The organism is Micromonospora hortensis, assembly GCF_022230935.1.
Classification (GTDB): domain Bacteria; phylum Actinomycetota; class Actinomycetes; order Mycobacteriales; family Micromonosporaceae; genus Micromonospora; species Micromonospora hortensis.
On record NZ_JAKKFE010000012.1, the window covers coordinates 516,347 to 631,689 of the forward strand.

At 69.4% G+C, this 115,343-nt stretch carries 85 protein-coding genes and 3 pseudogenes (2 of these 88 running past the window's edge); 44 read left to right on the forward strand and 44 right to left on the reverse strand.

The features are described from left to right. The 7 genes from NIE111_RS10870 to NIE111_RS10900 form a co-directional block, all read right to left on the reverse strand. Positions 1 to 534, reverse strand: partial view of an SDR family oxidoreductase gene (locus NIE111_RS10870; RefSeq protein WP_238684395.1) — the 5' portion only. Its footprint begins 243 nt before the window's first position; the window shows 534 of its 777 coding nt (coding positions 1-534); the start codon lies at positions 532 to 534; its stop codon lies off the left edge, out of view. Positions 535 to 540: 6 nt separating this feature from the next. After that, complete coding sequence (locus NIE111_RS10875; protein WP_238684267.1) at positions 541 to 2,073, reverse strand: 4-hydroxyphenylacetate 3-hydroxylase family protein; 1,533 nt, start codon at positions 2,071 to 2,073, stop codon at positions 541 to 543. Then, the gene (gene cmdF / locus NIE111_RS10880) at positions 2,070 to 3,674 is read right to left on the reverse strand and encodes a tyrosine 2,3-aminomutase (protein ID WP_238684268.1); all 1,605 of its coding nucleotides are present in this window, start codon (positions 3,672 to 3,674) and stop codon (positions 2,070 to 2,072) included. The genes NIE111_RS10875 and cmdF overlap by 4 nt, the downstream gene beginning before the upstream one ends. A gap of 13 nt (positions 3,675 to 3,687) precedes the next feature. Further along, positions 3,688 to 6,894, reverse strand: a complete 3,207-nt coding sequence (locus tag NIE111_RS10885; RefSeq protein ID WP_238684269.1) for a non-ribosomal peptide synthetase — start codon at positions 6,892 to 6,894, stop codon at positions 3,688 to 3,690. Positions 6,895 to 6,998: 104 nt separating this feature from the next. After that, positions 6,999 to 8,156, reverse strand: a complete 1,158-nt coding sequence (gene metK, locus NIE111_RS10890; RefSeq protein WP_238684270.1) for a methionine adenosyltransferase — start codon at positions 8,154 to 8,156, stop codon at positions 6,999 to 7,001. A 26-nt stretch (positions 8,157 to 8,182) separates the two neighbouring features. Further along, complete coding sequence (locus NIE111_RS10895; protein ID WP_238684271.1) at positions 8,183 to 9,121, reverse strand: cyclase family protein; 939 nt, start codon at positions 9,119 to 9,121, stop codon at positions 8,183 to 8,185. Beyond that, a complete protein-coding gene (locus NIE111_RS10900) occupies positions 9,118 to 10,272 on the reverse strand; it encodes an epoxide hydrolase family protein (protein WP_238684272.1) in 1,155 nt (384 codons plus the stop codon). The genes NIE111_RS10895 and NIE111_RS10900 overlap by 4 nt, the downstream gene beginning before the upstream one ends. Positions 10,273 to 10,508: 236 nt before the next feature. Here NIE111_RS10900 and NIE111_RS10905 point away from each other — a divergent pair, with 236 nt between their 5' ends. The 5 genes from NIE111_RS10905 (at position 10,509) to NIE111_RS10925 (ending at position 16,057) form a co-directional block, all read left to right on the forward strand. Continuing rightward, a complete protein-coding gene (locus tag NIE111_RS10905; RefSeq protein WP_238684273.1) occupies positions 10,509 to 11,690 on the forward strand; it encodes an acyl-CoA dehydrogenase family protein in 1,182 nt (393 codons plus the stop codon). 209 nt (positions 11,691 to 11,899) lie between these two features. Further along, positions 11,900 to 12,169, forward strand: a complete 270-nt coding sequence (locus NIE111_RS10910; RefSeq protein WP_238684274.1) for a phosphopantetheine-binding protein — start codon at positions 11,900 to 11,902, stop codon at positions 12,167 to 12,169. Positions 12,170 to 12,176: 7 nt separating this feature from the next. Continuing rightward, positions 12,177 to 13,049, forward strand: coding sequence for a phytanoyl-CoA dioxygenase family protein (locus tag NIE111_RS10915; protein WP_238684275.1), 873 nt, complete (start codon positions 12,177 to 12,179; stop codon positions 13,047 to 13,049). A 143-nt stretch (positions 13,050 to 13,192) separates the two neighbouring features. Then, positions 13,193 to 14,683 carry an FAD-binding oxidoreductase gene (locus NIE111_RS10920; protein WP_238684276.1) on the forward strand — a complete coding sequence of 497 codons (1,491 nt, stop codon included), beginning with the start codon at positions 13,193 to 13,195 and terminating at the stop codon, positions 14,681 to 14,683. A gap of 27 nt (positions 14,684 to 14,710) precedes the next feature. Then, positions 14,711 to 16,057, forward strand: coding sequence for an FAD-binding oxidoreductase (locus NIE111_RS10925; protein WP_238684277.1), 1,347 nt, complete (start codon positions 14,711 to 14,713; stop codon positions 16,055 to 16,057). Between the two features lie 237 nt (positions 16,058 to 16,294). On the opposite strand, the gene NIE111_RS10930 is transcribed toward NIE111_RS10925, so the two are convergent. Further along, complete coding sequence (locus NIE111_RS10930; RefSeq protein ID WP_238684278.1) at positions 16,295 to 17,926, reverse strand: MFS transporter; 1,632 nt, start codon at positions 17,924 to 17,926, stop codon at positions 16,295 to 16,297. 265 nt (positions 17,927 to 18,191) lie between these two features. On the opposite strand from NIE111_RS10930, the gene NIE111_RS10935 reads away from it, so the two are divergent. Genes NIE111_RS10935 through NIE111_RS10950 form a run of 4 tightly spaced genes read left to right on the forward strand, consistent with a single transcriptional unit; the run spans position 18,192 to position 23,526 of the window. Continuing rightward, the gene (locus tag NIE111_RS10935) at positions 18,192 to 19,553 is read left to right on the forward strand and encodes an extracellular solute-binding protein (protein WP_238684279.1); all 1,362 of its coding nucleotides are present in this window, start codon (positions 18,192 to 18,194) and stop codon (positions 19,551 to 19,553) included. A 31-nt stretch (positions 19,554 to 19,584) separates the two neighbouring features. Further along, positions 19,585 to 20,961 (forward strand): condensation domain-containing protein, encoded by a 1,377-nt coding sequence (locus tag NIE111_RS10940; RefSeq protein WP_238684280.1) that lies wholly within the window; start codon positions 19,585 to 19,587, stop codon positions 20,959 to 20,961. Positions 20,962 to 20,975: 14 nt separating this feature from the next. Beyond that, positions 20,976 to 22,361, forward strand: a complete 1,386-nt coding sequence (locus NIE111_RS10945; protein WP_238684281.1) for an FAD-dependent oxidoreductase — start codon at positions 20,976 to 20,978, stop codon at positions 22,359 to 22,361. Between the two features lie 4 nt (positions 22,362 to 22,365). Then, a complete protein-coding gene (locus NIE111_RS10950; protein ID WP_210780603.1) occupies positions 22,366 to 23,526 on the forward strand; it encodes an epoxide hydrolase family protein in 1,161 nt (386 codons plus the stop codon). A gap of 63 nt (positions 23,527 to 23,589) precedes the next feature. Here NIE111_RS10950 and NIE111_RS10955 read toward each other — a convergent pair whose 3' ends face one another. The 7 genes from NIE111_RS10955 to NIE111_RS10985 all read right to left on the reverse strand — a co-directional run bounded on the left by NIE111_RS10955 (position 23,590) and on the right by NIE111_RS10985 (position 35,356). After that, positions 23,590 to 23,946, reverse strand: coding sequence for a YciI family protein (locus NIE111_RS10955; RefSeq protein ID WP_238684396.1), 357 nt, complete (start codon positions 23,944 to 23,946; stop codon positions 23,590 to 23,592). Between the two features lie 139 nt (positions 23,947 to 24,085). Next, a complete protein-coding gene (locus NIE111_RS10960) occupies positions 24,086 to 25,201 on the reverse strand; it encodes a serine hydrolase domain-containing protein (RefSeq protein ID WP_238684282.1) in 1,116 nt (371 codons plus the stop codon). A 174-nt stretch (positions 25,202 to 25,375) separates the two neighbouring features. Further along, entirely contained in the window at positions 25,376 to 27,082 is a 1,707-nt protein-coding gene (locus NIE111_RS10965) for an AMP-binding protein (RefSeq protein ID WP_238684283.1), read from the reverse strand. Positions 27,083 to 27,097: 15 nt separating this feature from the next. Further along, entirely contained in the window at positions 27,098 to 28,078 is a 981-nt protein-coding gene (locus NIE111_RS10970) for a methyltransferase (RefSeq protein ID WP_238684284.1), read from the reverse strand. Between the two features lie 54 nt (positions 28,079 to 28,132). Then, positions 28,133 to 31,951: a type I polyketide synthase gene (locus NIE111_RS10975; RefSeq protein ID WP_274530958.1), complete on the reverse strand. Its 3,819-nt coding sequence runs from the start codon at positions 31,949 to 31,951 to the stop codon at positions 28,133 to 28,135. 160 nt (positions 31,952 to 32,111) lie between these two features. Then, a complete protein-coding gene (locus tag NIE111_RS10980) occupies positions 32,112 to 33,986 on the reverse strand; it encodes a hypothetical protein (protein WP_238684286.1) in 1,875 nt (624 codons plus the stop codon). Beyond that, positions 33,983 to 35,356, reverse strand: coding sequence for an acyltransferase family protein (locus NIE111_RS10985; protein ID WP_238684287.1), 1,374 nt, complete (start codon positions 35,354 to 35,356; stop codon positions 33,983 to 33,985). The genes NIE111_RS10980 and NIE111_RS10985 overlap by 4 nt, the downstream gene beginning before the upstream one ends. Positions 35,357 to 35,752: 396 nt before the next feature. Between NIE111_RS10985 and NIE111_RS10990 the strand changes: the two genes are divergently transcribed. Genes NIE111_RS10990 through NIE111_RS11000 form a run of 3 tightly spaced genes read left to right on the forward strand, consistent with a single transcriptional unit; the run spans position 35,753 to position 39,421 of the window. Beyond that, on the forward strand, positions 35,753 to 37,315 hold the full coding sequence (locus tag NIE111_RS10990; protein ID WP_238684288.1) for a class I SAM-dependent methyltransferase: 1,563 nt from the start codon (positions 35,753 to 35,755) through the stop codon (positions 37,313 to 37,315). A 34-nt stretch (positions 37,316 to 37,349) separates the two neighbouring features. Further along, positions 37,350 to 38,180: a class I SAM-dependent methyltransferase gene (locus NIE111_RS10995; RefSeq protein ID WP_238684289.1), complete on the forward strand. Its 831-nt coding sequence runs from the start codon at positions 37,350 to 37,352 to the stop codon at positions 38,178 to 38,180. Then, on the forward strand, positions 38,177 to 39,421 hold the full coding sequence (locus NIE111_RS11000; protein WP_372488304.1) for an acyl-CoA dehydrogenase family protein: 1,245 nt from the start codon (positions 38,177 to 38,179) through the stop codon (positions 39,419 to 39,421). Before NIE111_RS10995 ends, NIE111_RS11000 begins: the two co-directional genes overlap by 4 nt. Positions 39,422 to 39,582: 161 nt before the next feature. Here the strand turns inward: NIE111_RS11000 and NIE111_RS11005 are convergent, their stop codons facing one another. Together NIE111_RS11005 and NIE111_RS11010 are read right to left on the reverse strand one after the other, a co-directional pair. Then, complete coding sequence (locus NIE111_RS11005; RefSeq protein WP_210780613.1) at positions 39,583 to 40,353, reverse strand: DUF2306 domain-containing protein; 771 nt, start codon at positions 40,351 to 40,353, stop codon at positions 39,583 to 39,585. Between the two features lie 192 nt (positions 40,354 to 40,545). Then, complete coding sequence (locus NIE111_RS11010; RefSeq protein ID WP_238684291.1) at positions 40,546 to 41,928, reverse strand: FAD-binding oxidoreductase; 1,383 nt, start codon at positions 41,926 to 41,928, stop codon at positions 40,546 to 40,548. Positions 41,929 to 42,103: 175 nt separating this feature from the next. Here NIE111_RS11010 and NIE111_RS11015 point away from each other — a divergent pair, with 175 nt between their 5' ends. Continuing rightward, a complete protein-coding gene (locus NIE111_RS11015) occupies positions 42,104 to 43,360 on the forward strand; it encodes an RNA polymerase sigma factor (protein WP_238684292.1) in 1,257 nt (418 codons plus the stop codon). Here NIE111_RS11015 and NIE111_RS11020 read toward each other — a convergent pair. The 4 genes and pseudogenes from NIE111_RS11020 to NIE111_RS32410 form a co-directional block, all read right to left on the reverse strand. Then, positions 43,344 to 43,976 (reverse strand): dihydrofolate reductase family protein, encoded by a 633-nt coding sequence (locus tag NIE111_RS11020; RefSeq protein ID WP_238684293.1) that lies wholly within the window; start codon positions 43,974 to 43,976, stop codon positions 43,344 to 43,346. The two genes, NIE111_RS11015 and NIE111_RS11020, sit on opposite strands and share 17 nt — an antisense overlap. Continuing rightward, entirely contained in the window at positions 43,964 to 45,211 is a 1,248-nt protein-coding gene (locus tag NIE111_RS11025; RefSeq protein WP_238684294.1) for a cytochrome P450 family protein, read from the reverse strand. Before NIE111_RS11025 ends, NIE111_RS11020 begins: the two co-directional genes overlap by 13 nt. Before the next feature lie 22 nt (positions 45,212 to 45,233). Next, positions 45,234 to 46,004 (reverse strand): FkbM family methyltransferase, encoded by a 771-nt coding sequence (locus tag NIE111_RS11030; protein ID WP_238684295.1) that lies wholly within the window; start codon positions 46,002 to 46,004, stop codon positions 45,234 to 45,236. Positions 46,005 to 46,082: 78 nt separating this feature from the next. Then, positions 46,083 to 46,197: pseudogene (locus NIE111_RS32410) on the reverse strand (sensor histidine kinase); the annotation flags it as partial. Between the two features lie 124 nt (positions 46,198 to 46,321). On the opposite strand from NIE111_RS32410, the gene NIE111_RS11035 reads away from it, so the two are divergent. Continuing rightward, a complete protein-coding gene (locus NIE111_RS11035) occupies positions 46,322 to 47,866 on the forward strand; it encodes an NAD(P)-binding domain-containing protein (protein WP_238684296.1) in 1,545 nt (514 codons plus the stop codon). Here the strand turns inward: NIE111_RS11035 and NIE111_RS11040 are convergent. From NIE111_RS11040 to NIE111_RS11055, 4 genes are all read right to left on the reverse strand, one after another. After that, positions 47,850 to 48,464: a nitroreductase family protein gene (locus NIE111_RS11040; protein ID WP_238684297.1), complete on the reverse strand. Its 615-nt coding sequence runs from the start codon at positions 48,462 to 48,464 to the stop codon at positions 47,850 to 47,852. The two genes, NIE111_RS11035 and NIE111_RS11040, sit on opposite strands and share 17 nt — an antisense overlap. A 146-nt stretch (positions 48,465 to 48,610) precedes the next feature. Further along, positions 48,611 to 49,762 carry a carboxylate-amine ligase gene (locus NIE111_RS11045; RefSeq protein ID WP_238684298.1) on the reverse strand — a complete coding sequence of 384 codons (1,152 nt, stop codon included), beginning with the start codon at positions 49,760 to 49,762 and terminating at the stop codon, positions 48,611 to 48,613. A gap of 48 nt (positions 49,763 to 49,810) precedes the next feature. Beyond that, positions 49,811 to 50,974, reverse strand: a complete 1,164-nt coding sequence (locus NIE111_RS11050; protein WP_238684299.1) for a M20/M25/M40 family metallo-hydrolase — start codon at positions 50,972 to 50,974, stop codon at positions 49,811 to 49,813. A 92-nt stretch (positions 50,975 to 51,066) separates the two neighbouring features. Next, complete coding sequence (locus tag NIE111_RS11055) at positions 51,067 to 51,642, reverse strand: carboxymuconolactone decarboxylase family protein (RefSeq protein WP_238684397.1); 576 nt, start codon at positions 51,640 to 51,642, stop codon at positions 51,067 to 51,069. 902 nt (positions 51,643 to 52,544) lie between these two features. On the opposite strand from NIE111_RS11055, the gene NIE111_RS11060 reads away from it, so the two are divergent. The 4 genes from NIE111_RS11060 (at position 52,545) to NIE111_RS11075 (ending at position 55,318) form a co-directional block, all read left to right on the forward strand. After that, entirely contained in the window at positions 52,545 to 52,901 is a 357-nt protein-coding gene (locus tag NIE111_RS11060; protein WP_238684300.1) for a PadR family transcriptional regulator, read from the forward strand. Between the two features lie 243 nt (positions 52,902 to 53,144). Then, positions 53,145 to 53,852 (forward strand): hypothetical protein, encoded by a 708-nt coding sequence (locus tag NIE111_RS11065; RefSeq protein WP_238684301.1) that lies wholly within the window; start codon positions 53,145 to 53,147, stop codon positions 53,850 to 53,852. A 336-nt stretch (positions 53,853 to 54,188) separates the two neighbouring features. Further along, the gene (locus tag NIE111_RS11070) at positions 54,189 to 54,674 is read left to right on the forward strand and encodes an SRPBCC family protein (protein WP_238684302.1); all 486 of its coding nucleotides are present in this window, start codon (positions 54,189 to 54,191) and stop codon (positions 54,672 to 54,674) included. Next, positions 54,671 to 55,318, forward strand: a complete 648-nt coding sequence (locus NIE111_RS11075) for an SRPBCC family protein (protein WP_238684303.1) — start codon at positions 54,671 to 54,673, stop codon at positions 55,316 to 55,318. Before NIE111_RS11070 ends, NIE111_RS11075 begins: the two co-directional genes overlap by 4 nt. Positions 55,319 to 55,381: 63 nt before the next feature. Here the strand turns inward: NIE111_RS11075 and NIE111_RS11080 are convergent, their stop codons facing one another. Both NIE111_RS11080 and NIE111_RS11085 read right to left on the reverse strand, forming a co-directional pair. Further along, the gene (locus NIE111_RS11080; protein WP_238684304.1) at positions 55,382 to 58,078 is read right to left on the reverse strand and encodes an AAA family ATPase; all 2,697 of its coding nucleotides are present in this window, start codon (positions 58,076 to 58,078) and stop codon (positions 55,382 to 55,384) included. A 111-nt stretch (positions 58,079 to 58,189) separates the two neighbouring features. Beyond that, positions 58,190 to 58,666, reverse strand: a complete 477-nt coding sequence (locus NIE111_RS11085) for a VOC family protein (RefSeq protein ID WP_308193663.1) — start codon at positions 58,664 to 58,666, stop codon at positions 58,190 to 58,192. 97 nt (positions 58,667 to 58,763) lie between these two features. Between NIE111_RS11085 and NIE111_RS11090 the strand changes: the two genes are divergently transcribed. The 3 genes from NIE111_RS11090 to NIE111_RS11100 all read left to right on the forward strand — a co-directional run bounded on the left by NIE111_RS11090 (position 58,764) and on the right by NIE111_RS11100 (position 67,086). Next, on the forward strand, positions 58,764 to 59,564 hold the full coding sequence (locus NIE111_RS11090; RefSeq protein ID WP_238684306.1) for a helix-turn-helix transcriptional regulator: 801 nt from the start codon (positions 58,764 to 58,766) through the stop codon (positions 59,562 to 59,564). A gap of 231 nt (positions 59,565 to 59,795) precedes the next feature. Beyond that, on the forward strand, positions 59,796 to 64,166 hold the full coding sequence (locus NIE111_RS11095; protein ID WP_238684307.1) for a glycoside hydrolase family 9 protein: 4,371 nt from the start codon (positions 59,796 to 59,798) through the stop codon (positions 64,164 to 64,166). 82 nt (positions 64,167 to 64,248) lie between these two features. Further along, positions 64,249 to 67,086: an ATP-binding protein gene (locus NIE111_RS11100; RefSeq protein ID WP_238684308.1), complete on the forward strand. Its 2,838-nt coding sequence runs from the start codon at positions 64,249 to 64,251 to the stop codon at positions 67,084 to 67,086. 56 nt (positions 67,087 to 67,142) lie between these two features. Here NIE111_RS11100 and NIE111_RS11105 read toward each other — a convergent pair whose 3' ends face one another. Continuing rightward, on the reverse strand, positions 67,143 to 70,634 hold the full coding sequence (locus NIE111_RS11105) for a phosphatidylinositol-specific phospholipase C domain-containing protein (protein WP_238684309.1): 3,492 nt from the start codon (positions 70,632 to 70,634) through the stop codon (positions 67,143 to 67,145). 397 nt (positions 70,635 to 71,031) lie between these two features. Here NIE111_RS11105 and NIE111_RS11110 point away from each other — a divergent pair, with 397 nt between their 5' ends. Both NIE111_RS11110 and NIE111_RS11115 read left to right on the forward strand, forming a co-directional pair. Continuing rightward, positions 71,032 to 71,754 (forward strand): response regulator transcription factor, encoded by a 723-nt coding sequence (locus tag NIE111_RS11110; RefSeq protein ID WP_238684310.1) that lies wholly within the window; start codon positions 71,032 to 71,034, stop codon positions 71,752 to 71,754. A gap of 351 nt (positions 71,755 to 72,105) precedes the next feature. Next, positions 72,106 to 73,203 (forward strand): HAMP domain-containing sensor histidine kinase, encoded by a 1,098-nt coding sequence (locus NIE111_RS11115; RefSeq protein ID WP_238684311.1) that lies wholly within the window; start codon positions 72,106 to 72,108, stop codon positions 73,201 to 73,203. Between the two features lie 157 nt (positions 73,204 to 73,360). On the opposite strand, the gene NIE111_RS11120 is transcribed toward NIE111_RS11115, so the two are convergent. Next, complete coding sequence (locus NIE111_RS11120; RefSeq protein ID WP_238684312.1) at positions 73,361 to 75,502, reverse strand: MMPL family transporter; 2,142 nt, start codon at positions 75,500 to 75,502, stop codon at positions 73,361 to 73,363. A gap of 583 nt (positions 75,503 to 76,085) precedes the next feature. On the opposite strand from NIE111_RS11120, the gene NIE111_RS11125 reads away from it, so the two are divergent. Continuing rightward, on the forward strand, positions 76,086 to 78,269 hold the full coding sequence (locus tag NIE111_RS11125; protein ID WP_238684313.1) for a hypothetical protein: 2,184 nt from the start codon (positions 76,086 to 76,088) through the stop codon (positions 78,267 to 78,269). Between the two features lie 107 nt (positions 78,270 to 78,376). Here NIE111_RS11125 and NIE111_RS11130 read toward each other — a convergent pair whose 3' ends face one another. After that, on the reverse strand, positions 78,377 to 78,649 hold the full coding sequence (locus tag NIE111_RS11130) for a hypothetical protein (RefSeq protein ID WP_238684400.1): 273 nt from the start codon (positions 78,647 to 78,649) through the stop codon (positions 78,377 to 78,379). A gap of 221 nt (positions 78,650 to 78,870) precedes the next feature. On the opposite strand from NIE111_RS11130, the gene NIE111_RS11135 reads away from it, so the two are divergent. The 6 genes and pseudogenes from NIE111_RS11135 to NIE111_RS11160 all read left to right on the forward strand — a co-directional run. Beyond that, the gene (locus tag NIE111_RS11135; protein ID WP_238684314.1) at positions 78,871 to 79,752 is read left to right on the forward strand and encodes an ABC transporter ATP-binding protein; all 882 of its coding nucleotides are present in this window, start codon (positions 78,871 to 78,873) and stop codon (positions 79,750 to 79,752) included. A 26-nt stretch (positions 79,753 to 79,778) separates the two neighbouring features. After that, on the forward strand, positions 79,779 to 80,498 hold the full coding sequence (locus NIE111_RS11140; RefSeq protein WP_238684315.1) for an ABC transporter permease: 720 nt from the start codon (positions 79,779 to 79,781) through the stop codon (positions 80,496 to 80,498). Next, complete coding sequence (locus NIE111_RS11145; RefSeq protein ID WP_238684316.1) at positions 80,495 to 80,635, forward strand: hypothetical protein; 141 nt, start codon at positions 80,495 to 80,497, stop codon at positions 80,633 to 80,635. The genes NIE111_RS11140 and NIE111_RS11145 overlap by 4 nt, the downstream gene beginning before the upstream one ends. A 261-nt stretch (positions 80,636 to 80,896) precedes the next feature. Next, positions 80,897 to 81,961, forward strand: coding sequence for an extracellular catalytic domain type 1 short-chain-length polyhydroxyalkanoate depolymerase (locus tag NIE111_RS11150; protein ID WP_238684317.1), 1,065 nt, complete (start codon positions 80,897 to 80,899; stop codon positions 81,959 to 81,961). An 84-nt stretch (positions 81,962 to 82,045) separates the two neighbouring features. After that, positions 82,046 to 82,936, forward strand: a complete 891-nt coding sequence (locus NIE111_RS11155) for an NmrA family NAD(P)-binding protein (RefSeq protein ID WP_238684318.1) — start codon at positions 82,046 to 82,048, stop codon at positions 82,934 to 82,936. A gap of 27 nt (positions 82,937 to 82,963) precedes the next feature. Beyond that, positions 82,964 to 83,101, forward strand: a pseudogene (locus NIE111_RS11160) (DUF4260 family protein); the annotation flags it as partial. Between the two features lie 204 nt (positions 83,102 to 83,305). On the opposite strand, the gene NIE111_RS11165 reads toward NIE111_RS11160, so the two are convergent. Then, positions 83,306 to 83,905, reverse strand: coding sequence for a TetR/AcrR family transcriptional regulator (locus NIE111_RS11165; RefSeq protein WP_238684319.1), 600 nt, complete (start codon positions 83,903 to 83,905; stop codon positions 83,306 to 83,308). A 108-nt stretch (positions 83,906 to 84,013) separates the two neighbouring features. Here NIE111_RS11165 and NIE111_RS11170 point away from each other — a divergent pair, with 108 nt between their 5' ends. After that, positions 84,014 to 84,781 (forward strand): SDR family NAD(P)-dependent oxidoreductase, encoded by a 768-nt coding sequence (locus NIE111_RS11170; RefSeq protein WP_238684320.1) that lies wholly within the window; start codon positions 84,014 to 84,016, stop codon positions 84,779 to 84,781. Between the two features lie 8 nt (positions 84,782 to 84,789). On the opposite strand, the gene NIE111_RS11175 is transcribed toward NIE111_RS11170, so the two are convergent. Next, complete coding sequence (locus NIE111_RS11175; protein WP_238684399.1) at positions 84,790 to 85,368, reverse strand: TetR/AcrR family transcriptional regulator; 579 nt, start codon at positions 85,366 to 85,368, stop codon at positions 84,790 to 84,792. Positions 85,369 to 85,521: 153 nt separating this feature from the next. Here NIE111_RS11175 and NIE111_RS11180 point away from each other — a divergent pair, with 153 nt between their 5' ends. The 7 genes from NIE111_RS11180 to NIE111_RS11210 all read left to right on the forward strand — a co-directional run bounded on the left by NIE111_RS11180 (position 85,522) and on the right by NIE111_RS11210 (position 92,405). Next, positions 85,522 to 86,541 (forward strand): aldo/keto reductase, encoded by a 1,020-nt coding sequence (locus tag NIE111_RS11180; RefSeq protein ID WP_238684321.1) that lies wholly within the window; start codon positions 85,522 to 85,524, stop codon positions 86,539 to 86,541. 118 nt (positions 86,542 to 86,659) lie between these two features. Continuing rightward, a complete protein-coding gene (locus NIE111_RS11185; protein WP_238684322.1) occupies positions 86,660 to 87,538 on the forward strand; it encodes an LLM class flavin-dependent oxidoreductase in 879 nt (292 codons plus the stop codon). A gap of 422 nt (positions 87,539 to 87,960) precedes the next feature. After that, positions 87,961 to 88,857 (forward strand): ABC transporter ATP-binding protein, encoded by an 897-nt coding sequence (locus NIE111_RS11190; protein ID WP_238684323.1) that lies wholly within the window; start codon positions 87,961 to 87,963, stop codon positions 88,855 to 88,857. Next, positions 88,854 to 89,603, forward strand: coding sequence for an ABC-2 transporter permease (locus NIE111_RS11195; protein ID WP_238684324.1), 750 nt, complete (start codon positions 88,854 to 88,856; stop codon positions 89,601 to 89,603). The genes NIE111_RS11190 and NIE111_RS11195 overlap by 4 nt, the downstream gene beginning before the upstream one ends. A gap of 14 nt (positions 89,604 to 89,617) precedes the next feature. Next, positions 89,618 to 90,772: a sensor histidine kinase gene (locus NIE111_RS11200; RefSeq protein WP_238684325.1), complete on the forward strand. Its 1,155-nt coding sequence runs from the start codon at positions 89,618 to 89,620 to the stop codon at positions 90,770 to 90,772. Then, positions 90,769 to 91,422 (forward strand): response regulator, encoded by a 654-nt coding sequence (locus NIE111_RS11205; protein WP_238684326.1) that lies wholly within the window; start codon positions 90,769 to 90,771, stop codon positions 91,420 to 91,422. Before NIE111_RS11200 ends, NIE111_RS11205 begins: the two co-directional genes overlap by 4 nt. A gap of 155 nt (positions 91,423 to 91,577) precedes the next feature. After that, complete coding sequence (locus NIE111_RS11210) at positions 91,578 to 92,405, forward strand: MerR family transcriptional regulator (protein ID WP_238684327.1); 828 nt, start codon at positions 91,578 to 91,580, stop codon at positions 92,403 to 92,405. Positions 92,406 to 92,501: 96 nt separating this feature from the next. Here the strand turns inward: NIE111_RS11210 and NIE111_RS11215 are convergent, their stop codons facing one another. Next, positions 92,502 to 93,389 (reverse strand): LysR family transcriptional regulator, encoded by an 888-nt coding sequence (locus NIE111_RS11215; RefSeq protein WP_238684328.1) that lies wholly within the window; start codon positions 93,387 to 93,389, stop codon positions 92,502 to 92,504. A gap of 84 nt (positions 93,390 to 93,473) precedes the next feature. Here NIE111_RS11215 and NIE111_RS11220 point away from each other — a divergent pair, with 84 nt between their 5' ends. Next, the gene (locus NIE111_RS11220) at positions 93,474 to 94,787 is read left to right on the forward strand and encodes an aspartate aminotransferase family protein (RefSeq protein WP_238684329.1); all 1,314 of its coding nucleotides are present in this window, start codon (positions 93,474 to 93,476) and stop codon (positions 94,785 to 94,787) included. Between the two features lie 234 nt (positions 94,788 to 95,021). On the opposite strand, the gene NIE111_RS11225 is transcribed toward NIE111_RS11220, so the two are convergent. Next, positions 95,022 to 95,552 carry a hypothetical protein gene (locus NIE111_RS11225; protein WP_238684330.1) on the reverse strand — a complete coding sequence of 177 codons (531 nt, stop codon included), beginning with the start codon at positions 95,550 to 95,552 and terminating at the stop codon, positions 95,022 to 95,024. A 538-nt stretch (positions 95,553 to 96,090) separates the two neighbouring features. Here NIE111_RS11225 and NIE111_RS11230 point away from each other — a divergent pair. Together NIE111_RS11230 and NIE111_RS11235 are read left to right on the forward strand one after the other, a co-directional pair. Continuing rightward, entirely contained in the window at positions 96,091 to 96,798 is a 708-nt protein-coding gene (locus tag NIE111_RS11230; RefSeq protein WP_238684331.1) for an SDR family oxidoreductase, read from the forward strand. A 400-nt stretch (positions 96,799 to 97,198) separates the two neighbouring features. Beyond that, complete coding sequence (locus tag NIE111_RS11235) at positions 97,199 to 97,636, forward strand: DUF6188 family protein (RefSeq protein WP_238684332.1); 438 nt, start codon at positions 97,199 to 97,201, stop codon at positions 97,634 to 97,636. Positions 97,637 to 97,802: 166 nt separating this feature from the next. Here NIE111_RS11235 and NIE111_RS11240 read toward each other — a convergent pair whose 3' ends face one another. Beyond that, positions 97,803 to 97,970: a hypothetical protein gene (locus NIE111_RS11240; protein WP_238684333.1), complete on the reverse strand. Its 168-nt coding sequence runs from the start codon at positions 97,968 to 97,970 to the stop codon at positions 97,803 to 97,805. A gap of 140 nt (positions 97,971 to 98,110) precedes the next feature. Between NIE111_RS11240 and NIE111_RS11245 the strand changes: the two genes are divergently transcribed. After that, positions 98,111 to 101,170, forward strand: coding sequence for an immunoglobulin-like domain-containing protein (locus NIE111_RS11245; RefSeq protein WP_238684334.1), 3,060 nt, complete (start codon positions 98,111 to 98,113; stop codon positions 101,168 to 101,170). Positions 101,171 to 101,251: 81 nt separating this feature from the next. Here the strand turns inward: NIE111_RS11245 and NIE111_RS11250 are convergent, their stop codons facing one another. Beyond that, positions 101,252 to 102,928: a family 43 glycosylhydrolase gene (locus NIE111_RS11250; RefSeq protein ID WP_238684335.1), complete on the reverse strand. Its 1,677-nt coding sequence runs from the start codon at positions 102,926 to 102,928 to the stop codon at positions 101,252 to 101,254. 591 nt (positions 102,929 to 103,519) lie between these two features. On the opposite strand from NIE111_RS11250, the gene NIE111_RS11255 reads away from it, so the two are divergent. Further along, positions 103,520 to 104,164, forward strand: a complete 645-nt coding sequence (locus NIE111_RS11255; protein ID WP_238684336.1) for a hypothetical protein — start codon at positions 103,520 to 103,522, stop codon at positions 104,162 to 104,164. A 21-nt stretch (positions 104,165 to 104,185) separates the two neighbouring features. On the opposite strand, the pseudogene NIE111_RS32415 reads toward NIE111_RS11255, so the two are convergent. Beyond that, positions 104,186 to 104,308: pseudogene (locus NIE111_RS32415) on the reverse strand (nSTAND1 domain-containing NTPase); the annotation flags it as partial. 542 nt (positions 104,309 to 104,850) lie between these two features. Between NIE111_RS32415 and NIE111_RS11260 the strand changes: the two are divergent. Beyond that, positions 104,851 to 105,366 (forward strand): RICIN domain-containing protein, encoded by a 516-nt coding sequence (locus NIE111_RS11260; RefSeq protein WP_238684337.1) that lies wholly within the window; start codon positions 104,851 to 104,853, stop codon positions 105,364 to 105,366. A gap of 253 nt (positions 105,367 to 105,619) precedes the next feature. On the opposite strand, the gene NIE111_RS11265 is transcribed toward NIE111_RS11260, so the two are convergent. The 7 genes from NIE111_RS11265 to NIE111_RS11295 all read right to left on the reverse strand — a co-directional run. After that, complete coding sequence (locus NIE111_RS11265; RefSeq protein WP_238684338.1) at positions 105,620 to 106,774, reverse strand: chymotrypsin family serine protease; 1,155 nt, start codon at positions 106,772 to 106,774, stop codon at positions 105,620 to 105,622. A 290-nt stretch (positions 106,775 to 107,064) separates the two neighbouring features. After that, positions 107,065 to 108,096 carry a hypothetical protein gene (locus NIE111_RS11270; RefSeq protein ID WP_238684339.1) on the reverse strand — a complete coding sequence of 344 codons (1,032 nt, stop codon included), beginning with the start codon at positions 108,094 to 108,096 and terminating at the stop codon, positions 107,065 to 107,067. Positions 108,097 to 108,749: 653 nt separating this feature from the next. Further along, positions 108,750 to 111,791 (reverse strand): AfsR/SARP family transcriptional regulator, encoded by a 3,042-nt coding sequence (locus NIE111_RS11275; protein ID WP_238684340.1) that lies wholly within the window; start codon positions 111,789 to 111,791, stop codon positions 108,750 to 108,752. A gap of 167 nt (positions 111,792 to 111,958) precedes the next feature. Next, positions 111,959 to 112,312 carry a DoxX family protein gene (locus NIE111_RS11280; RefSeq protein WP_238684341.1) on the reverse strand — a complete coding sequence of 118 codons (354 nt, stop codon included), beginning with the start codon at positions 112,310 to 112,312 and terminating at the stop codon, positions 111,959 to 111,961. 181 nt (positions 112,313 to 112,493) lie between these two features. Next, positions 112,494 to 114,128, reverse strand: coding sequence for an FAD-dependent oxidoreductase (locus NIE111_RS11285; RefSeq protein WP_238684342.1), 1,635 nt, complete (start codon positions 114,126 to 114,128; stop codon positions 112,494 to 112,496). Positions 114,129 to 114,241: 113 nt separating this feature from the next. Beyond that, positions 114,242 to 114,781 (reverse strand): TetR/AcrR family transcriptional regulator, encoded by a 540-nt coding sequence (locus tag NIE111_RS11290; RefSeq protein ID WP_238684343.1) that lies wholly within the window; start codon positions 114,779 to 114,781, stop codon positions 114,242 to 114,244. Positions 114,782 to 114,822: 41 nt separating this feature from the next. Continuing rightward, on the reverse strand, positions 114,823 to 115,343 hold the 3' portion of the coding sequence (locus NIE111_RS11295) for a sigma-70 family RNA polymerase sigma factor (RefSeq protein WP_308193662.1). The gene runs 334 nt beyond the window's last position; the window shows 521 of its 855 coding nt (coding positions 335-855); its start codon lies off the right edge, out of view; its stop codon occupies positions 114,823 to 114,825.

Sequence of the window (115,343 nt, forward strand, 5' to 3'; positions counted from 1 at the left end):
CCGTACGCCTGATGGGCCCAGCTCGGTCGAGAGGCTCTGCGCCAACGCGAGCAGACCGGCCTTCGACATCCGGTACGCGCCGAACGACGGCTTCGACTGCCGTACCACCATCGCGTTGATCATGACGATGGCGCCGTTGTGTTCGGTCAGCGTCGGGGCCAGCCGTTGGGTGACCCGCAGCGCCCCGAACACGTCGGTCTCCAGGCTCGCCCGCACGGCGTCGACGTCGATCGCTGTGAGGTCGGTGAAGGTCGGCACCGCGAACGCGTTGTACACCAACACGTCCACCCGCCCGAACGCCCGCAGCGCCGAGTCGGCCAGGGCGGCGACCGCGGCGTCGTCGGTCAGGTCGGTCGGCGCCGCGAGCGCCCGCCGGCCGAGCTGTTCGACCTCCTTGGCCACCTCGGCGAGGACCGACTCGTTACGTGCGGCCAGTACGACGTCGGCGCCGGCCCGGGCACAGGCGAGCGCGATCGCCCGCCCGAGCCCCGGCCCCACACCGGCGACCACTGCGACTTTGTCCTGCAACATCAGCGCTCCTCACGTCGAGAGATCGTTGCGCGCCCACCGCAGGTGATCGAAGGACGCGAGGTCCGGCACTGTCCAGCCGTCGATGTCGTACTCGCTCATGCACTCGTCGACGAACCGCTTGTAGCCGTCTATCTGCCCCGAGGCGAGTTGCGCGAAGTACATCTCGACCCGGGTGTTCTCGTGGTTGCCGGAGTAGTTGCGCTCGTAGAGCTCGTGCCGGCCGCCGAACTCGGTGCCGACCGCGTCCCACAGCAGCTTCATCAGCTTCACCCGCTCCATCGCGGTGCTGCCGTCGGAGCCCCGCATGTACTGGTCCAGGTATCCGCGGATCGCCGGGTTCTTGAAGTCGTCGGCGCTGGAGTTGAGGTAGATGAGCCCGCTGGCCACGTCCTGCATGATGATCTCGCGGACCCGGGGATAACCCACCTGCATGAACCACCGGTACGCCTGCCCGTACTCCGGGTTCGGCAGCACCGCCCCGTTCTTCCACGGCACGGGGTTACGCGCGGCGGCGTCGGACAGCGCCCAGAAGAGATTGCGCCAGGCCAGCACCTCACCCAGGCGGCTCTGCACCCCCCGGAAGTCCTTCGTGCCGGTCAGGTCCAGCGCCTTGGCCAGCAGGCCGGCGATGAATTCGAGTTTCACCGCCAGCCGGGTCATGCCGTGGAACGTGAACCGCTCGGTGAACCCCGAGCGCCCGCCGAACATCTGCACCTTGCCAAGGTCGCCGTAGACGAACACGTTCTCCCACGGGATCTCGACCTTGTCCAGGATGAGCACCGTGTCGTTCTCGTCCAGCCGTGACGACAGTGGGTAGTCGAACGGGCTGCCCATCACCGCTGCCGTCGCGGCGTATGACGGCCGGCAGATCAGCTTCATCCCGCGGGCGCCCATCGGCACGGTGGCGATCAGCGCGAACTCCCGTCGTTTGACAGGCATCCCGTGGTGCGAGATGAAGTTGAAGTGGGTCAGGGCGGACCCGGTCGCGACGACCTTCGCGCCGCTGACGATCAGGCCGGAGTCGGTTTCCCGCTCGACGTGGACGAACACGTCGCGTACCTCGTCGGGCGGCCGGTTGCGGTCTACCGGGGGGTGCACGACCGCGTGGTTCCAGAACTGCACCTGCTCCTGGGAGCGGCGGTACCAGGCCCGAGCGTTGTCCGCGTACTCGCCGTAGAAGTCGGCGTTCGCGCCGAGGGTGCCGAGGAAGGAGGCCTTGTAGTCCGGGCTGCGCCCCATCCAGCCGTAGCTCATCCGGGCCCACGCCGCGATGGCCTTCTGGTCGGCGACCAGGTCCTCGGCGCTGTGCGGCGTGGTGAAGAACCGGTGGGTGAAGCCCGTGCCGCCGCTGTCCACCGGTGCGGTGAGCACCGGTGCGGTGGCCGGGTCGTGGAGCGAGTCGTAGAGCCGCGCGGTCATGCGTACCGCGTTGGCGAACGCCGGGTGCGTCGTGACGTCCTTGACCCGGTCGCCGTAGAGGTAGATCTCGCGATCGTCACGCAGGCTCTCGATGTACTCCGCGCCGGTGTAGGGCCTGGTCACCGTAGTTCGCTCTGCTGAGCGCTCGCGGCAGCGGCGGCGAACTCGCCGCGGGACAGGGCGGCGGTGACGGTTTCCAGGTCGTCGGCCATGTAGCGGTCGCGGTCCAGGGTCGGCACCATCGAGCGGACGTGGTCGTAGGTGGCCTTGGCGACCGGGCTCAGGTCGCCGTACCGCTTGGAGATGTCGACGGCCTGCGCCGCGGCCAGGTACTCCAGGGCCAGGATGGTGTCGTTGTTGCGCAGCACCCGGCGGGCGTTGCGGGTGGAGATCAGCCCCATGCTGACCACGTCCTGGTTGTCGCCGTTGGACGGGACGCTCTGCGTGCTCGCCGGCCCGATGGTGCGGTTCTCCGCGATCAGGGCGGTCGCCGGGTACTGGGCGCCGGCGAAACCGCTGTTCAGGCCCGGATCACCGGTGACCAGGAACTCCGGCAGACCGTAGCTCAGGTGCCGGTTGAGCAGGCGGTTGGACTGCCGCTCGGAGAGCACGCCGAGCTGGGTCAGCGCGATCGTGAGGAAGTCCATGACGAACGCGACCGGCTGTCCGTGGAAGTTGGCGCCGTGGAAGATCTCCTCGCCCTCGAAGAAGAGCGGGTTGTCGTTCGCCGAGTTCAACTCGATGCCGATCTTGTTGATCGCGTGGTAGAGCGTGTCCCGCACGGAGCCCAGGATCTGCGGGATGGCCCGCAGTGAGTACGCCTTCTGCAGGTAGACCTTCGTCCGCGTGACGTCCTTGCCGGACTCCTTGCCGGCGGCCACCTCCTTGCGCAGCTGGCTGTGCTCCACAGTGGACAAACTGCCACGCATCAGCGTCCGCAGGTTGGCCGCCGTGTCGATCTGCCCCTGATGCGGTCGCGCGATGTCGTGCCCCTCGGGCTGGAACGGGCTCATCGAGCCCCGCAGCGCCTCGATCACCAGGGCGGTGACGATCTCCGCCTGGCGTACCTGCGTCATGGCCCGGTCAGCCACGAGCGCGCCGACACCGGTCATCGCCGACGTGCCGTTGATCAGCGCGAGCCCCTCCTTGAAACGCAGTTCCAACGGCTCGATGCCGTGCTTGCGCAACACCTGACCGGTGGGCACCTTGCCGGTGCCGTCGAGCACGTAGCCCTCGCCGATCACCGTGGACGCGATGTGCGACAGCGGCGCGAGGTCGCCGCTCGCGCCGAGCGAACCGATCTCCGGAATGGCCGGAGTGATGCCCAGGTTGAGGTAGAGCGCGAGCCGCTCCAGCAACTCGGGGCGTACCGCGGAGTGGCCCTTGGCCAGCGCGTTCAGCCGAGCGGTCACGATCGCCCGCGACTCGTCGCGGGCGAACAGCGGGCCGACGCCGGCGCTGTGGCTCCGCACCAGGTTGGTCTGGAGTTCGACCTCCTTGGAGGGGTCGACCAGCATGTAGATCATCTCGCCGTATCCGGTGGTCACCCCGTACACCGGGATGTCCTGACGCACGATGTCCTCGAACATCGCGCGGCTCTTGCCCGCTCGAGCGAGCGCCGACGGCGACACCTCGCAGGTGGTGTCGTCCTCGGCGATCCGCCGAATGCCCGGAATGTCGAGAGTGTCGCCGTCCAGCACGACAATGTTCTCGTTCGTTGTCACTGTCCTCACCTCATCACAGCCGTGGTGCCGGGTCGGGTCTGGTGGGCTCGCCGGGATGGGCGACGCCCGGTGCCTGCCGTCGTGGTCCGTCCTCGTCGCCGGCGACGCTGACAGCGTTGGCGAGGGTGCGGAGCGACGGGTTGGCGTAGAAGTCACGGATCGGCACATGCACGCCGAACCGTTCGAAGACGCGGTGGAGCAGAGCCGGGATCAGCGCGGAGCGTCCGCCGGCCGTGAAGAAGCTGTCGTCGAGGCCCGGTACGCCCGCGTCGACCACCTCGGCCCACAGGGCCGCGAGGATCTGCTCGGTGTCGGTCAGTGACGCCGTCGCCGCGGCCCGCGCCGGGCGCGACAGCTCCGGCAGTCGCCGCCGGTCGACCTTGCCCCCGATGTTGCGGGGAAGCCGGCCGTGCACGGTACGGAACACGACGGGGATCACCTTGCCGAGCCGCTGGCGCAGGTGGGCCCGCCACACCTCGGGCGAGCCCTCCCCGGCTCGGATCGGCACGACGTACGCGTCGAGGCGGTTGACCATCCCGTCCGGTCCACGGACCGCGACCACGCCGCACTCGCGTACCGAGGAGTGCGTCTGCAGCGCGGCCTCGACGTCGCCCAGTTCGAGACGCACGCCGTACACCTTGATCTGGAAATCCTCGCGGCCCCGGTATTCCAGGGCGCCGTCGAAGCGCCAACGGCCCAGATCACCCGTGCGGTAGGTGCGGATGTCGGACTGTCCACCGACCGGAGCGAACGCCGTGGACGGTTCGACAGCGCCGAGGTAGCCGGCGGCCACGAAGGGACTGCGGATGACGATGGCGCCGGTGACGCCCTGCGGACAGGGCCGCTCGTCGTCGTCGAGGACGAGCACCTGCCGGCCGGGAATCGCCCGTCCGATCGGCGTCGAACCATCCACCGGTCGGTCGATCGGCTGCCAGGTGGCCGCGATCGTCTCGGTCGGCCCGTAGAGATTCGCCAGGTGCACGTCGGGCAGGCTGCCGTGCAACCGGTTGACCAGCTCGCCCGGCAGCGCCTCACCCATCAGCAGCAGGTGCCGCAGGGCGCGCATGGGCCGGTCCGCGCGGCTGGTGACCACCCGTAGCAGTTCGCGGGCGAAGCTCGGCACGGTCTGCAGGTGGGTGATCTCCCGGTTGGCCATCCAGTCGACGAGCCTCTCGCCGTGGATCCGGATGTCCGGCGCGGGCAGGCACAGCGTGCCGCCGCTGGTCAGCGTGGCGAACACCTCGCACAGGGCAGGGTCGTGGTCGGGTGCCACCCACTGCGCCACCCGGGCGCCGCCGCCCATCTCGAACTCCGCGCCGAGCCAGGTGACGAACTGGCCGAACGCCGAGTGCGGCTGGGCGATGCCCTTGGGCCGTCCGGTCGATCCGGAGGTGTAGGCGACGTAGGCGACCGCGTCAGCGTCGATCGTCGGCAGCGCCCCGGCCCCGGTCAGGGTCGCCACGTCGTGCACGGCGATGTCGAGTTCGATGCGAGCCCAGCGGGCCAGCTCGTCGCCGTCCGGGTCACCGGCGACCAGCAGACAGGCGGGACGCAGGTCGGCGAGCACGGCGCGACCGCGATCACCCACGTCCCCGGTGCCGAACCAGCACAGGTGTCCGCCGGCGACGAGCACCCCGAGCAACGCGGCGATCTGCTCCGGTCCGGAGGGGAGTCGCACCACCACCGGCCGTCCGCCCGCACCCCGCGCGAGCAGCGCGGCGGCGATTTCCCGGGCCCGCGACCACAGCCCGGCGTACGTGAGACCGCCGCTGTCGGTGAGCACCGCCAGGCGCTCCGGGTGGGTGTCGACGATCCGTCGCACCAGTTCGTGCACCGGCGCGTCGACAGGTGGTCCGTCGGCGATCCTGTCGTCACCGCCCAGCTCGTGGGCGGCGGGGATCGGCTGGTCCATCGGCAGGGCGGTCGCCGGCGTGTCCGGCGTGGCGACCCCGGCGGCGAGGACGGTCAGCACCTGGTTGGCGATCCGTTCGACGGATTCGTCGTCGAACAGCTCCGCGCGGTAGGCGAAGGTGCCGATCGTCGCCGGCCGGGTCGCCACCCGCAGTTCCAGGTCGGCGATCGTCGCCGGAGGGTCGATGTCCTGCCGGGTCGCCGTGGTGTGCGCCAGGCGCAGGGTGGAGTGCTCCTCGGCTGTCTCGTCGACAAGCACGTTGACCAGCGGGATCGTGCGCGGGTCCCGGGGTGCGCCGAGCAGTTCGACGAGACGGCCGAACGGCAGGTGCCGCTGGTCGGACAGCGCGTCGAGACGGCCGGCGACCTGGTCGACAAGCTCCCGGAAGGTCGGCGCGCCGGTCAGGTCGACGTCGATCAGGGCGAGGTTCTCGAACGGCCCGACCAGCCCGGTCGGCGTGGTCGCGAGCCGGGTGCCGACCCGGGTGCCGACCGCGATCCGGCGCTCGCCGCTGTAGCGCGCCAGGACCACCTCCAGGGCGGCGAGCACGACCGCCAGCGGAGCCGTGCCGGCGTCGAGCGCGAGCCGGTGTACGTCGGCGGCCAGTTCGACACCCCAGTCGAAGTGGTACACGCCGGCGCGCCAGTCGACGTCGGTGCCCCGGTGCCGGTCGGTGGGCAGCTCGACCGGCGCGAGCGGAGTGGACTCCCGCCACCATTTCTCGGCCCGTCGGACGGCGGCCTCGACCGCGCGTGCGGTGCGCACGTGCTCGGAGAACCGCGGTGCGGCATCCGCGCCGACCGGGCGCGCCGGTCTGTCACCCAGGGCCGCGGCATAGTGCCGACCCAGCTCGTCGATCAGGGTCGACATCGAGGTCTCGTCCGCGACGATCTGGTGCGCGACGAGCACCAGGCAGTGCCGCAGTGGGGCCAGTCGGGCCACGCCGAGCCGGGCCAGTGGGCCCCGGTCGAGGAGGAACGGGGCCGCCACCTCGGCGGCGAGGAACGCCTCGACCGTCGGTTGGCCGTGGCGTCCGCCGGTCGAGCAGTCCACCACGGACAGCACGGCGGGCAGGCTCTCGTCGAACACGGCGCGGCCGGATTCGGTGAAGCGGACGCGCAGGACCTCGTGCCGGTCGACAAGCGTCGTCCAGGCCGTCCGCAGCGCGGCGACCTCGAGCGGACCGGCGATCCGGTACGCCCGGTAGCGGTGCAGCGCCGGGGACCGGGGCGTCAGACGATCGAGGAACCAGAGGCCGTCCTGTGCCGCGGAGGTGGGAAGCACGCTCGTCGTGTCGTGAATGGACATCTGCGACCGCCCCCTTCTGCTCGGAAAAGTATGTCAATGCGGGGTTCCGGCCCTCAACTCCCGAATTGCGGTGTTGAAGGGGTTACGTTCTCGGCGCGCAGGCGCTACACGGCGAGCGACGCCAGGCTCTCGGCCCGGCTGGTGTCCTCCCAGGTGAACGTGGGCAACTGCCGACCAAAGTGCCCATACGCCGACGTCGCTCCATAGATCGGGCGGAGCAGGTCGAGGTCCCGGATGATGGCCGCCGGGCGCAGGTCGAACACCTCCGCCACTGCCTTCTCGATCCGCTCCGGCGCGACGGTCTCGGTGCCGAACGTCTCGATCGACAGGCTCACCGGCTCGGCCACGCCGATCGCGTACGCCACCTGGGTCTCGCACTTCCGGGCCAGACCGGCCGCGACGATGGTCTTCGCCACCCACCGCATCGCGTACGCCGCCGAGCGGTCCACCTTGGACGGATCCTTGCCGGAGAACGCGCCGCCACCATGGCGGGCGTACCCGCCGTAGGTGTCGACGATGATCTTCCGGCCGGTCAGTCCCGCGTCACCCATCGGGCCACCGATCTCGAATCGCCCGGTGGGGTTGACCAGCAGACGGAGGTTGTCCACGTCGAGGTCGAGCGGTTCCAGTTCCGGCAGCACGACGCTGTCCCGGACGTCCGGGCTCAGCATCGTCTCCAGCGAGATGCCGGAAGCGTGTTGAGCGGACACCACCACTGTGTCGACCCGCACCGGACGCCCGGCGTCGTACTCGATGGTGACCTGGGTCTTGCCGTCCGGCCACAGGTACGGCAGCAGGCCGTCCTTGCGCACGGCGGTAAGCCGACGGGACAACCGGTGGGCCAGCGCGATCGGCAGCGGCATCAGCTCCGGCGTCTGATCGCACGCGAAGCCGAACATCATTCCCTGGTCGCCCGCGCCTTGCGCCTCGCCCGCCTGGTCGACCCCGAGGGCGATGTCTCGCGACTGCGCGCCGATCGACACGCTGACACCGCAGGACGCTCCGTCGAAGCCCTTGTACGACGAGTCGTACCCGATGCCCAGGATCGTCTCCCGCACGATCGTCGGGATGTCGGTGTAGGCGCTGGTGGTCACCTCGCCCGCGACGTGCACCTGACCTGTGGTGATGAGCGTTTCGACGGCGACCCGGCTGTGCGGGTCCGTGGCCAGCAGCGCGTCGAGAATGCCGTCGCTGATCTGGTCGGCGATCTTGTCGGGGTGACCCTCGGTCACCGATTCGGACGTGAAGAGGTGGCGTCCCATGGCTTCCCCGTTTCGGGATGGTCGGATCACTTGATGGCGAGCGGGTTGATCGGCGAACCGACAGCGCGGGTGATCTTGAGCGGCGGCGCCGCGAAGAAGAACTCCCACACCCCGTCGGCTCGGCAGTCCTCGGTCAGCTCCTCGAAGTCGAGGATCTCGCCGAGCGTCAGGCCCATGTCCCGGATCAGCACCATGTGCACCGCCAGGAAGGCGCCCGGGTCCTCGCCCGGCAACGCCTCGACGGCCCAGTTGTCGGCGCAGACCGCCGCGACGTCGCGGTCCCGCAACCACTGGCAGCTGGCCAGCCCCAGGCCGGGCTCCCCGGCCATGAATCCGGCGTCCTGCCCCTGCTCGACGAACTTGCGCCGCCAACCGGTACGGACCAGCAGGATGTCTCCCGGACCGACGTCCACGCCGCCCTGCCGGGTGATGGCCGCGTCCAGATCGGCCGGGGTGATGACGTCTCCGGCCTCCAACCACGGAACGCCACGCACCGCGGGGATATCGAGCAGCACACCCCGACCGGCGATCCCCTTGCCCTGCCGGTCGATTCCGCAGCGGCCGGCGCCCTTGACGGTCAGCTCGTCGGCGGGAAAGCCGTTGTAGAACTGGCCGTCGTAGAAGACGTGGGCCAGCGCGTCCCACTGCGACGAGGCCTGGATCGGCATGAACAGGAAATCGTCGGCGTACCGGAAACCACCGGGAAACACCTGCTCCGCGCCGGTCTCCGACATCAGGTGTACGGGGTTGCTGCGGAAGCGGCCGTTCTGCGGCCCCTTGTCGTCCAGGTTGATCCCCAGGTCGAAGGTCCGTCCCGCGCGGATCAGTCGGCCGGCCGCGACCAGCCGCTCCGGTGTGATGAGGTTGATGGTGCCGCGCTCGTCGTCCGGGCCCCAGCGACCCCAGTTCCGCAGCCGCTCCCCCACCGCCCGGAAGTCGTCGACCCGGGGTTCGGTGTGGGTCACGAGCCGGCCCGTACGACGCGGGCGAACGCCCGCACGTCGCCGACGAACAGGTCGGGCTCCTCCAGGGCCGCGAAGTGGCCACCACGGTCGAACTCCGACCAGTGCGCCAGGGTCGGGAAGTCGCGCTCGACGAACCGGCGGATCGGTAGGAACACACCCTGCGGGAACACCGCGACGCCGAGCGGCTGCCGGATCGGGGCGTAGCGCACAGTGGGGTTCGAGATCGGCAGGTAGTCGACGGTCTCGTAGTAGAACTGCGCCGACGAGCCGGCCGTGCCGGTGAACCAGAAGATCGAGACGATGGCCAGGATCCGGTCCCGTTCGACAGCGTCCTCGGGCACCTTGCCGGAGTCGGCCCAGTCCTTGAACTTCTCCACGATCCAGGCGAGCTGCCCGACCGGCGAGTCACTCAGGGCGTACGCGATGGTGTGCGGCCGCGTCGCCTGCAGCTTCATCGAACCGGCCAGCACGTCGAGGAAACGCTGCGAGCGGGCCAGGCGCCGCCGATCCTCGTCGTCGAGCACGTCCGAGCCGTCGCCCGCTGGCGTGGTCACCAGCGTGTTCAGGTGAAGACCCACGACGTGCTCCGCGTCGATCTGGGCCAACGCGTACGAGATGCCGGCGCCGAAGTCGCCGCCCTGCGCGAGATAGCGGTCGTAGCCGAGCCGGCTCATCAGCTCCGCCCAGGCCTTGGCGACAGTGAGGTTGTTCCAGCCGGGCGCCGGCATCGGCCCGGAGAACCCGAATCCCGGCATCGACGGGATCACCAGATGGAAGGCGTCGGCCGCGTCCCCGCCGTGCGCGACGGGGTCGGTCAGCGGGCCGATCACGTCGAGGAACTCGGTCACCGAGCCGGGCCAGCCGTGCGTGATGATCATCGGAGTGGCGTTCGGCTCCGGTGAGCGTACGTGCAGAAAGTGCACGGGCGAGCCGTTGATGGTGGTGACGAACTGTGGCACCTCGTTGATGCGCCGCTCCATCGCGCGCCAGTCGAACCCGTCGCACCAGTAGTCCGCGAGTTCGCGTAGGTAGTCGGCGGGCACGCCGCGGTCCCAGCCGGCGTCGAAGAGCACGGGCCAGCGGGTTTCCCGCAGTCGGCGGCGGAGATCGTCCACGTCCTCCTGAAGAATGTCCACGCGGAACCGTTCCATATCGGAAATCCCTTCGACGACGGGCGCAGCAATGTCCGCTACGACGGAAGTCAATATCACCTGCCCGAACCGGAACGGCGCACCTTCCATATTGCTCCGGTTCGACTCTTGCCCCGGCCGGGAGCAGCGCACTCCGGAAGATGCGTGACGGCAGCGGTGGTGCAAGGGTCATATGGGCGTCCGCCGTCAGTTCCGACGCGCATTTCACGGACTCCCCAACCCTTCGAGGAGGATCGATGTCGATCACCGACGCTCCGCCCCGCGCCGACCTCGTCCGCGCGGCCGCGGAGCTGGTGCCGTTGCTGGCCCGGCACGCCCAGTGGAGCGAGGACAATCGCCGACTGCACGACGAGGTAGTGGAGGCGTTGAGTGACGCGGGCATCCTGCGGATGCGGGTGCCCGAGAGGTTCGGCGGCTACGAGTCCGACACTCGCGCCGTCACCGAGGTCATCGCCGAACTGGCCCGCGGTGACGGCTCAGCCGCCTGGACCGTGGCGGTCTGGCACATCAGCAGCTTCGTCGCCGGCCTCTTCCCGGACTCGGTGCGGGAGGAGGTCTTCGCCGACCCGTCGGTCCGCATCAGTGGCATCCTCAGCCCGACCGCGATGGCCGTCCCGACCGAGGGCGGCTACCTGCTCAACGGCAAGTGGTCGTTCAACACCGGCGCGACGCAGAGCCAGTGGAACGCCAACGCCGCCGTGCGGCCCACCCCCGACGGGGGTTACGAACCGATCATGACCCTGATCCCGATGGCCGACCTGCAGATCGTCGACGACTGGCACACGTCGGGCCTGCGCGGCTCCGGCAGCGTCTCGACGGTCGCCGACGGCGTGTTCCTGCCCGAGGAGCGCGTCATGTCGATGGTCCCGATCATCATGGGTCAGCACCCGATGCAGCAGGACCCGAACACCACGATGTGGGGTGGCCCGTTCATGCCGGTGGCCTGCGCGACCGTCGGCGCGACGGCGCTGGGCCTGGCCCGCGCCGCCAAGGAGGCGTTCTTCGAGCGGCTCCCCGGCCGAAAGATCACCTATACCGACTACCCCGACCAGAGCCAGGCGCCGTTGACCCACCTCCAGGTGGCCGAGGCCGAAATCAAGATCGACCAGGCAGAGTTCCACGAGTACCGGGCCGCTGACCGGGTGGACCGCAAGGGCACGTCGGGCGAACAGTGGACGCTTGAGGAACGCGCCAAGGCGCGCCTCGACCTCGGCGCCACCTGCCAGGCGGCCAAGGACGCCGTCGACGTGCTCCGCACGGCGAGCGGAGGATCCTCGGTCTACCAGCATGTGCCGATCCAGCGGATCCAGCGCGACGTGCAGACGCTGAACCTGCACGCGATCATGCACCCCAACACCAACCTCGAACTGTACGGCCGGATTCTGTGCGGAATGGGGCCGAACACGCAGTACCTGTAACAGGGGCCCACCAGCCCGGCCGGGCCCGGATGCGTCAATCGCTCCGGGCCCGGCCGTCCGTTTGTCCGGGCTATTCGAATGCGCCCGACGAGAGCGCAATAGCGAAGAACACATTCGGCGATATCACCGACATCATATGCGGTGGGGGTCGCCGAATTCGCCGGCCGACCCGTGCGGCAACCATCAGCTCTTATCTCGGGAGGATTCCCATGCCGATCGACCCACCCGGCACGCTGACCGTCACCGATATCGAAAAGCAGGTCGAATCCATCTGGCGGGACGTTCTCAACGTACCCGCCGGCCAGACCGACGGAACGTTCTTCGAGCTGAACGGGCAGTCCATCTCCGCCGTGCGGATCGTCGCCCGCGTACAGGAGGAGATCGGCGTCCAGATGGACCTCGGTGACCTCTTCGAAGACCCCGACCTGGCCACTTTCACGCGCGACATCGTCGCGAAGGCCGAAGCCCGAGGAAGGTAGTCCGACCATGGTGGAGTTCGTCCGGGTGACGTCCGATACCCCCCTCGACGACGTGGTCACCGTGCTGGAGCGCGACGGCTGCATCATCATCGAGAACTTCGTCGACCAGAGCACGCTCGACGGCCTCTGGGAAGACCTGGGCCCGCTGCTCGACGGCACGCGCTACAGCAAGAGCGGGTACGACGGTCACCTGACCCGACGGGTCTCGTCGCTGTTCCGGCGTACCAGCCACCTGACCCCGATCTTCCTGCACCCGCTGTATCTGGGCGCGGCGCGGCAGATCATGGAGAAGCCGGTGCACATGTGGGTCGGTCAGGCCCGCATCGAGATGACGCCCAACATCCAGATCAGCGCGACCCAGGCCATCCAGATCGACCCGGGGCAGGGGCGTCAGCCGCTGCACCGCGACGACTCGCTGCACCTGCGGCGACACCCGGGCCCGACGACGCGGGTGCAGTTGATGCTCGCGCTGAGCGAGTTCACCCAGGAGAACGGCGCCACCCTCGTGATCCCAGGCAGCCATCACTGGGACGACGAGCGTGCCCCACGCTACAGCGAGGCGATCCCGGCAGCGATGCCCGCCGGGTCGGCGCTGCTCTGGCTGGGCGGCGTCTACCACGGCGGCGGCGGCAACGTCTCCACCGGGCCGCGGACCAGCCTCACCGTCTCCTACGACCTCGGCAACCTGCGGCAGGAGGAGAACCAGTTCCTGGCGGTGCCGCGCGACGTCGTCCTCACGCTCCCCGAGGAGGTCCAGCGCCTGCTCGGCTACGACCGTTGCCCGCCGGGCGTGGGCTGGTACGAGATGGAGGACCCCCACATCCTGCTCACCGACCCGGACGCCGACCCGGCGGTGCTCGAAAGCCCCGCACGGGCCTGAACGTGTCCGACGTGGTGGACGAAGCGGCCGCCCCGCCCGCTGTCGGTGGGGCGGCCGTCCTATTCGCACGATCAGAGATGCGTCCACCGGCAGACGGATGTGAGGGTCTGATGGTCGTCGCCCCAGCGGAGGGACCCACCCACATGACCGACATCCTGCCCGACGACCCGCGCTACGCCGCACTCGTCGAGGGTTACAACCACCGCTTCACCGGCCGCCCCGACCACGTCCGTCAGGTCCGCACCACCGCCGAGGTCGCCGCCGCCGTGCGGGAGGCCGTCGGCTCGGGGCGGCGGGTGGCGGTGCGCAGCGGCGGCCACTGCTTCGAGGACTTCTTCGCCAATCCCGAGATCCAGGTGCTGATCGACCTCGCGCCGATGAGCGCGGTGTCCTACGACGCGCAGCGGCGGGCAATCATGGTCGAGGCCGGCATCACCCTCGGGGCGCTCTACCCGATCCTGTACGACACCTGGGGCGTCACGATCCCCGGCGGCACCTGCTTCGAGGTCGGCGTCGGCGGCCACATCACCGGCGGCGGCTACGGTCACCTGTCCCGCCGCGACGGACTGGTCGTCGACCACCTGTACGCGGTGGAGGTGGTCGTCGTCGACGAGTCGGGCACCGTCGACGTGGTGGTCGCCACCCGGGAGCCCGACGACCCGCACCACGACCTGTGGTGGGCGACCGCGGGCGGCGGTGGCGGCAGCTTCGGTGTGGTCACCCGGTTCTGGCTGCGCAGCCCGGGAGTCGACTCCGACGACCCGTCGCGTCTGCTGCCCACGGCGCCCCGCCGGATCCGGCGTTGTGACGTGCTGTGGTCGTGGGACGGGATGACCGAGGACGCGCTGACCCGCCTGATCGCGAACTACTGCGGCTGGCTGGAGCGGCACAGCGCCGTCGACGCACCGGAGACCCAGCTGTGGAGCAACCTCATCGTCATGCACCGCTCGGCCGGCATCGTGGCGCTCACCGCTGTGGTCGACGACGCGGTCGAGGGTGCCGCCCGGATGCTCGACGACCAGCTCGCGGCGATCGGGGACGGCACCGGGCTGACCCCCCGGTCCGTCGACCGGGACGTGGTCGACTGGATGGCGAGCTGGATGCCCTCGTACAGCTGGCCCAGCGACCCGAAGGGGCGCTACAAGAACAAGGCCGGCTATCTGCGCCGGGGCTACACCGACAAGCAACTGGCCACCATCTTCCGCTACCTGGCCGACCCGGAGTACGCCAACCCGGCGGCCGGCATCGTGCTCACCGCGTTCGGCGGACAGGTGAACGCGGTGCCGTCGGACGCCACCGCCGCGGCACAGCGGGACAGCGTGGTGAAGGCGTCGTACAGCGCGGGCGCCTGGCAGTCACCCGACGACGACGCCGTCAACACCGCCTGGGTCCGCGCGTTCTACCGGGACGTCTACGCCGAGAGCGGCGGCGTTCCGGTGTCCGGCGACGTCAGTGACGGCTCCTACATCAGCTACCCCGACGTCGACCTGGCCGATCCGGAGTGGAACACCTCCGGCGTGCCCTGGCACACCCTCTACTTCAAGGACAACTATCCCCGCCTCCAGCGGGTCAAGCGCCGCTACGACCCCCGGGACGTCTTCCGGCACGGTCTGTCGGTGCGGCTGCCCGATTGAGCGGTCCACACCACCCAGGGAGCCACGATGGCAGGCGAGGTGTACTTCCCCCACGATCCGGCCTACGAGCACGCCACGACGGTGTTCAACCTGCACGGAGCACCCCGCCCGGCCGCCGCGCGCACCGTGCGCACCCTCGCTGAGCTGCGGGATGTGCTCGCGTACGCCCGGACGACGTGCATGCCGGTGCGGGTGCACAGCACCGGCCACGGCGCCGCGGCGGCGCGGGAGATGAGCGGGTCGGTGCTGGTGCGTACCGAGATGGACGGTGCGGTGCAGATCGACCCGGTGCGCCGTACCGCGCTGATTCCCGCCGGCACCCGCTGGGGCGCCGTCGTCGACGCGGCGGCACCGTACGACCTGGCCGCGCCGCACGGCTCGTCGGCCGACGTCGGCGCGGTCGGCTACCTGCTGCGCGGCGGCGTCAGTGTCTACGGGCGGCTGGTCGGGCTCGCGGCCAACAGTGTGACAGCCGTTGACCTGGTCACCGCGGACGGCGAGCTGCACCGCGTCGACGCCGACCACGATCCGGAGCTGTTCTGGGCCCTGCGGGGCGGCGGCGGTGGGTTCGGGGTGGTGGTCGCGGTCGAGATGCGGCTGTTCCCGGCCCGGCCGGTAGTCACCGGCTCGGCGTACTGGCCGGTGGTGCACGCGGCGGAGCTGCTGAGGCGGTGGACCGGGTGGGCCGCTACCGCGCCGTGGGAGGTCACCAGCGCGTTCCAGGTGCTCAACCTGCCCGACGTACCCATCGTGCCGGTCGAGCTGAGGAGCGGAACGATGATCGGGGTGGCGGCGACCGAGGTGCGAGCCGACGACGCGCCGAGCGGGCTGACCGAGCTGTTGGACGAACTGCGCGCCGTGGCCGCCCCGGTGGTCGAGTCGTGGCTGCCGTGTACGCCGGCCGAGGTGGTCCGCGCTCAGCTCGGGCCGGACGAGCCGGTGCCGATCGTCGGCGACCATCTGCTGCTCGCGGACCTCGACGAGCGGGCGTCGGCCGCGTTCCTGGCGGCGACCGGCTCGGGATCGCCGCTGATCACGGCGGAGCTGCGGCAGCTCGGTGGGGCGTTGGCAGTGCCGGACCCTCGGGGTGGGGCGCTCGACCACTACGACGCCCGCTACTCGTATCTGGGCAACGCGATCCCGGACGGCCCCGAGGCCACCGCGGCGATCGAGAAACACTGCGCTGTCGTCCGGGCGGCGCTGGCGCCCTGGGACACCGGCCGCACCGCGCCGACGTTCGTGGAGAGCTGGCAGCAGCCGCAGCGGCACCTCGACCCGGAGCAGATCGACCGGGCGGACCGCGTCCGCACCCGCGTCGATCCCACCGGCCTGTTCCGCCTCGACGCCAGCCCCGGTACGACGATGCTGCGCTAGGGCCTGCTTCATAAGGGCGGTCGAGCCGAGGCGGAGTCCGGGCGGCGATCCGGCAAGGCGCAATTTCGTCCGGATACCGGTGTGGTATCCGGACGAAACCGCGCCTTGCCGGATGTCGTCGTTCGGGCCCGCCCCCCAGGGCGGCCAGTTCTCATGAAACAGGCCCTGGGGCCGACGGACCAACGGCGGTCGCCCGGGGGGATGGGCGGCCGCCGTTGGCGTATCGGGGTGTCCGGCCTAGACGGCACCGGTGGTCGGCACGGTCTCCGACGACGAGGCGGACGCAGGCGACGAGGCAGGCGCTGACGGGGCCGTCGGGTCGGACCCGGACGCCTGTGCGGCGGGCTTGTTCCGCAACGTCACCGCCACCAGCACGATCAGGGCGATGACCAGCAGCGCCTCGACGCCGGCCACCACGTTCATCGCGGTGGTGAACGCCTCACCAGCGACGTCACTGAGGGCGGTGGCCAGGTTGCCCGGCAGCGAGTCGGATGCGGCGGTCGCCGCGGCGACGTTCTCCCGGGACACGTCGGCGACCTCCGGGGGTACGTCGGTCAACGGCGCGTCGGCCATCCGGTCGCGGTAGACGGCGGCACCGATGCTGCCCAACAGCGCGAGGCCCAGCGTCGACCCGAACACGTTGCTGGTCTCGGAGAGCGACGCGGCGGAGCCGGCCTTCTCCGGGGCTACGGAGCTGACCACCATGCCGGTGCCCTGGGTGAACAGCGGACCGGTGCCGAGCGCGACGAGCGCGACCGCGACGACGATCGCGATCAGCCAACCGGAACTGCCGGCCTGGGTCAGCACCAGCATCGCCACCAGGGAGATGCCGAGCCCGATCATGATCGCGGTGGCCGGCTTGAGCGTCTTCATCAGCATCGGCGTGGCCATGCTGCCGATCGCGATGCCCAGACCGGTGGGCGCCTGCCAGAGGCCGGACGCGCCGGGCGAAAGGCCCTCGACGCTCTGGATGTACTGCGTGCTCATCAGGCTGACGCCGGCGAGCGCGGCCGAGGCGAACATCATCGTGACGAGGGTGCCGCTGAAGGCCGCGTTCCGGAACATCGTGAGGTCGATCAACGGGTGCTCCAGCCGGGATTGGCGGCGGATGAAGATCCAGCCGACCACCAGGCCGAACAGGATCGCGCCGCCCGCGACGGCCGGGTTGTCCGAGTCACTCGCGGCGAACTCCTTGACGCCATAGACCACCGGCAGGATCGCACCGAGCGACAGCACCACGCTGAACAGGTCGAACTTGCCCGCGTTGGGGTCGCGGTACTCGGGCAGCAGCACGAACCCGGTGGCCAGCAGCACGATCATGAACGGCACGCCGAGCAGGAACACCGAGCCCCACCAGAAGTGCTCGACCATCACGCCGCCGACGATCGGCCCGATCGCGGTGCCGCCGAAGAGCGCGGACGCCCAGATCGAGATCGCCACGCCCCGCTGCTTCTCGTTGCGGAACATGTTGGTGATCAGCGCCAGCGTCGACGGCGACAGGGTCGCGCCGGCGATGCCCAGCAGGGCCCGCGCGATGATCAGGGTGGTGCCGCTGTTGGCGTACGCGGCGAGCACCGAGGCCACCGTGAAGGCGACCGCGCCGATCATGAGCAGTCGACGGCGCCCGACCCGGTCACCGAGGGTGCCCATGGTGAGCAGGAAGCCGGCCAGCAGGAAGCCGTAGATGTCGATGATCCACAGCTGCTCCACGCTGGTGACGCCGAGGTCCGCGCTGAGATGCGGCAGCGCCAGGAACAGCGCTCCGATATCCATCGCCACCAGCATCGCCGGCAGTGCCAGCACCGCCAGCCCGATCCATTCCTTACGTCCCGCCAGGTCGTTCGCTGGCGCCGACGTGGAGTTATCCATCGTGTCGATCCCTTCTCGGCCTCATGAGCCTGCGACGGCGGTCTTCGACGCCCCGAGGCCCCTCTACCGCCATGTCGAAGCCGACGAGCGGTTTTCGACATGTCTTTCCGGCGTACCGACGTTCTGCCGCGAACAGATGCTCGGGACGACTTCCGTCGTGCGCAGTCGCTGCCGACGGCGCGGCGTAGCACTCGCGGAGATGACCGCTCCCCGCATCGGCGGGCAACCTTTGGGCGACCCCAACGAGATGCCGGAGGACTGTTGCGTGAGGACGGACGCCGAGCCCATCAGCATCGACATCTGGCTGCCCAGCTACCCGGCCGTGCCCGACTACGTGGGCGGAATCCGGGCCCTGGCGGCGAGCTTCCACGACGCCCACCCCGACTACCGGATCCGGGTTCGTGAGTCGAGCTACAAGACGTTGCCCGCCGATGTGGACGCCGCGGCCAGACGCGGCGCCGCCCCGGCCCTCGTGCAGTACTTCCACACCTCCACGCAACTGGCCCGGGACATGCGCGACGTCAACGGCGCACCGCTGTTCCGGCCGGTCGCGACGACGCTCGCCGACCGCACCACAGTGCTCGGCGAGCCGGTGGTCACCGACGACATCGTGGCCCCGGCACGGGGGTACTACTCGGCGGACGGCCTGCTGCTCGCGGCTCCCCCGCTGGTCTCTACCACCCTGCTGTACGCCAACACCACGTTGCTCGCGGGGGCGGGAGTGACAGCGCTGCCGACCACCTGGGCCGAGGTGACGGCCGCCTGCAAGGCGGTCAGCGCGCACACCGGCGGGCCGGCGATCACCTGGCCCAACCACGGGTGGATCTTCCAGCAGGCGGTCGCCCAGCAGGGTGGCCTGCTCGCCGATCACGCCAACGGCCGCGACGGTCGCGCCGAGAAGGTCGACCTCGCCGTGCCGGAGATGGTGGCCTTCGCGCAGTGGTGGCGCGGTCTGTACCGCGACGGTCACTACCACTACACCGGCGGGCAGGCGTACGGCGAGAACACCGGCCGGGCCTGGCAGGAGAACTTCGCCGCCTTCGCCGAGCAGCGGGTGGCGTTCGTCCTCAGCTCCTCGGTCGAGGCGGAGTGGCTGATCCAGGCCGGCCGCGACCACGGCTTCACCGTCGAGGTCGGCCGGATGCCGCACAACGGCGAGGTCCGCTACGCGGGCAACATCGTCGGCGGTGACGCCATCTGGCTCACCGACAGCGTGCAGCCGGCGGTCCGGGACGGCGCGCTCGCGTTCCTGCAACACCTGCTCAACCCGCGGGCCGTCGCCGAGCGGCACAAGGCGACCTGGTTCATCCCGGTCACCACGACCGCAATCGACATGTTGGCCGGCGACGGCTGGTTCGACGAACGGCCACATCAGAGGGTCGCCATCGAGCAGCTACTGGCGACCGACGGCTCACCTGCCGCGCGTGGGGCCGTACTCGGCGAGTTTCCCCGCATCCAGGGCCTGATGACGCACGCGATGGAAGACATCCTGCTGCACGACGCGGACCCGTCGGGCCGCTTCGCCCGCGCGTCCGAGCAGGCCCAGCATCTGCTCGACGACTACAACGCCGACTGCCTCGGCCTGCGGGCGGGTCCGCCCGGGCCGCGTCAGTTCGTCGTGGACTGACTCCGCCCATCATCTCGTGAGGAGCGCGCTCATGACCATCTCGCAGCAACCACCCCCGGCGACCGCTGATCTCCCGCTCTCCCTGCAGCAGGAGTTCCTGCTGCTGTTCGACACGGGCGAGACCACCGGCCCGTTCGGGCCGCATTACCTGATCGCCGACGGTTGGCGAGTGCACGGCCGGATAGATGTGGACATTCTCGATCTGGCGCTGGCGGACGTGATCGGGCAGCACGAGGCCCTCCGGACGTCGGTGCTGCGCGACGGTGAGCACGGGCAGCGGGTGTTGCCGGTGACCTCGCCGAAGGTGGACGTCCGCGACCTGCCGGGAATCGACCCCGCCGACCGCGAGCGCCGCGCCGAGGAGCTGATCAACGAGATCGAGGCCGGCACCCTCGACGTGCACGACCTGCCCCTGCTGCGGGCCACGCTGGGGCGCTTCGACGAGACGGACTCGGTGCTGGTCCTCACCACGCACCACTCGGCGGCCGACGCCTGGTCGATGCAGATCATCCTGCGTGACCTGGCTCGCTCGTACGCCCAGCGGGCCGCCGGGGAGACGCCCATCGCGGGCACGGCCCCGCAGTACCGCGAGTACATCGCCGCCCAGCAGGACGAGGCGGACGCTCCACCGCTGGCGGCGGCCCGTGACTACTGGCGGGACAAGCTGGCCGGCGGGCGGATCATGGTGACCGCGGCGGACCGGGAGTTGGCGGCCGACACCGTGCCGACGACCACCTGGCACCGCTTCGTCACCGACGCCGAGCTCCGGTCGACGACCACGGCCCTCGCGGCCGACACGCACACCTCACCGTTCATGGTGCTGTTGGCCGCCTTCTACGTGCTGGCGAGCCGCTGGACCGGCAGCACCGACCTGACCGTGCCGACGTTCACTCCCGGACGCGGGCACGGTCGGTTCCAGGAGACGGTCGGCTCGTTCTTCAACTTCGTTCCGCTGCGGACCGACCTGTCCGACGCCACCACCTTCCGCGACGTGGTCACCCGGACCCGCGCCACCTGCCTCGGCGCGTACTCCCACGAGGTCCCGCTGCTGCACGTCCTGCAGGAGGCGCCCGAGCTGATGGCGTCGGTCGGGCCCGGCGTCGTGCCCTGCCTCTTCCAGGTCATCCAGCCGCCGTTCGTGATGGAGCGCGAGCGGGTGGGCGACCTGGAGTACTCGGCGGTGTGGCGGCGGGTCATCTCCCAGCCGGTCGGTTCCGACATGCCCGACGGCATCCTCTGGTCGCTGCATCTCGGCCCGTCCGACGACATCGTCGGCGCGATCGGGTTCAGCGCCCACCTGTTCGATCAGAAGACGATCGACGACCTCGTCGACCGTTACCTGCACCTGCTGCGTGAGCTGCTGACCCGGCCGGACGCGGCACTGACCACGATTGGGGGAGGGCGGTGACAACGGGCCGGAAGGTGGGCGACCGTGTGGTCGTGCTCGGCGCCAGCCTCGGGGCGCTCCTCGCGGCGAAGGAACTCGCCGAGTCGTTCGACGACGTGGTGCTCGTCGACCGCGACGAGGTCGTGGACAACCCGACGTACCGGCGGGGGGTTCCGCACGGTCGGCACGCGCACGGGCTTGTCGCGAAGGGCCAGCAGATCTTCGAACGGCAGTTCCCCGGCCTGATGGCCGACCTGGTCAACGCCGGCGTCAAGCCCGGCGACTTCAACGGCGACATCCAGTGGATCTTCGGTGGGCAGCGGCTCAAGCCGTCGACCTCCGGGCTGCTCTCGGTGCCCGCCACCCGACCCGTGCTCGAATACCACCTGCGCAAACGGGTGCAGGCGATTCCCAACGTCCGGTTCCTGCAGAAGCGCGACGTCCTCGGGCTGGCGGTCACCGCGGACGGCGCGACAGTGACCGGCGCGCGGATCCAGGCGCAGACACCCGGCAGCGCTCCCGAGGTGCTCGACGCCGACCTGGTCATCGACGCCACCGGCCGGGGCTCGCGCACGCCGACCTGGTTGGCGGAGCTGGGGTACGCGCGGCCCACCGAGGACAAGGTGAAGATCGACCTCGCCTACACGACGCGGCACTACCAGGCGCCGTACGACCCGTTCGGCAGCGACCTGGCGATCATCCCGGCGGCCACACCGGCGCAGCCACGCGGCGCCTTCTTCTACCGCCTGCCCGGCGACGACAACCGACTGGAGCTGTCGCTGACCGGCATTCTCGGCGACCACCCGCCCACCGACCCGGAGGGCTTCGGAGAGTTCGTCCGCTCGGTGCCGGTGCCCGAGATCGCCAAGGTGCTCGCCGACTGTGAGCCGCTCGACGACCCCGTGCAGTTCCGCTACCCGGCGAGCGTCCGACGCCGCTACGAGCACCTGACCCGATTCCCGGAGCGGTTCCTGGTGCTCGGCGACGCGGTGTGCAGCTTCAACCCGATCTACGCCCAGGGCATGACAGTGGCCGCCGTGGAGTCGGTGGTGCTCGGCGGCCTTCTGCGCCAGGGCGCGATCCCGCCCTGGCGGGAGTTCTTCCGTCAAATCGCCGCCGAGATCGACTCACCGTGGGACTTCTCGGCCAGCGCCGACCTCGGTTACGCGGGCGTTCAGGGCCGTCGCACCGCGAAGGTCCGCACGATCAACGCGTATGTCGCCCGGTATCAGCGGGCCGCCGTACACGACGCGGAACTGACCAACGGCTTCATCCGGGTGGCCGGGCTGATCGACCCGCCAACCAGCCTGCTCCGCCCCGACCGGATCATCCGTGTGCTGCGCAAGGCCGGTCGGCCCGTACCGCCGCCGGCGCCGACCCTGGCGGCTGCCCCGGTCAGCCGGCCACAACCCGAGAGGTAGGACGATGCGCCCGTACCAGATCGACGTTCCACCGTCCGACATCGACGATCTGCGCCGACGGATCGCCGCGACCCGGTGGCCGGACGAGATCCCCGACGTGGGGTGGAGCCGTGGCGTACCGGTCGGCTACCTGCGGGAGCTGGCCGAGTACTGGCACTCCGGTTACGACTGGGCGGCCACCCAGCGTCGGCTCAACGAGATACCGCAGTTCGTCACGGAGATCGACGGCGCCCAGGTGCACTTCCTGCATGTCCGCTCCCAGGTGCCGGGCGCCACGCCGCTGCTGCTCACGCACGGCTGGCCGAGCACCGGCTTCGAGTTCGTCGACATCATCGACGCACTGGTCGACCCGGCCGCTCACGGTGGCGACGCGGCCGACGCGTTCCACGTCGTCGTCCCCACCATCCCGGGGTACGGCTTCTCCGGGCCGACCCGGCAGGCCGGCTGGGACACCGAGCGCGTCGCCCGGGCCTGGACCAGGCTGATGGCGGACCTCGGCTACGACAGGTACGTGGCCCAGGGTGGTGACTGGGGCTCACCGATCTCGCTGCGCGTGGGTCTGGCCGACCCGGAGCACGTACGCGGGGTGCACCTCAACATGTGCGTGACGTTCCCACCGCCGGACTTCACCGAGTTCGCCGAACTCAGCCCCGCCGACCAGGCGAAACTGGGCTTCGCGCTGGATTTCCAGCAGGACGGCATGGGCTGGCAGAAGATCCAGTCGACGCGACCGCAGACGCTGTCCTACGGGCTCACCGACTCCCCGGTCGGGCAGCTCGCCTGGATCGTGGAGAAGTTCAAGGAGTGGTCCGCCGCCGACAAGGCACCAGAGGACGCGATCAGCCGCGAGCACATCCTCACCACGGTCACGATCTTCTGGTTGACGGCGACCGCGGGGTCGAGCGCGCAGCTCTACTTCGAGTCCACGCACCGCGACGCCGACTTCGCGCGGACCTGGGGTGGCCCCTGGCCGCTGGCCATGCCGGTCGGCGTGGCGGCGTTCCCGGAGGACGCGGTACGACCGGTGCGGCGCTTCGCGGAGGGCATCCTGCCGACGCTCGCGCACTGGTCGGAGTACGACCGGGGCGGTCACTTCCCCGCCCTTGAGCAGCCGGCTCTCCTGGTCACCGACCTGCGGACGTTCGTCCGTGGGCTGCCGAACTGACTAGCGGCGTCGGCGAGGGCGCGGGCCGGGCCACAGCGCGGTGGCCCGGCCCGCAGCCCCACCTCACATCTCGGTTCCGCCGATGTCCATGATGGGCCGGACCTCCATGGCGCCGCCCTCACTGGCGTCCGGCCACCGGGCCGCGATGTCGATCGCGCGCTGCTCGCTGTCGGTCTCGACGATCAGGTAGCCGGCCAGGTGCTCCTTGGCCTCGACGAACGGGCCGTCGGTGGTCACCGGGACGCCGGCGGCGACGCGGACGACCTTCGACTGCGACACGTCGGCCAGGACCTCACCGCCGATCAGCTCACCGGACTCGGACAGCTCCTTGGTGATGGCGTCGATCTCGGCGTAGACCTTCATGGTCTCGGCTTCGGACCGTCCCGTGACAGTTGCGGGGTTCGCGTGGATCAACAGCATGTACTTCACGGAAGAACTCCTTCGCAGAGGCTGTGCCGGATCGGCACCCTTCATAGTGCAGTCGGAGCCACACCGCCAAATGTGTCATCGATCCACGGCCTTTCACACTTTTCCCGCGACCGGCCGGTGTCCGGAGGGCTCAGACGAACGCCTCGTCGGCGAGTTCGGTGACCCGCTGCACGATGTTCATCTCGATCGGGTTGAACCGGTTCTTGGTCACCGCGACGGTGACCCCGGTCGCCCGGTCGGCGAACGCGGCGCTGCCGCCGATGCCCACCATGCCGAAGACCGTCGGTCGGTCCGACGGGTCGGAGGTGCCCGGCCAGCCCAGGCAGTAGCCGAGCGCCCAGGTCGAGGTGCCGCCGGTCATCTCGTCGTCGAGGCCGGCGGTGGCCAGCGTGGTGGCCTCGCGCAGGCGTTCCGGGGAGATCAGCCGTACGCCGTCCACCTCACCGGTGAGCGCCGCGTACATCTTCGCGATCGCCCGGGCGCTCATCGTGCCGGCGAACGGCATGTCCGAGGTCAGCACGTCCGTCCTGTTGCCAAAGTCCGCATTCGGCACGATCGCCGGCGGAACGGCCTTGAACAGCGGAAAATCCGGTGGCATCGAGGCGAACGCGGCTTTGCCGCCCGGGTCGTCGGTCAGTCGGGCCACCCGGCCGAGTTGCTCCTGCGGCACCCCGAAGAACAACTCGTCGGCCATCCCGATGGGCCCGGCGACGCGTTCGGCGAGAACTGTCGAGATCGGTTTGCCGGTGGCCCGACGGACGACCTCGCCGATCAGGTAGCCAAAGGTGGCGGCGTGGTAGCCGACCCGCTCGCCGGGCGCCCACCAGGGCTCCATGCCGGCGATGAGCTGACACATGCCGTTCCAGTCGGTGAGCTGCTCGATCGTGGTGTCAGCGGGGACCGCCGGCACACCGGCCGAGTGTGTCAGTACGTGCCGGATCCGCACCTCGCCCTTGCCGTGCGCGGCGAACTCCGGCCACAGGTCGGCGACCCGGGTGTCGTAGTCGAACACACCGTCGTCCACCAGCGCGTGGGCCACGGTGGAGGCCGCCGCCTTACCCGTCGACGCCGAGTAGAAGAGGGTGTCCGGCCGAACAGGTTGGCCGGCAGCCGTGTCCGCGACCCCTGCCACCACGTTGACCACCAGGTCACCGTTGCGATAGACGGCGACCTGCACGCCGTCCTCGACGCCGTCGTCCACCAGCCCGTCGACCAGCACCTGCACCTGCTTCTGAAGATCGCTCATCGTCTGTCTCCTACCCGGTCGTCATGGCACTCGAAGCGTGCCCCTCACCTGTAGGTCGGAGCCACTACCGGCATTTTGCCATCAAAGCCACTTTCCACTCAGATCCGACTCTCCGGGACGACGACGAAGGCCGGCCGTACTGACGTACGGCCGGCCTTCGTCGTGCTGCGGGTCTCAGGTGCGCGGGCCACCCAGGCGACGCACGATGTCGTCGCGGAGCCACTGCTTGGAGATCTTGCCGATCGGGGTACGCGGCAACGCGTCCACGAACTCGATCCGCTCCGGCCACTTGAACCGGGCCAGGCCGAACTTCTCCAGATAGTCCCGGACGTCGTCGAGCGTCGGCAGCGGTCCGTCCGGGCGACACACCAGGTAGGCGCAGGCGCGCTCCCCCAGCCGCTCGTCCGGCATCGCCACCAACGCCGCGTCGACCACCAACTCGTGACCGAGCAGGATCCGCTCCACCTCCTCGGCGTTGACCTTCTCGCCGCCCCGGTTGATCAGGTCCTTGACCCGGCCCTCGATCGAGTAGGCGACCAGACCGTCCAGGTGGTGCGCGCGGACCAGATCGCCGCTGCGGTAGAACCCGTCGGGCGTGAACGCCGAGTCGGTGCCGACCGGCACGCCGAGATAGCCGGGCACTGTGTACGGACCGCGCGCGCACAGCTCACCGATCTCCCCCGGTGGCGTCGGCCGCAGCGTGCCGGGCTCCAGCATCACCACCTCGTCCAGCGGACTGATCGGCACGCCCACAGTTGAGGCGCGCAGGTGCGGCGACGCGTCGCGTGGCGTGAACAGGAACAACCCCTCGGTCATCCCGAACGCCTGGGTGACGTGCACCCCGCGCGCCTCGATCGCGTCGAACAGCTCCCGGGGCACCTTCGCCGCGGTCAGCACGCAACTGTTGACACTGGCGAAGGCGCCGTCGAACCGTGGATGCCGCAGGTACTCGTTCATCAGGCCCGGCGGGCTCATGAACCAGGTGGCCCGCTCGTCGTCCATCAGGGCCAACAGATCATCGGCGACGGGTGTCGCGAGCAGCAGCGCGGCGCCCACCGAGTGCGCGGCGTGCAACGCGTTGGTGGCGCCGGCGTTGTGCACCAGGGGCAGGCCGAAACCGAGCCGGTCCTGCGGGGTGAAACCCCACCAGCGGGCGGTGGCGACGGCGTTGTACCAGTATTCCGGGTGCAGCCGGGGGATCACCTTGGGTACGCCGGTGGTGCCACCGGAGAGCTGGAAGACGGCGGGCGCGTCGAGGTCGGTGTTCGCGTCGATCCGCGCAAGCCGGGCCGCCTGCGCATCGGAGAGTGGGCGGTCGACGAGATCCTCGATCCGTTCCTGACCGGACGCGCCGGGCCGGCCCCCGATGGTGGCCAGCAGACGGATGCTCGGCACCAACCGGCGGATCTCGTCGGCGAACGCCACCAGGTCGAAGCCGCGCAGATCGGCCTGCACCAGGTGCGCCGAGGCGCGGGTCTGCCGCGCGATCTCCTCGATCTCGTGGCGCCGGTGGATCGCCAGCGTGCACACCGGGATCAGGCCGGCCTTGAGCAGGCCGTACCAGGTGGCCACCGCGAGAGCGCTGTTGGTGATCTGCAGGATCACCGACTCGCCCGGATGCAACCCGGCATCCAGCAGACCCGCGGCGATCACGTCGGAGTGCCGGTCCAGGTCGGCGTACGTCCACCGAACGCCCGGCGTGACGACGGCGACGCGGTCCGGGTGGGCGCGTACGGTCTCCCGCAGCGCCCCCGGGATCGTGCGTGGCTGCCACAGACCCTCGGCGCGATACCTGTCCGCGGCGGCAGCCGGGTACGGCACGGTGTCCCACTGCTGACGCACGTCGGGCGGCGGCAGTCTGTTGTCCTGTTCTGTGGTCATCGGCTCTCCTGAGCGCTACACGGGGACGGCGACGAGCAAACCGGTCGAGGCCGAGACCTCGCGTGTTTCGGCGAGCCGGAATCCGGAGCGGTCGAACACCGCCTCGAACTCGCGCTCGGTGCGCTCGCGCCCCGGATGCAGCGCGAGCATGATGATGTCGCGCAGCTTGCCGTCGTGCGGCTGGTCGTCCTCCGGGATGACGGCGTCGACGACGAACAGGCGGCCGTTCGGGTCGATCACCCGGCGCACGTTGGTCAACACGGTGACGACCTGCTCGTCGGTCCAGTCGTGCAGGATCATCGACAGGAGGTACGCGTCGGCGCCGGCGGGCACCGCGGTGAAAAAGTCCCCGCTCTCGACGGTCACCCGGTCGGTGACACCGGCCGCGTCGAGCACCGCGTCGGCGTGCGCGACGACCGCCGGCCGGTCCAGGAGCACCGCGGTCAGCGTCGGGTACGACCTCAGCAGAGTGGCCACCAGACTGCCGGTGCCACCGCCGACGTCACAGATGCGGCGCACACCGGAGAAGTCGTACGCGGCGACCGCCTGGGCGTGGAGTTGGCGGGAAAGATCACCCATCGCGTCGCGGAAGACCGCCGCCTGCTCGGGTCGCCGTTCGAGGTGGGCCCACCAGGACAGGTCGTAGATCTGTTCGAACGGTGGGCGTTCGTCGCGCAGGCCGAGCGTGAGGGCCGTGAGGGCTGCCTGACGCTCGGGCAGCCCCCACAACCGGGCCCACGCGTCGAGCGAGCCCGGTGCGTCAGTGCGGAGGGTGTCGAGCAACGGCGTCGGACCGTAGACGCCCGGCGCCGGTTGCGCGACCACACCGACGCCGGCCAGCGCCCGCAGAATCCGGTGCAGGGCCTCCGGACGGGCGTTGGCCTTCGCGGCCAATGCCTCGACCGGCTGGGGCCCGTCGGCGAGCTGGTCGGCGATGCCCAGCTCGGCGACGGCGACCACCATCTGCGTGATCAGCGGCGCATGCAGGATCGCCATCATCCTGGTGTGCGGATCAGGCTCGGGCACGGTGGTCGTTCCCCTCTGTGGCTGCTACTTGACGTCGGCGGTCAGTTCGTCGGTCAGGTACTCGGCGACCGCCGCCACTGTCGGGCGGTTCCACAGCAGCGTCGACGGGACCGGCGTGCGGAACCGCCGCTCCAACCGCAGCTGGATAGCCACCGTCATCAGCGAGTCCGCGCCCAGCTCCGCCAGCGGCCGGTGCACGTCGAGGTCCTCCAACGGGAGGCGTACCTCACCGGCGGCAACCTCGCGGACCGCGGCGAGCACGAAGTCGCGCAACTCCGGACCGGACAGCGTCTGCCAGACCTGCTCCTCGGCGGTCTGTTCCTCCTCGGGACCGAGGTCGATGAGCACCTCCTTGCGCACCGCCCCGAACCGGACGCCGGTGAACCGGGCGGCCAGGTCCCCGTCGAGGGTCCGCACCTCGACGTCGACCTCCACCTCGTCGTCGGACCCGGCGATCAGCCGTACCGCGATCAACGCCTTCGGTGGCGGCGGCAACACCAGCGTGGCCTCGGTCAGCCAGCCCGGCATCCGCAACAGCGGGTCGCCGGGGAAGATGACCGGCGCCACCGAGAGCGCGGCATCGGTGAGCGAGGCCCAGGTCCGCTCTGACTGACCGCCGGCGGGGTCCGCGACGACCGTCGCCAGCATCCCGGACGGGTGTCGGCGTACGGCTTCCACCTCCCACGGCCAGCCGATACCGACCACCCCGATCGCGGCGAGCCGGTCCCAGACACAGGAGGGGTCCAGCGTCTGCGGGTGCGCGGCGCGCAACGTCTCCGGGTCGACCCGCTCGGCCGTCGGCGCCGCGTCGGCGATCTCGGCGCTGGCGTGGGTGAGCCAGGACTTGTCGTCCTGCTGAGTGGTGAGCCGGGAGCTGAGCCGCACGGTCCCGTCCTGCCGGACGACCTGGATCTCGTGGGGCACCGCCACGCCGATCGGCACCCGCAGCGCGACGTCGCGCAGCGGCGCGTTCTCGGCCGCCTGGAACAGTGTGTTGAGGGTCGCCGCCGCCGGGATCACCTCGGTGCCCAGCACCGCGTGCCCGCCGGGGTAGGGCCGGTTCGTGTCGTCGAGGAACGTCCGCCACATCAGCACCGGTGTGGTGCCCTGCACGGCGGTACGGGCCCCGAGCAGGGTGTGGGTCTCGACGTCGTGTTCGAGGTTGGCCGCCGCGGGCCGGACGTTGTCGATCCAGTATCGACGGTGCTGCCACGCGTTGGTCGGGGCGTCGACGAGGTCACCGCCGGGTTGCAGGCTCGCCCAGTCAACCGGCACACCCGCACAGTGCAGGGTGCCGAGGTTCTCCAGCAGGGTCGGTCGCTGCGGGCGTTCCCGGCGCAGGCTGTGCGCGATGACCCCGTCCTCGACGCCGACCACGGCGAGGATGTCGATGACGGAGTGCTGCACGATCGGGTGTGCGGAGATCTCCAGGAAGACACGGTGCCCGTCGTCGACCGCCGCGCGGATCGCCTGCTCGAAGCGCACCGGATTACGCAGGTTGGTCACCCAGTAGTCGGCCGACCGCTCGACAGTGGAGCGCGCATCGGTCAGGGCGGTGCTGTACACCGGCACGGTGGCCGGCCGGCTGACCAGGTCGGCGAGGTCGGCGCGCAGGTCGTCGACCAACCCGTCCATCTGCGGGCTGTGGAAGGCGACATCGGAGTTGACCCGGCGGACGACAAGGTTCTCGGTCCGCCAGCGGTCGGCAATCTCGTCGACAAGCGCGGACGGACCACTGATCACCGTCGACGTGGGGGACGCGGCGACCGCCGCCGCGACCCCGGGGACGTCCGCCAGCCGGGCCGTGACCTTGTCGAACGGCAGGTTGACCATCGCCATGCCGCCCTGGCCGGCGACCCGGCGCAGCAACCGGGACCGGCGACAGACCAGGAGTGCCGCCTGCGGAAGGTCGAGCATGCCGGCCGCGACCGCCGCCGCGATCTCGCCGATCGAGTGCCCGACGATCGCCGCCGGACGCAGGCCGTAGCTCTGCCAGATCCGCGTGAGCCCCACCTGGATCGCGAAGGTCATCGCCTGCACCCGGCCGACCTCGGTGAAGTCGTCCTCCAGCAGGGCTTCGCGCGGATCGAAGCCCAGCTCGGCGCGGAACACCGGCCCCAGCTCAGCCATCGTCTCGGCCATCGCCGGCTCACTGTCGAGCAGCTCTCGGCCCATCCCGACCCACTGCGCCCCGTGCCCGGAGAACACCCAGACCGCGTCGGCGGCGGCGCCACGCGCGACCGTGCCGGTGGCCACGCCCGCGGCAGCCGTGCCCGTGGCGAGCTTGCGGAGTCGGTTGACGAGTTCGGCGCGGTCCGCGGCGACGACCGCGGCGCGGGCGTTGAGCGGCTGCCGGCGGTGGGCCAGCGTGTGACCGATGTCGGCGAGGTCCGCGTCGGAACGCTCCACCCAGTCGGCCAGCGCACCCGCGTTCGCGGCGACGCCGGCGAGGGTCGCGTTGGAGAGCGGATAGACCCGCTCGCTCGCGTCGACACTCGTCGGGACGCTCGGCTGCGCAACGGCGCTCGCCTCCTGCGGAGCCTCCTCGATGATGACGTGGGCGATCGTGCCGCCGTAGCCGTAGTTGCCGGTGCCGGACCGCCGGGGGCCGGCGTTGTCCGGCCACGGCGTGAGCGTGTCGACCACTGACAGGCCGGAGGTCTCCCAGGGGATCTCGGTGTTCGGCACTGTGGCGGACAGGGTGGCCGGGATCGCGCCGTGCTGCATAGACAGCACCATCTTGATCAGGCCGGCGACACCGGAGGCGGCCTCCAGGTGCCCGATGTTGGTCTTGACCGAGCCGACCAGCAGCGGAGCCTCCGGCGCACGGTCGGCCCCGGCAACCGTGGACAGGGCGCCGATCTCCACGAGATCACCCAGCCCGGTGCCCGTGCCGTGCGCCTCCACGTAGTCGAGCGAGGCGGGCGACACACCGGCAGCCCGGCAGGCCCGGCGCACCAACTCCTCCTGCGCTTCCTGACTCGGCGCCATGATGCCGTTCGTGCGCCCGTCCTGGCAGACCGCGCTGCCCCGGATCAGGGCGTGGATCCGGTCCCCGTCGCGCCGCGCCTGCGACAGCCGCTTCAGGGCGAGGACACCGCAGCCCTCGCCCCGGCCGTAGCCGTCGGCGGACGCGTCGAACGCCTTCGACCGGCCGTCCGGCGCGAGCGCGCCGGCAGCCTCGAGCACCAGCAGGTACGCCGGGCTGGCCACCAACATCACGCCGCCGGCCAACGCCAGGTCCGTCTCGCCGAGCCGGAGCGCCTGGCAGGCCTGGTGAATGGCGACCAGCGAGGCGGAGCAGGCCGTGTCGACAGCGACGCTCGGACCGCGCAGGTCCAGCACGTACGACAGCCGGTTCGCCACACCGCACATGGACGAGCCGATGCCCATCCACGCCTCCAGCCGGGGTAGGTCCTCCAGCATGCGGCGGCCGTAGTCATCGGTGCAGACACCCATGAACACGGCGGTGTCGCTGCCGGCGAGCGAGTGCGGCAGGATGCCGGCGTGCTCCAGCGCCTCCCAGGCCACCTCCAGGGTGATGCGCTGCTGCGGGTCGATCAGCTCGGACTCGCGCGGGGAAACCCCGAAGAACTCGGCGTCGAAGCCCGCCACGTCGTCGAGGTAGCTGCCGTACTTCAGGGCCCGCCGGGTCGCCGCGGCGTGCGCCGGGCTGATCGCCGCGTAACCGTCCCACCGCTCGTGCGGCGCCTCGCGCAGCGCATTGCGCTCGGCGACGAGGAAATCCCAGTACGTCTGCGGAGAGTTGATGCCGCCGGGAAATCGCAGACCCATCCCGACGATCGCAATAGGTTCATCGCGGTCGATGTCGACGGAACTCATACCCACCACTCACCCCTTTCGGGTCCGACCGAATCGGGTGGTCCCGGGAATCGACCGGATGAGGAGATTCCCGGGACCGCACTTCATCGTCACAGCCGATGGGAGACGCGCCATCTTCGAGAGTGCGGGCTGCACTCCGAAGGTGCGGTTTCTCGGCCCTTTACTTCAGGAGGTACGCGTGGATAATCGTGAGCTCCGTCTTGTTGCCCAGGCTGTCGGTGGCGCTGGCCCGCAGCGACACGAGTCCGGTCGTCGCCGGATGGGTGACCGTCGCGGTGAAGCCGGCGGTGGTCTTCACCACGGGCGCCGACTGCCAGGTCGCGCCGTCGTCGTACGACGCGTCGAGTGTCACGTTGCCCCACTCACCGAGGACAGCGCCCTGCTGCCCCTGCAGGTACAGCGGAATCTTGAACCGCTGACCGGCTGCCGCCCGGTTCTGCTGATCGAGCGCGGGCGCGAAACGCAGGGCCGCCATCGGTAGCGCCGCCTCGTTGGCCGGGCCGCCCGCGACGTGCCCGGACCGGAACGTCCAGGCGCCCCGCACCTCGGTCGAGAACGGCGAGGTGTCCCGGGTGGACCGGGTCTCCAGGCGATAGGTGGCGGTCCCCGGTGGCACCGTGAAGATTCCAAACTCGGAGTCCTGGGAAATCAGCGGCTGCCCGTTGCGGAACATCCGCATTTCCTCGGCCAGGGTGCCAGAAAATCCGAAGTGGTCGGGATTCTGGTCGGAAAAGTGCGGAATCTCGAAGTTCATCTGGTCGCCGAAACGGCCACACCACACCACGGGCAACACGGGGCTGGTGGCGAAGGCCGGCCCGAATGGCCCGACATTCCACTTCTCGGTACGGGTGCTGCCGGCGATGCCGGCTTGTCGGGGCAGGTCGGCGATCTGCCAGTTGAGGTTGTTGTCCGCATCCAGTTCGTACACGTCCTCGAAGAACGCCGCGCCGGGTGAGGTGAATTCGGTGATGGTCGCCGGTGGCTGCACGTACGCCGAGTAGAGCTTGCGGTTGACAGCGCCGGGCACCTGCGCGGCGATGACGTTTCGTACCTTGGCCAGATCGGCGTCGCGGAACACGCGGTGCAGGTTCGCCGGTACCGTGCCGTCCTCGCTCCACTGCAGGTGGTACTGGTACGGCGAGCCGAGGAAACCACCGTTGCCGTCCGGTTTGCCCAGGTGAGCGGCGACGGTGAAGGTGAACTGGCCGGCGGCGGCCGTCCGAGACGGGCGGACGCGGATCTCATCCTGCGGGCCGTGCACTGTGGAGCCGACCGCCGCGACGCCGGTCTGGCGGCTGGGCATCACGTCGAGGATGCCGGTGGCGCCGCGCCGGTCCAGGCCGAACGTGAGCGGTTTCGCGTCGCGGGCGTCGAAGGTCAGCGCCAGGTCTCCGGTCGCCGCGATGTCCGGCTCCACGAAGAAGTCGAACGGCACCACGTCGGTGGTGCTGGCGCCGCTGACGCCCGCCTCCAGGTAGTAGTGGCCGGCGGGAACGGTCACGGTGGTGGTACCGGATTCGTGGTAGCCGCTGTATTCCTGCCGCGAAACGGTGTCGAAGAGGCTGACGAAGTAGTCGGCCGTCGGGATGCCCCGCCGGTCCAGGAAGGTGAACGTGAGCGTGACACCATCCGTGGCGACCGCCTGGCGCTTCACGGCCCGGGGCGGCAGGTCGGCGGCGCGGGCGTCGGACACACCCGCCCGGGCCAGCGCCGACACGGCGAAGAGCCGCTCATCGAGCCGCCCCGACGCGACCCGCGCGAGCTGGTCGGCGGGTACGACGTACAACTCCCCGTCCTGCCGGTACTGCCGGAACGGGGTGCCCACGCGGCCGGGCGCCGGGGTGATGGCGACAACGCGCTCCCGGTCGAGCGCCACCTTGTCGCCGGTCACCAAGGTGACCGTGCCGGTGCGTACGGGCGAGGGCGCCGGGGTCGACAGCGCAGGCGCGGCCCGCCCAGGTCCCGGTACGCCGAGGGCCAGGACGGTGCACAGGGCGACACTGCCCGCGCCGAGCCGTGAGATCAGTCGGTTCATCGTTCGGTGCTCCTTCGCGTCGCGCTGACGTCCTGCGGCTCGGCCCGGTCGGCGGAGCGGGCGTCGTCGGCGGGCGTCGTGGCGTAGCCCAGTTCCAGTGCGGAGATCGGAGCGTTGAAGACGTGCCGCAGGCGCAGAGCCGGACGCTCGATCACGTAGTAGCTGACCAGCGTGAAGAGCGCCGTGCCGACGATCACGTAGAGGACGAAGCCGACCAGCTCGCCGAAGGGCAGCGTGGGGCGGGCGTCGTTGAGCCCGAGCGGTTGGTTGCCGAAGATCGTCCCGTACTGGAAGTAGTAGTACATGACCGGGACGTTCCACAGGTAGACGCCGTACGAGAGGCGGCCGATGTAGCGGATCGGCGGGTTGGTGAGCACGGCGTCCATGAACCGTGAGCGCACCTCGGGCACTGTCAGTGGGACGACCGCGAGCAGGCCGAAGGCGAAGAACAGGACGTATTCCACCAGGTGCTGGGCCATCGCGGGCCAGGTGCCGACCACGACCTGTGGGGCGAACGGCTTGGGGATGTAGAGCAGCAGTGCCGCGAGAGCGCCCAGCCACCACAGCATCGGGTGCTTGGCGACCGCGCGGTGCAGGGTCGGCACCACACCTGTCACGTCCCGGTACGCGGAGAGCGTAGCGAGTGCCATGCCGGCGGCGAAGAACCCGGCGTAGCCCAGCGGCCAGAAGACGAAGTAGTAGGTGTGCTCGGCCTGCGACGGCAGGTAGCAGAAGACCGTCCAGGCGGTGCCGATCACGGTCATGAGCACGAACGGCATGATGATGCGGCGGGCCCGCGCGGCCGGGTCGGCGCCCCGGCGGGCGCTTCGGTTGATCAGCCAGGCCAGGATCGGCAGGGCCAGGTAGTACGACATCTCGACCGGGACGGTCCAGGTGTGCTCCATGCCCGGCCACCACTGTGCCATCTCCGGCGTGAGCCAGTAGTGCAGCAGGATGAACGGCTTGATGACCTCCCACGCGCCGTCGACGGCGGAGAGGTTGAGGGTGAACATGACCACGAGCGTGAGCAGGTAGAAGGCGGGCAGCAGGCGCAGCGCCCGGCCCACGATGAACGGGCCGGGCGCGGGGCGGGGGGTGCCCGCGATGATGGCGCGCGCGAACGGCCGGTAGAGCAGCAGGCCGGACAGGACGAAGAACGGCGGAAGGAAGATCCGGAACGCCGGCACGAGGCTTCCCAGGATGGGAACCCCCTCGTGGCCGGGCAACTCGCTGATGCCGGACTGGTAGCCGATGTGGTAGATCACCACGAAGATCGCGCAGATACCGCGGAGGCCGTCGTATCGCGCGTACCGCCGCTTGTGCTGTGTGCCGATTTCGGCGTCGGAGTGCGTCGCCTCGGTCGCTGTCATTACACGCTCCCCTCACGATTGCCTGACAAACGCCCTACGTGTTGCGTGGGCCATCCGCGGCGCAGCCGAAGATCGCCCACCGGCCCGCCCCCCCTGACTGGACGGTGGGTGGAGATGATCGAACGCCTCCATGTCCGGACGCCGCCGGGCATGAGGTCGTGAGTCGTTCGAGAGCGGAAAGTTCAGGCAGTTATTTTTCAGGCGATCATCCGCGGCTGCATCTTCCAGATTGCTGGATTCCCAGCAACCTGTCCGAAGTGGACGCCGGATCGCCGCCGGCCGTCTGCAGCGCAACGTCAGAGGTGCTTCGGCCCCGCGCCGGGTGGCAACCTGTCGGGCAGCCGGCGCGTACGCGCCTTGCCGCTGACCTGGACACGGCCGAGACGGGACGGGCACATGACCGAAACCGCGGAAATCACCTTCAACGAGCTGCTCGGCTCGTACCGAGACGCAGCCCCCCACCGGATCGACGACGCCTTCCACGACCTGGTCGGCGCAGTCTGGACCGACGGCGCGGCCCGACCCACGGCGGTGTCGGCCGTACCGGAACTGATCGACGCACTGGACAGCGTCGACGCCGACCGACGGGGCTACCTGCTGGTGCTGCTCGGGCTGCTCGCCGAGGCTGAGCACCCGGCGACCGACGGACCGGTGACGACGGCGGTGCGCGAGGGCCTCGACGGCTACCTCGACGCGGCCCGCGGCACCACCGAGCCCGACGCGCCGCTCACCCTCGCGCTGCTCTACCTCCTGGCGCACTTTCCCACCGACCGGGCGCGGATCCTCGCCGCGACCCGGCACCTCGGACTCGACGCCCCCGACCGCACCCGGCTCGAGCGCGCCCTCGACACGCTCGACGAGGCCGACCCGAACATCGGGCGGGCCTGGCCGTCCCCGGCCGAGTGGAACATCAGCGAGGCGGAGCGCGAGTTCGACAGGCGGTGGATCCGCGCCCTGACCCCCAGCCAGATCCGGACGACCTGGGACGGCGACACCCGCTCGGTGCTGGCCACGATGGGGGCCAAGGCGCTGTGGGCGCAGGGCAACGGAATGCCCGCGGCGGCCGTCGACCCGAGCCCCCACAACCTGGTCGTGGACACCAACCCCCGCGACCTCGACCCGGCCGCCTTCGAACGGCACCGCGAGGCGCTGAAATGCCCGGCCTGCCGGGGGTCGCTGACCTTCGACACCACTGTCGCCCGGTGCGGGCAGTGCGACGCCGCCTACGGGATCACCCACGGCGTGCTCGACCTGTCCCAGCGGCTGCGCCCCGGCGCCGGCAAGAGCGACTCCAGTGACGACGCCGAGGCCGACGTGCTGCAGAACGCGGCGGTGCTCGCCGGCATCGGCTTCCACTACGAGCAGGGCATGCGTCCGAACTTCCTGCGCATCATGGGCCGCAACTGGTCCGGGGAGGTCACGCCGACCGACGAGGACGAGTACATCGCCGCCCACCTCTGGCATCGGGGCGGCACCGTGCTCGACCTGGCCGCCGCCGCGGGTCGCTGGACCGCCGTCGTGTGCGAGGCGGTCGGCACCGAGCGGGTCCTCGCACTGGACCTGAACGAGGCGATGCTCTACGACCTGCGCAGCAGGTTGACCGAGGTGCCGGCCGTCCGCGGCGACGCGCTCGACCTGCCGTTCCCCGACGCCAGTCTCGACGCTGTTAACTTCTGGAACGCGTTGCAGGCGGTGCCCGACGCCGGTCGGGCTATCGCCGAGATCGGCCGCTGCCTGCGCCCCGGCGGCACCCTCACGCTCATGACGTTCCGCTGGGACGATTCACCGGTTTACCGCTACTACCAGCGGTCGCACCACTTCCCCGCCCGCCCGGACGGGTTCGTGCTCTTCGAGATCGCCGAGATCAAGCAGTGGCTCGACGACGCCGGCCTGACCATCATCGCCGAGTCGTACCCGGGCACGTTCGTCTTCGTCACCGCCGAACGCCGCCCGTCCTGACGGTCGGCGGCCCGACATGGAAAGTGGGAGAGGGATGGAGAACACCACAACCGCGCCGATCGACATCGCGACCATGTACGACGAGTCGACGCCGATGTCCAACGCGTTCAACGACGGGCAGGTTCATCTCGCGTACTGGTACGACGCGGTGGACGAGGCGTCCATGCGGGAGGCGTCACAGCGGATCACCCGCCGGGTCGGCGAATCCCTCGGCCTGCGTCCCGGCCAACGGGTCCTCGACATCGGCTGTGGCCTGGGCACGCCCGCGCTCGAATTGGCGAGCGACTACGGCGTCACAGTGGTCGGCATCAACATCAGCACGGTGCAGGTCGAGGAGGCGACCACGCGCGCCGTCGCGGCGAATCTCGGTGACTCGGTCACCTTCCAACACGGCGACTGGAACACCCTCGACTTCCCCGACGGGTCGTTCGACGCGATCGTCGCGATGGAGACCCTGCTGTACGCCACCGACCTGGACCGGGTGCTACGCGGCCTGTTCCGCGTCCTGCGGCCCGGGGGCCGACTGACGCTGACCGAGACGACCCGCGAGAGCAGCATGGGGATCGAGGAGGCGGCCGAGTTCGCGGCGACGTTCAACGCGCAGTTCCTCAAGTCGACAGCGGAGTGGGTCGAGGCGTTGACCGCCGCCGGGTTCGAGTTCCACGAGTACCTGCAGTGCGGGCCGCGGGTCTTCGGCAAGGGACCGAAGTACGTCGCCGAGGCGGAGAGCCAGCGCGCCCACCTCACCGAGAAGTTCGGCGCCGAGGCGGTCGACGAGCTGGGCAAGGCGCTCGGTTACTACTTCGAGGCCGGGGCGGGCAAGGTCGGCTACGCCGTCATCACCGCCGGACGGCCACTCGGATGAGGAGGCCTGCGTTGACCGATCCAGGATTCCCCCCGGTGCCCGAGCCGGATCTCACGCCGGCCGACCTGATCGCCCGTGCCGAGGCGATGGTTCCCCAACTACTGGCCCGGCAGTCCGAGGTGGAGCGTCGGACGTTCTACGGTGAGGACGTCCACGAGATGTTCCGGGAGGCGGGCTTCTACCGGATCACCGTGCCCCGGCGCTACGGCGGGTACGAGTTCGAGTTCGAGACGTTCCTGCGGGTGGTGATGATCCTGGCCCGGGGCTGCCCGTCGACCGCCTGGATGTTCTGCCTCGGCGCGGCCCACTCGCTGGTGACCGCGATGCTGTTCGAGGAGAAGGCGCAGGACGAGTTGTTCCGGGGTGGTGACTTCATCGCACCGGCGGTGATCGCCCCCGGCGGGACCGCCACCCGCTCCCCCGACGGTGGCTGGATCATCGACGGCACGTGGAACTACTGCTCCGGCATCCCCTACGCCACCCACTTCATCGGCCACGCCATGGTCGCCGGCGACGACGGCGAACCACCCCATCCGCTGCTGTTCATCGCACCACGGGGCACCTGGACCCGTCTCGACGACTGGGGCGGGCAACTGGGGCTCAAGGGCAGCGGCTCGCACAGCGTCCGCTTCGACCGGGCCGAGATCCCGGACCACTTCGGCCTCGAGCACACCCACCTGGGCGAGGTCTCGGTGACGTCCGGGACCAGTGGGAGCGCGCTGCACGCCCACCCGCAGTACGGCGGGGCGCCGATGAGCTCGATGTGTCTGGAAGGCGCAACACTCGGGGTCGGGATCGCGCAGGGCGCGCTGGAGGCGTACGGCGAGGTCCTGTCCACCCGCAGGACCTCGACGCCACCGATCACCCTGCGCGTCGACGATCCGGACTACCAACGGTGGTTCGGTCAGGCCACTGCCATGATCTCGGCCGCCGAGGCGATCACGTTGAGCGCGATCCGCCAGTGGCACGACCTGACCACCCGCGAACCGGCCGCCTTCACCCTCGAGGAGGACCTGCGGATCGCGATGATCTGCCGCGAGGCGGCGGAACTGGCCTGGCGCGGCGTCGAGGCGGTCATCCAGCCCACGGCCGGGACCAGCTCGGTCACCGGCGACGGCCACCTGGAACGAGTCTGGCGTGACCTGTCCACCTGTCACAGCCACGCGGGCTTCGCGGTGCTCCTGACGACGGCTCTCCCCCGCGTCTACACCCAGGCGCACTTCGGTCGGCTCACCGCCTGACCGCCCACCGACGGAACGACGAATGGCCGGACGCGTCCGGCCATTCGTCGTTGCTGGCGCCGTCGACCACCAGCCCTCGGGCGAACAGGCCCGCCGGACACGACGAAAGCCGCCCCCGGGGGTCGGGGGGCGGCTTTCGTCGTGGGTGGGTGCGGGGACCCTCAGGCGGGAGCGGGGTACGTGACGACCTCGGTGCCGTCCGGCGTGTGCCGGCGCTTGGCCATCCGCTCGATGATCCAGTGTGCGACCACCAGGTTGAGGACCCAGCCGAGCCAGTTGGCGAGTTCGACGATGACGCTGATGGCCAACGGCATCGTGGGCCAGATGGTGAACATGCCGACCAGGATGCGGCCCCAGGTGGTGCCCAACGCCAGCGCGAAGCTGTACGCCATCCAGCGGCGGTGCTCGGCGTAGCGTCCCTTGCGGACCATCACCAGACCGGTGATCGTCGTGGCGAGCCAGGCCACCCCCATCGTGACGATGCCGATGCTGCCCTGGTGGTCGGCGCGCAGCGGGATCAGGGTGAACACGCCCAGGGCGGCCGACGGGAGGGCCCCGCCGAAGATGTAGACGCGGCCGCTGATCCGGTGGACCTTCGGGTGGTTGCGGCGCAGCCAGCCCCAGAACTGGAGGAACACCGTGATCATCGCGATGTTCCCGGTGATCACGTGCGCGACGACCAGGCTGTAGTGCACCGGGACGCCGGGGTCGAGGATGCTGCGGCTGTTCGCCGAGTCCGTGCTGAAGTAGCGCGGGAACGCGTACAGCAGGTTGAAGACGACGGCGCCGGCGAGGACGACGAGCCACAGGTAGGGCTGACGCCAGATCGACGACGACGGGGCCGACGGTGGGACCGATGGTGATGGTTCGGTCGCCTCGTGCGTCGGCGACCGGCCCACCCGAATGGTGGCTTTCTCCGCGTTCTGCGTCATGGAGGGGTCCCTCGGGTCGTAGGTCGTCAAGGGGTTGGCGGATTGCCTGATTCACGGGATCGCCGGCGCTCCCCGAGGGGGCGGGGAACGCCGGCGAATCTTCCACCCGTTAATCGCCTACGACTCTGGCACCCGTCGAAATCGGTCGTCATCTCCGAGGATGCGGTATGCACGACCGCTCGTGCAGGTTGCTCAGGAGGGCGAGATGTTGCCGTTGAGCTTGAACAGGTTGTTCGGGTCGTACGTGCGCTTCAGCTCCACCAGCCGCGCGTACGTGGCGTCGGGGTAGGCCTCGTGGATGCGCTCGGCGGCATCGTCGTAGAGGAAGTTGACGTAGCTGCCGCCACCCGGCCGCTGCACGACCTTGGCGAACTCGTCGACCCAGGCGCGGTGCTCGGCGGCCTCCTCCGGCTTCTCGAACACGACAGCCGCCGTGAACATGATCTTGCGGTCGCGGTGCGCGAACGCGGTCGCGTCGGACGGCACCCGGGCCATCGCCCCACCGAGCGGACGCAGCTGGGCGACGGGCATGGTCGCCGACGAGGTCTGCAGCGTCTCCAGGATCCGACCGGCCGTGGCCGCGTCGACCTCGTCGACGAAGTTGGTCCGGCTGAACGTCAGCGGGTGGTAGTTCGGGTCCTCCGGCTGGTAGATGCCACTGAAGGGCATCGGCTGGACCATGTCGGCCAGCACACCCAGCTCACGGATCGGCGCCAGCACCTTCTCGCCCTCCTCCGGGTCACCGGCGTAGACGATGATCGCGAGGATCACCAGCTGACCGACCGCCTCGTCGGGCACACCGGGCATCGGGGGCGCCGGCATGATGTTGATGATGCTCGACAGCTCGTCGGGCGCCTCCAGCGAGATGCGCAGGTATTCCGCCACGACCTCCGGCGTCGCCGGCAGCACCAGCAGGCCGCCGAGCACCGTCGGCACGGAGTGCAGCCGGTAGCGGAACTTCGTGACGACACCGAAGTTGCCGCCGCCGCCACGAATCGCCCAGAACAGGTCGGGGTGGTTGTCGGCGTCGACAGTGAGGTGCCGGCCGTCCGCGGTCACCACGTCGGCGCCGATCAGGTTGTCGATGGTCAACCCGTGCGCGCGGACCAGGTAGCCGATGCCACCGCCGACCGTCAGGCCGCCCAGGCCGACCGAGGCGGTGTCGCCGAAACCGGTGACCAGGCCGTGCTCGGCGGCCGCCTCGGTGTAGGCGCCGGCGAGCACACCGGGCTCCGCCCAGGCGGTACGACTGTCGGCGTCGATCTCCAACGCGTTCATCTTCGAGAGGTCCAGGACGATCGCGTCGTCCCAGACGCCGTAGAGGCTGTGGCCGCCACTGCGAACCGCGAGCGGCAGCTCCGACCCGCTGGCCACCGAGACGACATGCGCCACGTCGGCGGCGTTGACCGCCTTGACGATCACGGCGGGTCGCCGATCGACGCCGCCCTGGAAAATCGTGCGGGCCTGGTCGTAACCGGGGTCGCTCGGCTCGATCACCTCGCCGACGACGCCCGCACGCAGCTGCGCGGCCACGGCGGTAGCCGTGTCGGTAGGCGCCACGATCTCGTCCTGCATGGAAGATACCTCCTGGTTATGGCGGTGCGGTCCCACCAGGGCCGCGTACCCTTTCGCAGTGAAGTCGGAGCCGTACCTCGTTTTTCGACATTGCCGCCGGTAATCAGCAACGTTTCTCGTCCACACGCTTCGCCCGCGGGTTCGCCGCCCAGGGCACTGGAGGAACCCCGGCACCGTGGCTGATGAGGGTAACGTGGCCTCCCGCTCGGAGGTCGAAAGTCTGCTGCGCCAGCTCGCGCCGCAGGTCCTGGGCGCGCTCTACCGCCGCTACGGCAAGTTCGAGGCGTGTGAGGACGCGGTGCAGGAAGCCCTGCTGGAGGCGGCGCTACGCTGGACGGACCAGAAGTTGCCGGACAATCCCCGCGGTTGGCTGCGCACCGTCGCCACCCGCCGGTTGGCTGATCAGTGGCGCAGTGACCAGGCCCGGCGCAATCGCGAGGTGATCGTCGCGGTGATGGGCCGCGCCGACGAGGCGGTCTCCGCCTCCGTCGACGACCTGCCCTACCAGCACGACGACACGCTGATGCTGCTGTTCATGTGCTGCCATCCCGCGCTGTCCGCGCCGTCACAGATCGCTCTGACGCTCCGCGCCGTCGGCGGCCTGACCACCAGCCAGATCGCCGCGGCGTTCATGGTGCCCGAGTCGACGATGGTGCAGCGGATCAGCCGGGCCAAGCAGCGGATCCGGTCGACCGGCACCCGGTTCCGGATGCCACCGCCGGCCGAGCGACGCGAGCGCCTGCGGGTAGTGCTGCACGTGCTCTACCTGATCTTCAACGAGGGTTATACCGCCACCTCCGGCCCGGATCTGCAGCGCGGCGAGCTGACCCGGGAGGCGATCCGGCTGACCCGCGAGGTGCACCGGCTGCTGCCCGACGACGGTGAGGTCGCCGGGCTGCTCGCGCTCATGCTGCTGACCGACGCCCGGCGCGACGCCCGTTCCCGCCCGGACGGCACGTTGGTACCGATCGCCGAGCAGGACCGGCGGCTCTGGCACCGGGAGTCGATCCGCGAGGGCATCGCGCTGGTCACCCGCAGCCTGAGCGACGGGCCGGTGGAGTCCTACCAGATCCAGGCGGCGATCGCCGCGCTGCACGCCGAGGCGGCGACCGTCGACGACACCGACTGGCCGCAGATCGCCGCCCTCTACGAACTGCTGGAACAGCTCGATCCGAACCCGATGGTGACGCTCAACCGGGCCGTCGCGACCGCCATGGCCAAGGGTCCGGAGGTCGGGCTGCGCCTGCTCGACGGCCTCGACGACCGCATCGCCAACCACCGGCTCGACGCGGTACGCGCCCACCTGCTGGAAATGGCCGGGGACCGGAGCGGCGCCCGGGTGTGCTACCTGCGGGCGGCGCAGCGCACCACGAGCCTGCCCGAACGCCGCTACCTGGAGTCGCGCGCGGCCCGGCTCAGCGACCCGCGCTGACCGCCTGCGGGGCCAGCCACAGGTGCACGACCTGGTCGGGCTGCTCGACCCGGCTGATCGGCAGCTCCACCTGGCCGTCGCGGGTGCGGTCGAACAGCCGCACCCCGTCGCCCATCAGCACCGGGACCACGTGCAGCACCAGCTCGTCGAGCAGGCCGGCTCGCAGGCACTGACGGATCACGCTGGCACCCCCGAGCACCGACACGTCCCGGCCGCCCGCGGCGGCCAGCGCGCGGCTGACGGCACTCTCGACACCATCGGGTACGAACTCGAAGCGGGTGCCGCCGGCCAGCTCCAGAACCGGTCGGGGCTCGTGGGTGACCACGAAGACCGGGAGCCCGAACGGCGGCTCGTCGCCCCACGGCTTCTCCCCGTGGTCGTACATCCGCCGGCCGATCACATGGGCACCGACGGACGCGAACCCCTCGTCGAGGATCTCCGCGTCCCGGTTGGCCCGGCCCCCGTCGAGGCCGACGCGGGCCCGCCAGGTGGCCAGGTCGTAGATCCACTGGTGCAGACGGTGGCCGTCCACGCCCATCGGCAGGAGGCGACTGTCATCAGGGCCGGTCACGAAACCGTCCATCGACACCGAGATGTCGGCAGTCACTCGCGCCATCGGGGACTCTCCATTCCCAGGAGCACGGGCAGCCAGGCGGGCGCGTTCATGGCGAACGTCCCCTGGGAGGTCAACTCGGCGTCGGGCACCGCGAGGCGCAGACCCGGAAAGCGCCGGAACAGGGTGTCCAGACCGATCTCCACCTCCAGCCGGGCCAGCGCGGCTCCGAGGCACCGATGGATGCCGTGGCCAAACGAGAGGTGCCGCTTGTCGGCCCGGCCCGCGTCGAACCGGGCCGCCTCGGGTCCGTGCACCGCCGGGTCGCGGCCCGCCCCGGCAAAGTGCATCAGGATCGGTTCACCCTTGCCGATGCGTACGCCGGCGATCTCGACGTCCTCGACAGCGAACCGGAACGGCAGGTGCGCGACCGGCGCGTCCACCCGCAGCGTCTCCTCGATGACGTCGGCCCAGCCGGCGTCGCCCGAGCGGACCCGGCGCAGTTGCTCCGGGGCGTTCAGCATCGCCCGGACGGCGTTGACCAGCAGATTCATCGCGGGCTCGGTGCCGGTGTTGAGCAGCAGAAGCAGGGTGCTGACAATCTCGTCGTCGTCGAGCCGTTCGCCCTCGTCGCGGGCGGCGATCAGGTCGCTGGTCAGGTCGTCGGCGGGTTCCCGGCGCTTGCGGTCGATCAGGTCGTGCATCTGTGCCCGCAAGCGGGCGAAGGCGGCGGCGGCCTCCTGTGGGGTGATCTTCGCGCTGGCGGTGGCGTAGCCGCCGCCACCGCCGACGATGCCCACCCGCTCGGCGACCGGCAGACCGATCAACTCGCCGATCACGTGAGCCGCCAGCGGGTGCCCGAACCCCGCCTTCAGGTCGACGATCTCCGTGGGCGGATGCCTGGCGAGGTCGTCGAGCAGGTCAACGGCCAGCCGTTCGATCGCCGGCCGCATGGTCTGCACCCGACGCGGCGTGAACGCCGTACGGATCAGCCGCCGCTGGCGGGCGTGTTCGGGCCCGTCCGAGCTGGTGAGGTTCTCCATTCGGGCCCAGGCGATCAGCGGGAAGTCGGGCCCGATCTCGCCGTTGGCGTACGCGATCCAGTGCTGGCGCGGGTCCTTGGAGAACCGGTCGTCGGCGAGGATCTCCTTCGCCGCCTCGTAGCCGGTGACCGACCAGGCGGGCACCCCACCCGGCAACATGATCCGGGCCACCGGCCCGTGTGCGCGGATGCGGGCCGACTCGGCGTGGATGTCGGCGCCACTCAGGTCGAGCCTGACGGGTGATCCGTTGTCCATGGCTGACTCCTCGACGGGTTTCTCAGACCGCGCGGACGGCGAAGGTCAGGTGCAGGTCGGTGTCGGCGAGGCGGCGTTCCTGGGTGTCGGTGACGTCGAAACCCCGCTGGCGCAGCAATGCCTCGATGTTCCCGAGGCGGCCGTCGATGTCGTGCACCTCGACAACCAGCTCGCCGATCTTCGCCCAGTCGTCGTCGGCGATGCCGGCGATCACGTCGGCCTCGGCCTTCTCGACGTCGATCTTCACGAGGTCCGCCCGTTCGGCGCCGGAGTCGCGCAGCAGCCGGGAGAACGTCATCGTCTCGCATTCCACATAGGACAACTGGTGCCGGGACGTGGCCAGGTGCTCCGCATCGCGTACCGGGACACCGCCCTCGATGAGCAGTTTCCTGGCGAGGGCGGTCTCGAGGTCCTGCTCGGTGTACAGCCCGGACTCCGCTGGGGCCTTCGGGTAGTAACCGAACCGGGCGTGCCCGTCCGCCGCGGTGATCGCGACGTTGCGGGCCAACCCGTCCGGCACGTGCCGCGCGAAGTTCTCCTCCAGCGCCCGGTAGGTGTCCGGGCCGGGCTCGGCCGCCACGATGAACGCGGCCGGGTAACGGGACTTGAAGAACATCGAGGCCAAGCCGATGTTGGCGCCGATGTCGAAGATGACACCGGGTGTCGGCCGAGTGCCACCGGGACGACGGTAGGACTCCTCGACGAAGATCTCGCGGTAGAGCAACGCCGCCTCGGCGGCATCGACCTGGGTGACATCCTGCCCGTTGGGCAGCCGACGCCGGATCAGGCCCATATCAACTCCTCGCGCTGGTCGGGACACCACCTGAGAATGGGTGCTGGCCACCGCCGCGGTCACCTTCCCGGTTGCGCAGGCTGCGCCGCGAAGCGCCAGGCGGACCACGAACTGGCAGCCATCGGGCGTGTTGCGCACCTCCACCCGCGCGCCATGCGCCTCCACCAGGGCCGTGAACGATGGCCACGCCGAGCGAGCAGTCCGGGGCGACGCTTCCCAAGTGAGCCGTCAACGGGTTGGAACGCCATCAAGCATTGACACGTCCCGCTATCCATTCCATGGTCGATGGACTCCTCACTGCGTCGAAGGGTCACAGGATGGTCGGCAACAAGCACAGCTACGTCATCGTCGGGGCGGGGCCCGCCGGGCTTCAACTGAGCTACTACCTCCAGCAGCACGGCGCCGATTACCTGACGCTCGAGAGTGGTGCCGAACCGGGCGGGTTCTTCCAGCGGTTCCCCCGGCATCGCCGGCTCATCTCGCTGAACAAGGTGCACACCGACAGCACCGACCCCGAGATCCGCCTGCGCTGGGACTGGAACTCCCTGCTCAACGACTCCCCGGATCTGCTGTTTCCGAACTTCAGCGAGGAGTACCTGCCCGCAGCCGACGACCTGGTGCGCTACCTCGCGGAGTTCCAGCGGGTCCACCAGCTCAACGTCCGGTACGGCACGACGGTCGAGCAGATCACGCGGACGAGCGACGGCTTCACAGTGCGCACCGGCCAGGATGAGGTCCGCGCGCGCTGCCTGGTCGTCGCGACGGGCTGGGGCCAGCCGTTCGTGCCAGCCATCAAGGGCATCGAACACGCAATCGGGTACGAGGACATGGTCGTGGACCCCACGGCGTACGAGGACCAGCGGGTTCTGATCATCGGGAAGGGCAACTCGGCCTTCGAGACCGCGTCGGCCATCCTCGGCCGGGCCTCGATGGTGCACCTCGCCAGCCGGCAACCCCTGCGGCTCGCGTGGAACACCAAACACCCCGGCGACGTCCGGGGCCAGTACGGCGCGATCCTCGACAGCTACCAGTTCAAGACACTGCACTCGGTGCTCGACTGCACGATCGACGAGATTCGACCCGTCGAGGGGCGCTTCCAGGTGTCGATCACGTACACCCACGCCGAGGGTGAGACCGCCGTGCTCGACTACCACACGGTGGTGCGGTGCACAGGCTTCCGGATGGACACCACAGTGTTCGACGAGACGTCCCGTCCCGACATGGTGCGGGACGGCCGCATGCCCGGCCTACGCCCCGACTGGCAGTCGAGCAACATCGACGACCTCTACTTCGCCGGCACGATCGCCCAGGCCCGGGACGTCAAGCACGCGTCGTCGCCGTTCATCGACGGATTCCGGTACAACCTCCGCACCCTGACACGGATCCTGCGGGAGCGGTACGACGACGTGCCGTTGTCGTACACGACGACGCCCGCGGAGGCGGCGTCGCTGGCCAAGCTGATGCTCGACCGGGTGAACTGGTCCTCGGCGCTGTGGACCCAGTTCGAATACCTCTGCGACGTCCTCGTGCGCGACGACGCCACCGGCGACTTCCACCACTACGAGGACCTGCCCGAGGACTACGCCGTCGAGCGCTTCGCGTCCGCCACGCAGTGGTACACGCTCGCGCTACGGTGGGGCCGCGACGACTACGGTGACGTCTTCGCCATCGACCGGCACCCGACCCCCGACCGGGCGCGGGAGAGCGCCTTCATCCACCCGGTGATCCGGCGGTACCGAGGAGCGGAACTGCTCGCCGAGCAGCACCTGCTGGAGGATCTCCTGGCCGAGTGGCGACGCCCGGACCGGCACGTCGAGCCGTTGGTCGAGTTCCTGACCACAGACCTCACCAGCGGATCATGACCTCGTCGAGGGGCTTGCGGGTCAGGTCCGGGACGTGAGCGTCCGGCGTGGGATACCCGACCGGCATGACGACGTACGGGCGCTCCTCCGGCGGCCGCTCACACACCTCGTTGAGGAATCGCATCGGGCTGGGCGTGTGGGTCAGTGTGACCAGGCCGCAGTGGTGCAGAGCGGTGATCAGCAGACCGACGGCGATGCCCACGGATTCCTTGACGTAGTACGGCTTCGGGCTGTGTGGCCCCTGGTGTATCTCGAACACGACGATGACGGCCGGTGCGGTCTCCAGGAACGGCTTGCGCCAGTCGGTGCCGAGCCCGGCAATCGCATCCAACCACTCCGGTGAGGCGCGGCGATCGTAGAACGCACGTTCCTCGGCCTCCGCCGCCTCGCGCAACCGGCGCTTGCGGGCCGGGTCGGTCAGGACGACGAACCGCCACGGCTGGACATTGGCACCACTGGGTGCGGTCGAAGCGGCCCGGATCGCGGCCTCGATCACCCCGTCGGGGACGGGGTCGGTGGCGAACTCTCGCACGGAACGGCGCCGCGCCATCCGTTCCGCGAACGCCTCCGCCTCGCGCACCATGTCCGCCGGCCTCATACGGTCGTGCTGGATCGGAACCCTCGATTGCAGGTCTGCCTCGGTCACCTGTGGCCTCCACTGATCAGGTGTGCCGGTTGCCGTGGCAGGGCCAGCCGGCCGCGGCGTCCGGTTCCCCCAGCATTTCCGAGGCCGGCGGTCAGGTGTTACGCCTTCGTGCTGTCTTGACGAAAAGGCACGTTCGGGGCGGTCCGGTTGGCGATCTCGTCGACCACGTCGGTCAGGCTGCCGCGCAGTGCCGCGGCGGCCCGCTGGCGGGTCGCTCCGTCGCCGTTCGTGGCGAGGTGTGCCAGCCAGTCCTCGACCCGCTCGCAGTCGCCCGCCTCGTGCAGCGCCGGCCGGGCGAGCTCGACCAGCCGTCCGGCGAGCGCCGCGGCGGGCAGCAGCCGGCCGGTGACGACGTCGACGCCGTGCCCGCCCATCCCGTCGCGGGCGGCGCGCCAGTACGCGAGCCGCATCAGCTCGGGGACAAGTTCCGGTCCCTCGTCGCCCCGGTCGACGGCGTCACCGGCGACGACCGCCAGCGCCCGTACCAGGGCGGCCAGTGCCGCGGACTCGGCGGCGGTGACGGGCACGTCGGCCACCCGCACCTCGAGGGTCGGGTGGTTCGTCGACAGGCGGAGATCCCAGAAGATGGTGCCCCGGTCGACCAGTGCGCCCACCTCGAGCAGCATGTCCACGTGGTCGTCGTACTGCTGCGCGGACCTCAGCAACGGAGGCGCGCCGGCGACCGGCCACCGCCCCCATGTGACGCTGCGCCAACTCGCGTATCCGGTGTCGCGCTCGGACCAGTAGGGCGAGTTGGCGGTGAGGGCGAGAAACACCGGCAGGTGCTGGCGCAGGTGGTTGCCGATCAGCACGGCGCGGTCCCGGTCGGGCTCCTCCACGTGGACGTGGACGGCGCAGATCGCCAGCTCGTCGTGCAGCCCACGGAAGGTGGCGGTGCCGCGATCCTGGCGGGGCCCTTCGGTGATGGGCGGCGGCACGGCACGGCCGAGCACCGGCGAGCCGCTCGCGATCACCCGCAGACCCGCCGACAAGGCTGCGGCCTGGACGGCGGCTCGACCTTCGACGAGCTGCGCGCTCAGTGCGTCCACGCTCCGGCACGGGTCGGTACGGGTCTCGACCTGAAGCTTGGTGATCTCGCCACCCACCCGGGCGCCGAGGGCCGGACGCGCGCGGTCGACGACCGTGGCCGCCGCCGGCACGACCTCACCCCGGTCGACGTCGACGACGAGGAACTCCTCCTCGACCCCGAGCAGGGGAATGGACGATCCCGAGCGCTGTCCCGTAGTCATGCCGACGCCGACCCCTCGCTGCCGGTCGTTCGCCGGCGCTGAGCCAGACTATGGGATGTGGTCGATGGGTTGAGGTCCGAAGCGCTCCATTATGGACAATGCGTCGACGAGTCCGGCCAAAAGCGCAGTGCGCTCCGGCATCCGGTCGACACAGACGTACTCGTCGGCGGCGTGTGCTCCGCCTCCGACCGCGCCCAGGCCGTCGAGGGTCGGCACGCCCAGCGCGGCGGTGAAGTTGCCGTCGGACGCGCCGGCGGCGTGCGCACCAACGAGGTCCGGAATGCCAAGCTGGCGGGCGGTCGACTGGGCCAGTTCCAGGAGCGGCCGCGCCAGCTCGGGCGACATCGGATAGCGGTTGATCCCGCCCTGCACGGCCAGCGTCGCCTCGGGCAGGAACGGCACCAGCCCGCGGATGGCGTGGTCCACGCGTTCGAGTTCGTCCCTGGTCCAGGCCCTGACGTCGACGGCCAGGCTGGCGCGTTCGGGCACCGTGTTCGTCGTGGTGCCCGCGGAGAGCAGGGTCGGCGTGACCGAGGTGCCACCGCTGTCCGCCGCGCCGAGCGCACCCAGCGTGAGGACCTGGTGGGCGACCTCGACCGTGGCGTTGACCCCGCGTCGTGGTTCGACGCCTGCGTGGGCGGCGCGACCCCGGACAGTGAGGCGGTACACCGAGCCGCCCTTCCTGGCCACCTTCACGTGCCCGTCCGGAGTGGCCGCCTCGCAGACGAGAACCGCACCCGAGCGCCGTGCCTCACGCTCGATCAGTGGCCGTGACGTGACGGACCCGGACTCCTCGTCGCAGGTGAGCAGCACGCCGACCGTCGAGGTGTCCGCGACCAGGCGCAGTGCCGTGAACATCTGCACGATGCCGCCCTTCATGTCGCACACGCCGGGCCCGGTCGCGACGTCGTTGCGGACGGTGAAGGGCCGGGACCGGATCGTGCCAACCGGGAAGACCGTGTCGAAGTGGCCGAGGAGCAGCACCCGCTGGCTGGCGGCCGGCCACAGCAGGTGCGGCAGGCCGTCGATCACGACCCGCCGGGCGGGCCGGCCGAGAGCTTCCTCACCCCATCGGGTGAGCAGGTCGGCACAGGACTCGAGATGGGGCAGCGAGCCCGGTGCCGACTCGGACGCGACGAGCGTGCCCAGCCGGTCGACCATGTCTGCTTTGAGCTGCGTCGCGGCGTCGAGCAGACGGCGTGGATGGTCCATCGATCCCCTCCAACCTCACGGGTGACGGGCCTGGCCAGGCGTGTCCGTCGACCATCGCAGGGGGGTCGGGGTGTGGTCACCCTTGTTTGTGCTCAGGCAGCCGGTTCACCTGCCGACTGCGGGATGGCCGATCCGTAGCCGAACTCGACGATGCGACGTGTGGACTCGGCGTAGGCGTCCTGCCCCTCGGGCGCGAAGGTGCCGAGCCCGTCGACGTATCGGTTGAACATGCAGAACGCGGCGGCGATCAGGACGGTGTCGTGGATCTCCAGGTCGCTGGCGCCCTCCGCGCGGGCGGTGGCGACCAGCTCCGTGGTGACGTGGCGGCCGCTGATCTGTACCGCGCCGGCGATGCGCAGCAGCGCCCGCAGTTTGGCCGAGATCGGGGCGCTGTCGAGGTCGGCGCGCACCTGGTCGACGAGCGTCATGCCCTCATCGAGCTGTGCCGCGGCGAACGCCGAGTGCGACGCGCAGCAGAAGGTGCACTCGTTGCGCCCGGAGACGTACGCCGCGATCAGCTCGCGCTCGCCGGCCGGGAGCGAGTGAGGGGCACGTAGCAGCACCTCGGCCAGCTCGTTGAGCGGCTTCGCTGTCTCCGGGCGGTACCGCATCGGACCGGATATGCCGGGAAACTGCTTCTCGTCGATCCCCAGATCAATGTGCGCCATGGTCGTCATGCCTCTCAGCCGTGAGTCGTGGAGCGGTCGGGCAGCGCTCGTGCCGAAGACGACTGCCGGCACCTCGGATGGCGCCGCCGCCGCGTCGCGCCGCCACGATCTCATTCCGTCCGCCGGGCGTGCTTCTTCAATCGTGCTCTGTTCCAATGACGATCGCGCGATCCCCTACCCTCCACTGTCGACACTGGCAGTGGCGCGGGGCGGGGACACCCCCACGCCCGTCGGATGTCCGCCAGGAGCAGACGTATCGGGCCGATTACGGCAGCAACGAGCCGTGCGTACACCGCGGCGGTCAAGGCGTGAGCCGACGTGGCTTCGCAATTCGACACGCCGAGTGGACGCGTCGGTAGCAACAAACCGTCTACCGGTCACGTTCGTCTCCGGATCTGCCGCCGAGCGGGCGCGCGAGCAGCGTCACCGGAGTCACCCTCCGTAGCGAAGCCTTCGAGGTCGCCTGGCCTCGATACGGCACGATGGCGGTCATGGCTCGGCGGTTGAGCCGAAGACCTGCCACGGCCAATCCGGAGGAGGCACGGTGACTCAACGCTCGGGGCCACAGCGAGGCCAATGCCCCGTCTGTAAACGTCTCGTGGCCCTCACCACCGACGGGAAGGTCCCGCGGCACAACGGCACCATCCGTGCCTACGCTCCGCCTGAGGACTGCCCGGGCCGGGGACAGCGAGCGGAAGCCACAGGCCGTGCGTGACAGCGAGGCCGTGCCGGCTGCGCCAGCGTGGGCAGCCGCAAAGAGAGCGACAGCCCGGACGCCTCGACCGAAGCCTGGCCAGGCCACGGTCGCAGGTCAATGAGACAAGTAGCCCGCTGGTCGGGCGCCCGCGAAGCGGAAGCCTCGCGCTTGACGGATAGGTCGACCATCTGCTTATGTTGATGATGTGACTAAACCCCCCGCGCCGATGCGCGAACCCACCTATTTCATCCTCGCCGCGTTGCAGGACGAGCCGTTGCACGGCTACGCCATCGTCAAGCGCGCGCAGGAGTTGTCCGACGGGCGAGTGCGGTTGACGACCGGCACGCTGTACGCCGCGCTGGACCGGCTCAACGCTGAGGAGATAGTGCGGGTGGCCGAGGAGACGGTGGTCAACGGTCGCGCCCGTCGCACGTACGAGCTGACCGAGCGTGGGTTGTCCGCACTGCACGAGGAGGCGGCGCGGCTGATCGCTGCGGCCCGGGTCGTTCGAGACCGCTCCGTACGGTCGACGGCCGCGACGGTTCGGACGGCGCCGGCATGACCGGCCTGGAGCGCCGCTACCGGTGGCTGCTGCGCGCGTACCCTCGGGCCTACCGGCAGTACCGCGCCGACGAGATGCTGGAAACGCTGCTGGTCGCGGGCGAGACGGACCGAAGGCACCCGAGGCTTCGGGAGTCCCTCGCACTCCTGGTGGGAGGTCCGGGTCCGCACCGGTGTAGACCAGCTCCGCTCCCGGGACACCTTGCGATACTCCGCCCTGCGATCGACCGCACTGTCCCTGCTCGTGTGCGGCGTTGCCCTGACAGCCCTGCCGCTCACGTGGCGCTTATGGCTGCTGTTGCCGGGTAATTCTGCCAGCTTTCTCTATGAGCGAAGCTCGGTCACGCCCGCATTGCTGCTTCTCGCGCTGGTCGCCGCGGTGTGGGCTCGCTACCGCCTCGCACTCCCCATAACCGTTGTCGCCTTCGGCTGGGAGATCTGGCATTCCGCGGCGAATGACCTGAGGTACGTGGTAGAGCCATTGGCAAGGTTCGACACTGCTTTGGGGCTCCGGACAGGCCTCTACCTGATCATGCAAGTTTCTACGTGGCTATGCTTGTTAGTCGTGGTAACAATGGCGCCACTGCTTCGAGCGCGCCCACCACGGGCCACGCGACCATGGGCCTGGCTTCTTGCCGCCACGATGACAATAGCGTTCGTAACGCCCAATCCGCTCAATGGCTGGGCAGACGGTTTGACCCTACCGGTCATCATGGCCGCCGGGCTGGTGGCGGCCCTCGTGGGTGCGGCGCTTGATGTGCGGGTATCGATAGCGGCCAGCGTGGTCCTCCTGGCGCTGATGCTGCCTATGCTGGCCTATCAGCCGACAAATTGGACGCTCTACGGTTGGGACTGGAATCCGCGAAATTTGCTCCTCGAAGCCGTGGTCGGAATTTTCGCAATCAACGTCACGGTCAGCAGAATGGCCGCCCGCCGGCAAGTCACCCTATGACGGTGTGGTCGCGCGATCAGTACGAGGCGTTTCCAGTCACGACTATGCCGCCGCCGGCCTACGTGCTGTGCCGCGGGTGCGGCGCGGCGCGCTGGGACCGGACGGCAACCGGTGACCCGCGCCGGCCCGGACCGGCCCTGCTCCCGGGCTGAGGCCGGTAGCAGGCACGGAGGTAAGGATCTTCACCGTGGCCGGCCCGCGTACCGCGAACTAGGTAGTTCTTGCCGATGTGCAGCAGTTTGCGTCTTGGCACGATCGCTTCTGCCGGGTGTGGATCTAGCGGCTCGCTCTCATGCCCGGCGATCCGATGGTCAGTGACCGCAGAGAGGCTTCACGATGGAGAACACTACTGACACCGACGAGGCCGGCATTGACGTGTCGGCACCGGTGGTCAGCCGCCACAGCGTCACGGTGACCGCGTCGGCGGACGCCGTGTGGCGGATCCTCACCGACATCGACGCATGGAGGACCTGGCTGCCAGAGATCCCGTACGCACGCGTGGAAACACCCGGTCCGCTCGCCCCGGGCTCCGTGTTCCGCTGGTCGGCCGCCGGCATGGAGATTGAGTCGACGATCGTTCAGGTACGGCCGCAGGAACGCCTCGTGTGGCGGGGATACGGTGACGGACCGGACGGCGTCCTCGGCGTCCACGTCTGGGCTCTCACTCCGGCCGGCGACGGTGTGGAGGTGTCGACCGAGGAGTCCTTCGCCGGCCCGCCTGTCGATGCCGACCCCGCGCCGTTCCAGGAGGGCCTCGACACCACCCTCGCCAGGTGGCTGGAACGACTCAAGGCCACCGCCGAGGCGGTGACCCCCTCGTGAAGAATCGAGCATTTGCCGTCGCGACGGCAGTGGTCGTGGCCGGCCTCGTGGGCACCGCAGGTGCGCCGGCTCGGGCGGAGGTCAGGCGCGATGTCGGTGCCGACCAGGCGACGGTGCGATGCGCGGGACGGACTGTCGACACCACGGCGAAGATTCGCTATCGGACGGAGACGACGATCGACGCTCCGCTACGGACCGTCTGGAAGTTGCAGACCGACGTGGAACGCTGGCCGTCGTGGCAAAAGCCCGTTTTGTCCAGCAAGCGGCTCGATCGTGGCCCACTGCGTCCGGGTTCGTCATTCCGATGGACGACACCGGTCATCGAGACCGCGCTGAATCCCGCCACGACCCTCGTCGTCACCTCCACCGTCCGGCAGCTACAGCACCAGAGGTGCCTTCGGTGGGACGGCCCGGCGGTCGGTGCAGGGCTGCGCATCGACGAGGGGGTTCACGTCTGGACGTTCACCGAGGTTGACGGCCGGGTTCTCGTGCGTACCGAGGAGACGTGGCGCGGTGACCAGGTCGAGCAGGACGTCGATTTCTCCACCGTGGCTCTCGGGGCGGGCCTGGAAACATGGCTGACGGAGCTGAAGACGCGTGCCGAACGGGAGTGTGACCGGGCCCAGCGCCCAGCGCTGACGTGACCCAGCGGCCCCGTCGGTCTCGTACCGGCGGGGCCCCTTCATCGGCCGGCCCGGCCCGGCCCGTCAGCGGAGGAGTTCTCGTAGCTGCCGGCGTGAGGTGATGCCCAGCTTGCGGTAGAGGTTGCGCAGGTGGGCGTCGATCGTTCGCGGGCTGACGAACAGCAACGCGGCGACCTCCTTGGTGCCTGCGCCGGAGGCGACCTTGCGGGCGACGAGTAGTTCCCGTGCGGTCAGCCCCGCGAGCGGATCGACGTCGTCGGCCAGGGTCGGCTCGCCGATGGCATCCAGTTCGCGGGCGGCGCGGCCGGCGAACCCGCGCGCGCCGATGGTGGAGAGCAGTTCGTGCGCGGCGCGCAGCTCCACCCGCGCCTCGGCGCGACGGCCGACCCGTCGCAGCCACTGCCCGTAGAGCAGTCGGGCACGCGCGTAGTGGACTCGCATCCTGCTCCCGGCGAACCGGCTGATGGCGGCACGGTAGTGGTCCTGCGCGCCGAGCCCCGGGTCGAGCAGCGCACTCGCCAGCAGATGCGCACCGGTCGTCCACGCGTTCGGGTTGACCCGTGCGACATCCCCGATCCATTTAGCCGATTCCTTGGCTTCTTCGGGACGTCCGACGTACGCGGCGGCTTCGACCATCTCGTGGTGGAAGACGGAGGCGGCGTACGCGCCGCGCCGGTGCTGGTCCCGCACGAGCAGCAACGCGTCGAGCGCGGCCCCATGGTCGCCGCTGCCGTTGCACAGCACGCCTTCGGCGTAGTGCAGCGCGGTGAAATTCACCCCCACCCAGCCGCGCAGCTTCTCCCGGATCTCGCGGAACCGGTCGACGTCCCCGCTCCAGGCGGCAAGCATCAGGTCGGACCCGACGAGGTTGGACGTCCCGGCGGCCTCGTCGACCGCACGCGCCTCGATGATGCAGACCTGCGCGTCGGCGAAGCGGCCCACGATCGTCCGGGCTGTCGCCTGGAAGCGCAACGCATGGGGAAGGATCGCGTAGGCGCCCTGCGCCCGGGCGAGTTCGACCTGACGGTCGGCGATCTCCTCCATGGCGTCGCTGTCACCGAGGTCGACGCTCAGCACGCAGGCGCGTTCCATCCACCACGGATCCGCGTCGGGCGTGCGGGCGTGGTCCCGGAAGGCGTCGACCGTGCGGCGCATCAGGGGCATCGCCTCGTCCACCGGGCGGAGGTTCTGCTCGACCAACGCCTGCAGCAGCAGGTCGACCGGGCGTGGCGGCTGACGCTGGGGCACCCGTTCCCCGATGTGCAGGGCGAGCCGCCGCAACCTCCCCGGCTCGTCGACGCTGAACATGAGCGATGCGAACGCCTCCAGGTAGGTCTCGCGGACCTCGTCGGGCCCCACGCCGTCGGCCGCCTCGATGAGCGCGATCGTCGCCGGGATGGTGCGTGCCACGTGATAGTCGATCGTCGCGCGTAGCAGTCGTGCGGCGCGGCGGTCGACGGGGTCCGGCTGGAGACGCTCGGCCTCGTCCACCAACTCCCGGGCGGCAGAAGGTGCGCCCGAACCCAACCGCGCCCGGGCCGCGGCCAACAACCGGCGGGCCTGCCGCGACCGGTCGGGTGTCAGTCGGGCCGCGCGCTCGAGGAACGCGGCCACTGCCGCGAACCCGCCGCGGCGTTGTGCCCGCCCGGCCGAACGCTCCAGCTCGGCCGCGGTCTCCTCATCCGGTCCGGTGATCGCGTTCGCCTGGTGCCAGGCGCGACGGTCGGGATCGACGTCGACGTCGGTACCGGCGGCGAGCGCCGCGTGTGCCTGCCGTCGCGCCCCGACGCCGGTCGACAGGTACACCGCGGAACGCGCCAACGGATGCCGGAAGTGCACCCGGGCCCCGGTCACCAACAGGCCGCTGTCCTCGGCCGCGGTCAGGTCCACGGCGTCCAGCCCTTGGATCGCCATCGCTCGCCGCAGCAGAACGAGGTCACCCGTCGGCTCCGCCGCGGCGAGCGCCAGAACCGAGCGCGTGGGTGCCGGCAGCCGCAGGAACCGACTCACGAACCGGTGCTCCACGGCGCGGTGCCCGGCGTCCCCGGGTAGCCCGAACGGTCCGGCGTCGCGGGCGAACTCCACCAGGGCGAGAGGGTTGCCGGCCGCTTCGGCGAGGATCCGTTGCACGATCGGTGCCTCGTGGCCGAAGGGTGCCCGATACCGCAGCAGGGTGAGGGCCTCCGAATCGGAGAGCCCGGTGAGTGTGAGGGCGGGTAGGCGACCGAGCTCCGACACCGAGGCGGCGTCGCGGGCAGCGAACACCATGGCGACCCGCTCCACCGCCACGCGTGCCGCGACGAAGGCCAGTACCTGCCGCGAGCCGGCGTCGATCCACTGCACGTCGTCGACCGCGCAGAACACCGGCCTGCGCCGACCTGCGGCACTCAGCAGGCCCAGGACGGCCAGCCCGACGAGCATGGGGGTCGGCGTGACCCCGGCCTGCAGCCCGAACACCGCGTCGAGCGCGCTCCGCTGCGGTACGGGGAGCCCAGCGCGGTGGTCGAGCACGGGCGCGCACAACTGGTGCAGGGCCGAGTAGGGCAGCTCGCTCTCGAACTCGACACCACCGGCCCGCAGCACCTGCCATCCGTCGAGCCGCGAAGCGGCCGCATTGATGAGCGTCGACTTACCGATCCCCGCGTCACCGAGGACGAGCATCGCCCCGCCACGGCCCCGCGCCGCGGCTGCCGTCACCGAGGCAAACTCGCCCAACTCCGTCTCGCGAGCGACGAACAATCCCGACCTGGTATCTGTCATCAGCTTCTGCGTGTCGCCGGACGAATGGTGCCCTCCGGTTGATCGGCCCCACCGATGGTAACCACAGCAGCGCACCGACCGGGACGGCCGCCGGGTCCGGAGTCGACGCCCCTACGAGGGCAACTCGAACAGTTCCAGCTGAATGCCGTCGGGGTCACGCAGGTAGAGGATCTTCGTCCCGGCCAGCGCCCCCGCTTCGACGCCATCGCCGTCCTGGAGCACGACCGGATCGGCGTTGACGTGCACGCCCCGCCGCACCAGGTCGCGGTGCGCCGTGTCGAGGTCGTCGACCTCGAAACAGAGGTGCATCACCCCAACGTCAGAGTTGCGCCCGGCGAAGGGCCTCGGCTGCGGGCTGTCGTACTGGATGAGTTCCAGAAGGACGTTGTCGCCGGCCAGCGCGAACGATGCCCGCATCGACGCGTTCTCCACCTCGACAACCGCACCGATCGCCGGGTTCGTCGCCGAGATCGTCACTCCGTTCGGCGTGATGCCGAGGACGTCCTCGTACCACCTCACCGACCGTGCCAAATCGCTGACTGGCACTCCGATGTGATGCATTCTGGTCACTTTGCTCATGATCCCCATCCTGAAGGGCCGAGCCAGCGCTGTGGAAGGCACAGGTCTTCCGCGTACCGCTGGTACCACCCAGCTCCCCGGAGGACCGATGGCGGATCATGGGTTCATGAATGACCTCGGCGCCGCGCTGCGGGCCTGGCGGGATCGCACGGACCCGGCCGCGGCCGGTCTCACGAACGCATCACCTCGCCGCGTCGCCGGGCTACGACGCGGCGAGCTGGCAGCACTGGCCGGCATCTCCCCCGAGTACGTGGCACGCCTCGAACAGGGCCGGGCCGCCACACCGTCGGCGCAGGTGTGCACCTCCCTGGCCCGCGCGTTACGACTCTCCGACGACGAGGAGGCGCACCTGATGCGCCTTGCCGGCTTCGCCGCGGCCCCGGAGCGGATACCCCACCTGATCCCCAGCAGCCTGCACCGCGTCATCGACCACCTCGGCGACACCCCGGCGGCCGTCTACGACGCCGTGTGGCGGCTGCTGCACTGGAACCGACTGTTCGCGGCCGTCTTCGGCGACCCGGCGGGCGCCATCGCCGACGACCGTAACGCCTTGATCGTCCAGTTCGAATCCCGAAATCCCCGAGTCCGCCAGACCGACACCGAGCGCGCCTACTTCGAGCAGTCGTTGGTGGCCGACCTGCGCGCCACCAGCGCCCGCTATCCGAATGATCCCGACGTGGCGGCACTGATCTCGCGGATGGCCGGGAACGACAGGTTCTGCCGCCTCTGGGCCCTCCGCGCGGTGGCCAATCACGAGAGCGCGCACAAGACCGCCGTACATCCGGACGTGGGGGCCATCCCGCTGGACGCCAACGTTTTGACCACCCAGAACACCGACCTGCGCCTCGTGGTCCTCACGCCTCGGCCCGACACTGCCGCTCGCGAAAAGCTGGATCGACTGGGTTGACGACGCCGGACCCGGTCTGGGCCAGGGGACGTCGAGGCCGCCCAGGCAACAGGCGGCGTCCGAACTCGTCCGTCACCGCAGGTGAATCCCGATAGGTAACGGCGGATCGGACGCCGGCCAGCCCACCCCGGCCCGAATAGGCAATTTCCACCGATGCGGTGCGGGGCTCCGCTGCCGCATCGTCTCCGTGATCCCGGTGGCGGGCGACGAGGTCGGTCTGGAGGATCTGACGTGGGCGTGGTGCGCAGGCGGCTGGCCGCGATCATCGCATTGACGACGGTGTCGACGTTTCTGTACGCCCTGGAACCCCCGACACCGGCGGTAGCGGTGCCGCAGGACCGGGTCACCGCGTCCTGGAACCTGCAGGGCCAGCACCAGGGGGGCGAAGAGCCTCCGGAGTCGCGGTGGGTGGCCGCTGTGCAGCAGATGTTCCACCAGGAAGGGGTGCAGGTCGCCGCGCTCCAGGAGGCGGGCAGCCAACCTCCCCCCCGGGCGGTGTGGACCGATCGTCAGTTCACCGAGGCCGGCGTCACCGAGCATCTGTACAACATCGGCACGGGCGACCGCCCGGACCTGTTGCAGATCTACTGGGCCGACACCGGTCAGCAACGCAACGGCCTGGCCATCGTCACCCGGGAGACGGTGACCGACGCCGTGATCCTGCCGGTGGGCGGGCGGTTCAACTCGCGGCCGATGATGGGCGTCCAGATCGGCTCTGACTGGTACTTCACCGCCCACGCGCTGTCCAACGGTCGGAACAGTGCCAACGACGCCCCCGACATCATCGAGACGGCTCGGCAGTTCATGGCCGGTCGCCCCACTGGCGAATGGATGGTGCTGGCCGACTTCAACCAGGATCCCGCACGGATGCCGGCCGCGTTGCAGAGCCGCATCGTCGCGGCGGGCCAGCCCACCCACGAGGGCGGCGAGGAGCTGGACTTCGCCTACGCCAGCATCGGAAACAACAACACCATCAACGCTGAGGTGCGCGGCGGGAACTCCGACCACAGGTATGTCCGTTACGTCGTGAACGCCGGCTGTGGTTCCGGCGGTGGTCTCGCGCCCCGGACGACCGCCGAGCGGGACTGCTACGCCCCGGTCCCCGGCGACACGTACCGCTTCTTCGCCCGCCACCTGGAGCACGCGGTGATCGCGTTGAAGACGAACGACGGCGATGACATCGGACCACACGTCAGGACGCCGCGTGGCAGCCTCGACGAGGCCCTCCAGGTGCGCTTCAGCACGGCGGGAGGCCAGTACCAGCTCGCCTGGCCGCAGGCCGACCCGGCGACCGAGCGGTGCCTGTCCTGGGACGCGAACTCCCGGAGCACCGGCAGTACCCTCTGCTCGGAGCAGGCCGAGGTGTCCCGGTGGCAGTTCAAGGACGGGCAGATCTTCACGCCCGGGCTCGGCGGCTCCCTGCAACCCTCCGCCAACGCTCTCGGGGCGCGGCTGGTGGTCGGGCAGGACTTCTACCAGTGGCGGCCGGAGCCCCGCAACGGTATCGGCCCGCGCTGGGACCCGATCGGTGAGTTCCGGGACGCCACCCCGGCCGGCTCGGAGACCCACTTCCCCGACCTCGACGGCGACGGCGACGCCGATCACGTCATCGTCCAGCCCGACGGTCGGCTACCGGCGTGGCGCAACGACGGCGTCCGATCCACCTGGACCGCCCTCGGTGACATCAGCCCGCCGGACCGGGGTCTGCCCGGGACGGTGCACTTCGGCGACCTCGACGGCGACGACCGGGACGACTACCTCCGGTTGCTGACCGCTGACGAGTCGCCCACCGGGACCCGGGTCATCTGGATGTCCCGCAACGAGTCCGACGGCGCGCAGAAACGATGGGGATCACCCACCACCGTGGCCAACAACCTGCTCTACGAGAACCCGCGCTTCGTCGACATCGACGGCGACGGAGACGACGACCTGATCAACTCGGATCGGCTGAGCCACGCCAGCCTCTGGGAGAACCGGTCCCCGGGCCGGATGCCGGTGCCGGGCGACTGGCACTCGGTCAGCGGCTTCGCGACCCCCGCCGACGGCTATTACCAGACGTCGTTCTCGGATGTCACAGGTGACCGTCGGGCCGACGTGCTGCGCGTCGACTACCCCAGCGGCAAAGTGCTGGCCTGGGAGAACACCGGGGCTCCGTGGAGCGCGACGACCGGCTGGCGGTCACTGGGCCCGATCCGTGACGATGGCCCGTTCGCCGGCACCACCGGCCTGTTCGCCGACCTCGACGCCGACCTGATCGGCGACTTCGTCCTGGTCAGCGCCGTCTCGGGTGGTCTCGACGGTTGGCTGCTGCCCCGGTACGGCAGCGCGGATCCCGGCCCGGGACAGCCCGGCCAGGGCGGCGGGCAGGACCTGCCGGCGGGAACACTGCCGGCGTACGGGGGTGGGCCACCCCGGCCGCAGCTCGACGGCCGGCTGTTGCAGAACAGCACGTTCACCGGCACGGACAAACCGTGGTGGGTGAACGCCGGAATGACGCCGAAACTGGACGGCGGGACCTTCTGCGTGACCGCGCCCGCGTCCACCAACCCGTGGGACGTCCTGGTCGGGCACAACAGCATCTACCTGCCCGGCGGCGCCACGTACACGCTGCGGTTCCGAGCCCGGACGAACACGGCGGCGAACCCGCTGGTCTACCTCGCGCCCTTCGACAACCCCACCAATGTCACGTACCTGAACAAGGGCTTCACCACCGGCACCGCCTGGAAGGAGTACGAGTACAGCATCACCACGACCTACCCGGAGCCGTACCGGTTGGCCCAGCTCCAGTTCCGGCTCGGTAAGTCCACGGCGCCGTACGAGTTCTGCATGGACGACGTGACGCTCACCGGCGCCGAGTACGCGTACCGGGCCGACGCCGGGCCGGACCTCAAGGTGAACCAGCACGGCTACCTGCCCAACGGGCCCAAACGGGCGACGTTGCTGTACGGCGCGTCCCACGCGGTGCCGTGGACGCTGCGCCGGGCCGGCGGCGGCGCGACGGTGGCGACGGGTCGGACCACCCCGACCGGCTTCGACGCGTCGGCAAGCGCCAACACCCATGTGATCGACTTCAGCCACGTCACGACCACCGGCCGGTTCGAGTTGGTGTACGACGGCTGGGTCGACCGCCCCAGCCACCCGTTCGACGTCCGCGCGGACCTGTACGACCGGCTGCGCGCCGACGTGACCCGCTTCTTCTACACCAACCGCAGTGGCATCGCGATCGACGGGGGCATCGCCGGGGCGGCGTACGCCCGCCCGGCCGGGCACGTCGCGGAGTCACCGAACGGTGGCGACACCCAGGTGCCCTGCCAGCGGCCGAAGTCGTTCCTGAACAACTGGACCTGCTCCTACCGACTGGACGTCACCGGCGGCTGGTACGACGCCGGCGACCACGGCAAGTACGTCGTCAACGGCGGCATCGCCACGTACCAGCTCCTGTCGACGTGGGAACGCAACCGGCCGGCGGCGCTCGGCGACGGCACCCTGGCCGTGCCGGAACGCGGCAACGGCGTTCCGGACATCCTCGACGAGGCCCGCTGGAACCTCGACTTCATGCTGAAGATGCAGGTGCCCGACGGTCTGCCGCTGGCCGGCATGGTCCACCACAAGGTGCACGACGAGACCTGGACCGGGCCGCCGATGCTCCCGCACCAGGACAAGAAACCCCGGGAACTGCACCGGCCGTCGACCGCGGCCACCCTGAACCTGGCCGCCGTCGCGGCCCAGGCGGCAAGGATCTACCAGGCGCACGACGCCGGCTTCGCCGCCCGGCTGCGCGCGGCGGCCGAACGCGCGTACGCCGCGGCCCGGGCCAACCCGGCGCTCTTCGCACCGTACGAGGACCGCAGCGGTGGGGGCCCCTACAACGACGGGGACGTCTCCGACGAGTTCTACTGGGCCGCAGCCGAGCTGTACCTGACCACCAAGGACGCCACCTACCTCACCGCCGTCCGGGTCAGCCGGTTCCACACCGCCGGTGCGGCCTTCAGCCAGAACGGTTTCTACTGGGGTTCGGTGGCCGCGCTGGCCCAACTCGATCTGGCGCGGCTCGGCACCGAGCTGAGCGACCGTGAACAGATCGAGGGATGGGTGGTCGCCGCTGCGGACCGGCTGATCTCGTTCCAGAAGGCCGAGCGCTTCGGGCAGACGTACTCCCCCACCACGGGACGCTACGACTGGGGCTCGAACGCGTCGATGCTGAACAACCAGGTCGTCCTGGCCACCGCCTACGACCTCACCGGCAACGACAGGTACGCCGACGCCGTCTTCGAGGGGCTCGACTACCTGTTGGGCCGAAACGCCCTCGGGCAGTCCTACATCACCGGCTACGGCAGCAACGACGCGAAGAACCAGCACAGCCGGTGGTACGCGAAATCGTTCGACGCCCGGTTGCCGAACCCGCCGGTGGGATCGGTCGCCGGTGGGCCCAACTCCAGCCTCCAGGACCCGCTCTCGGCGAGTTGGTTACATGGGTGCGCCCCACAGCTCTGCTACGTCGACAATCTCGAAGCCTGGTCGGTCAACGAGATCACCATCAACTGGAACTCCGCACTGACCTGGGTTGCCGCGTTCGCCGCCGACGTCGCTGGCCGTCGATGACCGGGCTGACGGCGCGGGGCAGCCGATGGATCTGAGGCACGATGCTGACCTCCGTCAATCTCCAGGATTTCTGATCGGGCGTGTGGCCGAACTCGCGGAGCTGTGGGACGCCGTGCAACGGCTGCGTCTCGGCGCCGGCGGCGTGGTCTGGATCGAGGGCGAGCCGGGGATCGGCAAGTCGTCCCTCGTGGCGGCCGCTGCCCACGTTGGCAGAGAGCTGGGCTGCCAGGTGTCAGAGGGTGTCGCCGACCAACTGGCTCATCCGCCACTCCTGGGCGTTCTACTCGACTGCCTGGAGATCAGGCCGCGCTCGACGGATCCCCACCGGGCGCGGATCGCGGCGTTCCTGAGCGACAGGCGATCCGTCCTCGATCTGGCCGACGCCGGTCACGCCGCGGCGGCCGTGGAGATGGTCGTCGCTCTGGTCGACGAACTGTGCACCGCCGGTCCGATGATGCTCCTCGTCGACGACGTGCAGTGGGCCGATGACGCGTCCATCGATGTGTGCCGCCGGCTGGCCTCGGTCGCCGCGTACCTGCCGTTGCTGCTGGTCCTCTCCTACCGTCCCGGCGTTCACCGGTCGACCGTGCGGCGGTTGCGCGACGTCGCTGTCCGGCGGGACGTGGTCCGCGTCCCGCTCGGCCCCCTCGCCCCGGAGTCGGTCCGCGATCTGCTCACCACACTCGTGGGCGTGCCACCGGGGGGCGGACTCGCCCGGCTCGCCGCTCAGGCGGTCGGCAATCCACTCTTCCTGCGGGAACTGGTCGAGTCACTGGTTCGCGAAGACCTGCTGGACATCGGCGCGCAGGCCGAGGTGCGTGACTCAGCTGTCGGCGTGGTCCCGAGGTCGCTGGCCGCGGCCCTCGAAGGCAGGCTGAGTGCCGTCCCGGCCGGCACCGTCGAGCTGATGCGGACGGCCGCGCTGCTCGGCGGCGAATTCGCGGTCACCGAACTCGCCGCGCTGCTCGGCCGTCCGGCGATCGACTTCTCCGCCGACCTCCAGGAGGCGGTGACGGCAGGCATCCTGGTCGAGGCCGGCCCTCGGATGCGGTTCCGGCATCCGTTGCTCCGGCAGGCCCTGTACGACGGGGTGCCGGCCGCGTTGCGCGCCGCACTGCACCTGGAGGTGGCACGGGCCTTGGAGTCCACCAGCGTCGAACCGCAGCGTGTGGCTCAGCATCTCCTCGCCTCCGGCGTTGTCGGGGACCGCTGGGTGCGGCGGTGGCTGGCCGAGGCCGGACCGGTGCTGGCCGGATGGGCGCCGCACCTCGCGGCCGAGCTGCTCCGTCGCGAAGTGGACCACGACCCGGGTGACGAGGACGTACGGGTAGGGCTCTGCATGAACCTCGCGCGGGTCCTCATCGCTGGCGGCGAGCACGAGGAAGCCGCCCATCGGGTGCGGCAGACCCTGGGGTTGGTCGTCGACCCGGACGACCGTGGGCAGCTCCACTGGATGCTCGCCCGCGCGCTGTTCAGTGGCGGGCACAACACCGCGGCGGTGGCCCACCTGCACCGGGCCCTCGCCCGAGCTGACCTACCTGACGCCTGGCGGGCCCGGCTGCTCGCCTCGCTGGCGATGTTCCAGCGGGCGGGCTCCGGGGACCTGGCGGCGGCGGATGCCACCGCTCGGGACGCGCTGCGCATGGCAGCCGTGGCCGGAGACGCTTTCGCGACGGCGTACGCGCTGACGGGTCTCTGGGCCAGCCACTCCGTGCGCCGGCAGCACCGGCTCGCCCTGCACAGCGCGGAGGGGGCGATCGAGGCGCTGGGCTTCGTCGCCGACCACGTCGACCTGAGGGCGTTCGCCCTGCACGGACGGATCTTCTCGCTCCAGAACCTGAGCCGGTGGACGGACGCGGAGGCGGCGCTGCGTGAAGCCCGGGACTTTCTGCGCGCGGCCAACCGCATGGACGACACGACCGCCGGGGTGACCGCCGCCGTGTTGCTGTTCTGGCTGGGGCGGTGGGACGACGCCCTGGCCGAACTCGACGCGGTCGCGCAGGACACCTCGGCGTCGACATACCGTGGGCTGCGCGAAGGCGGCCCGGGGCGGCTCTGGCACGGTGTGTCAGCGCTCATCGCCGGCCATCGGGGCGAGCGGGTCAGGGCCGCCGCCCATCTTCGCGCGGGATTCGACCGCCCGGTCGTGACCGTCGCCGATCGGGAAAACCTCGACTTCCTGCTCGTGGCGCGGTCCCTCGCCGCCGAGCAGGACGGCGATCTGCGGATGGCGTTGGATCATTTGGGCGCTCTTCTCGACCGGCGGCCAGGGGAGATGACCCTGACCCACCAGTGGCTGCCCCGGTTCGTCCGACTCGCTCTGGCGGTCGACGACCGGTCGGCGGCGGAGGCGGGGGTACGCGCCTGCCTGGCGGAGGCGGCGGCAGAGCAGGTGCCGGCCCGAGCTGCCGCGTCCGCCGACAGGTGTCGCGGCCTGCACGGCGGCGACCCTGGGGCGCTTCGTTCGGCCGTGGCTCACTACCGGGCCAGCGGGGTGCCGGTGGAACTCGCCGGGACGCTGGAGGATCTCGCCGTCGTCCTGGCCGAGCGGGGCGACACGGCGCAGGCGCGGACCGCCCTGAACGAGGCGGTCGACCTGTACGGCGGGTTCGGCGCGACCTGGGACATCCGTCGGGCCGAGGCCAGGCTGCGCAGTCGTGGGGTTCGGCGTGGGGTGCGCGGTGCCCGGAGCAGACGGGCCGGACACGGCTGGGACGCGCTGACCCCCACCGAGCGCAGGGTCGCCATGCTTGTCGCGGCGGGTCGGTCGACGCCGGACATCGCGCAGAGCCTGTTCCTCACCCGCCGGACGGCCCAGACGCACATCTCGCGGATCCTGGCGAAACTCGGCATGCGCAGCCGGGTGGAGATCGCGGGCGCGGTGCTGCGTCGCTCTCCGGAGGACGTCGTCGAGCGGTGACCGGCGCTGCCCGGGCGGTGGCATCCGGGTCGGACCCGGATGCCACCGTCCTCGCGTCAGCTGGCCGGGCCGATGAGCCGCCAGGGTTCCAGGTCCGAGTTGGCCCCGGTGCCGGGCACGTTGCCCTGGGTCCACCACTTGGCCTGCCAGACCTTGCCGGCGTACTTCACGGTGATGCTCTCCACCGACTGGGTCGCCGGGTTGTAGACCTTGCTGGCGTCCCAGGCCGGCGCCGAGCATCCGCCGGTCGCCGGGATGACCTTCGCGGCACCCCGGTTCTGCTCCGGCACCGAGGCGAACGTGGTGCCGCCCAGCTTGACTGTGGTGTTCACCGGCCCGGTCGCCGGGATGTAGTAGATGATCGGCACGTCCAGGCTCTGCCCGGCCGGGATGATCTGGCAGTAGTCCAGGGTGAGGCTGACCCGATGGAAGGCGCCGGAGAGCCCGGTGCCGACATTCGGGCCGGTGTGCCCGGCCTGCACCTTCCACCGGCCGCCCTGGGCGCCGGTCTGCCAGTTGCCGTCCTTGATCAGCGGGGGCGTCGAGGTCGGCAGGTCGAAGGAGATGACGTTGTCCCTGCCGCCACCGATGGTCACCCCGGTGTTGTTGCTGATCCGGACGGTCGGGGTCAGCGGCCACAGACTCGCCGTGTCGGTCGGGTAGCGGATCAGGTCGACTGTCACGTCGACGGCCAGTGCCGGACGCTGCACCGAACTGCCGGCGCCGCGGCTGTCGCCGTACGCGGCGGCGCCCTGGAGCCGCTCGTGCAGCCGGTTGGTGAGGGTGTAGCCCATCACGCAGGGGTTGTCCGGGGCCGCCTCGGCCGGGCACTCGTAGTCACCGGAGAGTTCCCACATCATCACGCCACCCGCGCCCTTGCGGTTGACGTAGTCCACGACGTGGTCGAGGCCCTCGGTGTCCTCGATGGAGAGGTAGGTCTTCTTCTCCGGGTTCCACAACCAGGCGGTGCGGGTGGTCGCGTCCCAGTGCCGGTCGTACGTGCCGGTGCGCCGGTCGTTCGGGTCGCTGTCCGGGGTGAGGCCGACCGCGTTGGCGTAGCGGGGGGTGAGGTCGCGTTCCAGGTTCTTGGCGTGCCACATCGGGTTGACCCCCGCACCGACCTCTCGACCGTTCGCGTCGCGGTCGTGCCAGATGTTGTCGATGCCGACCGCGCCGTCGCCGCAGGGGCGGACCAGGCCGGTGCCCGGCTGGCAGGTGCTGCCCACGGCTCTGCCCCACATGCCGTTGCTGCCGCCGGTGACGTTGCGCCAACCCCGGGTGTAGTACGGGATGCCGATGTTGATGCGTCCGGCCTGCATCGCGCCGCGCAGGTGGTGGAAGGCCCAGTCGGTGTTGAAGTAGCCGATCTTCTGGTACTCCGGGGTGGAGTAGAGGTCGCTCAGCTCCGGGTCCTTGCCGTCGTCGTGCAGGGCGGCGTTCGGGCCGACCACCTCGTTCCAGGAGCCGTGGTAGTCGTACGCCATCAGGTTCGTGTAGTCCTGGTAGCGCAGCGCCTTCTGGTTCTCCATGCCCCGCACGAGATAGCCGGAGGCCGACGTGGCGGAGGTGAGCAGGTAGTAGCGACCGTTGGTGGCGGACGCCCGGTCCAACTTCTCCCGCAGCGTCTTCATCAGGGCCGTGTACGAGGTCGGCAGTCCCTTGCGGCGCGACCGCGCATCGCCCCAGTCGTTCGGGTTGCCCGTGTCGTCCAGCACCGTCGGGTACTCGAAGTCGATGTCGACGCCGTCGAAGCCGTACCGGCCGAGGAAGTCGACGACCGAGTCGGAGAAGGTGTTGATCCCGGCCTGGTTGGTCGTACCGTCGGCGTTGGTGGTCATGCCGTAGAAGCCGCGGCTCTCCGCCCAGCCGCCCACCGAGATCAGCGTCTTCACCCGGGGGTGCAGACGCTTGTAGGTGGTCAACAGGTTGAAGTGCCCCCGGTACGGCAGGCTCTGGTCCATCTCGGTGCCGGGAACGTTCCAGGTCATTCCGGTTGCCGGGTTGTTCGGGCCATCCGCGCCGACCGAGATCCGGTTGTTCTCGACTCGGGCGAAGGCGTAGTTGATGTGGGTCAGCTTTGACCACGGCATGTTCTTGACCAGGTAGAAGGGCTTGCCGTCGGCCCCGGTGCGGCTGCCGTTGAAGTAGCCGATCACCCGACGGCTCCGGCCCTGGCCGAGCCACTCCCGGCCGTCGCCCTGGTAGACCCGGCAGTAGGGGGTGCTGGTGCCGGCGGTCGGGATCATGCCGTCCGGGCGGCACTGCGCGTGGTCGGTCGGCACCACCGGTCGGGTGCCTCCGTTGTCACCGCCGGCATGCTGCTCCATCGGGTCGCCGGCCCCGCCGTTGCGACTGCCGCCGGCCCGACCGGCGGGATTGCGGGCGACGATCTCGTCGATCAGCTTTCCGCCCGGGAAGTCCATCATCACGATGCCGAGCCGGTCCATGGTCTGGCGTCCACCGAAGTTGCCCGCCCGGTTCGGGTAGAACTCCGGGCACCTGTCGTTGCTGGCCCGCAGGCACTGGATGAGGAACTCGTTGACTCCGGTCGCCGTCGGGGTGCCACCGGCGACCGTGTACGGATGGGCCAGGCCGCCCGTGCCGCTGGTGAAGTTCATGTAGAGCGAGCCCGGCTCGTGGTCGTGTCGGGTCTGCTCGCCACGGTTGGCGTCCCACACCCCGTTGGTCTTGCGTAGGTGCGTCCGAACACTCTCCCACTTGTCGTCGATGTCGCTGACCTGGGTGACGGTGAAGTTGTCCTGCACATAGCCCTCGTAGGAGCCGCCGGCGGGGTAGAGCTGCCCGATGCCGTAGCCGCCGTAGATGCCGCCGGCCGGTCCGCGGAACCCGAGCAGGACGATCTTCCCGCGTACGGCGCCGAGGGTCGGCGTGGTCGTCTGCTCGACACCGTTGACGGAGTTGCCCCAGAACAGGCTTCCCCAGGCTCTGCCCTGCCTCGTCTCGTCACCGTTGCCGGTGTGGTAGCGGCCGGTGAGGTACGAGTCGAAGACCTTCCGGCGCCACTCGGTGCTGTCGTAGCCCTCCGCGTCGACGCAACTTCCATCGCTGCCCAGGCACTCGGCCTTGAGGTTCAGCAGCACCGTCTCGGTCGGGTTCGCCCGCAGGAACGTCTCGATCTTCGTGAGCACGTCGGTGAAGTTGGCCCACTGGTAGTAGACACCGTGGTGGACGGTGAACGTCAGTCCGGCGTCGCCTCTGTCCACCCGGACCCTGATGTCGATCGACCGGATGCCGGCGTCCAGTTGGGTGGCCAGGGTCTCGGCGCTGTACCCGTGGCGTTCCTGCGTCTGGGTGAGGCTCGTCGAGATGAATTCGCAGTCGCCGTTGCCCGCCGACTGGCCGCAGAGCGCGAGGGTGTCGTGGGTGCCGGGAATGGACAGGTCGGCCAGGCTGGCGTCGTCCGACACCCGTGCCATCCAGTCCCGGTTGGCCTCGGCGGCGGATTCGATGGTGCTGTAGTGGTCGTTGGCGAAGGCCGGCGTGGCCGGACCGGCGACAGCTGTCGCGGTCGTCGCAACCAGGGTCATGACGAGCAGGGCGATCGCTGGCCTCGGCTGTCGGGAGCGCCGTGGCCACCGGAGAATCGGCTTCTTCGCCGGACCCGGTGGGGCGGATGCTGAGTGTGTCGTCGGCATGGCAGACCTCCGGCAGGCGTGATCGCGCGTGCGAGCACGCATCGATGGAACTACCTGCAGTCTTGGTGCCGCGCCGCGTCGAGACATCTGTCAGATGACGACGTTGTTGACTGGTGCGATGTTGCCGTTTTGGCGGACGAAGCCCGGCAGGCCTCCGGCCTGGAGCAGCGTCCCCCATGCCACCGATCAACATCAACGTCCGTCACAGGCAGGCCGACGACCACGAGCTGGACTCGATTCGCCCACTGCCGTTGCAGCATTAATCCTGCCCTCAGGTTGATCGGGGAGGATGAGCCGCAAAACCATCAACTGGAGGGAGCGGACCGGCGTGCGGATCATGATCGTCGACGACGAGGCGGCCATCCGTGAGTCGCTGGAGCGGGTGCTTCAGGTCGAGGGTTACGGCACTAGCACCGCCGCCAACGGTCTCGCCGTGCTCGACGGGATCGGTGGCGCGGCGCCGGATCTGCTGATCCTCGACGTGATGATGCCCCGCCTCGGCGGGTTGGAGACCTGCCGGCGGTTGCGGGCGGCGGGTCGAGATCTGCCGGTGCTGATGCTGACCGCCCGGGATCAGGTCTCCGACCGGGTCGCGGGGCTGGACGCGGGCGCCGACGACTACCTGCCCAAGCCGTTCGCCACCGAGGAGTTGCTGGCCCGGGTCCGGGCTCTGCTGCGCCGCCGCGCGCCGGGCGACGACGAGTCGCAGATCCTGTCGTTCGCCGACGTCCGGCTCGATCCCGACAGGTTCGAGGCCTGGCGGGGTGGGCGGCCGCTGTATCTGACCCGGACCGAGTTCTCCCTGCTACAGGTTCTCGTGCGCAATGCGACCCGGGTGTTGACCCGCGACGTGCTGTTCGAGGCGATCTGGGGCTTCGACATGAGCACCACAGCCAACAACCTCCAGGTGTACGTGAGCTATCTGCGCCGCAAGATGGAGGCCGAGGGTGAGCCGCGACTGATTTACACGCTGCGCGGCTTGGGGTACACGCTGCGGGAGACTCCTCCGTGAGCAGACCCGCCGGCCGGGAACCGCGACGGCCGACCCGATGGTGGCGCCGGCGGTCCCTGCGGACCAGGCTGACGGTGATCGCGGCGACGGCCATCGCGGTCAGCGTCTTCGTGGCCTTCCAGGTGGCCAGCGAGCTACTGGACTCGGAGCTGCAGGACAACGCCGAAAATCAGTTACGCGCGGACTCCCGCGTCCTGGCGACGACCGTGGAGCCCACCGGCCTGGCGCAGGTCCACCTACCGCCGTATCCCGGGTCCGGTCGGCTGGTGCGGGTCATCCTGCCCGACGGCTCGACCCGGACGCCGGCCGGCCAACCCGCGCTGCCCCCCCGTCAGCGGGCACGCCGGGCGCGTGGCGCAGGGGGCGTCGGCCGACCTGATGGAGTCGAACGACAGCGACGACGACGGCTACCTCATCTACACGCTGCGGGTGGGCGACGGCGCGGTCCAGGTGGCCCGCAACAGCGACGACACCCCGATCAACCGATTCGGGTTTGGCATGCTGCTGATCGGACTGCTCTGCGTGGCCGGGGGCGCCCTTGTCGGGCGGACCGTGGCGCGGACCGGACTGGCACCGATCGACCGGCTGACCGCCGCCGCGGTTCGTGTCGCGCAGACCCGGGACCTCGACGCCGACATCCCGGACGAGGGCGGCGGGGAGATCCGGAGGCTGATCCAGTCAATCAACGACATGCTCGCCGCGCTTCGGGACTCCCGGCGGGCCCAGCGGCTGCTCGCCGAGGACGCCGCCCACGAACTCAAGACCCCGCTCACCAGCCTACGCCTCAACGTTGAGCTGCTGATCCGGCTCGATCGGCGCGGCACCCTGGACAGCGCACTGCCGGCGGAGAGTCGGACCCGGCTGCTCAACGATCTCGGCGCCCAGGTGGCCGAGTTGAGCACCCTTGCCGCCGAGCTGACCGACCTGGCGCGCGGCGACGTCAGCGACGAGAGCACCGAGCTGCTCGATTTCGCCGACGTGGTGGTGGCCGCCGCGACCCGGGCGCGTTCCCGCGTGCCCGACATCGAGGTCGCGCTCGACGTGACCTCCGTCTGGGTGAGCGGGCGTCCCGCTGCGCTCCAGCGGGCGGTGCTCAACCTCATCGACAACGCCGGCAAGTGGTCCCCCGCTGACCAGCCGGTCCAGGTCCGGCTCCGTGCCGAGGGCACGTCGGCGGTCCTCGAGGTCGACGACGCCGGGCCGGGCATCGACGCCGCCGACGTACCGCGGGTGTTCGACCGGTTCTACCGTGCCGACAGCGCCCGGGCGCTGCCGGGATCAGGTCTGGGCCTGTCGATCGTGCAGCGGGTCGTCGACGCCCACGCTGGCCGGGTCACCGTCGCCCGGTCCGCACGCGGCGGCGCGCTGCTGCGCATCATCCTGCCGGCCGCCGCCCCGCCCGCTCGGGTCACCCGGCTCAGCGCGGGGGTGGACACGGTGGCGCTCTGACCCTCCGCGGCACGGCGCCGGGACCGCGCGCGGTGCCAGGACCCGCCGCAGCGGGCGGCGCAGGACAAGGGCGGCGGACACGGTGACGGCCGCCGGGCCAGGACAAGGATCCGGGACGGGCAAGGGCCCGTCCCGGATCTCGACTGTGCCGCCGCGCTCACCGTTGCGGCGCGGGCCCCTCCACGAGCGGCCGTTGATCGTCCGGCAACTCCGCCGGTCGGGACAACCGGCTCGGCCACCACATCCGTGAGCCGATCAGCAGGGTGAGGGCGGGCACCAGGACCGACCGCACCAGCAAGGCGTCGAGCAGCACGCCGAAGGCGACCAGGAACCCGACCTCGATCAGCATCACCAGCGGAAGTGAGGCGAGAACCGCGAACGTGGCCGCTAGGACCAGGCCTGCCGAGGTGATGACGCCACCGGTGGCGGAGAGGGCTTTGAGCATGCCCTCTCTGGTGCCGAGGCGCACGCTCTCCTCCCGGGCCCGGCTGGCCAGGAAGATGTTGTAGTCGATGCCGAGCGCCACCAGGAACAGGAATGCCAGCAGCGGCACCGAATAGTCGACGCCCTTGAACCCGAGGACCGTGTCGAAGACGAACACGCTGCCGCCGAAGGCCGCGGCGAATGAGACGATCACGGTCGCCATCAGGACCAGCGGGGCCACGATCGCTCGGAGCAGTAGCCCGAGGACGATCAGGACGACGGTGAGCACCAACGGGATCACCAGCTTCTCGTCGCGGGTGGTGGTGACCTCGGTGTCGAGGTTCTCCGCGCTCGGCCCGCCGACGATCGCCTCCGCCCCGTTCACCGCGTGCACGGCGGCACGCACCCGCTTGATCGTGTCGTACTCCGCGGCGCTGTCCGGCGCGTCGGTCGGGAACACGGAGATGTCGGCCCAGCCTCCGCTGGTCTGCCCCGGGACGACCAGGGCCACACCGCGAATGCCCTGGACAACGTCGAGCACCCGCTCCTGGTGCGCCGGCCGCGTGAAGATCGTCATCGGCTGACCGCCGAGCTCCGGGAAGTGCTGGCGGAGAACGGTGAAGCCGGTGACCGACTCCGGCGCGGACAGGAACTGGTCCTGCTCCCGCAGGGCGCCGGTGTTGCCCACCAGCCCGATGGCGAGCACGCCGAGGACTCCGAGCGAGCCGAGCGTCGCCACCCACCGGCGGCGACTGATGGCGGTGCCGAGCCGTCCCCACAGCCCCGGCTTCTCCTGCACGGCCGTGTTGAACCGCGGGATGGCCGGCCAGAAGATCCGCCTGCCAAGCACCACGAGCACCGCCGGGAACAGCGTCAGCATGGCCACCAGCGCGCACATGATGCCGGCCGCGCCGATCGGGCCCAACCCGCTGGTGCTGTTCAGGTCGGCGACGAGCAGGCAGAGCAGGCCAGCGATCACGGTGGCCGCGGACGCGACGATGGCCGGCGCCGCGCCGCGGAGCGCGTGGACCATCGCGACCCGGACGTTCTCGTGGTGGTGCAGTGTCTCCCGGTACCGGGCGATCAGCAACAGCGCGTAGTCCGTGCCGACACCGAATACCAGGATCGTCAGCAGCGCCGAGTTCTGGTCGTTGATCACGATGCCGAAGCCCTTGACGAGCAGGTAGACGGTCGCCATCGCGGTCAGTGCGGCCGCGCCCACAGCCATGAGCGGGATGAACCACAACACCGGACTGCGGTAGGTGAGGATCAGCAGGAGCGTGACGACGACGACGGTGGTGAGGAAGACCTGCAGGTCGACGCCGTCGAAGACGGCGTCCATGTCGCCGTCGACCGCGGCGGGTCCGGTCACGTCGAGTTCCAGGCCGGCGGGGCGGTCCTTCGCAGCCTCACGCAATGGGCCGACGATGGTCTCCGGTGCGCCGTATGTCGTGCTCACATCCAGGGTGAACATCATCGCCTTGCCGTCGGTGGAGGGTCTCGTCAGCGGGCCCTCCTCGTCCTCGCCGCCCGCCGCCGTCACCTTCGGCGGGTACCGCTTGGCAAGGGTGTTGTGGTGGCGCTCGACCGACGCGCGGTCGGCGTCGGTCATGCCGCCGGCGCGGTGGTACACGAAGACGAACGTGTTGTCCTCACCGCCGGGGAGGCTGTCCTCCAGCACCGCCACCTTGGTGGACTCGGCGCTGGCCGGCAGGGTGTCGACGGCTCTGTCGGTGGTGACCGAGCTCAACTTCCCGCTCAGCGGCACCATGACCGCCGCCAGCGCCAGCCACAACCCGATCACCAACCATGGCACCCAGCGGCCTGCCAAGCGACCGGCCGGCGCTTCCCCGGGCGGCGCTGCCTTGACTGCCATCACTGCTTCCTCCATACGGGTCAGTTCGCTCATCTGATGCCGACTTCGTACCGAGCGAATCTGAGACGACCGTTAATGCGCCGCTCAGGCCGGGTGGCCGAATGAGGTGCCGAGCGCACGCACCAGCGCGGCGGTGTCCAGATCCTGCGCGGTGGGCACGGCCCAGGCGACGCAGCGTCGGTCCGGATCAGCTACGCGTCGACGTCCATCCGGTCCGTGCGGGCGGTGACGGTGTCGACCCGTCCAGTCCACGCGGCCGCGGCGTCGCGGACCTTCGCGCGGTCTGATCGTCGACGGACCCGGCTCAGGCGCGGCGCGCGTCGCGCCTCACCGGTCATCCCGCGCCATACCCCTCGAGCCGACCCTGTCTCAGGCCAGTCTGGTCGTGCGCGCTCGGGCCGCCGGAACCGCACGCTCACCGAGGCGCCGGATGCGGGGGCAGGCGAGGTCTGCGCCTGTCGCGAGTGGGTAAGCGCGGTCGACACCGGTTTCGTCCGCGCTGATTCGTCGTGAGGTCAGGATGCCGAAGTTGCCGCCACCCGGCACCGGGCGCGAGTCACCGCGTCCCCCGCCCCGCGACGTCGTGGAACTGCGGGTGTACGGCGTGTCGAGCGCCGACGCGGACGCCGTCCTCGATCGGCCGCAGCTGCGCCGTGTGGCCGGCGACCACAAGGGCGGCTTTTATCGTCCGCGGGAGGGGAACGGTGCCACGGGAGGCGCCTGCGGCTCGGTGCTGGAGACATACCGGTGGAGTGAGTTGCCAAGCGGAACTGCGGTGAGGACGCTGTCGCTGGTGTTCCTGTTGCCGTTTATGTTGTGCAACGCGGCGGCGTGGATGCGGCCGCGAGCGAACGTCAGTGGGAGTGTGGTCCGGGTCGGTTGCCGGCTGGTTGGTCTGAGCCTTACGGCCCTGTACGTCCTGTCCTTCGTGGGTGTGGGGTTGGACCTGCTTGCTGTCAAGTGCATGTCCCGGGCTGAGTGCTTGGGCGGCCGAACCTGGTTGTCGTGGCTCGGTGGTCAACCGGCCGGTTTGCGTTTGGCGGTGCTGTCGCTGGTGCCTGTGGGCGCTCTCTGGGTATTGCAGCTCGCCGGACCCCGCTGCGGACACTGGTACAACAACTTCATCCCGCCGACGGCGACGCGAACGAAGGCGGACACGCCTCTCGGCGCGATCGGAACGCCCGACGCGTTTCCCGGAGCGGAACGACTGCGGTTCATCCATCTGGCGACGGGCCTCGCTGTGATCGACCTCAGCCTCGTCGCGGCGCTGTGGTCGGCCCGCGGTCCTGACGTGCTTGACCTTCTTCTAGGAGTGACGGCGTCAGCTGTCACAGTGGGCTGTGTTCTGTTATGCGTGTCCGAGAGGGTCGTCGCCCGATCGGGTCTGGCGGTCGACGTCGTCGTTCGTGTGCTACGCCTCATTGCCGTGGTGACGACGGTCGTCGTCATCTGTCGTGCGGCGCTCGATCGGACCGCGTGGCCCCCCGTGGAGGGTCTGCCCGGCCACGCCCGGGCGGTGGTCATGGTGTTCGTTACCCAAGGCGTGCTCCTGGCGCTGCTGGGGACAGCGGCACTGGTGGGCCGTTATCGCGCAGGCGGTGGTCGCGTGCTCCTACACGGTTTGGGTGCACCGCTGTTCGCGTGCCTTGCCGTGGGGCTGGCGGTCATCTACGCGACCGAGTTCAACTACCGGGTCTCGGACTACCTCGATCGTGATTTGCCTACACCTGACGTGCAGCCCACCAGCCCGGTGCTGCCGTACAAGTGGACCATGTTCGGCTTCTTTGTGTCGGTCTTCGCAGCCGCAGCAACCGGTGCGGTCATGGTCGTGCTGTCGCGACGTCACCGGAGGCGGGCGGCGGAAGAGATCGTCGCCCGAGACTTCCCCTGTGCGGATGCGCGGGCGAACGGACGACGGGCAGAGGTGCGTGACGCGATCGCTCGGGCTCAATTCACCGAGTGGCTCGCTCCGCTCGCGGCAATGTACTGCTGCATCGTCGCGCTGAGCTTGGGTTTTTCCGCGCTGGGTCTGGTCGAGCTGCAACCCAGTTTCGCCGCTGAGCACCTGGCGAGCCTGCCGCCCGACTTCGTGAGCGCCGGTACGCACTTCGGCAGCTACCTGATGGCGCTGGTCTTCCTCGGCTTGTTGATTGGAGGATTGTTCGCGTATCGAACGTCGGTCTTCCGCCGGTACATCGGGGTGCTCTGGGACCTCGGTATGTTCTGGCCTCGCGTCGCCCAGCCCTTCGCCCCACCGTGTTACGCCGAACGCGCCGTACCCGAACTCGCTCGCCGGATCACCGTGCTTGCGGGTAGAGGGCACGGTGTGCTGGTCGCGGCCCACAGTCACGGGTCCGTGTTGGCTGTGGCCAGCATTCTGCAACTTGAGCCGCAGGTGCTCGACAGGGTCGCACTGCTAACCCACAGTTCCCCGTTAAGACGCCTGTACAGCGCGCTGTTCCCGGCATACGTCGGCGCGGAGGTATTGCGCGAGGTGGGCCGTCATGTCGGCTGGCGGTGGGTGAACCTGTGGCGGGATACCGATCCGATCGGCGGCTGGATCTTCAATAGTGCAGATGCCGGTGAGCGCGGCGCGCAACAGGCCCCCGACATGACCGTGGACCGCCGGCTCAGGGATCCGCAGTGCCTTGACGCGCAGGGCGAAGACACCGTATGGGCGCCGATACGGGCCCACCGGCCCGGTGTGACGGACGATCGATACGACAGGGCAGTCTGCGACCTTTCCGAACGCCTTCGAAACGGTTGAAGACGCCAGCTCACCTGCGAGCAGGGCCCGCGAGGCCATCGCCGTCGGCGATCATCGGCGGGGCAGCGCGGAAACACCCCGCCCGTTCATCACCGTGCTGGCACGGATCAGTGATCGTCAGGGTCGATATAGCGGTCGGGGTTGGTGGAGATGTTGTGGGGGCCGCGGTCCGACGGCAGATCGTGCAGCGATCGGCGCAGGCCGGGGTCGGTGGTGAGGGTCCAGGCGGGGCCGGCGGGGTGCTCGTCGTGCAGGCCGGTGGCCACGGGCATGGCGGTGGGCACACCGGCGAGGGCGTCGAGCAGGCTGGCCTCGCGGCGGCGGTGGGGCACGCGCAGCAGGACGGGGTATCGGGGGCCGTAACCACCAGGTCCGCGCATCGGTGTAGAGCAGGACCACCGCGGCGATCACGACCGGCGGCAGTGAGGTGGCGAGGTTGAGCCGGCGCAGCCTCCCCTGCGTCGACTCGGTGAAGCGCGGCATCGAGCGGTCACCGTGTCAGTATCCGACGGCCACCAGTCTCGAACAGTGACACCGCGTCACTTGTAGCCGTGACGTAGTTGCACTGACGGTCGGCCGCCATCGCTGCTGTCATGGGGACATGACCACGACCCCCGTCATCGACGTCGAACGGCTGAACCTCACCTACGGCGACTTCCACGCCGTCAAGGACCTCTCCTTCCAGGTACGGCCAGGAGAGCTGTACGCGCTGCTGGGCACCAACGGCGCCGGAAAGACCTCGACCCTGGAAGTCATCGAGGGACACCGCAGGCCGGCCTCCGGCACGGTACGCGTCTTCGGGCACAGCCCCGACGACCGGAGAGCGGTACGTCCCCGAATGGGCGTCATGCTCCAGGAGAGCGGATTCTCCCCAGACCTCACCGTCCGTGAGTCCGTCGGCCTGATCGGCCGGCTCAGCGGGCGCAGCGACGACGTCGACCGGATCCTCGACCTCGTCGACCTCACCGCCCGAGCCGGCCGCAAGGTGTCGCAACTCTCCGGCGGAGAGAAGCGGCGGCTGGACTTCGCCACCGCCGTCTACGGCACCCCGGAGCTGATCTTCCTCGACGAGCCGACCACCGGCCTCGACATCCAGTCCCGCGACGCCGTCTGGGCGACCGTCGACCGGCTCCGCGAAAACGGCGCGACCATCGTGCTCACCACCCACTACCTGGAGGAGGCACAACAACGCGCCGACCGCATCGGACTGATGCACCAGGGCACCCTCCACCGCGAGGGCACCGTGGCCGAACTGACCCGCACCCTGCCGGCCGTCATCCGCTTCTCCCTCCCGGCCGGGGCGCCAGCGTTGCCGCTGCAGGCCGCGGTCACCGTCGAGGGCAAGGTGGTGGTCGAGACCTTCGGTTTGCAGAAGGACCTGCACGTCCTGCTCGGGTGGGCCCAGGACCACGCCGTCGAGCTGCAGGGCTTGGAGGCTGGGCCGACCCGCCTCGACGACGTTTTCCGCGCCATCAGCAACTGACCCGTTATCTCGACAGGAGCGCCACCGTGTTGTCCATCGCCGCAAGCGAGCTGATCCAGATCTTCCGCAACCGACTGGTGCTGATCACCAGCCTCATCATCCCGGTAGTCGTCAGCGCGTACTTCGTCCGCCAGCACGAGACCTTCGCCGACATCGGCAGCCTCGGCTACATCGCCGCGATCGTGATGTTCACAATCGCCGCGTTCGGGCTCTACGCCACCGCCGTCACCACCCTGGCGTCCCGGCGACAGAACCTCTTCCTCAAGCGGCTGCGCTCCACCGCCGCAAGCGACACCGGCATCATCGCCGGCCTGCTGCTGCCCGTCGTCGTCATCGCCCTGATCCAGGTGACCGCGATCCTGATCGCCCTGGCCGTCGTCGCCGGCAAGCCGGCGAACGTCGCCCTGCTCGTGGTGGCGACCCTCGCGACACTGGCCATGATGATCGGCCTGGCCCTGGCCACCGCCGGGCTGACCAACTCACCCGAGCACGCCCAGGTCACCACCCTGCCAGTGACGCTCGGCGTGATCGCCGTGGCCACCTGGGTGGGCATCACCGGCACCGAGGACCTCGCCTGGCTCAAGCGGCTGCTGCCCGGCGGCGCAGCCACCCAACTGACCGTGAACGCCTGGAACGGCGGCGTCGCCGTGACCGACTCCCTGCTCCTGCTCGCACCCACGCTCGCCTGGGTCGCCGTCGCCGTCAACCTTGCCATCCGACTCTTCCGCTGGGAACCCCGCCGATGACCACCGAACCCCGGTCGGGCAACCCGACCTTGGGCGAATGGGGCGCCGACGCCGCGGCGGAGGCCGCTACCCGCACCGTGACGGCCGCGGTCGTCAACAGCGCCATCGCGGCCATCACAGTGCTTCCTCGCAGCTAGTGCGACCGAGTGGAACTACGCAGGGGCAGCCCCACCACATCGTCCGCCGGTGCCACCACACCTGTGACGACATCGACACCCACCCGAGGTGTACGGCGCTTTGCTCGCCGAGCTCAGCCTGCTCGGGCTGCGCCATGCCTGGCGCGGGACGACTACGACGCCGGTGGCGGCGTCGGGCTACCTCAGCTATCCGGCATACCCAACCCCACGCCGCGCCGTGTCGACATCCACTAGACGTCCCGTACAAGAAAGGAGACGCGCGTGACCTCCACGCCTTCCGCGCCGGATGCCGACGCCGAACCCACCCGTCCTCGGCGACGGCGGTGGCTCCGGATCGTATCCGGCATCCTCGCCACCGTGGTGGCCGCCGTCAGCCTCGGCGTCGCCGCCCTTCAGCTCGGCCTGCCCTGGCAGGTGGGCGACGGCGACCGCAACCACGTCTACCAGGGCGATGCCGGTTCGCAGCGCTACCAGGTCCACCTTCCGCCCCAGCACAAGGGGACGGCCCGGCTGCCGGTCGTCATGGCAATCCACGGCTGCGGCATGACCGGCTACGGATGGAACTCCATGAAATCCACGACGCAGTTCAACCGCTTGGCCGACCGGAAGGGCTTCATCGTCGCCTACCCCACACAACTGATCTCCCGCAACCTGATCGCCTGCTGGAACTCCGCTGACCCACGGCATCAACACCGGCATGCCGGCGAACCCGCGCTGCTCGCGGGCGTCGCCCGCCAGGTCGTCGAGAAGTACGACGCGGATCCCGCGCGGGTGCACGTGGCCGGCGCCTCGTCGGGCGCGGGAACCGCGGTCATCCTCGCCGCGACCCACCCCGACGTCTTCGCCACGGCGACCTCGGTCGCCGGCGGCGAGTACGGGCTCAACCAGGTCGACCCGGACGACCCGGACTCGACGTCGCCGCTGGACACGGCCCGTCAAGCCTGGGCCCAGATGGGTGAGCGGGCCCGGCGGGTGCCCCTGCTGGTCATCCAGGGCGAGCAGGACGAGGTCGTGCCACCCCTGGTCGCCACGCGACTCGTCGCACAGTGGACCGCCGTGAGCGATCTCGTCGACGACGGACTACCCAACAACAGCCTCAACCCGGCCGAGGAGACCGTGTCCGTGCCAGCCGCCGCGGGCCGGCACGCGTACACGCGTTCGACGATCACCGCGCCGGACGGCTCGCCGATCGTCGAGTCGTACCGTGTCCAGGACATGGGGCACGCCTGGCCCGGCCCCGACGGCGACGGCCGCTACACCGATCACGCGGGCCCCGACGCCAGCCAGATCGTATGGGAGTTCGCCGAGCGCCACCCGATGCCGTGAGGACTCCGCCGGCCCGGCCGCGCCTACCGGGGATGCGACCGGGGGTTGACCCACACGAGTTACCAACCAAAGGAGTGGTTCACGGTGCGGAGTTCGCAATCGGCTGAGACCGGCGCGACCCGGGTGCTGGTGACCGGCGTCCGCGGCAAGACAGGCCTACCACTGGCGGAGCTGCTCGTGGCACGACGAGACGTCGAGGTGCTCGGCGGCAGCAGCGATCCGGCCACCATCGGCATCGACGGCGTTCGCCCTACCGCCTTCTCCTGGGACGAGCCGTCGGGGTGGGCGGCGGCGACCGAGGACGTCGACGCCGTGTACGTGGTCCGGCCGGACCGCGCGGACGCGTCGGAACTCGTCGCTGCGTTGCTGGCCGGAACGTCGCCCAGGGTCCGGGTGGTCCTGCTGTCCGACCAGGACGGTGGCCACCCGGGCCCGGACCATCCGGGGCCCGTCGGTTGGGCGCCGCGCGTCGAGCGTGTGGTACGCGACAGCGGGCGCCCCTGGACGGTCCTGCGGCCGGGCTGGTTCATGCAGGTGCTCACCGATCCGCGCTTCTACCGCGACCAGATTGTCGGTGCCGGTGAGCTGCCGTTTCCCAGCAGCGGCGCAACGGTGGCCTGGATCGACGCCCGGGACATCGCGGCAGTCGCCGCGCGGGCGCTGCTCGAGGACGGGCATTCCGGCCGGACGTACCGGATCTCCGGTCCGGAGGCACTGTCGTTGCCGCGCACCGCGGAGCTGCTCTCCGCCGCGGCCGGGCATCCCGTGACCCACCGGGACGTGACCGTCGACGAGGCTGTTGCCGGTCTTGAGGGCTTCGAACGAGACCTCTCCGCGCTGACGTTCGAGCGGGTGCGCGCCGGCGGCTTCGCGGAGGTGACCGACACCGTCGAGCAGGTCATCGGACGGCCGGCGCGTACGCTGTGGAGCTTTCTCGCCGACACCGAGCCGGCGTTGCGGCGCAGGGATCGCTGACACCCGGGACGGCCGACCGCGGTCGACCGCGCCCTTGGTTACGGCCTGAAGACGACCGAGGGGTTCGATCACACACATCTCGGTCGGATCGGGAAGGCCCGCCGGGCTCAACCAGGCGGACCCGGTCCTACCTCTTCGGGCGCGCCGAAGAGGTCTCCAGCCTGAAGGGCCCGCTCAGGATGATGCCGTGGGATCGGTGTCTCCGATGACGGACGCGCGGCGGGCTTCAGCCCGCTCACCCGCACCGCTGTACATCGATTCACACCACACCTGCAGGCGCGGCGTCAGGCGACCCGAGACGCCGGTCGGCGCCAGCCATCGGCCCGTACGAGTCCCTGGTTCGCCGGGAGCCAGGGAGATCCGCAGCGGTCAGCGCGTCGGCCAGGCGGCCATGGCCAGTTCCGCGGTATCGGTGAGCTCCGCCGCCGTGGCGCCATCCCGGGCGCGCTGGGACATGCCGTGCATGACGGCCGTGAAATACGCGGCAAGCTTGCGGGGGTCGGCTGCCGCCGGTAGTTCGCCCTCTTGCCGGGCGGTTGTCAGGCGCTTCTCGAAGGTGCCGACGCTGGCGTTGCGCAGGTCGCGCATGTAGGTGGCGACATCGGTGTCGGCCGCAGCCGCGCTGCAGAGCAGGTTTCCGGCCGGCGTCTCGGCGTCGGTGTACATCGCCGCCGCGTCGAGCAGGATGCGGTGGAAGGCATCGAAGGCCGTCGGCTCCCTGGCCATGGCTGCCCAGACGAACTCGCCGGCCGGGGAGCGACCGTACGCCTCGATGACCTCGTTGAACAGGGACCTCTTGTCGCCGAACGCCGCATAGAGACTGCCGGGCCGGATGCCCATCGCCCGGGTCAGGTCGTTGATCGAGGTCCCCTCGTACCCGTTCTCCCAGAACAGGCGGGTGGCGGCCGCCAGTGCCGCCGCCCGGTCGAAGGTCGGCGGCCGGCCTCGCCGTACCTCTGGTGTGTCCATGACCCCATTCTAGAGCGATCGCTCAAAAGCGGGCTGGAGATTTGTTGGTGGATCGCTCAAGAAGGAGCTACGGTTCCTCTTGAGCGATCATTCAACAAAGGAGCGGTCATGTCAGGAGCACTGCAGAACAAAGTGGCCGTCGTCACCGGCGGCAGTCACGGAATCGGCCGGGCGACCGTCGAGCGGTTCGCCCGTGACGGGGCGACGGTCGCCGTCGGCTACGGCCACGACGAGGCGGCGGCCCGCGACACGGTGGAGCGCATCCGCAAGGAAGGCGGACGTGCATTCGCCGTGCACACCGAGCTGGGCACACCCGGCGACGCGGCTCGCTTCTGGGAGACCTTCGACACGGCGGGCCGGGAGCTCGTGCCCGACGGGAAGATCGACATCCTCGTCCACAACGCCGGCAAGGGAAGCTTCGCCCGACTGGCCGACCTCCCCGAGGACGAGTTCGACCAGGTGATGGCCGTGAACGTGAAGGCGCCGTTCTTCATCACGAAGCACGCGCTGCCGCGACTGCGCGACGGCGGCCGGATCATCAACGTCTCCAGCACCGCGGCCAGAGTCGGAAGCCCGGATCTGCTGGCCTACGGCGTCAGCAAGGCGGCGCTGAACTGGTTCAGCTACGACATGGCGCTGGATTTGGGCCTCCGCGGGATCACCGTCAACGCGGTGTCACCCGGCATCGTCATGACCCGGAACAGCCAATATCTGGTCGACAATCCGGAACTCGCGGCGCAGCAGACGGCGCGCGTCGCCCTCGGCCGGCTCGGCGAGACGGACGACGTGGCCAGCATCATCGCCTTCCTCGCCTCGGACGAGGGGCGCTGGGTGACCGGTCAGGTCATCGACGCTTCGGGCGGCACCGCGCTCTGAAACAGGTCCTAGCGGACGCGAAGCCCGGCCACGAGGAGGTCGACCAGGCGGCGTGCGTCGTAACGAGGATCGTTGCCCGCGCCGATGCAGAGATTGCCGACGCCGCGCAGCAGCCCGTAGGCGTCCATGTCGGGGCGGATCTCTTGAGCGGCGACGGCGGCGTCGAGGAGTTGGTCGCAGACCGGGACGAGCCGGTCGAGGAAGTAGGCGTGCAGGCTCTGGAAGGCGGCGTCGTCGGACTGTAGCGCTGCGGCGAGACCGTGCTTGGTGACCAGGAAGTCGACGAACAGGTCGATCCACTGCGCCAGGGCGGCGTGCGGTGTGTAGCTGTCGGCCAGCAGGGCCGGTCCCGCCTCGGCGCACGCCTCGATCTGGTGCCGGTAGACGGCGACGATGAGGTCGGCCCGGCTGGGGAAGTGCCGGTAGATCGTGCCCACGCCAACGCCCGCCCGTACGGCGATGTCGCGCACGGGGACGTCGACGCCGGAGGTGACGAACGCCGCGGCGGCAGCGTCGAGCAGGGCCCTCTCGTTGCGCCGGGCGTCGGCCCGCTTGCGCGGGACCGGTCGCTCCGAGCCGCTGTCGATGTCGGCCACGTCGCGTTACCTCCGTCACTCCGCTTGGCATCCGGAACGCCGTTCCGTATGTTGACTATCGGAACCTCGTTCCGCTTACCCACCATACTGACCGGGCGGGCTGCCACCAAACCGTGGACCGCCGGACGCGAAGGAGAAACAGTCATGCAATACCGCACCCTGGGTCGCACTGGCGTGCAGGTCAGCACCCTCGTACTCGGTGCGATGAACTTCGGCAAGATCGGCAACACCACCCAGGAGGACGTCACCGCCATCGTCCACGCGGCACTCGACGCGGGGATCAACCTCATCGACACCGCCGACGCCTACAGCGGCGGCCAGTCCGAGGAGATGGTCGGCAAGGCCATCGCCGGCCGCCGCGACGACGTCGTCCTGGCCACCAAGGCGACCCTGCCGATGGGCGACGACCGCAACCAGCGGGGCGGCTCGCGCCGCTGGCTGGTCACCGCGCTGGACAACAGCCTGCGCCGCCTCGGCGTCGACCACGTCGACCTCTATCAGATGCACCGGTGGGACCCGACGACAAGCGACGACGAGACGCTGGCGGCGCTGACGGACCTGCAACGCGCGGGCAAGATCCGCTACTTCGGCTCCTCGACCTTCCCCGCCTACCGCATCGTGCAGGCGCAGTGGGCCGCCCGCGAGGGACATCTGAGCCGATACGTCACCGAGCAGCCGAACTACTCGATCCTGCAACGCGGCATCGAGACCCACGTGCTGCCCGCGACCCAGGAGTACGGCATGGGCGTGCTCGCCTGGAGCCCGCTGGCATCGGGCTGGCTCTCCGGCGCGATCCGCGCCGGCCAGGACATCAGCACGAACCGCTCGGGCTTCATGCGGCAGCGCTACGACATCAGCATCCCCGCCAACCGCGCCAAGCTCGACGCCGTCGAGCAACTCGCCACAGTCGCCGACGAGGCTGGCCTGAGCATCATCCAACTCGCGCTCGGCTTCGTCACCGCACACCCGGGCGTGACCAGCGCGATCATCGGCCCCCGCACGACGGACCACCTCCACTCGCAGCTCGCCGCCGCGGACACGGTGCTCCCCACCGACGTACTGGACGCGATCGACGCGATCGTGGCTCCCGGCGTCGACCTCGCCGCCCACGAGAAGAACGACACCCCGCCCGCTCTACTCGACCCGACGCTGCGCCGCCGCTGATCACCCGGCACGTGTCAGTGACCAGGCGGCAGGCGGACGTGCGCCCGCGCGTCCGCCTGCCGCTGACCCGCCGCGCAGCCAGACCTTCCAGCTCGGCGTCGAAAGGACGAACGGACCCATGCCAAGCAAGCCCTCGCCCAGCTTCGGGCTCATGACCGCCCCGATGCACGTCGACTACCACGACATCCTGCGGGTATGGCAGGAAGCGGACGCCATCGCCGAGATCGAGCACGCGTGGCTGTTCGACCACCTCATGCCCATCGGTGGCGACCCGGGCGGACCGGCGTACGAAGGCTGGACCCTGCTCTCCGCCCTCGCCGCGCAGACCGAGCGGCTGCGACTGGGCGTGATGGTGACCAGCAACCGCTTCCGGCCTCCCGCGATGCTCGCCAAGATCGCCACGGTCGTCGACATCGTCTCCGGCGGACGCCTCGACTTCGGCATCGGCGTCGGGTCACGGCCTGGTCACCCCCTGGCCCGGCAGGAGTACGCCGCGCACGGCCTTCCCTTCGCCGACACCAACGACGCCGTGGCCAGCCTCGCCGAGGCGCTCACGGTCATCCGTCGACTCTGGACCGACAACGAGCCGTTCGACTTCCACGGAACGTACGTCGACCTCACCGGAGCGTTCGCCAGCCCCAAGCCCGTGCAGCGCCCGCACCCGCCGATCGTTATCGGTGGCCGCTCCGCCGCCACATTGCGGGTGGTCGCCGAGCACGCGGACATCTGGAACATCGCCAGCGGGGACGTCGACGACGCCGTCAGCCGCAGCACCCTGCTGGAACGCTACTGCGCCGAAATCGGCCGCGACCCCGCATCGATCACCCGCTCGATCAACCTGCCCGTCTCCTATGACCAGCCCAGGCTCACCCGCGACGCCATCGGCAGGGCGATCGGTGCCGGCTTCGGGCACATCGTGCTCACGCTGCCGGCGCCCTACCCCGCTGCCGTCGCGCGTTGGGTCGCCGATGAGCTCATCACCCCGTCCACCGCATAGCGGCCCTGGCGGGTCGGTCTGAAGTGACCTCCGACCTGGGCGGCCGGGGTTGCGTCAGCCACGCCACCACCAAGTCCCCGATGAATCGTCGGCTGACACGGTTCACCATTTCGACGGATGTACGCCCTGCTCTTTCCTGCCTATCAGCGACGATGTCATTCGCGAGATCGTCGTCGCCCGGCTTGAGGCCGCACCATTTCCGGGCGGCTGCTGGCAGATGTAGAGCTCCCGGGTGCTCCAGGCCACGTCAGCTCCTCCCCCGTGGTACGGCTGGCTCCACGCTTGCATCGGCGAGGCGGCGTTCGCGTCGGTGAAACACCCTTACGTAGCGATGGCCAGTAGAACCTGGGTACCAATGGCGGGCCGGTAATGCCGACCGCGGTACCACGATGAGGGCTGTGCCCGGACCTAGCGTGGTGAGCATGATTCAGGTACGCGAGATAACCAAGCGATACGGTGCGAAGACGGTCGTCGACCGCCTGTCGTTCACCGCGAAGCCCGGACAGGTCACCGGCTTCCTCGGCCCCAACGGCGCCGGCAAGTCGACGACCATGCGGATGATCGTCGGTCTCGATGCGCCGACCTCCGGCGACGTGCTGGTCAACGGCAAGCCGTACGCGTCGTCGCAGGCACCACTGCGCGACATCGGCGTTCTGCTCGACGCCAAGGCCGCACACCCGGGCCGGACGGCGGTCAGCCACCTTCTGGCATTGGCTCGCACGAACGGCATCCCGCGCTCGCGCGTGGACGAGGTGCTCGACCTGGCCGGCCTCTCGGCCGTCGCCAACAAGCGGGTCGGTGCGTTCTCCCTTGGCATGGGCCAGCGACTCGGCATCGCCGCCGCGCTGCTCGGCGACCCGGCCGTGGTGATGCTCGACGAGCCGGTCAACGGCCTCGACCCCGAGGGTGTCCTCTGGGTGCGCAACCTGCTCACCGGCCTGGCCGCCGAGGGCCGCACCGTGATGCTGTCCTCACACCTGATGAGCGAGGTGTCGCTGATCGCGGACCACCTGGTCATCATCGGCCGGGGCAGGCTGCTGGCCGACACCACAGTGGCCGACTTCGTGACCGCCGAGGGCGTCCGCGTCGTCACTCCCGCCCCCGACGCGCTGCGCACGACGATTGCCGGCCCTGGCATCACGGTCACCTCGACCGGCGCCGAGGAACTGCTCGTCGCCGGCACCTCCGCCCGCAAGATCGGGCTGGCCGCGGCCAGCCGCGGCATCCCACTGTTCGAACTCACCCCGCAGAACTCCTCCCTCGAAGAGGCGTTCATGGACCTGACCCGCGACGCTGTCGAATACGAGGCCTCCCGATGAAGATCACCCCTGGTGGCGTCGTCGCTGCCGAATGGACCAAGTTCTCTTCCCTGCGCTCCAGCTGGATCACGACCGGCATCTCCGTCTTCCTCCTGATCGCCTTCGGCATGATCGCCTCGGCGTCCTTCTCGGGTGAGGGCCCGACCTCGGTCGATCTGGCCCTGTCGGGCAGCGTCCTGGCCGCCCTGTCCGTCGGCGTGCTCGGCGCGTTGCTGGGGGCGAGCGAATACACCACCGGCATGATCCGGGCGACTTTGGCCGCGGTGCCGCGCCGGTTGCCGGTGCTGTGGTCAAAGGGCCTCGTGGCCGGGGCAGCCGCCTTCGTGACGATGACCATCGGCGCCTTCGCGGCTTTCGCCCTGGGGTCGGCCGTGCTCAACGAGAAGGTCGACGGTCTGGGCCTCGGTGACGAGGGCGTCGTGCGGGCCCTGTTCGGCGCCGGCCTGTATCTGGGGCTGGTCGCGGCGCTCGGCGTCGCGCTCGGCATGCTCGTCCGCTCCAGCGCCGGCGCCATCGCGATCCTGTCCGGCGCGCTGCTGGTCGTGCCCGTTCTGGCCCCGCTGCTGCCGGACTCGATCGCCGATGCCGTCACCCCCTACCTGCCCAGCAACGCGGGCAGCGCCGTGATGGCACTGGCCCCCACGGACGGCACGCTGGGTCCGTGGGCCGGAATCGCAGTCTTCGCCGGGTACGTGGCCGTGACGCTCACCGCCAGCGCCTATCGGCTCAAAAAGACCGACGCGTAGGGGAGACTCGGGCGATGAGCACGCAGGGATGGCTCGTGGACCGGCAGGCACGGCTGCGGGCGTTCGACCGGCGCCACCCGTGGGTCATGGACACCCTGGTAGCCGTCCCGATCGTGCTCTTCAGCATCCCGAACATCATCGAGAAACCCCTGTCGGCGACCATCGCGACCCTGGTGCTGCTGCCACCGCTCTACTGGCGGCGGCGGTACCCGTTCCCGGCGTTCCTGGCCACCGCGACCATCGAGTTGATCGAGGGACTGCTGGACGTCGGCGTCGGCGCCGGCGTGATCCTGCTCGTGATGCTGTTCGGGGTGGCCTCCCGCGGTTCGTGGCGGGCGCTGGCCTGGGCCTCCGGGATCGCCCTCGCGCTGCTGGTCGCCGAGATCTACCTGATCAACCCGGTGACGGAGAACCGCGTCACCACCCTGCTCCTGGCGATCGGCACAGAGGCGGCCGCGGTCGCGTCCGGCGTCGCGGTGCGCACCCGCCGGGCGTACCTCATCGCCCTGGAGGACCGGGCCGCCCGCCTCGAGATCGAACGGGATCAGCAGGCCCGCCTGGCCGTCGCTGAGGAGCGGGCCCGGGTGGCCCGCGAGATGCACGACATCGTCGGCCATCACGTGTCGGTGATCGTCGGCCTCGCCGACGGCAGCGCCGCCCTCGCCAGATCGCGGCAGGAGCAGACCGCCGAACCGCTCCGGCTGATCGGCGAGACCGGCCGCCAGGCGCTCGCGGAGCTGCGCCGGGTGCTGGGCGTGCTGCGCGAGGGTGACCCTGGTCCGCAGCTGAGACCGCAGCCCGGCATCGACGATCTCGACCGGCTGCTGCCGAGCGTGCGGGCAGCCGGGCTGCCAGTCACCTACTCCACCTCGGGCGAGCTGCACACCCTCGGCAAGGGGCTGCAGCTCGCGGTCTACCGCATCGTCCAGGAAGCGCTCACCAACACCCTCAAACACGCGGGGCGCGGCGCGTCCGCGACGGTCACTCTCGCTGCCTGCCGCGGAGAGGTACGGGTACGCGTTCTCGACAACGGCCGTGCCATACCGGCCCCTCCAAGCCACGGCCTGCTCGGCATACGCGAACGCGCCGCCATGTACAGCGGGATAGTGACCGCCGGCCCGGTGGAGAACGGCTGGCTCGTTGACGTAGTCCTCAAGGAGCCCTTATGACCACCGTCCTGATCGTCGACGACCAGCAGTTGCAGCGAATGGGCTTCAAGATGCTGCTCGACGGCACCCCCGGCATCACCGTGGTGGGTGAGGCCGCCACCGGCGCCGAGGCAGTGCGGAAAGTCGATCAGACCCGGCCCGATGTGGTGCTGATGGACGTGCGCATGCCCGGCATGGACGGCATCGAGGCCACCCGCCGCATAACCGCGGCCGGCTCACGCACCCACGTGCTGATCCTGACCACATTCGATCTGGACGAATACGTCTACGCCGGACTTCGAGCCGGAGCGAGCGGCTTCTTACTCAAAGACGCGCGCCCGGAGGAACTGATCGCCGGCATCCGCGCTGTCGCGAGCGGAGACTCAGTGGTAGCCCCCAGCCTGACCCGCAAGCTGATGGACGCCTACCTGCAGGAACCGGCGCCGACCACCTCCGAGAATCCCCGCCTGAGCACGCTGAGCGAGCGGGAACGGGAGGTGCTCGAGGCGATCGGCCAGGGCGCCACCAACACCGAGATCGCCGAACGCTTCACGCTGACCGAGTCGACCGTGAAGAAGCACGTCGGACGGGTCTTGTTCAAGATCGGAGCCCGCGACCGGATCCAGGCGGTGATCTTCGCGTACGACAACGGCCTGGTCCAGCCTCGCTGACGGGCGAAAGGGCATGGATCGCCCCGTACGACCGCGTTGCTGGCACCGTCCTCGCACGACGCGGCGACGCCACGCCGCCGGAGATCGCTCTGGGCGGTCTTCCTCTCGGTGATGAGCGGGCCGTCGCGGGTGGACTGCCCGCTCGGTCCCTCGAAGTGCTGGATCCGTCCGGTGACGCCGACCAGCTGGGCCTCCGGCACCGAGGCGAGATCCGATTCATCGGCGCAACCGACGTGGCCTGGAGCACCCGTGAGCTCGCGAAACTCGCCGGCACCACGGTGAACACCATTCGGCACTACCACCGGCTCGGACTGCTCGACGAGCCCGAGCGCCGACCGAACGGATACAAGCAGTATGGGATACAGCATCTCGTCGTCCTCCTGCGCATCCGGCGGCTCGTAGAGCTGGGTGTGCCCCTGTCCCGGATCGGCGCGATCACCACGGGCGGCGCCCCCGCCCCGGAAGTGCTGCGTCAGGTCGACGCCGACCTGGCGGCCGAGGTCGAGCGTCTACGCCGAGCTCGCTCCGACATCGCGATCATTCTGCGCGACGGGGCGCCAGCTGACGCGCCCGCGGGCTTCGAGTCGGGCGCGCCGCGGCTGACCGTGTCCGACACCTCGCTCATCCACGTCTTCACCCAGCTCAACGACGAGAACGTGATGAAGGACCTGCGGCGCATGGCGGACGCCGACACGGATCCCGTCAGCCACGACATCGACACCCTGCCGCCCGACGCCGACGAGGCGACCCGCCAGAACCTCGCCGAGAAGCTCGCCGCGCGCCTGGCGCAGCATCTGGTCGACTATCCCTGGCTGCGTGACCCCGCCCGACATCTGTCGAAGAGCGAGCACGTCACGCGCCAGACGTTGATCGACGCCGTCGTCGGTCTTTACAACCCCGCCCAGGTCGATGTGCTGGGCCGGGCCAGCATCCTCGCTCAGGAGCAACTGCGTCGCGAACAGGGGCTCGACCCTCCGGCCTGAACTCGTGCGTAGCATCCCGAATCGAAAGGAAGGCACAATGGCTCCGATCGCGAGGCCGAGGAGCGGGCGCTGGCCCGACCGACGGTCCGGCCAAGGTCAGTCACCTGCTCTCAGGGCATTGAGCACGGCCGTCACCTCGGGGCGTGACGCGGCCGGTCGCCGGGCCCCGGCGGTGATGCGCCGGGTCAGCGGCGGGCTCAGCGGTCGGGTCACCACCCGGTATCGCGGGTCCACCGCCAGCTTCGGCAGCATGGTGATCGAGCGGCCGTTCTCCACGTGCTGGAGCGCCAGCATGTAGTTGTTGAACCGACAGATCACCACGGGCTCGAAGCCGGCCTCCCGGCACAGCCGGGTGGACAGCTCGGACATGTACGAGCCGTCGACGTCGAACGTCCAGCGCTGCTGCGCGCACGCCTCCAGGGCGACCGACTCGGCGCTGGTCAGCGGATGCTCCGGGGGCAGTACGAGCACGATCGGGTCGGTGGCGAGCGGCACCAGGTGGATCTCCGGGGAGAGCTCGGCGCCGGCGAAGTCGGCCGTCGTGATGATCAGGTCGACGTCGCCGCGACGCAGCGCCGGCATGCTCTCGTGCGGCTCCAGTTCCAGCAACACCACGCTCAGATCCGGGTGTCGGGCCGCGAGACGGACAAGCGCCGGTTCGGCGAGGGCTTGCACCGCACTCTGGAACGCGGCCACGGTAACCGTGCCGGCGGGCTCGTCGGCGAGGCGGCGCAGCTCCGCCTCGGCCGCGTCCATGGCAGCGAGGATCTCCCGAGCCCTGCCGGCGAGCAACATTCCGGCCGCAGTGAGCCGCACCCGCCGCCCGGTGCGTTCGAGCAGCGCGGTCCGGGTCTCCCGTTCCAGAGTGGTCAGTTGCTGCGAAACCGCCGACGGGCTCAGGTTCCCGCGCTGCGCAACGGCCCGGACGGTGCCGTAGGTCGCCAGGTCGGCGAGCAGGCGCAGTCGCCACGGATTCAGCGTCATGACCGCCGACTGTACGGCTTTGCTTAACAGCGACAGCGGAAATGTGCGATGGACGTGCCTGTCCGGGCTGCCTAGCGTCGATCCATGGCTGATTCGTTCTGGTCCGACGCCGATCGTCACCTGGTCCGCTACATCGGCGCGGGCAGCTTCGTACGCGAGATCATCGACCGCGCCGAGGGCAGTTTCGTCTTCACCGCCGACGGCCGCCGCCTGCTCGACTTCACGTCGGGGCAGATGAGCGCGATCCTCGGTCACTCCCACCCGGCCGTCGTAGCCACGATCCAGCGGCAGGCAGCCACTCTCGACCACCTGTTCAGTGGCATGCTGAGCCGGCCCGTGGTCGAGCTGGCACGCCGCCTCGCCGGCTCGCTGCCCGCGCCGCTGGACAAGGTCCTGCTGCTCACCACCGGCGCGGAGTCCAACGAGGCGGCGATCCGGATGGCGAAGCTGGTCACCGGCCGGCACGAAATCATCTCGTTCGCCCGGTCCTGGCACGGGATGACGCAGGCTGCGGCGAGCGCCACCTACAGCTCGGGGCGCAAGGGGTACGGGCCCGCGGCGCCCGGCAACTTCGCGATCCCCACACCGAACGCCTACCGGCCCGACTTCACCTTTCCCAGCGGCGAGCTGGACTGGCGGCATCAGCTGGAGTTCGCGTTCGAGCTGTTCGACGCCCAGTCGGTGGGCAGCCTGGCGGCGTGCCTCGTCGAGCCGATCCTCAGCTCCGGCGGGGTGATCGACCTACCGCCGGGATACCTCGTGGCGCTGCGCGACAAGGTGCACGAGCGGGGCGGGCTGTTGATCGTCGACGAGGCGCAGACCGGTCTGTGCCGCACCGGAGAGTGGTACGCGTTCCAGCGTGACGGCGTCGTGCCGGACATCCTGACCCTGTCGAAGACGCTCGGCGCCGGCCTGCCGCTGGCCGCTGTGGTGACCAGCGCGGAGATCGAGCAGACGGCGCACGAGCGCGGCTTCCTCTTCTTCACCACGCACGTCTCGGACCCGCTGGTGGCCGCGGTCGGCAACACGGTCCTGGACGTGCTGGAGGACGACCGGCTCGACGAACAGGCGGCGCAACTGGGCTCGTACCTGCGGAAGGGCCTTCAGGAGATCAGCCAACGGCACCCCGTGGTCGGCGACGTGCGCGGCCGCGGGCTGCTGGTCGGGCTCGAGCTGGTCAGGGACCGGGAGTCGAAGCGACCGGCCGACGCTCTGGGCGCCGCGGTGACAGGGCGTTGCCTGGAGCTGGGCCTGCACATGAATGTGGTGCAGCTGCCGGGCATGGGCGGCGTCTTCCGCATCGCGCCAGCGCTCACCTCCAGCCACGCAGAGCTGGACCTGGGCCTGGAAATCCTCGACCATGCACTCGCCGACGTGGTGCCGCAGTTCATACCCTGATAGACGGGCCGAGGACCGTGATCCCGGTTGGATGAATGACCATGTCGCGGCACCGTCGAACAGTGTCAAGCGCTCCATCGCGCGGGAAATCTTCGGAGCCGTCCGCGCGATCATCACGCCAGCCGTGGCTTGAATCAGCAACTCTCCAGCGAGGAGCCCAGCTTCCGTAATCGGCCATAGCACGGTGCAGCACCCCTCGGGCAGTGCGAAGCCTGCACGAGCGCACGGCGGGTGCTATGCAGGGGCGTCGTCACGCCGGGCCGGCCCGAAGAGAGTCATGACGAGCGCCACAATGCTGAAAAAGCCAGATCCCAAGGCCAGCAGAAGCGAGGGCACGAAGGCGGATGGCGGTGGCACCCAGCCACCAAGCACCCAGGGAAGCGTCACAAGGACGACAACCGCTGCCGTGGTGGCGACTTCGTTGACAACGAACGCAGTCGATATGGCCGAGCCGCCGCGAGAGACTGTGCGGTAGGTCGTGTCGACAGTTGAGGCAACCAGCACCACCGAGAGCGCGATGAAAGTAAGAGCACCCCAGATCGGCTTCAGGCCGGCGAGTGTGAGCGACACGATGAGCGGCACGGCCGAGACCAAGAAGATCCACCGCACTCCCGAGCGCATGTAGCGGTCGGCCGCAGCTGAGCCCTTGCGGGTCTTGTGCAGGTCGGAGTCGAGGTAAAAGAAGACTCCGACGAGAAGTGTGCCGACAAGAGCACCAGAAACTTCTGCCATAGTAAAGAAAAACTCGTCGCTGATTTCTCGCATCGCGACCGACTCCCCTTCAGCATGGAAGATGTCCCGACGGCAGTCTCTCGGTCACCATACGGCCGACCGCCGAGGGCGTGTGCGCATTCGCAGTCTCGGCATTTCGAGCGTCAAGTCCATGCGTTCAGGCGTGAGTTGTCCGAGGCACGGAAGGCACAGTGAGCACCATCAGCACGCTGAGAGCGCGTTTCGCATTCGTGTCATTCGGGTGTTCAAGGTGCGGCGTTGTTGGCGGGTGGCGGGTTTGCCTCGGGTGAGGGCGGAGCGTGTCGCCGAGGGCGGACCACCGATTCATGGCCTCTGGTGTGCCGGGGTAGGTCTCGTATGACAGTGTGCGAGCGAACTGGGGTCCGATCTGGGCCTCCCACGGCGTACGAATCCTGCCCGGCCCGTCCTCGATGTGGCTCGACGCGCATGGGCGCCGGCTCCCGGTGCCGCTCTACCCCGGATTCGACCCGAGCGCCGCCGACACGGGCGAGCGTGATTCACCTCGCACAAGTTTGCCCCTGACGTCAACGTGAGGTTTTAGCGTGGCGATATGCAAATCAACGGCTCAACAGCTCTCGTGACCGGAGCCAACCGCGGCCTCGGCAAGGCCTTCGCCGAAGCCCTCCTCACCCGGGGCGCCACCGTCTATGCGACCGCCCGTCGCCTGGAAAGCATCGACATCCCCGGCGCCATCGCGCTCCAACTGGACATCACGGATCCCGCGTCAATCGAGGCCGCCGCAGGCAAGGTGGGGGACCTCGACATCCTCATCAACAACGCCGGCACCTCCACTGAAGCCCCGCTGCTCGGCCCCTCCACGGAGAACATTCGCCGCGACCTCGACACCAACTTCTGGGGCACCCTCAACGTCACCCGCGCCTTCGCGCCCAGGCTTGCCGGTGGCGCCATCCTCAACGTCATCTCGGCGCTGAGCTGGTACACCTTCAGCCCCGGCAGCAACGGCTACGCCGCCTCCAAGGCCGCGGAGTGGTCCCTGACGAATGGCATCCGACTCGAGTTGGCCGACCAGAAGACTCTGGTCACCGCCCTGGCGCTGGCGATCGCCGACACGGACATGATGGCTGGCGTCGACATCCCCAAGCTCGCGCCCCACGAGGTGGTCGCCCAGGCCCTCGACGGACTGGAAGCAGGCAAGATCGAGGTCATCGCTGACAAGCCCACCGCCAACGTCAAGGCCTCCCTCTCCCGCGATCCCGCCGACTTCTACGCCGACATCACCGGCAACCTCTTCGCCTGACCACACCGGTAATCCGCCTGCCGGAGTACCGGATCTACTCCGACGAGCCGTCCGTTGCCGCGGAGGCGGCGCTGTCCGCCACGCGGCGTTCGGTGCTGTATTTCCTGTACACCCGACATCACGATGGCCGGGTACGGCAACGGCGGCTGGAGCGGGTGGTCGGCTTGATCCAACCGTGGGTGGCGCCGTTAGCGGCGCAGTTGATGGGCGAATTCGTGGAACGAGATTCTGCTCGTCATTCGGCGAGTTTTCGCACCGGAGCTGGTTGTTCCGCATAGCCCCACGGACGCCGTCTACGGCCGATTTGCCGCCGGGAACCCGGCTTTCGTGGTGGTCTGGGCCGCCGCGGCAGATCCGGATACTCGGCGACGACCTGGAGGATCCAGGGAAGCATGGGTCCATGACCGAGCGCGTGGAACCGACCGGGCTGATCGAGCAGACCGGTAAGTGGCTGCTACCGGTCGGCGACGGCGTCGTGACACAACTGCGGATCGACTTTGCATTCACGCTCATAGTCGAGGCCTGGATCGAGATCCGTATCGAAACTGAGTTCTCCTACGGAGCACCCGGTGCCGAAGGCCGGTTCGACCCCTCGACGTCGACAGGTCTCGCACCGTTGCTCGACAGGCACCAAGCGCAGATCACGGCCGCCGAGATTCGCAAGGACGGTCGGTTGGCTCTGACCTTCGCCGACAACGCAGTCCTCGTCGTGGAGCCGGACGATCAGTACGAGGCGTTCACAGTCACGAGTATGCCGCCGCCGGGGCTCCCGGGATTCCGCGTCGTCGCTGTCCCCGGCCGCGGCCTCGCCCACTGGGTGGCCGAACACAGACAGTGATGCGCACGCCTTCACGACCAGCGGCAACGTGACGGACTCCAGCAGGCAGAACCGCGGAGCACTCCACGGGAAACGGGACGCCGCCCCGCTGCTCCCAACCTGCTCCCCCAACCGGGCTCGTACCAGGCCGCCGACCCCCCGTGCCGGTGCTCGGAAGCTCCACCGTTCACAGTTGGCTGCCGAGCAGGCCTTCCCAGTCCGGAGCAGAATGCAGCGCGGCGATTTCCGCCTCCAGAGCGGCGACTGGGTCTGTCGGGTTATCGGCCAGCCACTGGAGGATCGGTTCGGCGAGGTAGCGGCGTTCTGGACGCCCGGCCGATCCGGCCTCCACCACTGATGGCCCCGCCTCCTGGCCCGCGTACGGCCCGGCCCGGCAAGGGATCCGGGACCACTGGCGTACCTGAACCCCGACAGGCCGACCGGTGGGCACATCAACCTCGGGGCTCCGTGACCCTCAGGCCGCAACGGACTGCGTTGACCCGGCAGCGCACCGTAGTTAGCGTTAACAGCTCCGTCCACCTTAGAGAGAACCTCACCCCGATCAAGGAGGATCAGTTGAGACTGCGACAGCGAAGGCCACGTCTCGGGCTGAGTCGCAAGGGTAGAGGTGTCGCGGTCCTGGCACTGGGTGCGCTTCTTTCGGTCTCGTTCGCGGCGACGCCCTCGCACGCTGCCGAGGAGCAGCTCAACGAGGGTCTGGTGCACCACTTCGCCCTCGACGAGACCAGTGGGACGACGTTGGTCAACTCGGGTAGCGCGGGCGCGGCGGCGAACGCCACACTCGTGAATCCCGAGGAGGCGTCCCTGACCGGCGAAGGACTCAGGTTCAACCCCGACTCCTACGAGAGCGCCCTCGACGGCGCATACGTGGCACTGCCGAACGACATCACCGCCGGCATGTCCAACCTCACCGTCGACTATGACGTGTGGGTCGATCCGGCAAACGTCGGCGAGCACCAGATGTGGGGTTTTGGCCGTAAGTCCGGGTCGTGCGACGTCGACACCGGCGCAGAGGGCTCCATCTTCGCGTCGAACACGCAGCGGTTCCGCGTCGCCGTGGGTCCGGCGAACCTCCAACAGAACCGGGTCCGCATGCTCGAGGGAGCGTGGACCCACGTCACCTACACCCAGTCACTGAACTCGAACGGCACGAGCTGGACCGGCAGGCTCTACCTCGACGGCGTGCTGCACGCGACGTCGACTGACCTGACCACGGCGCCGTCGGTGAACGCTGCGGGGACCAACTGCAACTTCCTCGGTCGCTCGCAGACGTCGGGCCACTACTCGTTCCGCGGAACCATCCGGGACTTCCGCGTGTACGACCGGGCAGTGAGTCTCGACGAGACAATCGTCCTGGCGGAGAAGACCGTCTCCGATGGCGTTCGCGCCGACGCCGCGGCCATCGACCTCGGCCTGACCAGTGCGGTCGTACGAGATGTCGTTCTGCCCAAGGTGGGTTCCGTGGCGGGCTCGGCCATCACCTGGAGTAGTTCGGACCCGTCGGTCGTCGAGGTCTACACCCCGCCGGCCCTCGCCAGCGCGCGCAAGGTTGCGGTGACCGGCAGGATCACCCGGCCGGGCCAGGGGCAGCCCGACGCGACAGTCATTCTCACGGCGACTGTCCGCAAGGGTGCCGAGGAGGTCACCACACGGGAGATCCCGGTGGTGGTGAAGGCCGAGTTCGACAATGGGCAGGCGGTCGACCGTGACGCCTCCGACCTGACAGTGGACGCTACCGACGACGTGCGCGGAAACCTCGACCTCGCTGCCAGGGGCGAGTTCGGATCCACGATCACCTGGAGGTCGACCGCAAGCCTCGTCACCCCGACGGGTGAGGTAACCCGCCCGGCCTTCGGCCATGAGGACGTTGCCGCCACCCTGACGGCGACCATCACCAAGGGCACGGCCTCGCGGAAGAAGTCGTTCCCGGTGACCATCACCGCCATGCCACGTTCCGAGGAGTACGAGCGGTACTTCATGGGGTACTTCAAGGGTGAGGGAATTGCCGACGGCGAGCAGATCATGTTCGCCACATCCAACGGAAACACCGCCCTGGACTGGACCGGTCTGACCGGAGGTCGGCCGTCACTCATCTCCCAACTGGGCGACCAGGGGCTTCGTGACCCGCACATCGTCCGCTCACCTGACGGCGACACGTTCTACATGATCGCCACCGACCTGAACTGGTACGACCAGGGTGGATACGCCATCAACGACACCCAGTACATCGAGGTGTTCGAATCACACGACCTTGTGAACTGGACCCCTCAGCGGCACGTGAAGGTCGCGCCCGGCAACGCGGGGAACGCCTTCGCACCAGAGTCGCTGTGGGTCGAGGAAATCGGCGCCTACGTCGTGTTCTGGGCTCAGTCGCTGTGGAGCGACCCCGTGAACCGCACCGGTCAGGGCAACGCGCAGATGTGGTATGCCACGACGCGAGACTTCCAGACGTTCTCCGCTCCCCAGGTCTGGCAGGATCCGGCTCCGCTGTCGCGAATCGACACGACCGCGATCCGGGTCGGTGACCACTACTACCGGGTGACCAAGAACGAGGCTGGCAACCAGGGCTCGGACATCTTCTCGGAGAAGCACACCGATTTCCTGGACAGCAACATCGACAACTGGACGTTGGTCGCGCCGGCACTTGGCCGCACGACGTGGGTCGCCAACCAGGGGTACGAGGGACCGGTCATCTTCAAGGCGAACCCCGGTGACACCTCCTGCCCCGGCCAGTTCTACCTGTGGGGTGACCGGTACACGAACGGAGGCGGATACCAGGCCGCGTGTCACGAGAACGTCGAGGCCCCGACCTGGAACGCCAAGGCGATCACGATGACCAACGCGGGTGTCGTCCGTCCGCGTCACGGCACCGTGATCCCGCTGACCGTTCGCGAGTGGAACGATATCCGCGGGATCCCGAACAGCGACGTCACGACCACCACCGAGGTGGCGGTCGAGCCATACGCGAGCGGCGCCCAGACGACCACGGCCACCGTGACAGTCACGGCATCTGACGGGTTCGAGACCGGCGGTCAGGTGCGGCTCAGCATCGGCTCGTGGTCGAAGCTCGCCCACCTGAGCGACGGCGCGGCGACGGTCACCCTGCCGACAGGTCTGCCGGCGGGTGCCCGGACGGTCAAGGCCGAGTACCTCGGCTTCGACTACCTGAAGGCGTCGGCGGGTACGGCATCGTTCGGGGTGCCCTCCGGCCCGGCCGCCGTCAAGGTCCAGGCGAAGGCCGCGCCCACATCGGTCGTCCGCGGGGGCACGTTCAGATTGAACGTGACTGTTGGGCCGGCGGGCAGGCACCAGCACCGCCCTCCGACCCCGACCGGCGAGGTCACCGTCACCTTCGGCGGCACCGTGCACGTCGTGCCACTGGCGGACGGTAAGGCCGTCGTCGAGCTGCCGACCGCCGATCTGCAGCCCGGCGCCTACCGGGTCCACGTTGCCTACTCCGGCAACCCGACCTACCAGTCCCACGCCGCCGATTACCAGAAGTTGACGGTGCGGAAGTCGCATAGGCACCGCTAGGCGCGCCGAGTTGCGGCACAGGTAGGAGCGGGCGAGGTCTGTTGATCTCGCCCGCTCCTACCGCACGGCCCAGCAACCGGACTATCGAGTGAGCATGCCCTTCTCGACGGCCAGGTTGTAGTTCTCCCCGAAAACGTTCAGTTCGTGGACTCCGACCTTGACGGTCTCGGTCGTACCCAGGACCTTCAGCCTGACTGCGTTCGTCAGCACCCGGTCGAAGGTGACGTAGTCAGCCGTGTACGCGGTGGAGTTCGTACTCCTGTCGACCAAGGGCCGCCACGTGTTGGTGGGGATGTCCTTGTACTCCAGCGTGTACTGCACCGCGTTGTCCTTGGTAAACGTGCGTCCGAGCTCCTTCCACTGAATCTGCGCGGCGGAGATGTGGAAAACGGTCCCGAAGCCCCTGATGTACGCGGGCGCGGTATCGCTGTCAGCCGGCTCCCACCAGGTGGATAGGGAGCGGTCGCTTCCGTAGTACGGGTTGCGCCCGGGCGCATAGCTGCTTGCCCAGTAGGCCTGGCTGTTGGTGGCCACGTTGTAGAGTCCGGTGTCGTCCCTGCCCGAGATCTTCTTCCCCGGGGCCAGTTGCGGCGTGTTGGACAACTCGCAATCGATTGCGCCCCGTTTCGGACCGGCGGGAATCACGTTGCAGATGTCCATCCCCAGTCGCCGCTCGAAGAACTCCTCGTACGCGATGACATAGGTGTAGAAGAACACCAGGTTGCCGGACTTGTCGAGTACGAAACTGCCGTGCCCAGCGTTCGGATATACCGCACTCGGGTGGTTGTTTCCGTAGCCGATCGGGTTTTGCTGGGTGACTTTGAACCCGGATAGCGGTTTGTTCGACGTCATCACACCGGTCGCGTACGTGGTGAACTCCGTGCCACCGGAGGCGACCGAGAGGTAGTACGTGTCCCTCACCTTGAACAGCTGCGAACCCTCCACGTACCCATGCGTGTAGGTCGCCTTGTTGTCACCGATGTGCTGCCACTCCTGGCGCGGGTCAAAGGTCCAGAGCACGACCGGGTCGCTGATGAGCTGTCGAGGATTGTTCGGGTCGAGCTCGGCGCCCATGATCGGCGAGCCGATGTTGTACGTCAAGTACAGCCGGCCGTCCGTGTCCGGGAAGAACTGCACGTCGCCAACGCTCAGGGTCTGGCCGCTCAGGCGCAGGAAACTTCCCATGCTGGTCCACGGCCCGAGGGGCGAGTCCGCTTGATAGACCGGCGTGTTGTTGCCGGCCATGTAGAACCTGTCGCCGACCTGTACGACGGTTGGTGCGACCAGTCCCAGGTTCATCTGATGGGGGGTCCACGTGAGGTAGTCCGTGGTGGACCAGACAGTGCGGTTGTTGTTCGGTGCGTTCTGCATGGCACCTGATGCGTAAAGATAGATGGTCCCGTCGACGTTCAGGGCGGACCAGTCCGCCCCGGTCCGTGCAGAGTTCTCGGAAATCCTGGTGAACCCGGCGGTGGATCGGCTCGCGAGAGTCCGCCCGGACGCTGCCGTCCACGTCTCCACGTTCAAGCTGGCCGGTATTTGCGACGTGTCTGCGACTTTCTCGTCCGTAGGCGGCATCGTCCCCACGATGTTGCGCACGGCCATTCCGGGCAAATTGATCGGGTTGACGTACGTCTGAGCCATGTCGACGCCGGCCAGTGGCACCTTGGCGGACGGGGTTTGAGGTCCGGCGCCGGGTGCCGCCGGCGGCACGGGCTTCTCCGCCGAGGCCGGCACGATCGGCGTCAGTTGACCCACGCCCACTCCTACCGCGAGAGCAAGGACAATAGCCGCTAGACCTCGACGTCGATTGCCGGCAGTCTTCTCGATGACCATTAGGACCCACCTTTCGTCTGGGCGTATTTAGCGCCAACAACGGGCAGAAGCGTCCGATTTCACGAATAGCCGGCCTGATGTGGTTAATTGCTGGATGTGAGGCATCGTTCGACGGTGATCACGAAGGGTGGGAGAAAACTTTCCGCTCGACCGGTTGGGCTTCCAGCGCACACGCAATCGACTCGGCCTCGTCCGGCGCGGATCAGCGACCGGCGGCTGTTAGCGCTAACAACGTTTCGGTGATGTTAACGGTGCTATTTGGAGCGTGTCAAGAGCATCAATGCGATGCGACCAGGATGATCATGTCAGCCGGACCCGCCTTCCCGGTGAAGACCTTGCCATCGTTACGCACGCTGGTACGGGAGGCCGTAACGATTCTGATCTTCCTCGTGAGTGTCGGGTCCGCCGTCGCGAAGCCGTGAGTGGGGGCAGGAGGCCCTCTTTGCAATCCCTTACGATCACGCGATCACGGACGTTGCGCACGGCTTCGGTCACAAACTCCAGTGGCTCGCTGTGCGCGACCGGGGCGCCGACGCCGTCGCCGCCGCGCTGAGCCTCAGCCGTCCCACTCCAGCCACCTGGAGCGATGCGGTCGCCGCTGCCTATGACGACCACGGCAACTGGCTGCTTACACCGCCGCTCGACCGGTGGACGCTAGCCGCTTCGACAGACGTTCCCGCACCCGAAGACGACCAATTCGCCGCTTGGCTGGCGGCGCTGAGCCGTGTACTGGGTGAGGTGCAGTACTTCGGGACTCATCGTGTCGTCGACTATCACGGGTGGGGGCGCGCCAGAGGCGGCGTTGTGGAACGAGCATTCGCCTACCTCGGCGAACGCGGCGAGGTGCTGTTCGACGTAGGCGAGCGCACGATCGAAGAGCACGCGCTCGGGGCTGGGGCCGCCTACGACGAGGACGAACCGTGGGACGACGATGACGAGACTTCGCCGTGGCCGGATGAGGAAACCGTGCTCACGCTCGCAGGTCAATGGAGCAGGCTCACCTCCCAGTCGACCTGTCGAACGGTCCGCCGCATCCGCACCACCGGGGAGTTGGCGTTCTACCGCTGCTGGCCACCCCACCTCGTCCCGCTGCACCACCTGGTCGGCGTCGCCGTAAGCGGTGGAGCATCGAGGGCGGATCTCCTGCTCGAGTATTAGCCAAGTCGGCGAATCTGGTGGGGCATGATTTATCAGCAAGGGCAGTAGTCCCGCCCGGAGCAGCGAAGACTTCCCCGCACCAGATGCGGCGAAGACCGTGAAGAAGTAGTTGTCAGCAATTCTGGCACGCAGTTCTTCGACCAACTTCGCGCATCATCCGAGTGGAAGGTTGACAGGCCACGGCACGGCACGTCTGGAGCGTCGTTCCCGCACGACCCCGAACCGCCCTAGCCGTGCAGCGATCGCCTTCGTTTTTCCCACTCCCGAACATCTCCGCCACAGACCGCCACGTAGGAAAGAGTCACCGGCAAACTGGGAAGCGCCTGGCCGCCCGCCGCCTCGGACAGCGCGGTCACGGAGAGGTGCACGCGTCTGGACATCTCCCGATAGCTCGGCTGCCCCGTCGCCATCCGCATCGCTCGCAGACCCAGAGCGAAGCGCTGCAGTGCCCCCCGCCGGGATCAAGACGCCGTTCAGGCCGTCCCACCTGCCGCCCTCCAGGTTTGTTTGTTTGTTTGTCCTGCCCGCGAAAAGGCTGCTGGACAATCCACAGCAGACTATACAAGACAACGTGGCTGGGCCCAGTCCACACGGGTCGGATCAACGTTGGTGAGCAGCAGATTTGCTGCGCACAGCTCAGCGATCCGACAGTAAGAAATCCATTCGATACCACCAAGGGGAGACGCATGAACCGCTCTGTGAAATCGGCATTTGCTCTGGTCTTCGCGATAGCTTTTCTGCTAACCGGCGCACCGGCGAAGGCCGAGGTGAGTGCCAGGATCGCCGCCGACGGCGAGGCCATCACCCTGACGAACGCGAACAGCCGCAAGTGCCTCACCGTCGCCGGCGGCAGCACCGCGAACCTCGCTCGCGCGGTTCAGTACAACTGCGACGGCCACGCATCGCGTACCTGGGTCGTCAGCGGCTCGCTCGGCGGCAACTTCCGCCTCGTCAACCTGAACAGCGGCCGGTGCCTGACCGTCGACGGCGGAAGCACCGCGAACAACGCTCCAGTCGTCCAGTACACCTGCGACACCCACGCCGCGCGCTACTGGCGGGTCATCAACAACAACGGCAGCACGCTTCAGGTTCGGAACGTGAACAGCGGCAAGTGCCTGACCATCGCCGGCGGTAGCACAGCCAACAACGCCGCCGCCGTCCAGTACACCTGTGACACCCACCTGTCGCGCCGTTGGTACTGACATCGCCCGCCATCGGCTAGCAGGAAGGCCGAACTAGTCGTCGGCGCCGGCCAGGGACACCCGGCCGGCGCCGACTCATGACCTGGGCGGCGGCGAACGACTTCGCGTCAAAGAACCGCAACTCGGGCGCGGGAAACCCCGTGCCCGAGTGGACATTGCCTCCCGAGCCGACAGCGTCGTCGTACACGAACTGACCTCGGCCCCAGGGCACCGGTACGCGGGCGGCACGCTCGCCGCCCGCGTACCGGACCGGTCAGTTGCCGCCGATCACCACGACGGCGTCCGTGGCCGCCTCGACGCGGTGGATGGGCGTGAAGTCCGCCCGGCTCGAGCTGTTGCTACAGGTGATGATGCCCTCGGCGGTGAGGTCGTTCGTCGCCGAGGTGGCGGTGTTCCATCGCGTGACCGGCCCGCCCGAGTCGCCGCCGAGCACCGGACCGTCGCTCGGGTGCCCGGTGACCGTGTCGACGACAACCGTCGGCGTGCCGTTGCAATCGGTGTTGTTGGTGTCCCGGACCAGGCCGTACACCAGACCACCGTTGGCACCGGACAGGTAGACCGCCGACCCGATGGCGGGCCATCCGGTCAACTTCGCCGTCACCGGGTGTGACGTGCTGGTGTCCCGCCCACCGAACCAGGAGTGCCGGCTGAAGTAAGCGCCGTTCTCCCCCGCCAGCATGGCGACGTCCGTGCCCAGGCTGTAGTAGTTCGAGCTGACCCGCAGGTTCCACCCGCCGTGCCAGAAGTTGCGCTGGTTCGGGCCGCAGTGTCCGGCGGTGGTCACCCAGTTGCTGTTGGTCCCGCCGCGGGTCATGCGGAATCCGGTCGTGCAGAATGCGTCCGCGGTACGGGCGTTTCCGGGAACGCTGTTGAACAGTGCCAGCCCACCGTAGTAGGGGACGCTGTCGACCCGGCGGCTCGCCTCGACGGTTCCGGTCTTCGATAGGGACACCCTCGGAGTCAGGGAGGTGGCCTTGACCGCCGCCGCGACGAGGGCCTCGGCGTCGCCGGAGGCGTCGATGACGATCTGCGGTGTCAGGCGGTCCAGCCATACCTGGTGCACACTCCCGGCGCTGCCGCCGGCCCAGGCCCGGGAACTCTTCAACGCCTTCGTGGCGGTTTCCAGCCGGTGCATTGACACCGTCGTGGTCTCGAACCGGACCGGCACCTCGCCCGCCTGTCGCGAGCGTGCCGCCACCTCGGCCCGCAGTCGCGCGCCGTCGGTGTTCGCCACCTGCCGGACGACCAGTTGCCCGGTCTTCTCGTCGAAGTACGTGCCGCCGGAGCCCTCCGGACTTCCGGCGGCAATGGCTTCCAGGTGGTGGAACTGCCGGTTCATCGCGTCGACGTCGACGGCCGGGGCGAAACCGGCGAGCGACGGTTGTGCGGCCGCTCGGTCCGGGGACACCGCTGCCTGGGCTGCGGACGTCGTACCCGCGACCGCTACGAGTACACAACTCACAAACACCATGCATCTACGCACGGAACCTCCTTTTTGGGGCGATGGGCTCGATGCCGCTACCTTCGCGCGGGATGCCCGCAGTCCGCTTGCAGTCCGCCTGCAGTCCGCCTACCGCCGGATCGCGGTGGCCCCACCTCGGCCTGCGGAACGCACGAATGCGGGCCCCTCCCGTGGAGGGCCCGCATCCTTTCCATGTCCTCTTCGACGGGCGGTCGGGCGGCCAGGGCCGGCGACGGTCAGAAGATGTTCATGGCGATGCCGTTCGTCAATGAGGTCGTGCTCTGGACCCCGTCGATCTTGATCGGATTGCCGGAGACGTGTCTCACGAAGATCCGCATGATGAAGGTCCGGGTTCCGCAGGTCGGGTCGATCGGCACGCCGGTGAGGGCGAAGTTCGCGACGTAGTGGTGGGCGTCGTCGCGAATCGTCTTGCGCGAGGTTGCGGTGCTCGTCGTGCGGCAGGTGTGGGCGGTCGGGTCGAGTTGGATGAACTCGAAACGCACGTCGACCACCGCATTCGTCCCGCGCGGCTGCTCGTACGCGTCGATGGCGCTCTTGCATGACGCGGTGCCCGTGTAGCAGGTGGTCAGTTCCAGCGTCGCCAGCGCCTGAGCCGAGGTCGCATTGGCGGCGGCGTTCCATTTGTGCACGGGGGTGCCGTCGTCGTAGAACACCCAGGCCGTAGACGTACCGGCGCCGACGTAAGTGCAGGTGCTCGACGTGCCGGTGCTGCTACACGCCGGGTTCTGCCACCACCGCGCACCCACCTGGTTGGTGTCGCTCACCTCCAGCCAGGTGTCTGTCGCGACGGCGGTCAGGTAGTAGCCGTCGAGCGAGGTGGAGGCCGTGTACCCGTACATGCCGCAGGTGTAGGTGCCCGCCGATGGCGCGGTGAAGAGCAGGTCGGCGTAGATCGGCAGGTGCCCAGGCTTGGCGTAATAGGTGGTGTCCGAGCCCTCGTGGTTTCGCGAGGACGTTGACGTGGTGCCGACGACTGCGCCGGCTGGGTTCACACACTTCAGGGTGTTGTTCATCGACACGATCTGCTGCACGCTGCTGGTCGCCTGGAGGCGTCCGCGCACGTGCCGGGATTCACCGGCCGCGAGGGTGACCGTCCTGCTCAGCAGACGCTCCTCGACCCGTGAGTGGAAACTGTTCGCGCTGGTCAGCGTCACCCGGGTCACGGGCCCGTCGTCGGCATGCGCGACTGTCGCCGCGGACATGACGACTGACAGAACAGTCAAGACCAGGCTGAGGATCTTCCGCACGTATCGGCTCCTGCCAGTTGATGGGCGAGTCCGACCACTGTCACGTGACGCGCTTGCAAAACCCCTGCACTCGTCCGCCTCGGCTCGCAAATCGACCTCGACTAGGCCTTCCGCCAACGCGCGGTGTTCGGGTCTGACTGTTGCGGCGGGCGATGGCCGTTGACGACCGCGGCCTGGCCGGATTCTGCTGCGTGTTCGGCGTCGTCTGATCCTACGGCGACTGCGGACTGCGGTTTCTTGCCTGTGACGACGGGCTATTCGCGCTGTCGGCGTCGTTGCGCCTCGCATCGGCCAACGTTTGCGCTGATGGTGGCAGCAACGGCTGCTGCACTGCTGTATCGATGATTGCGGCCTCAATACGCAGGCCGATCCCTGCCAGGACAAGGAGGCCCGCAATGACATACGTTTCGGCATGCCCGGAGTCGCTCGCCATCGTGAGCACGCAGGCGAGGAAACCTCCAGCTATTGCCATGGTTCCAAGTACACGCTTGCTGGCAGCTCGCCGAGATCGAAGGTCCACAGGGCGACCGTACCCGGAGACTTCGCTTTTCACCCTCGCCTGCGCCATCACCTGCGCCATCACCTGCTGGCGCCGACTCGACCACTACCATCGTTCTACCTGAACGTCGGGTGACACCAGCAGCCCTGCCCGGCTACTCCTTCACCGACTTACGAGTTGCCCCATCTAGCCTCGCCCGGATCTCGGCGAGGGCGTGCGATGCGCGGGCCTCGACGAGCCGGTACCCGGCCCGGTGAGCGAGGTCGATGGCGAGCGTGGCTCGGGCCTGGGCTTCGTCGAGGACGTCGAGGTTCAGCAGCGCCATGGCCGAGCCGCGCAACGCGTCAGCCTCACACCAGCGGAAGCTGGTCGAGCGCGCCACCTGCAGGGCTCGGTGGTGATGGTCTGCGGCTTCGGCGGGCAGGCCCAACCGCAGACAGACATCACCGAGGGCGTTGAGCGCCCACGCTTCGGTACCGCGGTCACTGATCTTCCTGGTCAGTTCGACTGCCGACCGGGCGTCGTCGAGGGTTTGCTCCGATGGGCCGGTCTGGCAGTGCAGCAGCGCACGGCCGGACAGCGCGGTCGCTTCGCCGTAGTGATACCCGAGTTCACGGTTGGCGGCCAGCGCCCGGGCGTAGAACTCCTCGGCCGTGTCCGGGTTGCCGAGGTCACGGTGCACGTTCCCTAGATCCACGAGCAGGACGGCGACGCTGAAGCGGGCGCCCTGCTGTTCCCCCAGTTCCAGCGCCCGGCCGAAGTGATCCAGCGCTTGGTCCAGCAGGCCCAACTGCCAATAGGCGAAGCCGAGATTCGCCAGCGTCATGGCGCTCCCGGCGCCATTGCCCAACTTGTGTTGAAGGTCCAGTGATTCCAGCCCGCAGTCGATCGACGCGTGGGGGTTACCGAGGCGCTGGTGCACCGCACTGAGATTGTTCAGCACGGCGGCGCGGCCTTCGTGCCAGCCGTCGGCTGCGTTCCGCCGTAGTGCACTGTCGAGATGGTCATGTGCCTCGACGTAGTGGCCCATGTTGACGTAGGCGAGCGCGATGCTCTGGTGCATCGCAGCTTGCGCCCGTTCGTCGCCCGCGCCGTGCGCGGCTTCCAGCCCCAACGAGGCCATCTCCACCCATTCCGTCCGGTGACCGCGCTGGTGGAAATAGGCGCGGAGGGCGTCGGCGATGTGCCATGCCAGCGGTCGTGGACCTCGCGCCGCTGCCTGACCGACCGCGGCGGCGAGAGTCGGCCACTCGGCGTCGAGCCAGGCGAGCGCACTGTCGTTGTCCGGGAAGCTGATCCCGCTCTCCACCTTCCTCGGCAGCCGCAGAAAGTGAGGAATGAGCTGCCTGCCCGCCGCGTCAGCCGTGTGCAGGTAATGGTCCAGGACGAGTCCGCGAGCGTGTTCGAGCTCGACAGCGGTGTCTTCTACCAGCGCCCGGCCGACCGCATACCTTCGGAGCAGGTCGTGGAGCCGGAAGCGCCCACGTGTGTATTGCTCGATCAGGTGTGCCGCGGCCAGTGCCTTTATCAGTCGGTCAGTCCGAGCCGGGGGCAGCCCGGCGGCCACGCTCGCCGGCAGCGCAGTGAAGGTCGGTCCCGGCAGCAGCCCGAGGCGACGGAAGAGCAGGCGATGGTCCGCCGGAAGCGCCCAGTAGGACGAGGCGAACGCTCTCGTGACAGCACTTTCCTCGGCGCCGTCCACGGTGAACCCGGCCAACCGGTCGCCGTCGGAGAGTTCCTGCACCAACCCGGTGATCTCCGCCTTCGGGACAGCGACGATGTTGGCCACCGCGATCCGCAGTGCGAGCGGCAGGTGACCGCAGAGATCCGCCAGCCTTCCGGCTGCGGCTGCTTCGGTGGCGACCTGGTCGACGCCGAGCGCGGCCTCCAGCAGCCGGCGAGAGTCGGCGGCGGTGAGCACGGACAGCGACAGTGTCTGCGCGCCGGTGCGGGCGATCAGCTCTCCGAGCCGCTGCCTACTGGTGAGGATGACCGTGCCCGCCGACGGGATCAGCGCGTACACCTGAGCGGCGTCGCGCACGTTGTCCAGCACCAGCAGGACGCGTTGGCCGGCCAGCAGTGAGCGGAACAGGGCGGCCCGGCCCGCCGCATCCGCCGGGATCAGCCGGTGATCGACACCGAGGCTGCTGAGCAACTGGAGGAGTGCGGCGGACTCGCTGAGCGGGTCGTGCTCGGCGTCGAAGCCACGGAGGTCGAGGTAGAGCTGCCCACCCGGGAACCTCTCCCGGTGGCGGTGGGCCCAGTGGAGGGCGAGCGCCGTCTTGCCGACGCCGGCGGTGCCACTGATCACCCAGATCTTCAAGCCCGACGCGGATTCCAATCCGGTGTCGAGCCGGGCGAGTTCTTCTGCGCGTCCGGCGAACCCGTGGGCGGCGGGCGGTAACTGCGCCGGTCGTACCGAATCGGGTGGTGATGTGTCGATGGGTCTCGCGGCCGGATCCAGAGCCGGGTCCGCGCGCAGGATCGCGGATTCCAACCGCACCAGTTTTGGTGCCGGATCGAGGCCGAGGTCGCCGGCCAGTCGCTTCCGCAGCGTGCGATAGACGTCGAGCGCGGCGGCGGTGCGGCCGTCGCGGTGCAGGGCCAGCATGAGTTGGCCCACGAACCGCTGCCGCAGCGGGTGGTCGGTCACGAGCCGGGTGAGCTCGGCGAGCAGTCGCCGGCCGTCGCCCAGCCGCAGTTGGGCGTCCAGGCGGTCCTCCAGGGCGGTCCATCGGGCTTCATCGAGGTGACCGCACAGGCGTTCGGCGACTTCGGTGGACGCCACGCCTGCGAGTGCCTCGCCATGCCAGAGGGCGAGCGCCTGGTCGAACAGCTCGACCGCGCGCTCGTCGTCCGACGAGCGGGCCGCGAGAATCAGGTCCGTGAACCGATGCGCGTCGATCACGAGCGGATCCACGTGTATGACGTAGCCTGCTCCCCGGCCGACGATGGCGGGCCCGTCGCCGACCTGCCGAAGCGCCGCACGTAGCCGGGATACGAGCGTCTGGATCGAGGCTCGTGCGGACGCCGGCACATCCTCGCCCCAGACGAGGTCGACCAGCCGGTTCAGCGGCACCATTCGGTTGGGTTCCAGCAGCAGGACCGCGAGCACCAGGCGCTGCTTGCGCGAACCGAGATCGACCTGTTTCCCGCCCGCCCATGCCTCGACTGTGCCCAGGATCCGAAACTCCACGATCCCAACCCCCCGATTGTTCGCCGTTGTGCCGCGATCGACGAGATCGACCTGGCATTGGACGCGCTGCAGGTTGCGATCCGGCGCGGGCGCTTCAACGTCCCACCAGCCGAATACGAGGCGTTACGCGCGATGACCCAACCCCCGCGCCGTCGTCGCGTGTTCGATCATGCGGTTTGGACGGTGAAGGCCAGCGTCGCCGAGCAGATGACCAACATGGCCGTCGCGTTCAGGAACAGGTTGCGACCGAAATCGCGGGCGCGGACGTGCGCCGAGACCGCCACCGCGAAGTAGCAGACCAGCGCCGCAGACACGAGCACCGCCAACGGCGGAACCCAGATCCCGACGATGAGCCCAGCCGCTGCGGCAGCCTTGAGCGGGGGGAGAAACTTCCAGAAGCGTTCGGGGAACCGGACGTCGGTCAAACATTGCCGAATGAAGGCGACCGGCTTTACGCATAGCAGCGCGTCGCAGAGCTGGATCACTGCCAACAAGGCCAGCGGCCACCAGGGTTTCACCATCTCGAAGGACTCCTCAGGTGAAGGGGTCACGATCAACCACACTGGGCGTGAGTGGAGCCACACCATGCCGGACACCGGTGAGCCACCATCGTCTACGGCCCGTTCTCGACTTCTGCTGCCGTGCCAGTCAGCCACCCTGCCTCAGGGGAGAGGCTCAGCCCTCCTCCGTGTCCTGGCCTTCTCACGTGCCCGGCTGTCGTCGGGAGGCGGCAGCGGGTGGGGGGTGCGCGCCCGCGCCGAGGACGTGCTTGGCCACCGCGTCGGCGCAGGGGGTGTGCACGCGCCAGTGGAGGTAGCCGTCCGGGCGAATGAGCAACGCTGTGCCGGGCTTTGCTCGGTAGGCCCGGCGAAACGTCCCGTCGCGGTCGATGACCACCCGGCCGGAGAACGACGTCGACCGCGCGGGCGTGATCAAGCAGGTGCGCACCTCGTCGGGAAGAGCATCACAGTCGAGGCGGCCGGCGGCGGCGTCGCCGACGAGGAGCAGCGTCCATTGTGGCCCGCGCAGTAGGTCGAACAGCCGCAGCGGCTGCCCGGTTGCGGTATCGACGAGGCGGGCGTCGGGGGCCCGATCGCCGGGTCGGACGCGGCCGCCGGACAGCTCGTCGTCTGCCAGGGGCCCGTCGTGGTAGCCAATGTCGATCTGGGACACACGAGCGGTGAGCCTGCGGTTGATCGAGGGTCGGCTGAGTAGCGGCAGGAGCAGTCGTTGCACGGCGAACCGGACGAGTGGATTGCGGTTGGTGACCACGTCGAGGATGTTGGTGCTTTGCGCCAACGCACGACGGGCGACGGGAAGGCGTTCGGCCGGGTAGGTGTCGAGCAGGGTGTCGTCGTGGCCGTTGAGGCACGCGGCCAGCTTCCATCCCAGGTTGTAGGCGTCCTGGATGCCGGTGTTCATTCCCTGCCCTCCGGTGGGCGGGTGCACGTGCGCGGCGTCGCCGCCGAGCAGGACTCGGCCGCGGCGGTAGTCCTCGACCATGCGGACGTTGACCCGGAAGTTCGACAACCAGGTCGCGTCGGACAGGCGGACCTGCGGATGGCCGGTGCGTTCGTTCCATAGCCGCTGGAGGGCCTCCAGGGTGGGCTCGAGGTCGTCGTCGGCGGTGATGCTCGCGCCGATCTGCCACTGCCCGGTTCCAGGCAGGCCAGCCAGACCGAGGAATGACCCGTCCGTGCCGAGCCATGCGTGTGAGCGAACGGCTCCGTCGACTTCGGGGTGCCAACCGGGAACAGTGATGTCACCGAGCAGGTAGCGCTGCGTCTCGTCGGACGAGCCGGCGAACTCCAGGTCGAGTGTGCGGCGCACCATGCTGTGCGCGCCGTCACAGCCGACGAGGTAGCGGACGGTCAGATCCTCCCGGCCGCCGTCCGGTGTGGTCACCACGGCGCGCACCGCGTCGCTACCAGTGGTGAACGACTCAAGGCGGGTGTCGAACCGAATCGCGGAACCGAGTTCGTGCAGCCGCCGTGCGAGCAGCGTGGTGGTGCGCCACTGGGGAATCATCACGATGTTCGGGTACGGCAAGTCCGCGCGCGGCTCGGTGAGGCCGGCGGGTATCCGCGCAAGGCGTCGGCGATCGCGGTACAGGGTGATGTCCTGGCGCGACTGGCCGTGTCCCAGAACCGCGTCGACAACACCGAGATCGTCAAGCACCTCCAGGCTTCGAGGTTGCAGGCCCTTGCCTCGGGACTGACGAGGCAGTGCGGGCGCGGCCTCGATCAGCACCGCGCGAACTCCACGGCGGGCCAAATCGACAGCGAGGGTGAGCCCGGTCGGGCCGGCCCCGACGATCAACACATCGACGGCGGGCATCTGTCTCCTCCTTCTAGGCGATGAACCCCGGTAGCAGTCACGATGCCCAGCACGAGCGCAACAGCGACGGCAATCACGGGGCCCGCCCGCTGACGGGGCGCCCGAGTGGGACCTCAGACATGGGGAATCAGGTCTGGCAGTAGGTCGAACACCGCACGTCGACTGGCAGCGTCGAGCGGTGGGCGGATGGCGTTCGCCCCGATCAGGAGAAGATGCGGCAGCAAGGCGGCGGCACGCGCCCGGGTCGGGTCAGGCACAACGCGGTTCCAGAGGGTCTCGAGGAACGTGAGCCGTGCGCTGTCGACGCGTTCGACCACGCCACGCGCACCGTCGTTCCCGATCGCCCACGCCCGCAGCGCCCGATCCAGCTCGGCGTCGAACAGCTCGTCGAGCCGCGAGGGAAGGGCCCGCAGGGCGTCGACCGGATCCACGGTCGCGAGCTCGCCTGACAGCCCATCCAACACGGTGACCTGTCCCTGCTCGATATGAGTCAGCAACGCCGCGTGGTAGTCGGCGACCCCCGTGAAGTGGTGATGGAACGACCCCTTCGTCAGGCCGAGGCGGGCGGCCAGACGGTCGATCCGCAGACCCACCGGCCCCTCGTCGGTCAATACCGAGACACCCTCGCCGAGCCAGAGATCACGTGTTCCCATCAATCGAGCATACCATACGGTATGGTATGCAGTCTTGAGGATCACGTACCCAAGGCAGCGGGGAGGGACACGGACCCGCGCTCGTAGGGCGTGATGTCGATGCTCGTGACGAGGCCGTCGTGGACGCCGATCCGGATCAATGCGAATGGGTGCCCACCAGGAGCGATCACCGCTCCTGGGTGACCCTCAACGAGGACCGGGGCGGCGGCGGCGATGCGGTCCACGAACGCCCTGGTCTCCTCCGCAACCGCCCAGGCGCCCCGGACGACAGGCGCGGTGCCGGCCGCGAGGAATCCGAGGTCGGCCGTACGGACGACGTCAGGCGCCAGGAGCGTGACGAGCCGCGCGATGTCGCCGCCACGCGCCGCGGCGAGGAACGCGTCGATGATCTCCATCTGGTGGGCGGATCCCGGCAGGTCGATCGCACGAGCGTCCCTGAGCCGGATCCGCGCTCGACTCGCGAGCTTCTTCGCCGCGGCCACCGTCGTGTCGAGCACGGGTCCGATCTCGTCGAACGGGACGGCGAAGAGGTCATGCAGCACGTAGGCCACCCGCTGCGGAG

Excerpts from the sequence above, each read along its gene's own strand:
- NIE111_RS11005 (WP_210780613.1), bottom strand. The coding sequence starts at position 40,353 with ATGACGCAGAACGCGGAGAAAGCCACCATTCGGGTGGGCCGGTCGCCG.
- NIE111_RS10985 (WP_238684287.1), bottom strand. The coding sequence starts at position 35,356 with ATGACAGCGACCGAGGCGACGCACTCCGACGCCGAAATCGGCACACAG.
- NIE111_RS11040 (WP_238684297.1), bottom strand. The coding sequence starts at position 48,464 with ATGAGGCCGGCGGACATGGTGCGCGAGGCGGAGGCGTTCGCGGAACGG.
- NIE111_RS11130 (WP_238684400.1), bottom strand. The coding sequence starts at position 78,649 with ATGCGCGGACCTGGTGGTTACGGCCCCCGATACCCCGTCCTGCTGCGC.
- NIE111_RS11000 (WP_372488304.1), top strand. The coding sequence starts at position 38,177 with ATGAGGAGGCCTGCGTTGACCGATCCAGGATTCCCCCCGGTGCCCGAG.
- NIE111_RS11045 (WP_238684298.1), bottom strand. The coding sequence starts at position 49,762 with ATGACTACGGGACAGCGCTCGGGATCGTCCATTCCCCTGCTCGGGGTC.
- NIE111_RS11170 (WP_238684320.1), top strand. The coding sequence starts at position 84,014 with ATGTCAGGAGCACTGCAGAACAAAGTGGCCGTCGTCACCGGCGGCAGT.
- NIE111_RS11090 (WP_238684306.1), top strand. The coding sequence starts at position 58,764 with ATGAATGACCTCGGCGCCGCGCTGCGGGCCTGGCGGGATCGCACGGAC.
- NIE111_RS10980 (WP_238684286.1), bottom strand. The coding sequence starts at position 33,986 with ATGAACCGACTGATCTCACGGCTCGGCGCGGGCAGTGTCGCCCTGTGC.
- NIE111_RS11120 (WP_238684312.1), bottom strand. The coding sequence starts at position 75,502 with ATGGCAGTCAAGGCAGCGCCGCCCGGGGAAGCGCCGGCCGGTCGCTTG.
- NIE111_RS11285 (WP_238684342.1), bottom strand. The coding sequence starts at position 114,128 with ATGCCCGCCGTCGATGTGTTGATCGTCGGGGCCGGCCCGACCGGGCTC.
- NIE111_RS11010 (WP_238684291.1), bottom strand. The coding sequence starts at position 41,928 with ATGCAGGACGAGATCGTGGCGCCTACCGACACGGCTACCGCCGTGGCC.
- NIE111_RS10925 (WP_238684277.1), top strand. The coding sequence starts at position 14,711 with ATGGCAGGCGAGGTGTACTTCCCCCACGATCCGGCCTACGAGCACGCC.
- NIE111_RS11185 (WP_238684322.1), top strand. The coding sequence starts at position 86,660 with ATGCCAAGCAAGCCCTCGCCCAGCTTCGGGCTCATGACCGCCCCGATG.
- NIE111_RS11290 (WP_238684343.1), bottom strand. The coding sequence starts at position 114,781 with ATGGGAACACGTGATCTCTGGCTCGGCGAGGGTGTCTCGGTATTGACC.
- NIE111_RS11080 (WP_238684304.1), bottom strand. The coding sequence starts at position 58,078 with ATGACAGATACCAGGTCGGGATTGTTCGTCGCTCGCGAGACGGAGTTG.
- NIE111_RS11180 (WP_238684321.1), top strand. The coding sequence starts at position 85,522 with ATGCAATACCGCACCCTGGGTCGCACTGGCGTGCAGGTCAGCACCCTC.
- NIE111_RS11025 (WP_238684294.1), bottom strand. The coding sequence starts at position 45,211 with ATGGACAACGGATCACCCGTCAGGCTCGACCTGAGTGGCGCCGACATC.
- NIE111_RS10920 (WP_238684276.1), top strand. The coding sequence starts at position 13,193 with ATGACCGACATCCTGCCCGACGACCCGCGCTACGCCGCACTCGTCGAG.
- NIE111_RS10905 (WP_238684273.1), top strand. The coding sequence starts at position 10,509 with ATGTCGATCACCGACGCTCCGCCCCGCGCCGACCTCGTCCGCGCGGCC.
- NIE111_RS10950 (WP_210780603.1), top strand. The coding sequence starts at position 22,366 with ATGCGCCCGTACCAGATCGACGTTCCACCGTCCGACATCGACGATCTG.
- NIE111_RS11260 (WP_238684337.1), top strand. The coding sequence starts at position 104,851 with ATGAACCGCTCTGTGAAATCGGCATTTGCTCTGGTCTTCGCGATAGCT.
- NIE111_RS10975 (WP_274530958.1), bottom strand. The coding sequence starts at position 31,951 with ATGAGTTCCGTCGACATCGACCGCGATGAACCTATTGCGATCGTCGGG.
- NIE111_RS11225 (WP_238684330.1), bottom strand. The coding sequence starts at position 95,552 with ATGCGAGAAATCAGCGACGAGTTTTTCTTTACTATGGCAGAAGTTTCT.
- NIE111_RS11145 (WP_238684316.1), top strand. The coding sequence starts at position 80,495 with ATGACCACCGAACCCCGGTCGGGCAACCCGACCTTGGGCGAATGGGGC.
- NIE111_RS11050 (WP_238684299.1), bottom strand. The coding sequence starts at position 50,974 with ATGGACCATCCACGCCGTCTGCTCGACGCCGCGACGCAGCTCAAAGCA.
- NIE111_RS10900 (WP_238684272.1), bottom strand. The coding sequence starts at position 10,272 with ATGGAACGGTTCCGCGTGGACATTCTTCAGGAGGACGTGGACGATCTC.
- NIE111_RS11280 (WP_238684341.1), bottom strand. The coding sequence starts at position 112,312 with ATGGTGAAACCCTGGTGGCCGCTGGCCTTGTTGGCAGTGATCCAGCTC.
- NIE111_RS11055 (WP_238684397.1), bottom strand. The coding sequence starts at position 51,642 with ATGGCGCACATTGATCTGGGGATCGACGAGAAGCAGTTTCCCGGCATA.
- NIE111_RS10940 (WP_238684280.1), top strand. The coding sequence starts at position 19,585 with ATGACCATCTCGCAGCAACCACCCCCGGCGACCGCTGATCTCCCGCTC.
- NIE111_RS10885 (WP_238684269.1), bottom strand. The coding sequence starts at position 6,894 with ATGTCCATTCACGACACGACGAGCGTGCTTCCCACCTCCGCGGCACAG.
- NIE111_RS11235 (WP_238684332.1), top strand. The coding sequence starts at position 97,199 with ATGACCGAGCGCGTGGAACCGACCGGGCTGATCGAGCAGACCGGTAAG.
- NIE111_RS11135 (WP_238684314.1), top strand. The coding sequence starts at position 78,871 with ATGACCACGACCCCCGTCATCGACGTCGAACGGCTGAACCTCACCTAC.
- NIE111_RS11035 (WP_238684296.1), top strand. The coding sequence starts at position 46,322 with ATGGTCGGCAACAAGCACAGCTACGTCATCGTCGGGGCGGGGCCCGCC.
- NIE111_RS10990 (WP_238684288.1), top strand. The coding sequence starts at position 35,753 with ATGACCGAAACCGCGGAAATCACCTTCAACGAGCTGCTCGGCTCGTAC.
- NIE111_RS11200 (WP_238684325.1), top strand. The coding sequence starts at position 89,618 with ATGAGCACGCAGGGATGGCTCGTGGACCGGCAGGCACGGCTGCGGGCG.
- NIE111_RS11205 (WP_238684326.1), top strand. The coding sequence starts at position 90,769 with ATGACCACCGTCCTGATCGTCGACGACCAGCAGTTGCAGCGAATGGGC.
- NIE111_RS10915 (WP_238684275.1), top strand. The coding sequence starts at position 12,177 with ATGGTGGAGTTCGTCCGGGTGACGTCCGATACCCCCCTCGACGACGTG.
- NIE111_RS11020 (WP_238684293.1), bottom strand. The coding sequence starts at position 43,976 with ATGGCGCGAGTGACTGCCGACATCTCGGTGTCGATGGACGGTTTCGTG.
- NIE111_RS11110 (WP_238684310.1), top strand. The coding sequence starts at position 71,032 with ATGAGCCGCAAAACCATCAACTGGAGGGAGCGGACCGGCGTGCGGATC.
- NIE111_RS11215 (WP_238684328.1), bottom strand. The coding sequence starts at position 93,389 with ATGACGCTGAATCCGTGGCGACTGCGCCTGCTCGCCGACCTGGCGACC.
- NIE111_RS10910 (WP_238684274.1), top strand. The coding sequence starts at position 11,900 with ATGCCGATCGACCCACCCGGCACGCTGACCGTCACCGATATCGAAAAG.
- NIE111_RS10965 (WP_238684283.1), bottom strand. The coding sequence starts at position 27,082 with ATGACCACAGAACAGGACAACAGACTGCCGCCGCCCGACGTGCGTCAG.
- NIE111_RS11165 (WP_238684319.1), bottom strand. The coding sequence starts at position 83,905 with ATGGACACACCAGAGGTACGGCGAGGCCGGCCGCCGACCTTCGACCGG.
- NIE111_RS11030 (WP_238684295.1), bottom strand. The coding sequence starts at position 46,004 with ATGGGCCTGATCCGGCGTCGGCTGCCCAACGGGCAGGATGTCACCCAG.
- NIE111_RS10970 (WP_238684284.1), bottom strand. The coding sequence starts at position 28,078 with ATGGCGATCCTGCATGCGCCGCTGATCACGCAGATGGTGGTCGCCGTC.
- NIE111_RS11195 (WP_238684324.1), top strand. The coding sequence starts at position 88,854 with ATGAAGATCACCCCTGGTGGCGTCGTCGCTGCCGAATGGACCAAGTTC.
- NIE111_RS11220 (WP_238684329.1), top strand. The coding sequence starts at position 93,474 with ATGGCTGATTCGTTCTGGTCCGACGCCGATCGTCACCTGGTCCGCTAC.
- NIE111_RS11070 (WP_238684302.1), top strand. The coding sequence starts at position 54,189 with ATGGAGAACACTACTGACACCGACGAGGCCGGCATTGACGTGTCGGCA.
- NIE111_RS11085 (WP_308193663.1), bottom strand. The coding sequence starts at position 58,666 with ATGGGGATCATGAGCAAAGTGACCAGAATGCATCACATCGGAGTGCCA.
- NIE111_RS11230 (WP_238684331.1), top strand. The coding sequence starts at position 96,091 with ATGCAAATCAACGGCTCAACAGCTCTCGTGACCGGAGCCAACCGCGGC.
- NIE111_RS10955 (WP_238684396.1), bottom strand. The coding sequence starts at position 23,946 with ATGCTGTTGATCCACGCGAACCCCGCAACTGTCACGGGACGGTCCGAA.
- NIE111_RS10930 (WP_238684278.1), bottom strand. The coding sequence starts at position 17,926 with ATGGATAACTCCACGTCGGCGCCAGCGAACGACCTGGCGGGACGTAAG.
- NIE111_RS10960 (WP_238684282.1), bottom strand. The coding sequence starts at position 25,201 with ATGAGCGATCTTCAGAAGCAGGTGCAGGTGCTGGTCGACGGGCTGGTG.
- NIE111_RS11105 (WP_238684309.1), bottom strand. The coding sequence starts at position 70,634 with ATGACCCTGGTTGCGACGACCGCGACAGCTGTCGCCGGTCCGGCCACG.
- NIE111_RS11190 (WP_238684323.1), top strand. The coding sequence starts at position 87,961 with ATGATTCAGGTACGCGAGATAACCAAGCGATACGGTGCGAAGACGGTC.
- NIE111_RS10995 (WP_238684289.1), top strand. The coding sequence starts at position 37,350 with ATGGAGAACACCACAACCGCGCCGATCGACATCGCGACCATGTACGAC.
- metK (WP_238684270.1), bottom strand. The coding sequence starts at position 8,156 with ATGGGACGCCACCTCTTCACGTCCGAATCGGTGACCGAGGGTCACCCC.